This is a genomic window from Kitasatospora sp. NBC_01266, assembly GCF_036242395.1.
Taxonomy (GTDB): domain Bacteria; phylum Actinomycetota; class Actinomycetes; order Streptomycetales; family Streptomycetaceae; genus Kitasatospora.
Genome location: NZ_CP108458.1, coordinates 1,770,105 through 1,885,447 on the forward strand (window position 1 = coordinate 1,770,105; position 115,343 = coordinate 1,885,447).

General features: G+C 73.8%; 39 protein-coding genes and 1 pseudogene (2 of these 40 cut by a window edge). 21 read left to right on the top strand and 19 right to left on the bottom strand.

Annotated elements, in window-relative coordinates:
- Together OG403_RS07475 and OG403_RS07480 are read right to left on the bottom strand one after the other, a co-directional pair.
- A protein-coding gene (locus OG403_RS07475; RefSeq protein WP_329562471.1) for a type I polyketide synthase crosses the window boundary here: on the bottom strand, positions 1-14,190 show its 5' portion. 1,992 nt of this gene lie to the left of the window's left edge; 14,190 of the gene's 16,182 nt are visible here — the first part of the coding sequence; the start codon lies at positions 14,188-14,190; its stop codon lies off the left edge, out of view.
- Positions 14,191-14,529: 339 nt separating this feature from the next.
- Positions 14,530-15,105 (bottom strand): TetR/AcrR family transcriptional regulator, encoded by a 576-nt coding sequence (locus OG403_RS07480; protein WP_329562473.1) that lies wholly within the window; start codon positions 15,103-15,105, stop codon positions 14,530-14,532.
- Positions 15,106-15,175: 70 nt separating this feature from the next.
- Between OG403_RS07480 and OG403_RS07485 the strand changes: the two genes are divergently transcribed.
- Positions 15,176-16,069, top strand: a complete 894-nt coding sequence (locus tag OG403_RS07485; protein ID WP_329562474.1) for an NADP-dependent oxidoreductase — start codon at positions 15,176-15,178, stop codon at positions 16,067-16,069.
- Positions 16,070-16,133: 64 nt separating this feature from the next.
- Here OG403_RS07485 and OG403_RS07490 read toward each other — a convergent pair whose 3' ends face one another.
- Positions 16,134-17,033 carry an alpha/beta fold hydrolase gene (locus OG403_RS07490; RefSeq protein WP_329562475.1) on the bottom strand — a complete coding sequence of 300 codons (900 nt, stop codon included), beginning with the start codon at positions 17,031-17,033 and terminating at the stop codon, positions 16,134-16,136.
- Between the two features lie 75 nt (positions 17,034-17,108).
- On the opposite strand from OG403_RS07490, the gene OG403_RS07495 reads away from it, so the two are divergent.
- The 7 genes from OG403_RS07495 (at position 17,109) to OG403_RS07525 (ending at position 21,366) form a co-directional block, all read left to right on the top strand.
- A complete protein-coding gene (locus OG403_RS07495; RefSeq protein WP_442910878.1) occupies positions 17,109-17,714 on the top strand; it encodes a TetR/AcrR family transcriptional regulator in 606 nt (201 codons plus the stop codon).
- A gap of 114 nt (positions 17,715-17,828) precedes the next feature.
- Positions 17,829-18,593 (top strand): SDR family NAD(P)-dependent oxidoreductase, encoded by a 765-nt coding sequence (locus OG403_RS07500; protein ID WP_329562477.1) that lies wholly within the window; start codon positions 17,829-17,831, stop codon positions 18,591-18,593.
- Positions 18,594-18,761: 168 nt separating this feature from the next.
- A complete protein-coding gene (locus OG403_RS07505) occupies positions 18,762-19,607 on the top strand; it encodes a helix-turn-helix domain-containing protein (protein WP_329562478.1) in 846 nt (281 codons plus the stop codon).
- The gene (locus OG403_RS07510) at positions 19,604-19,813 is read left to right on the top strand and encodes a DUF397 domain-containing protein (protein ID WP_329562480.1); all 210 of its coding nucleotides are present in this window, start codon (positions 19,604-19,606) and stop codon (positions 19,811-19,813) included. The genes OG403_RS07505 and OG403_RS07510 overlap by 4 nt, the downstream gene beginning before the upstream one ends.
- 379 nt (positions 19,814-20,192) lie before the next feature.
- Complete coding sequence (locus OG403_RS07515) at positions 20,193-20,402, top strand: hypothetical protein (protein ID WP_329562481.1); 210 nt, start codon at positions 20,193-20,195, stop codon at positions 20,400-20,402.
- Positions 20,399-20,779: a hypothetical protein gene (locus OG403_RS07520; protein WP_329562483.1), complete on the top strand. Its 381-nt coding sequence runs from the start codon at positions 20,399-20,401 to the stop codon at positions 20,777-20,779. The genes OG403_RS07515 and OG403_RS07520 overlap by 4 nt, the downstream gene beginning before the upstream one ends.
- Entirely contained in the window at positions 20,776-21,366 is a 591-nt protein-coding gene (locus OG403_RS07525; RefSeq protein ID WP_329562485.1) for a GNAT family N-acetyltransferase, read from the top strand. Before OG403_RS07520 ends, OG403_RS07525 begins: the two co-directional genes overlap by 4 nt.
- Before the next feature lie 107 nt (positions 21,367-21,473).
- On the opposite strand, the gene OG403_RS07530 is transcribed toward OG403_RS07525, so the two are convergent.
- The 5 genes from OG403_RS07530 to OG403_RS07550 form a co-directional block, all read right to left on the bottom strand.
- Positions 21,474-47,798: a type I polyketide synthase gene (locus OG403_RS07530; RefSeq protein WP_329562487.1), complete on the bottom strand. Its 26,325-nt coding sequence runs from the start codon at positions 47,796-47,798 to the stop codon at positions 21,474-21,476.
- 94 nt (positions 47,799-47,892) lie between these two features.
- Positions 47,893-63,651, bottom strand: a complete 15,759-nt coding sequence (locus OG403_RS07535; protein ID WP_329562489.1) for a type I polyketide synthase — start codon at positions 63,649-63,651, stop codon at positions 47,893-47,895.
- Between the two features lie 215 nt (positions 63,652-63,866).
- Positions 63,867-64,412 carry an NUDIX hydrolase gene (locus OG403_RS07540; protein WP_329562490.1) on the bottom strand — a complete coding sequence of 182 codons (546 nt, stop codon included), beginning with the start codon at positions 64,410-64,412 and terminating at the stop codon, positions 63,867-63,869.
- Between the two features lie 136 nt (positions 64,413-64,548).
- Positions 64,549-65,184 (bottom strand): hypothetical protein, encoded by a 636-nt coding sequence (locus tag OG403_RS07545; RefSeq protein WP_329562491.1) that lies wholly within the window; start codon positions 65,182-65,184, stop codon positions 64,549-64,551.
- Positions 65,185-65,495: 311 nt separating this feature from the next.
- Positions 65,496-65,759: a hypothetical protein gene (locus OG403_RS07550; protein ID WP_329562494.1), complete on the bottom strand. Its 264-nt coding sequence runs from the start codon at positions 65,757-65,759 to the stop codon at positions 65,496-65,498.
- Positions 65,760-65,762: 3 nt separating this feature from the next.
- On the opposite strand from OG403_RS07550, the gene OG403_RS07555 reads away from it, so the two are divergent.
- Together OG403_RS07555 and OG403_RS07560 are read left to right on the top strand one after the other, a co-directional pair.
- Positions 65,763-66,020, top strand: a complete 258-nt coding sequence (locus tag OG403_RS07555; RefSeq protein ID WP_329562496.1) for a hypothetical protein — start codon at positions 65,763-65,765, stop codon at positions 66,018-66,020.
- Positions 66,021-66,202: 182 nt separating this feature from the next.
- Positions 66,203-66,490, top strand: a complete 288-nt coding sequence (locus tag OG403_RS07560; protein WP_329562498.1) for a DUF3303 family protein — start codon at positions 66,203-66,205, stop codon at positions 66,488-66,490.
- Here OG403_RS07560 and OG403_RS07565 read toward each other — a convergent pair.
- The 4 genes and pseudogenes from OG403_RS07565 to OG403_RS07580 form a co-directional block, all read right to left on the bottom strand.
- A pseudogene (locus OG403_RS07565) lies at positions 66,438-66,683 on the bottom strand (hypothetical protein); the annotation flags it as partial. The gene OG403_RS07560 and the pseudogene OG403_RS07565 overlap by 53 nt on opposite strands.
- Positions 66,684-66,908: 225 nt before the next feature.
- Positions 66,909-77,813, bottom strand: coding sequence for a type I polyketide synthase (locus OG403_RS07570; protein WP_329562500.1), 10,905 nt, complete (start codon positions 77,811-77,813; stop codon positions 66,909-66,911).
- A gap of 25 nt (positions 77,814-77,838) precedes the next feature.
- Positions 77,839-87,213 (bottom strand): type I polyketide synthase, encoded by a 9,375-nt coding sequence (locus tag OG403_RS07575; RefSeq protein ID WP_329562502.1) that lies wholly within the window; start codon positions 87,211-87,213, stop codon positions 77,839-77,841.
- 88 nt (positions 87,214-87,301) lie between these two features.
- Complete coding sequence (locus OG403_RS07580) at positions 87,302-96,049, bottom strand: type I polyketide synthase (RefSeq protein ID WP_329562503.1); 8,748 nt, start codon at positions 96,047-96,049, stop codon at positions 87,302-87,304.
- Between the two features lie 437 nt (positions 96,050-96,486).
- On the opposite strand from OG403_RS07580, the gene OG403_RS07585 reads away from it, so the two are divergent.
- On the top strand, positions 96,487-98,037 hold the full coding sequence (locus OG403_RS07585) for an FAD-binding oxidoreductase (protein ID WP_329562505.1): 1,551 nt from the start codon (positions 96,487-96,489) through the stop codon (positions 98,035-98,037).
- Positions 98,038-98,192: 155 nt separating this feature from the next.
- Here the strand turns inward: OG403_RS07585 and OG403_RS07590 are convergent, their stop codons facing one another.
- Positions 98,193-99,752: a hypothetical protein gene (locus OG403_RS07590; protein ID WP_329562507.1), complete on the bottom strand. Its 1,560-nt coding sequence runs from the start codon at positions 99,750-99,752 to the stop codon at positions 98,193-98,195.
- On the bottom strand, positions 99,737-100,573 hold the full coding sequence (locus tag OG403_RS07595; RefSeq protein ID WP_329562509.1) for an ABC transporter ATP-binding protein: 837 nt from the start codon (positions 100,571-100,573) through the stop codon (positions 99,737-99,739). The genes OG403_RS07590 and OG403_RS07595 overlap by 16 nt, the downstream gene beginning before the upstream one ends.
- Before the next feature lie 365 nt (positions 100,574-100,938).
- Here OG403_RS07595 and OG403_RS07600 point away from each other — a divergent pair, with 365 nt between their 5' ends.
- The 4 genes from OG403_RS07600 (at position 100,939) to OG403_RS07615 (ending at position 106,433) form a co-directional block, all read left to right on the top strand.
- The gene (locus OG403_RS07600; protein WP_329562511.1) at positions 100,939-101,763 is read left to right on the top strand and encodes a hypothetical protein; all 825 of its coding nucleotides are present in this window, start codon (positions 100,939-100,941) and stop codon (positions 101,761-101,763) included.
- Positions 101,764-101,887: 124 nt separating this feature from the next.
- Positions 101,888-103,345 (top strand): methyltransferase, encoded by a 1,458-nt coding sequence (locus tag OG403_RS07605; RefSeq protein WP_329562513.1) that lies wholly within the window; start codon positions 101,888-101,890, stop codon positions 103,343-103,345.
- A gap of 29 nt (positions 103,346-103,374) precedes the next feature.
- Positions 103,375-104,721: a crotonyl-CoA carboxylase/reductase gene (gene ccrA / locus OG403_RS07610; protein WP_329562515.1), complete on the top strand. Its 1,347-nt coding sequence runs from the start codon at positions 103,375-103,377 to the stop codon at positions 104,719-104,721.
- Positions 104,718-106,433: a 3-hydroxyacyl-CoA dehydrogenase family protein gene (locus tag OG403_RS07615; protein ID WP_329562517.1), complete on the top strand. Its 1,716-nt coding sequence runs from the start codon at positions 104,718-104,720 to the stop codon at positions 106,431-106,433. The genes ccrA and OG403_RS07615 overlap by 4 nt, the downstream gene beginning before the upstream one ends.
- A gap of 13 nt (positions 106,434-106,446) precedes the next feature.
- On the opposite strand, the gene OG403_RS07620 is transcribed toward OG403_RS07615, so the two are convergent.
- From OG403_RS07620 to OG403_RS07635, 4 genes are read right to left on the bottom strand one after another with little or no spacing between them, the layout of a single operon-like run.
- Entirely contained in the window at positions 106,447-106,923 is a 477-nt protein-coding gene (locus OG403_RS07620) for a GNAT family N-acetyltransferase (RefSeq protein WP_329572166.1), read from the bottom strand.
- Positions 106,923-107,768: a hypothetical protein gene (locus OG403_RS07625; RefSeq protein ID WP_329562519.1), complete on the bottom strand. Its 846-nt coding sequence runs from the start codon at positions 107,766-107,768 to the stop codon at positions 106,923-106,925. Before OG403_RS07625 ends, OG403_RS07620 begins: the two co-directional genes overlap by 1 nt.
- A 22-nt stretch (positions 107,769-107,790) precedes the next feature.
- On the bottom strand, positions 107,791-107,958 hold the full coding sequence (locus OG403_RS07630) for a hypothetical protein (RefSeq protein ID WP_329562520.1): 168 nt from the start codon (positions 107,956-107,958) through the stop codon (positions 107,791-107,793).
- A complete protein-coding gene (locus OG403_RS07635; protein ID WP_329562521.1) occupies positions 107,955-108,488 on the bottom strand; it encodes an ATP-binding protein in 534 nt (177 codons plus the stop codon). The genes OG403_RS07630 and OG403_RS07635 overlap by 4 nt, the downstream gene beginning before the upstream one ends.
- 321 nt (positions 108,489-108,809) lie before the next feature.
- On the opposite strand from OG403_RS07635, the gene OG403_RS07640 reads away from it, so the two are divergent.
- The 5 genes from OG403_RS07640 to OG403_RS07660 all read left to right on the top strand — a co-directional run bounded on the left by OG403_RS07640 (position 108,810) and on the right by OG403_RS07660 (position 111,945).
- Positions 108,810-109,919, top strand: coding sequence for an XRE family transcriptional regulator (locus OG403_RS07640; protein WP_329562523.1), 1,110 nt, complete (start codon positions 108,810-108,812; stop codon positions 109,917-109,919).
- On the top strand, positions 109,916-110,428 hold the full coding sequence (locus OG403_RS07645) for an NUDIX hydrolase (RefSeq protein WP_329562525.1): 513 nt from the start codon (positions 109,916-109,918) through the stop codon (positions 110,426-110,428). Before OG403_RS07640 ends, OG403_RS07645 begins: the two co-directional genes overlap by 4 nt.
- 49 nt (positions 110,429-110,477) lie before the next feature.
- Positions 110,478-110,858: a hypothetical protein gene (locus OG403_RS07650; RefSeq protein WP_329562527.1), complete on the top strand. Its 381-nt coding sequence runs from the start codon at positions 110,478-110,480 to the stop codon at positions 110,856-110,858.
- Positions 110,859-110,932: 74 nt separating this feature from the next.
- Complete coding sequence (locus OG403_RS07655; RefSeq protein WP_329562529.1) at positions 110,933-111,676, top strand: dienelactone hydrolase family protein; 744 nt, start codon at positions 110,933-110,935, stop codon at positions 111,674-111,676.
- A gap of 2 nt (positions 111,677-111,678) precedes the next feature.
- Positions 111,679-111,945: a DUF6295 family protein gene (locus OG403_RS07660; protein ID WP_329562531.1), complete on the top strand. Its 267-nt coding sequence runs from the start codon at positions 111,679-111,681 to the stop codon at positions 111,943-111,945.
- A 33-nt stretch (positions 111,946-111,978) separates the two neighbouring features.
- On the opposite strand, the gene OG403_RS07665 is transcribed toward OG403_RS07660, so the two are convergent.
- Complete coding sequence (locus tag OG403_RS07665; RefSeq protein WP_329562532.1) at positions 111,979-113,568, bottom strand: glycosyltransferase 87 family protein; 1,590 nt, start codon at positions 113,566-113,568, stop codon at positions 111,979-111,981.
- A gap of 661 nt (positions 113,569-114,229) precedes the next feature.
- On the opposite strand from OG403_RS07665, the gene mutA reads away from it, so the two are divergent.
- On the top strand, positions 114,230-115,343 hold the 5' portion of the coding sequence (gene mutA / locus OG403_RS07670; protein ID WP_329562534.1) for a methylmalonyl-CoA mutase small subunit. The gene runs 776 nt beyond the window's last position; the window shows 1,114 of its 1,890 coding nt (coding positions 1-1,114); its start codon is at positions 114,230-114,232; the stop codon falls past the right edge of the window.

Consider the following 115,343-nt stretch of genomic DNA (forward strand, 5'->3'; position numbering starts at 1 on the left):
CGCCTCCGGCCCGTAGGCACCGGGGAAGATCCCCAGCACCCGGTCGCCGACCGCGAGCCCGGTGACACCCGGGCCCACCTCCAGCACCACACCGGCGCCTTCACCGCCGAGCACCGGAGCGTCGCCCGGGTACATCCCCAGCGCGCTCAGCACGTCGCGGAAGTTCACGCCCGCGGCCCGGACGCCGATCCTGATCTGATGCTCCGCCAACTCCTCGATCGGGCAAGGGACCAGCTCCAGCGCGTCCAGCGTGCCGCGTCCGGCGCTGTCCAGCCGCCAGGCACCCGGACCCGCCGGGACGGCCAGCGCCTCGGCGGAGCGGGCGGGCAGCAGGCGCGGCGCGAAGGCCTGGCCGGCCCGTAGCGCGAGTTGCGGTTCGCCCGCGCTGGCGGCCCCGGGCAGTGCGGCCCAGGACTCGGCCGAGCCGTCCACGTCCACCAGCAGCACCCGTCCGGGCTGCTCGGACTGGGCGGAGCGGATCAGGCCCCAGACGGCGGCGGCCGCCAGGTCGGCGACACCCGGGTCGGTGTCGACCAGCACCGCGCCACGGGTGACCAGCAGCAGGTTCGAGTCGGCGTACCGGTCGTCGGCCAGCCAGCCCTGGAGCAGCTCCAGCGCCTGCTGCGGCGCGGTGGCGCAGGCCACCAGGACCGAGGAGGCGTCCGTCGGAGCGGCCAGGGCCAGGCCGGTGCCCAGCGTGTCCTCGCCCAGCAGCGCCCAACCCTCGGTCGACCCAGCCTCGGTCGACCCGGCGTCGAACAGAACCGCCGTCCAGCCGAGCCGGAAGAGCGAGTCGTCGCCCGCGCCGGGCGCCTCGCGCAGCTGACCGGCGTTGACCGGGCGCAGCACCAGCGCCTCCACCGAGAGGACCGGCTGACCGCTGACGTCGGCGGCCTGCACGGTGACGGCATCGGTGCCCGCACCGGCGATCCGCACCCGCAGCGCCCGGGCGCCGGTCGCGTGCAGGCTGACGCCGGAGAAGGCGAACGGCAGGTGGCCCTGGGCCTCGCCGGCGTCACCGAGGAAGCTACCGAGTCCCACCGGGTGCAGCGCGGCATCCAGCAGCGCGGGGTGCAGCGCGTAGGCGGCGGCCTCGGCGCCCGCGTCGTCCGGCAGGGCGACCTCGGCGAAGAGCACCTCGCCCTGGCGCCAGACCGCGCGCAGGCCCTGGAAGAGCGGCCCGTAGGCGTAGCCGCGAGCGGCGAGCGCCGGGTAGAAGTCGGCGAGGTCGACGGGCGTCGCCCCGGCCGGCGGCCACTGCGCCAGTTCGGCGCTCGGCACGGCGATGGAACCGGTGGCCAGGTAGCCGCTGGCGTGCCGGGTCCACTGCCGGTCGGCGGTCGACTCCTCGTCCGGACTGGCGTGGACGGTGAACGGCAGCCGCCCGGCCTGGTCGGCGGCGCCGACCCGGAGCTGCAGCTGGACCGCGCCCCGCTCGGGCAGCACCAGGGGTGCCTCGAGCGTGAGATCGTCCACCTGGTCGGCGCCGGCGTGGCCGGCGGCCTGCAGGGCGAGTTCGACGAAGGCCGCGCCGGGCACCAGGACGGCGCCCAGCACCTCGTGCTCGGTCAGCCAGCGCTGCGCCTTGGCGGAGAGCCGCGAGGTGAAGAGCAGGCCCTCCTCGTCGGCGAGCGTGACGGCCGCACCCAGCAGCGGGTGCTCGGTGGCGGTCAGACCCAGCGCGCTGAGGTCGCCGGCCGCCGCCACGGGGGCGTCCAGCCAGTAGCGCTCACGCTGGAAGGCGTAGCTGGGCAGGTCGACCCGGACCGCGCCGGTGCCGGTGAAGACGGCCGACCAGTCGACGGCCATGCCCCGGCTGAAGGCGGTCGCGACGCCGGTGAAGAGCGCCTCGACCTCGCCGCGCCCGGCCCGGGCCACCGGCACGGCGAGCGCCGGGTCGGGGACGAGCGCGGAGAGCACGCCGTCGGGGCCCAGCTCCAGGAAGGTGCGAACACCCTGCGCCTGGAGGGTGGCGACGCCGTCGGCGAACCGGACCGCCTCGCGGACGTGGCGCACCCAGTAGGCGGGGGCGGTGAGGTCCTCGGTGAGGGTGCCGGTGAGGTTGGAGACCACCGGGATGCGCGGCGTGCTGTAGGTCAGCGACTCGGCGACCGCGCGGAACTCCGCCAACATCGGTTCCATCAAAGCGGAGTGGAAGGCGTGGCTGACCGTCAGCCGCTTGACCTTGCGGCCCTCGGCGCGGAACGCCGACTCCAGCTCGGTGATGTCCGCCTCGACGCCCGAAACGACGATCGAGTCGGGCCCGTTGACGGCCGCGATGTCCACCACGCCACTGAGCGCCGCGCGGACCTCGTCCTCGCTCCCCTGCACCGCGAGCATCGCGCCACCCGCCGGCAGCGCCTGCATCAGTCGACCGCGCGCGGCCACCAGCGTGCAGGCGTCCGCCAGCGACCAGAGACCCGCGACGTGCGCGGCGGCCAGCTCACCGATCGAGTGACCGGCGACGTAGTCCGGGGTGACACCCCACGACTCCAGCAGCCGGAACAGCGCCACCTCGATCGCGAACAGCCCGGCCTGGGTGTAGCCGGTCCGGTCCAGCAGCTCGGAGTCCTGGTCGAACAGCACCTCGCGCAGCGGGCGTTCGAGCTCCGCGTCGAAGTGGGCGCAGACCGCGTCGAGCGCGTCCGCGAACACGGGGAACGCGGCATACAGCTCGCGTCCCATCCCGGCCCGCTGACTGCCCTGACCGGACATCATCACCGCCACCCTGCCCCCAGCAGTAACCCCGCGCACCACTCCCGGTGCCTCTCCGCCGGCGGCGAGCACGCCGAGGCCCGAACGGAATCCGTCCAGGTCGGCCGCGATCACCACCGCACGGTGTTCGAACCTAGAGCGGCCCCGGGCCAGCGAGAACCCCACATCGGCCGGGCTCGACCCCGCACCGTCCCCTAGCCAGGCCGCCAGCCGCCCCGCCTGCCCGGCCAGCGCGCCCGGCATCCGGCCGGTGAGCACCCACGGGACGACCGGGAGGTCCACCACCGCCGCCGGCTCGGCGGCGGCCGGCTCGGGCGCCTCCTCCAGCAGCAGGTGGACGTTGGTGCCGCTGATGCCGAAGGCCGAGACGCCGGCCCGGCGCGGGCGCTCGGCCCGGCGCGGCCAGGCGGTGGCCTCGGTGAGCAGCTCGACCTCGCCCTCGCTCCAGTCGACGTGCGGGGTGGGCTCGTCCACGTGCAGGGTCTGCGGCAGCACCCCGTTGCGCAGCGCCAGCACCATCTTGATCACGCCCGCCACGCCGGCCGCAGCCTGCGAGTGGCCGATGTTCGACTTGATCGAGCCGAGCAGCAGGGGTGCCGCCTGGCCCCGCTCCTGGCCGTAGGTGGCCAGCAGCGCCTGCGCCTCGATCGGGTCGCCGAGCGAGGTGCCGGTGCCGTGCGCCTCCACCGCGTCGACCTGATCGGCCGTCAGACCGGCGTTGGCCAGCGCCTGGCGGATCACCCGCTGCTGGGCGGGGCCGTTGGGAGCCGTCAGGCCGTTCGACGCGCCGTCCTGGTTGACGGCCGAGCCGCGCACCACCGCGAGCACCGGGTGACCCAGCCGCTGCGCGTCGCTCAGCCGCTCGACCACCAGCATTCCGACGCCCTCGGCCATCCCCATGCCGTCGGCGGCGCCCGCGAAGGCCTTGCAGCGACCGTCGGTGGCCAGGCCGCGCTGGCGGCTGAAGGTCACCAGCGCGGCCGGGGTGGTCATCAGCGTCACTCCGCCGGCCAGTGCCATGGTGCACTCGCCGTTGCGCACCGCCTGGGCGGCCAGGTGCAGCGCGACCAGCGAGGAGGAGCAGGCGGTGTCGACGGTGACCGCCGGGCCCTCCAGGCCCAGCGTGTAGGAGATCCGGCCGGAGGCGACGCTCACCGAGTTGCCGGTGGCCAGGTAGCCCTCGCCGCCCGCCGGGGCACCGGCCACCAGCGCCGCGTAGTCGGAGCCGTTGGTGCCGGCAAAGACGCCGACCTGGGTGCCGTGCAGGGTCTGCGGGTCGATCCCGGCCCGCTCCAGCGCCTCCCAGGAGACCTCGAGCAGCAGCCGCTGCTGCGGGTCGACGGCGATCGCCTCGCGCGGCGAGATGCCGAAGAAGCCCGGATCGAAGAGCCCGGCGCCGTGCAGGAAGCCGCCTTCGCGGGTGTAGCTGGTGCCGCGCGCGTCGGGGTCGGCGTCGTAGAGCGCCTCCAGGTCCCAGCCGCGGTCGGTCGGGAAGCCGGTGACGCCGTCGCCGCCGGTGGCCAGCAGCCGCCAGAGGTCCTCGGGCGACTCCACGCCGCCCGCGTAGCGGCAGGCCATCCCGACGATGGCGATCGGCTCTCCCAGGTCGACCGGCCGGGCGGTGGGCGCCGCGGCGCCCGCGGCGCGCTCGCCGAGCAGCGCCTCGCGTAGCCGGGCGGCCAGCGCCAGCGGGGTCGGGAAGTCGAAGACCAGCGTCGTGGGCAGCCGCAGCCCGGTGGCCTTGGTCAGCCGGTCGCGCAGCTCGACGGCGGTCAGCGAGTCGAAGCCCAGCTCCTTGAAGGCCCGGGACTCCGCCACGGCCTCCGGCGAGCTGTGCTTGAGGACGGCGGCGGCGTTGCTCCGGACCAGGTCGAGCAGCAGCCGGTCCTGATCGGCGGCGGACAGCTCGAGCAGCTTGGCGCCCAGCTCGGTGGCGGCCTGCGGGCCCGGCCGGCCGGCCGTCTCGACGGTGGCGGCCGGGCTCTGGGAGTCGCGGACCTCCGGGATGCCGTCCAGCAGCGGGCGCGGGCGGGCCGAGGTGAAGGCGGGGGCGAACCGGTCCCAGGCGACGTCGGCGACCGCGACGAAGGTCTCGTCGTGGTCCAGCACGGTCTTCAGCGCCGCGAAGGCCGGCTCGGGCTCCAGGAACGGCAGCCCCTGGCGCTGCAGGCGCTCGGGGTCCACGCCCTCGGGCACCAAGCGGCCGTCCCAGTGGTTGACGGCGGCCCAGACGCCCCAGGCCACCGAGGTCGCGCTGAGACCTGCGGCCCGGCGCTGCTCGGCCAGGCCGTCCAGGTAGGTGTTGCCGGCCGCGTAGGCGGCGTGGTCGCCGCTGCCCCAGACGCCCGCGATCGAGGAGAACAGGACGAAGGCGTCCAGGGTGTCCTCGCTGAAGATCTCGTGCAGGTTGCGCGCGCCCAGCACCTTGGCCCGCAGGTCGAGTTCGAGCTGCGCGGGGGTCAGCGTCCCGATCGGCAGCAGCCGGATCGAGGCCGCCGCGTGCAGCACGCTGGTGACCGGGGTGCCGTCGGCGGCCAGCCGGTCGACCAGTTGCTGGAGCTGCTCGCGGTCGGCCACGTCGCAGGCGGCGAAGGTGGCGCGGACGCCCAGGCTCTCGACGTCGGCCCGCAGCGCGGGCGCGCCCGGGGCCTCGGGACCACGGCGGCTGACCAGCACCAGGTGCTCGGCGCCGGCCGAGGCCAGCCACTGGGCGATGTGCGGGGCCAGTGTGCCGGTCGCGCCGGTGACCAGGACGGTGCCGCTCGGGCGCCAGTCCCGGGCCGCCGGACGGCCGGCCAGCGGGGCGCGCTGCAGGCGGCGCACGTAGAGGCCGGCGGGCCGCACGGCCACCTGGTCCTCGCCGCCGGGCAGGCCGGCCAGCACGGTGCACAGCCGCTCGGCCGCCCGCTCGTCGAAGACCTCGGGAAGATCGACCAGACCGCCCCAGCGGTCCGGGTGCTCCAGCGCCACCACGCGTCCGAAGCCCCAGATCTGGCCCATCGCCAGACTGCGCAGCTCGTCCGAGCGGCCGATGCTGACGCCGCCCCGGGTGGCCAGCCAGAGCGGGGCGGCGATGCCCGCGTCGCCCAGCGCCTGGACCAGCGCCAGGGTGCCCGCCAGGCCCCGGGTGAGCGCGGGACCGGCGGTGGAGTCGGCCTCGTCCAGGCCGAGGGTGGCCAGCACGCCGTCCACCGGGCCGGCTTCGGCGAGCAGGCGGGCGTACTCGGCCCGGTCGTGGGCGACCGAGGCCAGGTCGAGCTGACGGACCGTCACACCGCGTGCTTCGAGGGTGCTCGCGCACTCCTCGGCGACGGTGCTCCCCTCCGGTCCGCTGATGATCAGCCAACTGCCGCTCGGCACGGCCGCCTTCGCGGTGACCGGCTTCCAGGCCACGGTGTAGCGCCAGTTGTCCAGGGTCGCGGACCGCTGGCGGCCCCGGCGCCAGTCGGAGAGCGCGGGCAGCAGCTCGCTGAGCGGCCGGTCGCCGTCCACGCCGAGGGTCGCGGCCAGCTCGCCGCTCTCCACCGCGCGCCAGAACTCGCTGTCGGCGGCGTCGGCTTCGGTGCCGGCGGCCGGGGCGGCGGTGTGGCCGTCCAGCCAGAAGCGCTCGCGCTGGAAGGGGTAGGTGGGCAGGTCGACGTGTCCGGTGGCGGTGAGCACCCGGGTCCAGTCGACGGTGGCGCCGTTGACGAAGGCCTCGGCGAGCGAGGTCAGGAAGCGGGTGGCGTCGCCCTGTTCGCGGCGCAGGGTGCCGAGCGCGATACCGCCACCGTTGGCGTCCAGGGTGTCCTGCACGCCGACCGTGAGCACCGGGTGCGGGCTGGACTCCACGAAGACCCGGTGGCCGGCCTTGGCCAGCTGCTCGACCGCGTGCTGCAGCCGGACGGGGTGGCGCATGTTCTCATACCAGTAACGACCGGCCAGCTCGCCGGGCTTGACCCAGTCGCCGGTGTAGGTGGAGAACATCGGGATGCTGGGCGTGAGCGCGGTGATCGGGGTCAGCGCCTCGACGATCTCGTCCTCGAGCACCTCCATCTGCGCGGAGTGCGAGGCGTAGTCGACGTTGACCCGGCGGGCATCGACGCCCGCCTCGGCGGCGACCAGCATGAACTCGTCCAGCGCGGCGGCCTCGCCCGAGACCACCACCGAGCCGGGGCCGTTGACGGCGGCGATGCCGACCCGGCCCTCGAACCCGGCCAGCAGCTCGCCCGCCTTCTCGGCGGAGGCGAAGAGCGACACCATGCCGCCCGAACCCGCCACCCGCGCCAGCGCCTTGGCCCGCAGCGCGACGACGCGGGACGCGTCCTCGAGGGAGAGCGCGCCCGCCACGCAGGCGGCGGCGATCTCACCCTGCGAGTGGCCGATCACGGCGGAGGGCGTGACGCCCAGCGAGCGCCACAGGGCGGCGAGCGAGACCATCACGGCGAAGAGCACCGGCTGCACCACGTCAACCCGCTCCAGCAGCGCGGCATCCGTCAGCGCGTCCGCCAACGACCAGTCCACGAACGGCGCCAGCGCCGCCGAGCACGCCGCGATCGACTCCGCGAAGACCGGCGAAGCGGCCAGCAGGCCGGAGGCCATGCCCACCCACTGCGAACCCTGACCCGGGAAGACCAGCACCACCCCGCCGTCACCGAGCGCCCGGCCGGTCAGCTGCTGGTCGCCCAGCAGCACCGCCCGGTCCTCGAAGAGCGAACGCCCGCGCACCAGGGCGGCGGCGACGGCCGCCGGGTCACCCTCGAAGGCCGTGAACCGCTCGAGCTGCGCCCGCAGCGCCGCCTCACCCTTGCCCGACAGCACCAGCGGCAGCACCGAGGCATCCAGCACCGGCCGGCCAGCGGCCTGGATCACCTGGGCGTCAGGCGCCTGCTCCAGGATGACGTGCGCGTTCGTGCCGCTCACCCCGAAGGAGGAGACCGCCGACCGGCGCGGCCGGCCGGTCTGCGGCCAGTCGACCCGCTCGGCGAGCAGCTCGACCGCGCCCGCCGTCCAGTCCACGTGCGGGGTCGGCTCGTCCACGTGCAGCGAGCGCGGGACCTGGCCGTGGCGCATCGCCATGACCATCTTGATCACACCCGCGACGCCCGAAGCCGCCTGGGTGTGGCCGATGTTGGACTTCACCGAGGCCAGCAGCAGCGGCCGGTCGGCCGGTCGGTCCTGGCCGTAGGTGGCCAGCAGCGCCTGCGCCTCGATCGGGTCGCCCAGCGTGGTGCCGGTGCCGTGGCCCTCGACCACATCGACCTCGTCGGTGGTCAGCTTGGCGCTGCTCAGCGCCTGGCGGATCACCCGCTGCTGCGAGGGACCGTTCGGCGCCGTCAGACCGTTGCTGGCGCCGTCCTGGTTGACCGCGCTGCCGCGCAGCACCGCGAGCACCGGGTGACCCAGCCGCTGGGCGTCGCTGAGCCGCTCGACCAGCAGCATGCCGACGCCTTCGCCCCAGCCCGTGCCGTCGGCCGCCGCCGCGTACGGCTTGCAGCGGCCGTCGGCGGCCATCGCGCGCTGGCGGCTGAAGTCGATGAAGATGCCGGGGGTGGACATCACGGTGACACCGCCGGCCAGCGCCATGGTGCACTCGCCCTGGCGGATCGCCTGTGCGGCCAGGTGCAGCGCGACCAGCGAGGAGGAGCAGGCGGTGTCGACGGTGACCGCCGGGCCCTCCAGGCCCAGCGTGTAGGAGATCCGGCCGGAGGCGACGCTGCCCGCGCTGCCGTTGCCGAGGTAGCCCTGGACGTCCTCCAGCTCCTCGGGCCCTGCGCCGAACAGCCGGGAGGCGTAGTCGTGGTACATCACCCCGGCGAAGACGCCGGTCCGGCTGCCGCGCATCGCCGTCGGGTCGATGCCGGCCCGCTCGAAGGCCTCCCAGGCCGCCTCGAGCAGCAGGCGCTGCTGCGGGTCCATCGCGATCGCCTCGCGCGGCGAGATGCCGAAGAAGGCGGCGTCGAACTCGCCCGCGTCGTAGAGGAATCCGCCCTGGTCGGAGTAGCTGCGACCGGCTCGGCCCGGGACCGGGTCGAAGAGTTCGGCGGCATCCCAGCCACGGTCCTCGGGCCAGCCGCCGACCGCGTCGGTGCCGGCCGCGACCAGCTCCCAGAGGTCCTCGGGCGAGCGCACCCCGCCCGGGTAGCGGCAGGCCATGCCGACGATCGCGATCGGCTCTCCCGTCTCCCCGGCCGTCGCGGGCAGGGTGGTGGCGGGCAGGGCGGTAGCGGCGGAGCCGGCGAGCTGGCCGGCCAGCTGGGTCGCCAGGACCCGGGGGTTGGGGTAGTCGAACACCAGGGTGGCGGGCAGCCGGACGCCGGTGGCGCGGGCCAGCCGGTTGCGCAGTTCGACGGCGGTCAGCGAGTCGAGGCCCAGCTCCTTGAACGCCCGGTCGGCCCCGACCGGGCTCTCGGGGCCGTAGCCCAGCACGGCGGCCGCCTCGGCCCGGACCAACTCCAGCATGGCGCGGTCCAGTTCGGCCGCGCCGAGCCCGGCGTAGCGGCCCGCGCCCAGCCCGCCGGCGGTGGCGTCGTCGGCCACCCGGCGGGGCAGGCCGCGCACCAGTCCCCGGTAGAGGGCGGCCAGTTCACCGGCGGCGGCCTGGCGGCGCAGGGCGGCCAGGTCGAGCCGCACGGGCACCAGGAAGGCCTCGGGAGCGGCAACGGCCGCGTCCAGCAGGGCCAGGCCGCGCTCGGCGGTCAGCGGCAGCACGCCGCGGCGGGCGATCCGGCCCAGCTCGCCACTGTCCAGGTGACCGGTCATCCCGCTCGCGCGGTCCCAGAAGCCCCAGGCCAGCGCGAGGCCCGGCAGGCCGAGCGCGCGGCGGTGCGCGGCGAGCGCGTCCACGAAGGCGTTGCCGGCCGCGTAGGCGGCCTGCCCCGGGCTGCCGGCCACGCCGGAGAAGGAGGAGAAGAGCACGAAGGCCGACAGGTCCAGCTCGCGGGTCAACTCGTGCAGCTGCCAGGCGACATCGGCCTTGGCCCGCAGCGCGGCCGAGAGCTGCTCGGCGGTGACCGAGGCCAGGATCGCGTCGTCCAGCACTCCGGCGGTGTGGATCACCCCGCGCAGCGGAGCCGCCGGGTCGATCCCGGCCAGCACGGCCGCCAGCGCGGCCGGGTCGGCCGCGTCGCAGGCCAACACCGCAATGCTCGCACCCAACTCCGTGAGCTCGGCCGTCAGTTCGGCCGCACCGGGGGTCTCGGGGCCACGGCGGCTGGTGAGCACCAGGCTGCGCACGCCGTGCTCGGCGACCAGGTGACGCGCGACCAGCGCACCCAGCACACCGGTGCCGCCGACCACCAGGACGGTGCCGGCCGGGTCCCAGACCGGGGCGCCCTCGGTGGCGTCGGTGGCGGTGGCCTGCCGGGCCAGCCGCGGCAGCAGGATCTCGCCCGCGCGCAGCGCGGCCTGCGGCTCACCGGAGGCGACGGCGGCGGGCAGGGCGGCCCAGGAGGCGTCGGTGCCGTCCAGGTCCAGCACGGTGAAGGAGCCGGGGTGCTCGCTCTGCGCGGAGCGCAGCAGGCCCCAGACCGGGGCGGCGGCCAGCTCGGCGACCTGGTCGGCCGGGCGGGCGGCGACGGCGTCGCGGGTCAGCACGACCAGCCGGGCCGCGGTGGCCAGGCTCTCGGTGCGCAGCCACTCCTGGAGCCGGTCCAGCGTGTCGGCGGTGATGGTGCGGGCGGCGGCCAGGACGTCGCGCGACGCGGGCTCGCCGAGCGCCACCGGGAACAGGACGGTCTGCGGCGCGGCGGCCGCCAGGGTGGCCAGGTCCGGGTAGGCGGTGACCTGGTGTCCGGCGCGGCGCAGCGGCTCAGCGGCCTCGTCCGGGCCGAGCAGCGCGAAGCCGGTCGCCTGGGCGGTGGGCACGCTCGGCAGCGGCGACCAGTCCAGCCGGAACAGCGCGTCGCGCTGCGCGGAGTGGACGGCGCCCACCTGGTCGAGCTGGGCCGGGCGGAGCGTCAGCGCGTCAATGGTGGCCACCGTCCGCCCGCTGCCGTCGGCGACCAGGACCGACACCGCGTCGGTGCCGGCCGGGGTCAGCCGCACCCGGAGCACGGCGGCGCCGGTGGCGTGCAGCTCGATGCCGTCCCAGGAGAACGGGATCCGGGGAGCGGCGCTGTCGGAGTCGGTCCCGCCACCGCTCGACAGCAGGGCGAGGGCGTGCAGGGCGGCGTCGAGCAGGGCCGGGTGCAGGCCGTACTTGGGCGCGTCGGCGGCCTCCGGGTCGGCCAGCGCCACCTCGGCGAAGACCTGCTCGCCGGAGCGCCAGGCGGCCCGCAGGCCGCGGAAGGCCGGCCCGTAGCCGTAGCCGCGCGCGTCCAACCCGTCGTAGACGGCTGCGGCGTCCTCGGCCACCGCACCGGCCGGCGGCCAGGCGGCGAGGGTGGTGTCATCGGCCGGCGCGGCTTGCTGACTGTGCGTCAGATAGCCGGTGGCGTGCCGGGTCCAGGGCTCCTCGGTGGAGGCGGGGTCGGTGGCCGCGTCCTGGGCGCGCGAGTAGACGCTGACCGGGCGCCGGCCGTCGGCCTCGGGCGCGCCGATCCACAGCTGGACGGTGACCGCCTCGGTGCCGCTGAGCACCAGCGGCGTGCCCAGGGTCAGCTCGTCCACCCGGTCGCAGCCGACCCGGGTCCCGGCGTGCACGGCGAGTTCGACGAACGCGGTGCCCGGGAGCAGCACCGTCTCGCCGAGCGCGTGGTCGGCGATCCAGGGGTGGGTGTGACTGGAGAGGCGGCCAGTGAAGAGCAGGCCGTCGCCGTCGGCCAGTGCGATCGCCGCGCCGAGCAGCGGGTGCTCGGCGCTGCCGAGACCGGCCGAGGTCACGTCGCCGAGCCCGGCGGAGACCTGCGGCCAGAACCGGCGCTGCTGGAACGGGTAGGTGGGCAGGTCGACATGGGCGGAGGAGGTGAGCACCCGGGTCCAGTCGACGGTGGCGCCGTTGACGAAGGCCTCGGCGAGCGAGGTCAGGAAGCGGGTGGCATCGCCCTGTTCGCGACGCAGCGTGCCGAGCGCGATACCGCCGCCGTTCTCCTCCAGGGTGTCCTGCACGCCGACGGTGAGCACCGGGTGCGGGCTGGACTCCACGAAGACCCGGTGGCCGGCCTTGGCCAGTTCGGCGATCGCGTCCTGGAGCCGGACGGGGTGGCGCAGGTTCTCGTACCAGTAACGGGCGCCCAGCTCACCGGGCTTGACCCAGTCGGCGGTGTAGGTGGAGAGCATCGGGATGGTGGGCGTCAAGCCGGAAATCGGAGCGAGTGCCTGGAGGATCTCGTCCTCCAGGATCTCCATCTGGGCGGAGTGCGAGGCGTAGTCGACGTTGACCCGGCGGGCGTCCACGCCGGCCGTGGCGCAGACCGCCATGAACTCGTCCAGCGCGGCGGCCGCACCGGAAACCACCACCGAGCCGGGGCCGTTGACGGCGGCGATGCCGACCCGGCCCTCGAAGCCCACCAGCAGCTCACCGGCCTGCTCGGCGGAGGCGAACAGCGACACCATGCCACCCGAACCAGCCACCCGCGCCAGCGCCTTGGCCCGCAGCGCCACCACCCGCGACGCGTCCTCCAGCGACAACGCACCCGCCACGCAAGCCGCCGCGATCTCACCCTGGGAGTGGCCAACCACGGCGGAGGGCGTGATGCCCATCGAGCGCCAGAGCGCCGCCAACGACACCATCACCGCGAAGAGCACCGGCTGCACCACGTCAACCCGCTCCAGCAGCGCGGCATCCGTCAGCGCGTCCTCCAACTGCCAGTCCACAAAAGGCTTCAGCGCCGCCGAGCAGGCCGCGATCGACTCCGCGAACACCGGCGAAGCGGCCAACAGACCGGACGCCATCCCGACCCACTGCGAACCCTGACCCGGGAAGACCAGCACCACCCCGCCGTTGCCCAGCGCCCGGCCGGTCAGCTGCTGGTCGCCGAGCAGCACCGCCCGATCCTCGAACACCGCACGCCCGCGCACCAGGGCGGCAGCGACGGCCGCCGGGTCACCCTCGAAGGCCGTGAACCGCTCGAGCTGCGCCCGCAGCGCCGCCTCACCCTTGCCCGACAGCACCAGCGGCAGCACCGAGGCATCCAGCACCGGCTGCTCGGCAATCTCTTCTGACGCCTCGTCAGGCGCCTGCTCCAGCAGCACATGCGCGTTGGTACCGCTCATGCCGAAGGAGGAGACGCCGGCGCGGCGCGGTCGACCGGTCTCCGGCCAGTCCTGATCCTCCGTCAGCAGCTGGACTGCACCGGCCGTCCAGTCCACGTGCGGGGTCGGCTCGTCCACGTGCAGGGTCTGCGGCAGCACCCCGTGCCGCATCGCCTGGACCATCTTGATCACACCCGCGACACCCGAAGCCGCCTGGGTGTGGCCGATGTTGGACTTCACCGAGCCGAGCCGCAGCGGCCGGTCGGCGGGCCGTCCCTGGCCGTAGGTGGCCAGCAGCGCCTGCGCCTCGATCGGGTCGCCCAGCGTGGTGCCCGTCCCGTGCGCCTCGACCACGTCCACCTCGTCGGTGGTCAGCCCGGCGTTGGCCAGCGCCTCCAGGATCACCCGCTGCTGCGAGGGGCCGTTGGGGGCGGTCAGCCCGTTCGACGCGCCGTCCTGGTTGACCGCGCTGCCCCGGACCACGGCGAGCACCTGGTGCCCCAGCCGGCGCGCGTCGCTGAGGCGCTCGACCAGCAGCATGCCGACGCCCTCGCCCCAGCCCGTGCCGTCGGCCGCCGCGGCGAACGCCTTGCAGCGGCCGTCGGCGGCCAGGCCGCGCTGCTTGCTGAACTCGGTGAAGGTGGCCGGGGTGGACATGATCGTCACACCGCCGGCCAGCGCCAGATCGCACTCGCGGCGACGCAGCGACTGGACGGCCAGGTGCAGCGCGACGAGGGAGGAGGAGCAGGCCGTGTCGACCGTCACCGCCGGGCCTTCGAGCCCGAACGTGTAAGAGAGCCGCCCCGAGATGACGGCGGCGGCGGTGCCGGTGACCAGGTGGCCTTCGAGGTTCTCGGCCGAGTTGCCGAACAGCGCGGCGTAGTCCTGCCCGTTCGACCCGACGAAGACGCCGGTCCGGCTGCCGTGCAGCGACTGCGGATCGATCGAGGCCCGTTCGAAGGCCTCCCACGCGGTCTCCAGCAGCAACCGCTGCTGCGGGTCCATCGCCAGCGCCTCACGCGGGCTCAGCCCGAAGAACGCCGCGTCGAACAGGTCCGCGTCGGCCAGGAACGCGCCTTCCCGGGTGGTCGACGACCCCGGCCGGTCCGGGTCCGGGTCGTAGAGCGACTCGGTGTCCCAACCCCGGTTCTCCGGGAAGCCGCCAACAGCGTCCCGGCCCTCGGTGACCAGTCGCCAGAGATCCTCAGGGGTACCGACGCCACCTGCGTACCGGCAGCTCATCGCGACCAGGGCGATCGGCTCCCGGTCACCGGCCTCCAGTTCCCTCAGCCGCTCACGCGCCTGGTGCAGGTCGGCAGTGACCCACTTGAGGTAGTCACGAAGTGTCTCTTCATTCGCCACTGAATGCCACCTCTTCGGTTATGGCCGGCCGCACCGGAAGTCGGCACGCCGAATTCGCATGTGAACGCGTGGAAATACGCATGGGAAGGTGAAGGGGTCTAAGGCCGCCTGCCTGCGGGTCGGCAGCCAACGCTGAATTTCGGTTCCGACCCTAGGAAGCCGTGCTAGGGGCCAACAACCCCTACGTCCCCTTACGGGCGGCCCTGGTCAGGCGGGGTCCAAGCGGCCCGCCGAGGGCGGATGTCACCACCGGGCGCGGCGGCCGCGGCCGCCCAGCGCAGCCCGCACGTGTCGTGCCCCAGGCCCCGGCGCCGGCCGCAGTGCACCGGCGTCCCCGGCTCAGGGCGCGGTGGCTTCCCAGGCCGCGTTGATCATCCGGAAGACCTCGTCCACCGTGGCCCCGGGATCGTCCGCCCGGCAGGCCAGCGCGTAGGCGTCGATGGCGAACCGCGCGGTCGCCCGGCAGGCCGTCGCACTCCGGGACAGGTGCGGATCGGCTGCCAACGCCGTTGCCAGCGCCTGCGCGTGACGCAGGCTCATCGACTCCTCGTATTCCCGCAGGGCGGGTGATCCCTCGATCATGCGTCGGACGGGGGCACTGCCCTCCGCCGTGCAGTGCCGCACCAGGGCCTGGACCTCGCGGTGCAGCGCCGGGATGAGCGGCTCGTGCGGAGGCCGGTCGGTCACCGCCCGCGTGAGGCGCTGCTCGAAGTCCTGGTCGCGCTCGAAGACCAGGGCCTCCTTCGAGGCGAAGTGGGCGAAGACGGTGGTGACGGCCACGTCGGCCTCGGCCGCCACCTCACGGATGCCCACGGCGTCGTACCCGCGCTCCACGAAGAGGCGCAGCGCGGTGTCAGCGATCTTCTGCCGGGTCGCGGCCTTCTTGCGTTCGCGGCGTCCGGACGGCTCGGTCATGCCCTGACACTACCAGCTACGAATCCATAACCGTTGTGAAACCCTAACCGTTAGGGTTATCTTCGGCCGCATGAGGAAAATCAGTTTCGCCGAGTTCGGCGGTCCCGAGGTCCTGCAACTGGTGGAAGCCGAGGAGCCCCACGCGAGCCCCGGTCGGATACGCATCGCCGTACGGGCGGCGGGTGTCAACCCCGTCGACTGGAGGATCCGGGAGGGCCAGGTCCTGGGAGCCCACCCGGTCGAGCTGCCCGCCGGGGTCGGACTGGACGCCGCCGGGGTGGTGGATGAGGTCGGCGAGGGCGTCGAGGGGGTCGAGGTCGGCGACCGCGTGTTCGGCGAAGGCACCGACACGTACGCCGAGTTCGCCGTCCTGTCGGCCTGGGCCCGGATGCCCGAGGGACTGGCCTTCGAGGAGGCGGCCGGGTACCCGTCGGTGGTGGAGACCGCGCTGCGCGTCATCCGCGAGGTCGGCGTGCGGCCCGGGCAGACGCTGCTGGTCAGCGGCGCGTCCGGCGGCGTCGGGTCGGCGGTGCTGCAGATCGCCCGTGCGCGCGGCATCAGGGTGATCGGCACGGCCGGGGCTGCGAACCAGGACTACCTGCGCGGCCTGGGCGCCCTCGCCACGACCTACCACGAGGGCTGGGTCGAACGGGTGCGGCAGCTGGGCCGGGTCGACGCGGCCCTCGACCTGGCCGGCTCGGGCGTGATCCGCGAACTCGTCGAGCTGACCGGGGACCCGCGCAAGGTCGTCTCCATCGCCGACCTCGGCGCGCCAGAGCTGGGCGTCCGGTTCTCCGGCGTCGCCGGGAGCGTGCCGGACGCGCTCACCGAGGCCGTCGACCTCATCTCCCGGGACAGGCTCCACATCCCGGTCGAGAAGTCGTACCCGCTCACCGAGGCAGCGGCGGCGCACACCGACAGCCGCGCCGGCCACACCCGGGGGCGCCGGGTCCTGGTCGTCTGAGCCGCGGCCCGCCCGGCCCCTGCCAGGACTGGCCCAATGACCAACCCGCGACGCCCTATTGGGCTTACGCAGGATCCAGCACCGGACCCACCCGGTGGCACTGCCGCCCGACGGCATCCAGGATGCGTTCGGCCACCAGAGTCGGCTGGTCGGTCGGCAACGCGTGGCCGGCGCCGGGCACGATCTCCACCCGGGCCGAGGGCACGAGCCTGCCGACGCGGTCGGCGACGTCGCGCGAGTCGTGCATGGCGCTGCGCGCCCCGAGCAGAAACAGCGCGGGAACGCGCAAGCGGTGCAGCTCTCCGTCGGAGAAGACCGGGGGCACCGGGAGTGCGCGGCGGAATCCCATCGACGCGCGCATCAGGCTCATCAGTTCGCTCTCCAGGATGGCGCTGTTGCCGACCAGGCGGGCCAGCCGGGGGCGGAGCGGGCGCGGCGCTGTTGCGGCGAGCCCGCCGGCGATCAGCCAGGCGTAGAACCGGGGGCCGAAGTCGGCGAAGCCGGCGGGATCCAGCAGGGTGAGGGAGGCGGTCCGTCCGGGGCGGTGGATCTGGTGGTTGAGCGCCAGCCAGCCGCCGTAGGAGCAGCCGACGAGATGGGCGGCCGTCACCTCCATTGCGGCCAGGAGTTCGTCCAGCCAGGTAGCGCCGTCCCGGCCGTCGGCGATCAGGGCGGTCTGCACGCTCGCGCCCGGCTCGCCGATCGTGTCGACGGCGATGACCGGATGGTGCTGAGCCAGCGCGTCGATGTACCGGTGCCACATCAGCGCGTTTCCGCCCGAGCCGGGCAGCAGCACGATCGGCTCGCCGCTCTGCGGCCCGGTTCGGTAGACGCGGGTGGTCCCGAACGTGGTCGGAAGGTCGAGCGCCGTCCGCGGCCCCGGCCACAGTTCTTCCAGAGTCCGCTCGTAGGCGGCCCGGAATCGGTCTCTGGCCTGGTCGTTCCTGAACTGGCTGATTCGCATGATACAGGTGTATCACAGCATGATACGGGTGTATCACAGCATGATACGGGTGTACCACGAGAGGAAGGCAGCGTCATGAACGTGCGGGTCGATCAGGAGGAACGCAGACGACAGATCGCCGAGGCGCTGCTGCGCATCGCCGACACCCAGGGTCTGCAGTCGGCCAGCATGCGGGCGGTCGCCGCCGAAGCCGGCGTCTCCCTGCGGCTGGTGCAGTACTACTTCGCGAGCAAGGAAGGGCTGCTGCTGGACGCGCTGGCCAGGCTTGGCGCCCAACTCCAGGCCCGCATGGAGAAGTGGATCAGCGCGGCGGGCTCCCCGCCCACGCCGCGCGGCACCGTGACCGCGGTCCTCTCGTGCATCCTGCCGACCGATCCGGAGAGCCGCCGGATCACCAGGACCTACGCCGCCTACTACACGCTGGTACTCAGCGATCCCGAAGTGCTGGAGAAGCACGGAACGGCCCAGCCCGACCTCCTCGAGGGCTTCCTCACCAAGCAGATCCGCGCCGCCCAGCAGGCCGGGGAGGTCGACCCCGGCAAGAACCCCGAGCTGACGGCCGCCGGAATGCTGGCCATGGTCAACGGCCTCGGCTCGAGCGTGCTCGGCGGCCAACGCACCGGCGACGCCGCGCTGGCGATCCTCACCCATCACCTGGACGAGCTGTTCCGGTCGCCCTGAGAGACGGCGAGGTCCCGTTCCGGGTCCCGCATGACGCCGCACCCCTGAGCCACGACGCGGTGCAGCAGTAGGCTGGCAGGCCGAAGGCGATCATGGGCGAAGACGGGGTCGGCGATGCAGCAGCGAGTCGCGGTGGTGTCGGGTGGCGGGACGGGAATCGGGAAGGCGATCGCGGGTGAGCTCGCCGCGGCCGGGAACCGGGTGGTCATTCTCGGCAGGCGCATCGACGTACTGGAACGGGCCCGAGCCGAGATCGACCGCACCGTGGGAGCTCCCCGTGTCATACCGATCGCGGCCGATCTGACCGTACCGGCCCAAGTGGCCGAGGCTGCACGCGCGATCGCGGAGATCGGCCCGGTCGACGCCCTGGTCAACAACGCGGGAGCGGTGATCACCGCGCCCACCGACGGGAGCCTCGACGCACTGGCCGACGCCTGGCGCCGGGACCTGGACACCAACCTGCTGACCGCCGTCCTCCTCACTACCGCGCTGCTCGACCACCTGCGCCGCCCAGGCGGACGGCTGGTCGTGATCAGCTCGGCCGCCGCCCAACGCGGAGGTGCCGGCCCGCACTCGGCCGGCTCTTACGCGGCTGCCAAGGCCGCGCTGCACGGCTGGGCGTTCGGGCTGGCCCGACAGCTGGGGCCGGACGGCATCACCGTCAACGTGCTGGCCCCCGGCTACGTGTCGGACACCGAGATCTTCGGCGCGGACTGGACCCCGGAGTTCCACGCCGGCAAGATCGCCGACACCCTGGTCGGCCGGGCCGGCACCCCCGAGGACGTCGCCACCGCCGTCGGCTACCTGACCTCCCCCGCCGCCGGCTACCTCACGGGCCAGGTGATCGGCCTCAACGGCGGCGCGGTACTGGGCCGGTAGCGGGCTGAGGGTGGAGGTCTTGGCCCGCCTTCACTCGTGTGGTTGGAGATTCCTCGTTTCCACCCGCAAACGATCCCGACCGCGCCTATCCTCACCAGCGCAGGGATCCTGACGACCTGACGGTTCGTCCTGCGATCCGGCGGACAGCGCGCCAGGAAGGGGACCACGATGGCCGGTCGGAAGAACGAGCTGGACCCAACCGCGTCACCCGGCTGCCTCTTCGGCGGCATGCTCCGGATGTACCGGGAGCTGCGGCAGCTCTCCCAACCCCAACTGGCGGCGCAAGTGCCCTGCGACGACAGTCTGATCAGCAGGATCGAGAGCGGGACCCGTCCCCCGAAGGACGGGCTCGCCGCGCGCTGCGACGAGATCCTCGACACGGGAGGCGCGCTCGCGTTCCTCATGCCGTATGTGCGGAAGCGCTTGGAGGTCACCTTCACCGAGGGCTTCCTGGAGTATCTCGAAGAGGAGGCTACGGCTACCGAGCTGAAGATCTTCCACATCGCGTACATCCCGGGCCTGCTTCAGACCCCGGCCTGCGCCCGCGCGCTGCTGACGGCGGGTGGCGTCCAGCGCGATGATGACCTGGACACCGTCGAGCAGCGGCTGGCGGTACGGATTGACCGCCAGCAGATCATCACCTCGGACGCACCGCCGTTCGTCTTCGTCGTGATCGACGAGAGCGCGCTGCGTCGGCCGGTCGGCGGGCGCCAGGTGATGCGCGAGCTGTGCGACCACCTGCTGGCGACGGCCGCGCGACCGAATGTCGCGCTGCAGGTCGCACCGATGTCGCTCGGCGAGCGCGCGCCCCTGACCGCGCCGTTGACCCTACTCACCCTCCCTGACGGTGCAGTCGCCGCGTACACCGAGTCGCTGCGGCGCGGGTCGCTGAGCCGCGATCCGGCCGTCGTCGAGAGCTGCCAGCGCGGGTACGCTCTGCTGCAGATCGCAGCCCTCTCGCAGGATGCGTCGGCAGATCTGATCCGCAACATCAGGCAGGAGCTGTACTCATGAGCGAGCTGACCACCGCGCACTGGCGGAAGTCGTCCTACAGCGGCAACGACGGAGGCGACTGCATCGAGGTGGCCGACGGCCAGTTCGACGGGCTCACCCCCGTACGCGACTCCAAGGACCCGCACGGCCCCGCCCTCATCTTCACCGCCCACGCCTTCGCCGCATTCCTCGCAGACCTCCGAAGCGGCGGGCTCGGCGTTTCCTGACTGAGCGACAACCGGCTCGGTGGAAGGTCGGGAAGGTGGCTCAGGCCCGGTTCGTCCCGGCCCGGCTCGGTGGCCAGGTCGGCGAAGACGGCCCGGCCCAGCGCCTCGGGCATCCACAGGACCTGCCAGTGGTGCCCGGTCGGCCAGGCCGATCGGGCGGTCGGGCTGCTGAGCGGGCACGCCGATCACCGTCCTTCTCATCAAGGGAGACGGCTCGGGCACCTGGGGCCGAGCCGCCACACCAGTTCAGCGCCAGAGCCTCATTGAGTCGAGGTCAGATCTGAGGACATGTCAGCGGCCATTTGTCACCCGGCGGTACGGTGCCATCGCTCAACGTGCTCAGGCTCGCTACCGTCTCTGTCGGACTCGGAGGTGCCGCATGGGTGAACCCACGCCAGGCAACGCGCTGTTCGTCGCCGAGCGGATCCGGCGCGGCTGGCACACCCAGGAGGCTTTCGCCGCCGCCTACCGGGACCACGCCCTGGCGATCGGCGAAGCCGCGGACATCTCGGTGCGCCAGGTACGGCGCTGGGAGTCTGACCGCCCCGGCTGGCCCTGTCGAGACGCGAGACGTGTGAGGATGACGTGAACCGCCGCAGCCTCCTCCTGCTCAGCGCCGGCGCGCTCGCCAGCACGGCCCTGGCGCCCGGCGGCCGCATCACCCCGGCCCACGTCCGCAGCCTCCACGACGCCGAGCAGACCCTGTACAACGCCGACCTGCGCAACGGATCGGCCCACCTGCGCAGCCAAGCCGCCCACGCCCTGAACGCCGCGCACACCTGGCCGCAGACCAGCGCCTACTCCGAGGAGACCGGCCGTCAGCTCCACCTCGCCACCGGGCAGCTGAGCGTGGCGGCCGGATGGCTCGCTCACGACTCCGGCCTGCCGGGCAAGGCCCGATCCCTCTACACCGAGGCTCTGGCCAACGCCCGCATGGCCCTGCTCGCCCACGCCACCGACGGATGACCATCACCGAGGAGAAGAACGTGACCGAGCAGCCGACCCGCCCGGAGACCACCACCCTGCGCCGCTACGGCCCGGGCGACGTCCCTGCTCTCCTCGACACGCTCACCGAGGTCTGGGTCGACGCCCACCAGGGCGACCGAGAGACCGCCGACGCCGGATTCGACGCCGACGGCCTGCGCCAGCAGATCGCCGGCCACGCGGCCAAACGCGACGGCTTCACCCTCATAGCCGCCTACCGTGACGGCGAACTGGCGGGGTTCGGGTACGCGTTCCCCGCCACCCCGTCCTACTGGTACGGCGAGCGGTTACTCCCCTCCATCCCCGAACCCGCCCGCACCACCACCAGGTTGATCGGATTGTGCGAGCTTGCGGTGCGCCCCGGTTGGCAGGGGCAGGGGATCGGCACCGCACTCCACACCGAACTCCTGCGGGTCCTCGACCCTGCCTGGTCGTCCCTGCTGGTCATGCCTGGCAACCAGTCCGCGCGCCGCCTCTACGACCGCCTCGGCTACACCTACGCCGGTCCCTACCAGGCCGGCACCGACGGACCGGTCCTAGACCTGCTGCTCTGTGCTGTCGACGACTGACCCCAAGAGGCAAGCCAGCCGCCGCGAGTAGGGTCACCGCCTCGCCCTCCTACCCAACCCGGGTGGGGGCGGTGCGCAACGGCGCCGCCCCCACCCGCCGTCCGCCGTCAGCCGCGCCCCAGGTCGCGGTTGATGAACGCGAACAGCTCCTCGTCGCTCGCGTCCGCCAGCGTGTCCCTGACCGGGGCGGCCGGGGCGGCTGCCGGGTCCTCGGTCGGGGGCGGGGTCGGGAGGGCGGGGCCGGCGTTCCACTGGGTGAGGAGGCTCTGCAGGCGCATCGCCACCTTGGCCCGGACCAGGTTGTCCACGTCTGCGGAGGCCGCCACGGCGTCCAGGCGGTTCAGTTCGGCGAGGAAGGCCTCGCCGGCCGGGGCCTGCTCCGGGAGGAGTTCGGCGCGCAGGTAGCGGACCAGGGCGGTCGGGGTCGGGTGGTCGAAGACCAGCGTCGCGGGCAGGGCCAGGCCGGTGGCCGCGCCGAGTTGGGTGCGGAAGTCCACCGCCGTCAGCGAGTCGAAGCCCATCGCGCTGAACGAGCGGGTCGGCTCGACCGCCGCGCCGGAGGCGTGGCCCAGGGCGAGCGCGGCCTGGGTGCGGATCAGCTCCAGCAGGGCCTCGTCGCGGTCCGCCTCGGCGAGCCCCGCCAGCCGCTCGCGCAGTTGTTCGGCGCTGTCGCTGCGGCCCGCCACCGGGTCGGCCGTCGCCGCCGCCATCGCGTCCAGCGCCTGCGGGACCCCGCGCAGCAGAGAACTTGCACGGGCCGCCGTGATGAGCGGGGTGAAGGTCTCCCAGACCACGTCCGCGACGGTCAGGCAGGTCTCGTCATCGTCCAGCGCGCCTTGCAGGGCGTTCCAGGCGGTGTCGGGGTCGAGCGCCGGCAGCCCCCGGCGGCGCAGGCCCTCGGCCCGCTCGCCGTCGGTGGCCATCCCGCCGCCGCCCCACGGGCCCCAGGCCACCGAGGTGGCCACCCGGCCGCCGGCCCGCCGGTTCACCGCGAGCGCGTCGAGGTAGGCGTTGGCGGAGGAGTAGGCGGACTGGCCGCCGCTGCCCCAGATGCCGGAGATCGAGGAGAAGAGCACGAAGGCGTCCAACTCCGCGTCGGCCAGCAGCTCGTCCAGGTGGCGGGCGCCCGCGACCTTGGCCGCGACCACCTCGGCGAAGGCCGGCAGGTCGGTCTCGGCGATCGTCCCGGAGGCGCCGATCCCGGCGGCGTGCACCACCGCGCGGACCGGGGAGCCGTCCGCCGCCAGGCCGTCGAGCAGCTTGGCCAGCGCGCCGCGGTCCGCGATGTCGCAGGACTCGACGCTCACCCGCACGCCGGAGGCGGTGAGTTCGGCCGCCAGCTCGGCGGCGCCCGATGCCTCGATGCCGCGGCGGCTGACCAGCACCAGGTGCTCGGCGCCGTTCCCGGCCAGCCAGCGGGCGGCCCGGACGCCGAGCGCGCCGGTGCCACCGGTGATCAGCACCGTACCGCGCGGGCGCCAGGACGGCCGGTTCATGGCCGCTGCCGCGCGGGGTGTGCGGACCAGCCGGCGGGCGTGCAGACCGGACGGGCGGATCACCAGCTGGTCCTCACCGTCCACGGCGGCGAGCGCACCGCGCAGTCGCTCCCGGGCGGTCGCGTCGAGCTGTGCCGGGAGGTCGATCACGCCGCCCCAGCGGTCGGCGCTCTCCAGCGCCACCACCCTTCCCATTCCGGCGAGTTGGGCCTGGTCGGGGTGGACCGCCTCGCCGGGCGCGACCGCCGCCCCGCCGCTGGTGACGCACCAGAGCGGTGCGCTGACGGCCGCGTCGCCGAGCGCCTGCACCAGCAGCAGGGTGTGCGCGACACCGGTGGTGATGGCCGGGTGCTTGGGGTGCGCGCTGCGGTCGAGACCGAGCAGCGACAGCACGCCGGACACCGACTCGGCTGTGGTGGCTCGCAGTTGGTCGGCCAGCGCGACCCGGTCGGTGTCCACGTCGTCGACCAGCACCCGGGTCACCGTGGCACCGCGCTCGGTGAGTGCGGTGATCGCCTGCTCCACCAGCGGGAGTTGGGTGCCACCGCCCGGCACCAGCACCAGCCAGCTGCCGGTGGCCGCCACCGGCGACGGGTCGCCGATCGCCTCCCAGCGCACCCGGTAGCGCCAACCGTCCAGCACCGAGTGCTCCTTGCGGCGGCGACGCCAGGAGGAGATGGCGGGCAGCAGCTCGCTGAGCGGCTGGGCCGGGTCGATCGCCAACTCGCTGCCGAGCGCGGCCAGGTCCTGCCGCTCGATCGCGTCCCAGAAGCTGCCCGCCTCCGCGTCCGGAGTGGACCCGGCGGCGGCAGCGACCGGGGTGCCCGAGCCCAGCCAGTAGCGGTCGCGCTGGAAGGCGTAGGTCGGCAGGTCCACCCGCTGGGCGCCGGTGCCGGCGAAGTACGCCTGCCAGTCGAGCCGCAGGCCCCGCACGTGCAGGCGGGCGACGGCGGTGGCCAGGGTGTGCACCTCGGCGCGCCCGGCCCGCTGGACCGGGGTCCAGGCGGGGTCGGCGGCCATCGCGGTGAGGACACCGTCGGGGCCGAGTTCGGCGAAGGTGCCGACGCCCTGCTCCTGGAGGGTGGCGACGCCGTCGGCGAAGCGGACGGCCTCGCGGACGTGGCGCACCCAGTAGTCGGGGGTGGTGAGGTCGGCGGTGAGGGTGCCGGTGAGGTTGGAGACCACCGGGATGCGCGGGGCGGTGTAGGTGAGGGACTCGGCGACCGCGCGGAACTCGGCCAGCATCGGGTCCATCAGCGCGGAGTGGAAGGCGTGGCTGACGGTGAGGCGCTTGACCTTGCGGCCCTCGGCGCGGAACCCCGCCTCGAGAGAAGCGACATCTGCCTCGGCGCCCGAAACGACGATCGAGTCAGGCCCGTTGACGGCGGCGATGTCCACCGTGCCACTGAGGGCGACGCGGACCTCGTCCTCGGTGGCCTGCACCGCGAGCATCGCGCCACCCGCCGGCAGCGCCTGCATCAGCCGGCCACGAGCGGCCACCAGCGTGCAGGCGTCCTCAAGCGACCAGACACCCGCGACGTGCGCGGCGGCCAACTCACCGATCGAGTGACCCGCGAGGTAGTCCGGCCGGACGCCCCAGGACTCCAGCAGCCGGAACAGCGCCACCTCGATCGCGAACAACCCGGCCTGCGTGTAGACGGTCTGGTCGAGCAGCTCGGACTCGGTGTCGAACAGCACCTCCCGCAACGGGCGTTCCAGCTCCGCGTCGAACCGCTCACACACCTCGTCCAGCGCGGCAGCGAACACCGGGAAGGCGTCGCGGAGTTCACGCCCCATCCCGGCCCGCTGGCTGCCCTGGCCGGAGAAGACGAAGGCTGTCAGCCCCTCGGCCTTCATCCCGGTCGCCACCGCACCCGAGGCCCGCCCCTCGGCGAGCGCGTCCAGGCCGTCCAGCAGCTGCGCCCGGTCGTCGGTGACGACGGCGGCCCGGTGCTCGAACGCCGCGCGGCTGGTGGCCAGCGAGTAGGCGGTGTCCAGCAGGCTCAACTCGGGCTCGGCGCGCAGCCGGGCGGCGAGTCCGCGGGCCTGCTCGCGCAGCGTGTCGGCGCTGCGGGCGGAGAGCGTGACGGTGGCGGTCGACCGGCTGTCGGGCCCGTGCGCGTCGGCCGCGCGGTGCGGCTCGGCGACCGGGGCGACGTCCTCGATGATCGCGTGCACATTGGTGCCGCTGATGCCGAAGGCCGAGATGCCGGCCCGGCGCGGCCGGTCCGCCGACGCCGTCCAGGCCACCTCCTCGGTGAGCAGGCGCACCGCGCCCGCCGTCCACTCCACGTGCGAGGTCGGCTCGTCCACGTGCAGGGTGCGCGGCAGCAGTTCGTGCCGCATCGCCATCACCATCTTGATGATCCCGCCGACGCCGGCCGCCGACTGCATGTGGCCGAGGTTCGACTTGAGCGAGCCGAGCAGCAGCGGGTTCGCAGCGTCGCGGTCGCGGCCGTAGGTGGCCAGCAGTGCCTGCGCCTCGATCGGGTCGCCCAGCGGCGTTCCGGTGCCGTGCGCCTCGACCACGTCGACCTGGTCCGCCGTCAGCCGGGCGTTGGCCAGCGCCTGGCGGATCACCCGCTGCTGAGCGGGGCCGTTGGGGGCGGTCAGGCCGTTCGAAGCGCCGTCCTGGTTGACGGCCGTGCCGCGCACCACCGCGAGCACCGGGTGCCCCTGGCGTCGCGCCTCGGAGAGCGGCTCGACCAGCAGCATGCCGACGCCCTCGGCCCAGCCCGTGCCGTCCGCCGACTCCGCGAAGGACTTGCACCGGCCGTCGGCGGCCAGCCCGCGCTGGCGGCTGAACTCGGTGAACATCCCCGGCGTCGCCATCACCGCCGCGCCGCCGACCAGCGCCATCCCGCACTCGCCCTGCCGCAGCGCCTGGACGGCCAGGTGCAGCGCGACCAGGGAGGAGGAGCAGGCGGTGTCGACCGTCATCGACGGGCCTTCGAGCCCGAAGGTGTAGGAGAGGCGGCCGGAGACCACGCTGCCGGTGTTGCCGGTCAGCAGGTGGCCTTCCAGGCCGTCCGGCAGCTCGCCGGAGAGAACAGAGCCGTAGCCGGAGGGCGCGGCGCCGATGAAGACGCCGGCCTGGCGCCCGCGCACGGTGGCCGGGTCAAGCCCTGCTCGCTCGAACACCTCCCACGCCGTTTCGAGCAGCAGGCGCTGCTGCGGGTCCATGGCCAGCGCCTCGCGCGGCGAGATCCCGAAGAACGCGGCGTCGAAGCCGGCCACGTCGTAGAGGAAGCCGCCCTCGCGGACGTAGGAGGTGCCGGCCCGGTTCAGCTCGGCGTCGAAGAGGCCGTCCACGTCCCAGCCACGGTCGGTCGGGAACCCGGACACCGCATCGCCGCCGCTCGCCACCAGCTCCCAGAGCTCCTCGGGCGAGCGGACGCCACCCGGGAAGCGGCAGCTCATGGCCACGATCGCGATCGGGTCCTCGGCGGTGCCGACGGGCTGCGCGACGGTGGCCGCGGGGGCCGCAGCCGTGCGGTCGGGCGTGTCGGCGCCCGGCAGTTCGGCGCCCAGGTGCAGGGCGAGCGCGGCGACGGTCGGGTGGTCGAAGACCAGGGTGGCGGGCAGCCGAAGGCCGGTCGCCGCGTTCAGGCGGTTGCGCAGTTCGACGGAGGTGAGCGAGTCGAAGCCCAGGTCCTTGAAGGCCCGGTCCGCCTCGACACCCGCGACCGAGCTGTGCCCCAGGACGGCGGCGACGCTCGCCCGGACCAGGTCGAGCAGCGCCCGTTCCCGCTCGGCACCGGCCAGCCCGGCGAGCCGCTCGAGCAGGCCCCCTTGCTCGCCGCGCGAGTCGCCGGTGGCGGCGACCCGACGCCGGGTGACCCGGACGAGTTCGCGCAGCAGCAGCGGCACGCCGTGCTCCGCGCCACGCTCGCGCAGCGTGGCCAGGTCCAGGCGCGCCGGGAGCAGCAGCGCCTCGGCACTGGCCCGCGCCGCGTCGAACAGGCCCAGACCCTGGTCCGGGCTGAACGGCAGCACCCCGGCTTCGGCCATCCGGCGCAGGTCGGCCTCGGTCAGCTCCTCGGTCATGCCACCGCCGGACTGCTGCCACGGGCCCCAGGCGAGCGAGCTCGCGGGCAGGCCGAGCGAGCGGCGGTGGGCGGCCAGGGCGTCCAAATAGGCGTTGGCCGCCGCGTAGTTGGCCTGACCGGCGCCACCGAAGACACCGGAGGCGGAGGAGAAGAGCACGAAGGCGGACAGGTTGTGATGGAGCGTCAGTTCGTGCAGGTGGCGGGCGGCGTCGGCCTTGGGCGCCCGGACGGCGGCCAGCCGCTCGGGGGTCATGCCCTCGATCAGACCGTCGTCCAGCACACCGGCCGTGTGCACCACCGCCGTCAGCTCGCGACCGGCGATCGCGCGGGCGAGCGCGTCGCGGTCGGCGACGTCGCAGGCCACGGCCTCGGCGGTGGCGCCCAGTTCGGCGAGGTCGGCGAGCAGCTCGGCGGCGCCGGGCGCCTCGGGGCCACGGCGGCTGAGCAGCAGGAGGTTGCGGGCGCCGTGCTCGGTGACCAGGTGGCGGGCGACCAGGGCGCCGAGCGAGCCGGTGCCGCCGGTGACCAGCACCGTGCGCTCGGGGTCCAGCGACTGCGGGACCGTGAGCACGACCTTGCCGATGTGCTTGGCCTGGCTGACGAAGCGGAACGCCTCCCGGGCCTGGCGCACGTCCCACACCCGGACGGGCAGCGTCTCGATCGTGCCGGACGCGAACAACTCCAGCAGCTCGGCGAGGAGTTCACCGATCCGCGCCGGGCCGGCCTCGACCAGGTCGAACGCCCGGTAAGCGACACCCTCGGGGACGTCCGTGCGGATGTCGGTCTTGCCCATCTCCAGGAACCGGCCACCACGCGGCAGCAGGTCCAGCGAGGCGTCCACGAACTCACCCGCGAGGGCGTTCAGGACCACGTCCACACCCTGGCCGTCCGTGACGGCCAGGAACTTGTCACGGAAGCCGAGGTCACGCGAGGACGCGATGTGGTCCTCGTCGAGGCCGAGTTCGCGCAGCGTGTCCCACTTGCCCGGGCTCGCGGTCGCGAAGACCTCCGCGCCCAGGTGACGGGCGAGTTGGATCGCCGCCATACCCACACCACCGGCGCCCGCGTGCACCAGCACCCGCTCACCGGCCTTGACCGCACCCAGATCCGACCACGCGTACAGCGCCGTCAGGAAGACGATCGGCACCGACGCCGCCCGCGCGAACGACCACCCGGCCGGAACCGGCGCCACCATCCGGTGGTCCGTCACCGCGAATGGCCCGAACCCACCACCGAACATCCCCAGCACCCGGTCACCAACGGCCAGCCCGGCAACTCCCGGGCCCACCTCGGCCACCACACCCGCGCCCTCGATACCCAGCGGCGCCACCACCGGATACATGCCCAGCGCGTTCAGCACATCACGGAAGTTCACACCACCGGCCCGCACCGCGATCCGGACCTGACCCTCGGCCAACTCCTCGATCGGTGCCTCGATGAGCTCCAACGCCTCCAACGTGCCACGCTCGACACTGTCCAACCGCCACGCCACCGCACCAGCCGGCACCGCGAGTTCACCCGCCGTGTCCGCCCGGGAGAGGCGCGGCGCGAGGACCTGGCCGGCCCGCAGCGCCAGCTGCGACTCGCCCGAGGCCACTGCCCTTGGCAGCGCCGCCCACGACTCCGCCGAGCCGTCGACGTCCACCAGCACCACCCGGTCCGGGTGTTCGGACTGCGCCGAACGCACCAGGCCCCAGACGGCGGCGGCCTCGAGGTCCGCCACGCCCTCACCGGTGGTCGTGGCGACCGCCGCGCGGGTCAGCAGCACCAGGCGCGCGCCGGCATACCGCTCGTCGGCCAGCCAGCCCTGGAGCAGCTCCAGCGTCTGCGGCGGCGTGCCGGCGCAGGCCGCCAGCACCGAGGCCCCGGCCGGGTCGGCCGACGGCAGTCCCGTGCCCAGCGTGTCCTCGCCGAGCAGCGCCCAGCCCTCGGGCGTCCCGGCGCCGACCGGGACCGCCGACCAGGCGAGCCGGAAGAGCGAGTCACCGCGCGTGTCGGGTGCCTTGAACTGGTCCGACGTCACCTGCCGCAGCACCAGCGACTCCACCGCGAGGATCGGTGCGCCCGACTCGTCCGCCGCGAACAGCGACACGCCGTCGGTACCCGTCCGCGACAGGCGCACCCGCAGGGCAGCGGCGCCCGAGGCGAAGAGCGACACGCCCGACCAGGAGAACGGCAGTCCACCGCTCCGCTGCGACACGCCGTCGCCGTCCCTGTCGCCATCGCCGTCGCCATCGCCCGCCGCCGGGTCCGCGTTCAGCGCGGTGGCGTGCAGGGCGGCGTCCAGCAGCGCCGGGTGCAGGCCGAAGCTGTCGGCAGCAGCGCCCTCCGGCAGCGCGACCTCGGCGAACACCTCGTCGCCACGCCGCCAGGCGGCCCGCAGGCCCTGGAAGGACGGGCCGTAGGCGAACCCGCGCTCGGCGAAGTCGGGGTAGAGCGTCCCGACCGGCACAGCAGTCGCGCCACTCGGCGGCCAAGCAGTCAACTCGGCGCTGGTGGGCGGCTCCTGACGGGTCCCGGTGAGCGTGCCGGTCGCGTGCCGGCGCCAGTCGGCGTCGTCCTGGAGCAGGGAGTGGATGCTCAGCGAGCGCACACCGTCCTGCTCCTCCGCGCCGACCCGGACCTGCACCTGAACGGACTCGCCCTCGGCGAGCACCAGCGGTGCCTCCAGCACGAGTTCGTCCACCCCGTGGCTGCCGACCTGGTCGGCGGCGCGCATGGCGAGCTCGACGAAGGCGGTGCCCGGCAGCAGGACATGGTCCATGATCCGGTGCTCGGCGAGCCACGGGTGGGTCGAGAGCGACAACCGACCGGTCAGGACGGCGCCTTCACCGTCGGCGAGAGCAACGGCCGCCCCGAGCAGCGGGTGGTCGGTGGCCCGCAGGCCGAGTTCCGTCACGTCCCCCGAGAAGCCGGTGGCCATGGTCGGCCAGTAACGCGCGTGCTGGAAGGCGTAGGTGGGCAGGTCGACGTGCGCGGTGCCGGTGAAGAGCGCGGACCAGTCGACTGTCGTGCCGCGCACGTAGGCACGGGCCACGGCGCCGAGCAGCGTCTCCACCTCGGCGCGACCGGCGCGCGCGAGGGGGAGCGCCACGGTCTCGTCCGGCACGAGGGCGGAGAGGACGGTGTCCGGGCCCAGTTCCAGGAAGGTGCGCACGCCCTCCTCCTGGAGGGTGGCGACGCCATCGGCGAACCGGACCGCCTCACGGACGTGGCGCACCCAGTAGTCGGCAGAGGTGAGGTCCTCGAAGCCGCCGGTGAGGTTCGAGACCACCGGGATCGTCGGCGCGTTGTAGGTGAGGGACTCGGCGACGGCGCGGAACTCCGCCAGCATCGGGTCCATCAGCGCGGAGTGGAAGGCGTGGCTGACCGTCAGGCGCTTGACCTTGCGGCCGGCGGCACGCCAGGTGGTCTCCAACTGCGCGATGTCGGCTTCGGCGCCGGAGACGACGATCGACTCGGGGCCGTTGACGGCCGCGATATCGACGTAGCCGGCCAGCGCGTTGCGGACCTCGTCCTCGGTGGCCTGGACGGCGAGCATCGCGCCACCCGCCGGCAGCGCCTGCATCAGGCGGCCACGAGCGGCCACGAGCGTGCAGGCGTCCGCCAGCGACCAGAGGCCCGCGACGTGCGCGGCGGCCAGCTCACCGATCGAGTGCCCCGCCAGGATGTCCGGGGTGACGCCCCAGGACTCCAGCAGGCGGAACAGCGCGACCTCGATCGCGAACAATCCCGCCTGGGTGTAGACGGTCTGGTCGAGCAGCGCGGACTCGGTGTCGAACAGCACGTCCCGCAGCGGGCGTTCCAGCTCCGCGTCGAACCGCGCGCAGACCGCGTCCAGCGCGTCCGCGAACACCGGGAACGCGGCGTAGAGTTCACGCCCCATCCCGGCCCGCTGACTGCCCTGCCCGGAGAAGAGGAACCCGGTCCGGCCCTCGACCACCGAACCCACCACCACACCCGAGACCTCACCGCCCTCGGCCACCGCCGCCAACCCCGCCAGCAGTTCACCACCGTCCGAACCCAGCACGACCGCACGCTGCTCGAACCCGGCCCGCGACACCGCCAACGCCCGACCCACACCCGCCACCGAAGCATCAGCATCCAAGTGCTCCACCAACCGCCCGGCCTGCCCACGCAGAGCCGCGACACCACGCCCCGACACCACCCACGGCACCACCGGAGCACCCGCCACCACCATCGAGACCTCCGCCTCCGGCGCCTGCTCCAGCACCACATGCGCGTTCGTCCCACTCATCCCGAACGACGACACACCCGCACGACGCGGACGCCCAACCTCCGGCCACACCATCGCCTCGGTCAGCAACTCAACCGCACCCGCCGACCAATCCACATGCGGCGACGGCGCATCCACATGCAACGTACGCGGCAACACACCATGCCGCATCGCCAACACCATCTTGATCACACTCGCCACACCCGAAGCAGCCTGCGTGTGACCGATATTCGACTTCAACGACCCCAACAACAGCGGCTGTTCAGCCGACCGCCCCTGACCATAGGTGGCCAGCAGCGCCTGCGCCTCGATCGGGTCACCAAGTGCCGTTCCGGTCCCGTGCGCTTCAACGACATCGATCTGATCCACTGTCAACTGGGCATTCGCCAGCGCCTGCCGGATCACCCGCTGCTGCGACGGACCATTCGGCGCCGTCAACCCGTTCGACGCCCCATCCTGATTGACCGCAGTCCCCCGCACCACCGCCAACACCTGATGACCGAGCCGCCGAGCATCACTCAGCCGCTCCACCACCAACATCCCGACACCCTCACCCCAACCCGTGCCATCAGCACCAGCCGCGAACGCCTTGCACCGACCATCCATCGCCAACCCACGCTGACGACTGAACTCGATGAACGCACCCGGCGTCGACATCACCGTCACACCACCGGCCAACGCCAACTCACACTCACCACCACGCAACGCCTGCACCGCAAGATGCAACGCCACCAACGACGACGAACACGCCGTATCCACCGTCACCGCCGGACCCTCAAGCCCGAACGTGTAGGACAACCGACCCGACACCACACTCGCCGCGTTACCCGTCCCCAGATGACCACCCAACTCCTCCACCGCACCCGCCAGCAGACCCGCGTAATCCTGACCGTTCGTCCCCACGAACACACCCGTACGCGAACCCCGCACCGACCACGGCGACACACCCGCCCGCTCGAACGCCTCCCACGACGTCTCCAACAACAACCGCTGCTGCGGATCCATCGCCAACGCCTCACGCGGCGAAATCCCGAAGAACGCGGGATCGAAGTCGGCCACCTCCGCCAGGAAGGCGCCGACGTTGACATACGCGGTACCTGGGTGGTCCGCGTCCGGGTGGTAGAGCCGTTCCAGGTCCCAGCCACGGTCGGTCGGGAACGGCCCGACCGCGTCGGCCTCATCCATCATCAGCTGCCACAGTCCTTCGGGCGAGACGATCCCGCCCGGGAACCGGCACGCCATGCCCACGATCGCGATCGGCTCATCCACCACCGCACCCGCACCCGCGCCCGCGACCGCCGCCGGCGCTCCGGCCTCGGCGTCCACGCCGGCGAGCTGCTGGGCGAGGTGCCGGGCCAGCACGGCGGGGGTGGGCTGGTCGAAGACCAGGGTCGGCGCCAGCGCGAGGCCGGTACTGGCGACCAGGCGGTTGCGCAGCTCGACCGCCATCAGCGAGTCGAAGCCCAACTCCTTGAACGCACGCTCCGGTTCGACGGCAGCCGCCGACTCATGACCGAGCGCCGAGGCCGCCGCGGACCGGACGAGCTCCAGCAGCTGGCGCTCCCGTTCGGCCGGGGTCAGGCCGAGCAGGCGGGCAGCGAACGCGCTGCTCCGAGCCGCCGGGCCGGACGTGGCCTCCGCCGCCCCGCTGATGGCCTGCTGGGCCTCCGGGATCTCGGTGAAGAACTCGCTGCCACGCAGCGCGGTGAAGGCCGGCGCGAACCGCGCCCAATCCACGTCCACCACCACCGCGTTGACATCATCACCCGCCAACGCGCACTCCAGCGCCAGCAACGCCCCCGCCGGAGCCAACGCACCCAACCCACGCCGACCCAACTCACCCACCGCAGCACCACGAGCCGCCATACCGACCTCGGCCCACGGACCCCACGCCACCGACACACCCGCCAGCCCACGACCACGCCGCGCCGCCACCAACGCGTCCACAAACGCATTTCCGGCCGAATACGCCGCCTGACCGCCACTCCCCCAGATACCCGAGATCGAGGAGAAGACCACGAACGCGTCCAACTCACGCTCGCCCAGCAGCTCGTCCAGCAACGCCGCACCGCAGACCTTCGCCGCGACCACGGCGGCGAACTCCTCGGCGCTCGTGTCGCCGAGGGCCTGGCCGGTGTCGAGGCCGGCGGCGTGGAACACCGAACGAAGCGGGTACTCCTCGGTGTCGAGCTGCCGCAGCAACCCGGCCAGCGCCTCGCGGTCGGCCACATCACACGCGGCCACCGTCACCTCAGCACCCAGCGCCCGCAGCTCCGCCGCCAACTCCACTGCCCCCGGAGCCTCCAGACCCCGACGACCGGTCAGCACCAGATGCTCGGCGCCACCACGCACCAGCCAGCGCGCGACCTCGCCACCGAGGCCACCCGTGCCACCCGTGATCAGCGCCGTGCCACGCGGACGCCAGCCAGAACCGCCTGCCGCAGCGCGCACCAGGCGCCGGGCGAACACGCCCGACCCGCGCACCGCCAGCTGATCCTCAACACCCTGCCCCAGCACCGCACAGAGCCGCGCACCCGCACGCTCGTCCAACACCGCCGGAAGATCCAGCAGCCCACCCCACAGCTGCGGGAACTCCAACCCCGCCACCCGGCCCAGACCCCAGAGCAGACCACCAGCGGGAGCTGACAGAACGTCAGACTTGCCGGTCGACACGGCGCCCCGCGTCACGCACCACAGTCGACCGCCGACACCGGCCTCGCCCAGCGCCTGGAGCAGCTCCAGCGTCGGGCCCATCGCCGACTCCACACCCGCAGTAGCGGCAACACCGCTGTCCTCCAGCGCCAGCAGCGACACCACACCGGCGAACTCGCGCCCGGCCAACCGGTCAGCCAGCGACTCACGATCATCACCAGCACCCGCCACCAGCACCTCAACCCCGGCACCAGCAGCACCCAGCGCACCCTCAACCCACCGACACACCTCACCCCCGGCAGCAGCACCCTCAGGCACCACCACCAACCACCCACCACTCAGACCGGCCGCGGCCCCCAACTCCACCGCACGCCACACCACCCGATACCGCCAACCATCCACCACCGACCGCTCACGCCGCGCCCGACGCCACGACGAAATCGCCGGCAACACCGCACCCAACGGCTCACCAACCCCACCACCAAGCTCCAACTCCGCACTCAGAGCCGCAACATCACCCCGCTCCACCGCATCCCAGAACCGCACCTCCGCCACATCCGACGCAGCAGCCTGAGACGCCACCGCCTGCGGCACGGCCGAAGCCGCCGCCAGCCAGAACCGCCGGCGCTGGAAGGCGTAGGTGGGCAGGTCGACGCGCTGGGCGCCGGTGCCCGCGAAGTAGGCGTTCCAGTCGACGCGCACGCCCTGGACGTGCAGCCGGGCCACGGCGGCGGCCAGCGACTGCGCCTCCGGGCGGCCGGCCCGCTGGGTGGGGATACCCTCGGCCAGCGCGGACAGCACACCGTCCGGGCCGATCTCCAGGAACGTGCCGACACCCTGCTCACGCAGGGCGCTGACGCCGTCCGCGAAGCGCACGGTCTCCCGCACATGACGCACCCAGTACTCCGGAGTGGTCAGATCGCCACCACTACCCGAGACCACCGGGATCCGGGGCCGGGCGTAGCCCAGGGACTCGGCGACCGTACGGAACTCGGCCAGCATCGGATCCATCAGCGCGGAGTGGAAGGCATGGCTGACCGTCAGCCGCTTCACCCTGCGGCCCTCGGCACGGAACGCCGACTCCAGCGCCGCGACAGCCGCCTCGACACCCGACACGACCACCGAGTCGACACTGTTGATCGCCGCGATGTCGACCCCGTCGACCAGCGCGGCACGCACCTCGGCCTCGCTGCCCTGCACCGCGAGCATCGCACCACCCGCCGGCAGCGCCTGCATCAAGCGACCACGCGCGGCCACCAGCTTGCAAGCGTCCTCCAGCGACCAGACCCCCGCCACATACGCGGCGGCCAACTCACCGATCGAGTGCCCGCCCAGGAAGTCCGCACGCACACCCCACGACTCCACCAGCCGGAACAGCGCCACCTCGACCGCGAACAACCCCGCCTGCGTGTACACCGTCTGGCCCAGCAGCGCCGACTCGCTGTCGAACAGCACCTCCCGCAACGGCCGTTCCAGTTCCGCGTCGAACTGCGCGCACACCTCGTCCAGCGCGTCCGCGAACACCGGGAACGCGTCGTAGAGTTCACGCCCCATCCCGGCCCGCTGACTGCCCTGCCCCGAGAACAGGAACGCCGTCTTCCCCGCCGCCCCCGGCGCAGCCACGCCGAGAACAGCGGTCGAGGTCTCCGGCTCGCGGGCGAACGCGTCGAGGTTGGCCAGCAGTTCGGCCTGGTCACGGCCGAGCACGACGGCGCGGTGCTCCAGCGCCTGCCGGTGGGTGGCCAGCGAGTAGGCGGTGTCGAGCGCCGAACCGGCGGACTGCCGCAGGTGCTCCGCCAGGCGCTGCGCCTGTGCGGCCAGGCCGGCCGCGTCCTTGCCGGACAGCAGCCAGGGCAGGTACCGGCCGTCAGCAACCGTTGCGGACGGCGCGGGCTCCGCCACCGCCACCGCTACCGCAGCCGCCGGCGGCTCCTCGATGATCACGTGGGCGTTGGTGCCGCTGATGCCGAAGGACGAGACACCCGCGCGCCGCACCCGCCCGCCGGCGGGCCAGGCGGCCGGCTCGGTCAGCAGGCTGATGGTGCCGGCGGTCCAGTCGACCTGGCCGCTGGGCTGGTCCACGTGCAGGGTCTGCGGCAGCAGTTCGTGCCGCAGCGCCATGACCATCTTGATGATGCCGCCGACACCGGCCGCCGCCTGGGCGTGACCGAGGTTCGACTTGAGCGAGCCGAGCAGCAAGGGCTGCTCCGAGCCCCGCTCCCGGCCGTAAGTAGCGATCAGCGCCTGGGCCTCGATCGGGTCGCCGAGGCGGGTGCCGGTGCCGTGCGCCTCGACCGCATCGATCTGATCAGACGTCAGGCCGCCGTTGGCCAGCGCCTGGCGGATCACCCGCTGCTGAGCGGGGCCGTTGGGAGCGGTGAGGCCGTTCGAAGCGCCGTCCTGGTTGACGGCGGTGCCGCGCACCACCGCGAGCACCTGGTGGCCCAACCGCTCGGCGTCGCTGAGGCGTTCGACCAGCAGCATGCCGACGCCCTCGGCCCAGCCGGTGCCGTCGGCCGAGTCGGCGAAGGACTTGCAGCGGCCGTCCGCCGCCAGGCCCTGCTGGCGGCTGAACTGAACGAACATGTTGGGCGAGGCCAGGATCGCGGCGCCGCCGACCAGCGCCATTCCGCACTCGCCCTGCCGCAGTGCCTGGACGGCGAGGTGCAGCGCGACCAGGGAGGAGGAGCAGGCGGTGTCGATGGTCATCGCCGGGCCCTCGAGCCCGAAGGTGTAGGCGAGTCGACCGGAGACCACGCTGCCCGCGTTGCCGGTGAGCAGGTGGGCCTCGATCTCCTCGGGGGCCTGGCCGACCAGCGGGCCGTAACCCTGGAAGGCGGCACCGATGAAGACGCCGGTCCGGCTGCCGCGCACGGTGGCCGGGCTGATGCCCGCGCGCTCGAAGACCTCCCAGCTGGTCTCCAGCAGCAGGCGCTGCTGCGGGTCCATGGCGAGGGCCTCGCGCGGGGCGATACCGAAAAAGCCGGGGTCGAACTGGTCGGCTTCGTAGAGGAATCCGCCACTGCGGGTGTAGCTGGTGCCGGAACGCTCCGGATCCGGGTCGTAGAGGTTCTCCAGATCCCAGCCGCGGTTCACCGGGAACTCGCCGATGGCGTCCCGGCCTTCGGCGACCAGCTGCCAGAGCGCCTCGGGCGAGTCCACGCTCCCGGGGTAGCGGCAGGCCATCCCGACGATCACGATCGGGTCGTCGGTCGGGCGGTCCGAGGAGTCGGCGGACCGGCCGGACGGCACGGGGAGTTGGGCCTCCTCGACCCCGCCGAGCAGTTCCACTTCGAGGAAGGCGGCCAGCGAGGCGGCGGTCGGGTGGTCGAAGACGAGAGTGGCGGGCAGCCGAAGGCCGGTGGCGGTGTTCAGGCGGTTGCGCAGTTCGACGGAGGTGAGCGAGTCGAAGCCCAACTCCTTGAAGGCCCGGTCGGGTTCGACCGCCTTGGCGCTCGCGTGGCCGAGGACGGCCACCGCCTGTGCCTGCACCAGGTCCAGCAGAACGCGAGCGCGGTCGGCGCCGGACAGCGGGGCGAGCTGCTGGAGCAGGGACGACTGGCCCGCACCGCGAGCCGCCGTCTCCACCGCCCGACGCCGGGCCGGGCGCACCAGTCCGCGCAGCAGGCTGGGCACTCCGGCATCGCCGGCATCGGCTTGCAGAGCAGACAAGTTGAGGCGGACCGGAACCGTGACGGCACGGGCAGCGGTGCGGCCGGCGTCGAAGGCGGCCATGCCCTGCTCGGCGTCGAACGGCAGCAGGCCACTGCGGGCCATCCGCTGCAGGTCCGCCTCGCCGAGGTCACCGGTCATGCCGCTGCCGGACTGCTGCCACGGGCCCCAGGCGAGTGAGCTCGCGGGCAGGCCGAGCGAGCGGCGATGCACGGCCAGCGCGTCCAGGTAGGCGTTGGCCGCCGCGTAGTTGGCCTGACCGACACTGCCCAGCACCCCGGCGATCGAGGAGAACAGCACGAAGGCGGACAGGTCATGATGGAGCGTCAGTTCATGCAGGTGGCGCGCGGCGTCGGCCTTCGGGGCCCGGACGGCGGCCAGCCGCTCGGGGGTCATGCCCTCGATCAGACCGTCGTCCAGCACACCGGCCGTGTGCACCACCGCCGTCAGCTCGCGACCGGCGATCGCGCGGGCGAGCGCGTCGCGGTCGGCGACGTCGCAGGCCACGGCCTCGGCGGTGGCGCCCAGTTCGGCGAGGTCGGCGAGCAGCTCGGCGGCGCCGGGCGCCTCGGGGCCACGGCGGCTGAGCAGCAGGAGGTTGCGGGCGCCGTGCTCACGCACCAGGTGGCGGGCGACCAGGGCGCCGAGCGAGCCGGTGCCGCCGGTGACCAGCACCGTGCGCTCGGGGTCGAGTTGCCGCGGGACCGTGAGGACGACCTTGCCGATGTGCTTGGCCTGGCTGACGAAGCGGAACGCCTCCCGGGCCTGGCGCACGTCCCACACCCGGACGGGCAGCGTCTCGATCGTGCCGGACGCGAACAACTCCAGCAACTGGGAGAGGAGTTCACCGATCCGCGCCGGGCCGGCCTCGACCAGGTCGAACGCCCGGTAAGCGACACCCTCGGGGACGTCCGTGCGGATGTCGGTCTTGCCCATCTCCAGGAACCGGCCACCACGCGGCAGCAGGTCCAGCGAGGCGTCCACGAACTCACCCGCGAGGGCGTTCAGGACCACGTCCACGCCGTCCCCGCCGGTCACGGCCAGGAACTTCGCGGCGAAGGACAGGTCACGCGAGGACGCGATGTGCTCCTCGTCCAGACCCAGCGAGCGCAACGTGTCCCACTTGCCCGGACTCGCGGTCGCGAAGACCTCCGCGCCCAGGTGACGGGCCAGCTGGATCGCCGCCATACCCACACCACCGGCACCCGCGTGCACCAGCACCCGCTCACCGGCCTTGACCGCCCCCAAGTCCGACCACACGTACAGCGCCGTCAGGAAGACGATCGGCACCGACGCCGCCCGCGCGAACGACCACCCGACCGGAACCGGCGCCACCATCCGGTGGTCCGTCACCGCGAACGGCCCGAACCCACCACCGAACATCCCCAGCACCCGGTCACCAACGGCCAGCCCGGTGACGCCCGGACCCACCTCGGCCACCACGCCGGCGCCCTCGATACCCAGCGGCGCCACCACCGGATACATGCCCAACGCGTTCAGCACATCACGGAAGTTCACACCACCGGCCCGCACCGCGATCCGGACCTGACCCTCGGCCAACTCCTCCACCGAGGACGGAACCAGCTCCAACGCCTCCAACGTGCCACGCTCGACACTGTCCAACCGCCACGCCACCGCACCAGCCGGCACCGCGAGTTCACCCGCCGCATCAGCACGCACCAACCGTGGCGCCAAGGCCACACCCGCACGCAGCGCCAGCTGCGACTCGCCCGAAGCCACCGCCCCCGGCAGCGCCGCCCACGACTCCGCCGAGCCGTCCACATCCACCAACACCACCCGGTCCGGGTGTTCCGACTGCGCCGAACGCACCAGACCCCAGACCGCCCCAGCCTCCAGATCCACCACACCCGGATCCGCATCCACCGCAACAGCCCCACGCGTCACCACCACCAGACGCGCACCCCCACCAACACCCTGAAGCGCCCCCAGCACCACCTCCACCGACGCACCGCACACCACCAGCACCGAAGCCGAGACCTCAACACCCGACACCAGACCAGTGCCCAGCGTGTCCTCACCCCACAGCGCCCACCCCTCGGTGGTCGCCTCCGGGTCCGCCTCGGCGGCAACCCACTCGATGGCGAACTGGTCGTCCGCGCCGAGGCCGGCCGCGGGCTTCAGCTGCGCAGCGGTGACCGGGCGCAGCACCAGGGAGTCCACAGCGGCCACCGGCGCGCCGGACTGGTCGGCGACGAGCAGCGACACGCCGTCGGTACCCGTCCGCGACAGGCGCACCCGCAGGGCAGCGGCCCCCGAGGCGAAGAGCGACACGCCCGACCAGGCGAACGGCAGGCGGCCACGCCCGGACTCCGTGTCGGCATCGGCCAGCAGGTCGCCCACCGCGATCGCGTGCAGCGCGGCATCCAGCAGCGCCGGATGCAGGCCGAAGCCCTCGACCCCGGTCCCCTCCGGCAGCGCGACCTCGGCGAACACCTCGTCACCGCGCCGCCAGGCGGCCCGCAGGCCCTGGAACGACGGGCCATAGGCGAACCCGCCCTCGGCCAGGCCCGGGTAGAGCGCGTCGACGCCGAGCGCGACGGCACCGGCCGGCGGCCACTCGGTCAGCGCGGCGGAGGTGGCCGGCTGGGCGTGGCCCGTCGACAGCACACCGCTGGCGTGCCGCACCCACATGCCGTCGGTCGACGGCTCGTCGGCGCGCGAGTGCACACTGACCGGACGCAGCCCGGTCTCGTCGGGAGCGCCGACCCAGACCTGCACCCGGGTCGCGCCGTGGGCCGGCAGGATCAGCGGGGCGTGCAGCGTCAGCTCGTCCACCCGGTCGCTGCCGACCTGGTCGGCGGCGCGCATGGCGAGTTCCACGAAGGCGGTGCCCGGCAGCAGGACGTGGTCCATGATCCGGTGCTCGGCGAGCCACGGGTGGGTCTTCAGCGAGAGCGAACCGGTCAGCAGGTAGCCGTCGGTGTCCACCAGCCGGACCGCGGCACCGAGCAGCGGGTGGTCGGCCGCGCTCAGGCCCAGGCCGCAGGCATCGCCGATCGCGGTGCCCATGGTCGGCCAGAAGTCCTCGTGTTGGAAGGCGTAGGTGGGCAGGTCGACCTGGGCGGTGCCGGTGAAGAGCGCGGACCAGTCGACGGCCGTGCCGCGCACGTAGACGCGGGCCAGGGCGCTGAGCAGCGTCTCCACCTCGGCGCGACCGGCGCGCTGGGTGGGGATGCAGGTGGTCTCGCCGGCCATCGCGGAGAGCACGCCGTCGGGGCCCAGCTCCAGGAAGGTGCGCACGCCCTCCTCCTGGAGGGTGGCGACGCCATCGGCGAACCGGACCGCCTCACGGACGTGGCGCACCCAGTAGTCGGCAGAGGTGAGGTCCTCGAAGCCGCCGGTCACGTTCGAGACCACCGGAATACGCGGTGCGCTGTACGTCAGCGACTCGGCGACGGCGCGGAACTCCGCCAGCATCGGGTCCATCAGCGCGGAGTGGAAGGCGTGGCTGACCGTCAGGCGCTTGACCTTGCGGCCGGCGGCACGCCAGGCCTGCTCCAGCGCCGCGACCTCCGCCTCGGCGCCGGAGACGACGATCGAGTCAGGCCCGTTGACGGCGGCGATGTCCACGGCGCCACTCAGCGCCGCCCGGATCTCCTCCTCGCGCCCCTGCACCGCGAGCATCGCGCCACCCGCCGGCAGCGCCTGCATCAGGCGGCCACGAGCGGCCACGAGCGTGCAGGCGTCCGCCAGCGACCAGAGGCCCGCGACGTGCGCGGCGGCCAGCTCACCGATCGAGTGCCCCGCCAGGATGTCCGGGGTGACGCCCCAGGACTCCAGCAGGCGGAACAGCGCGACCTCGATCGCGAACAATCCCGCCTGGGTGTAGACGGTCTGGTCGAGCAGCGCGGACTCGGTGTCGAACAGCACGTCCCGCAGCGGGCGTTCCAGCTCCGCGTCGAACCGCGCGCAGACCGCGTCCAGCGCGTCCGCGAACACCGGGAACGCGGCGTAGAGTTCACGCCCCATCCCGGCCCGCTGACTGCCCTGCCCGGAGAAGAGGAACCCGGTCCGGCCCTCGACCACCGAACCCACCACCACACCCGAGACCTCACCGCCCTCGGCCACCGCCGCCAACCCCGCCAGCAGTTCACCACCGTCCGAACCCAGCACGACCGCACGCTGCTCGAACCCGGCCCGCGACACCGCCAACGCCCGACCCACACCCGCCACCGAAGCATCAGCATCCAAGTGCTCCACCAACCGCCCGGCCTGCCCACGCAGAGCCGCGACACCACGCCCCGACACCACCCACGGCACCACCGGAGCACCCGCCACCACCATCGAGGCCTCCGCCTCCGGCGCCTGCTCCAGCACCACATGCGCGTTCGTCCCACTCATCCCGAACGACGACACACCCGCACGACGCGGACGCCCAACCTCCGGCCACACCATCGCCTCGGTCAGCAACTCAACCGCACCCGCCGACCAATCCACATGCGGCGACGGCGCATCCACATGCAACGTACGCGGCAACACACCATGCCGCATCGCCAACACCATCTTGATCACACTCGCCACACCCGAAGCAGCCTGCGTGTGACCGATATTCGACTTCAACGACCCCAACAACAGCGGCTGGCCATCCGACCGCCCCTGACCGTACGTCGCCAGCAACGCCTGCGCCTCGATCGGGTCACCAAGAGCCGTGCCGGTCCCGTGCGCCTCCACCACATCAACCTCAGCCGCCGACAGACCCGCCGAAGCCAGCGCCTGCCGGATCACCCGCTGCTGCGACGGACCATTCGGCGCCGTCAACCCGTTCGACGCCCCATCCTGATTGACCGCAGTCCCCCGCACCACCGCCAACACCTGATGACCGAGCCGCCGAGCATCACTCAGCCGCTCCACCACCAACATCCCGACACCCTCACCCCAACCCGTGCCATCAGCACCAGCCGCGAACGCCTTGCACCGACCATCCATCGCCAACCCACGCTGACGACTGAACTCGATGAACGCACCCGGCGTCGACATCACCGTCACACCACCGGCCAACGCCAACTCACACTCACCACCACGCAACGCCTGCACCGCAAGATGCAACGCCACCAACGACGACGAACACGCCGTATCCACCGTCACCGCCGGACCCTCAAGCCCGAACGTGTAGGACAACCGACCCGACACCACACTCGCCGCGTTACCCGTCCCCAGATGACCACCCAACTCCTCCACCGCACCCGCCAGCAGACCCGCGTAATCCTGACCGTTCGTCCCCACGAACACACCCGTACGCGAACCCCGCACCGACCACGGCGACACACCCGCCCGCTCGAACGCCTCCCACGACGTCTCCAACAACAACCGCTGCTGCGGATCCATCGCCAACGCCTCACGCGGCGAAATCCCGAAGAAGTCGGCGTCGAAACCGCTCGCGCCGCTCAGGAAGGCGCCGTGCCGCGAGTAGGTGTGGCCGGCCTTTCCGGGCTCGGGGTCGTAGAGGGCCTCCAGGTCCCAGCCACGGTCGGTCGGGAACGGCCCGACCGCGTCGGCCTCGTCCATCACCAGCCGCCACAGACCCTCCGGCGACAGCACACCGCCCGGGAACCGGCACGCCATGCCCACGATCGCGATCGGCTCATCCGCCACCACGCCAGCACCCGCGCCCGCCTCGATCGTGACACCCGCCGTGACACCCGCGAACTGGGCGAGCAGGTGCTGGGCGAGCACCTGCGAGGACGGGAAGTCGAAGACCAGGGTGGACGGCAGCTGCAGACCGGTGGTCGCGGCCAGGCGGTTGCGCAGTTCGACGGCGGTCAGCGAGTCGAAGCCCAACTCCTTGAACGCGCGGCCGGGTTCGACGGCCTCAGCCGAGCGATAGCCGAGGACAGCCGCGACCTCAGTACGGACGGCGTCCAGCACCAGGCGCTCCCGGTCGGCCTCGACCGCCTCGACCAGCCGCTGCTCCAGTGCGCTGCGGGCCGCCGAGCCGCTCGCGCCAGCGGCACCGGCAGCACCCTGCTCCAGCGCGGTGGACGCCTCCGGGATCTCGGTGAAGAACTCGCTGCCGCGCAGCGCGGTGAAGGCCGGCGCGAACCGCGCCCAATCCACGTCCACCACCACCGCGTTGGCATCATCACCCGCCAACGCGCACTCCAGCGCCAGCAACGCCCCCGCCGGAGCCAGCGCACCCAGCCCGCGCCGACCCAACTCACCCACCGCAGCACCACGAGCCGCCATACCGACCTCGGCCCACGGACCCCACGCCACCGACACCCCGGCCAGCCCACGACCACGCCGCGCCGCCACCAACGCGTCCACGAACGCGTTCCCGGCCGAGTACGCGGCCTGGCCGCTGCTACCCCAGATACCGGAGATCGAGGAGAAGACCACGAACGCGTCCAACTCACGCTCGCCCAGCAGCTCGTCCAGCAGCGCCGCACCGCAGACCTTCGCCGCGACGTCGTTCGCCAGGGTGACCGCGTCCAGTTCGGTGAGCGGGGCGTAGTCCGCGACACCGGCGGCGTGGACGACCGCGCGCAGCGGCTCCTCCTCGGTGTCGAGCTGCCGCAGCAGCCCGGCCAGCGCCTCGCGGTCGGCCACATCGCACGCGGCCACCGTCACCTCAGCACCCAGCCCGCGCAGCTCCGCCGCCAACTCCGCAGCCCCCGGGGCCTCCAGACCCCGACGACCGGTCAGCACCAGATGCTCCGCGCCACCACGCACCAGCCAGCGCGCGACCTCACCACCCAGACCACCCGTGCCACCCGTGACCAGCACCGTGCCACGCGGACGCCAACCGTCCCCACCCGCCACACCGGCCACAGCGCGCACCAGGCGCCGGGCGAACACGCCCGACCCCCGCACCGCCAGCTGATCCTCAACACCCTGCCCCAGCACCGCACAGAGCCGCGCACCCGCACGCTCGTCCAACACCGCCGGGAGATCCAGCAGCCCACCCCACAGCTGCGGGAACTCCAACCCCGCCACCCGGCCCAGACCCCAGAGCAGGCCGGCCGACTCAGCCGTCACCAGATCCGAACGGCCGACCGAGACGCCACCTCGCGTCACGCACCACAGCCGACCGCCGACACCGGCCTCGCCCAACGCCTGGAGCAGCGCCAGCGTCGACCCCAGCACGGAGACAACTCCCGCTCCGTCGCCGACAGCACCCCCCGCCAGGCCCAGCAGCGACACCACACCGGCGAACTCCCGCCCGGCCAACCGGCCCGCCAGCGACTCACGATCATCACCAGCACCCACCACCAGCACCTCAACCCCGGCACCAGCAGCACCCAGCGCACCCTCAACCCACCGACACACCTCACCCCCGGCAGCAGCACCCTCAGGCACCACCACCAACCACCCACCACTCAGACCGGCCGCAGCCCCCAACTCCACCGCACGCCACACCACCCGATACCGCCAACCATCCACCACCGACCGCTCACGCCGCGCCCGACGCCACGACGAAATCGCCGGCAACACCGCACCCAACGGCTCACCAACCCCACCACCAAGCTCCAACTCCGCACTCAGAGCCGCAACATCACCCCGCTCCACCGCATCCCAGAACCGCACCTCCGCCACATCCGACGCACTGGAAGCCCTGGCGGCACCGGCGGCACCGGCCTCGACAGCAGGCCGCTCGGACGGCATCAGCCAGAACTGCTCGTGCTGGAAGGCGTAGAGCGGCAGTTCGACCCGGCGAGCGCCCGAACCGGCGAAGTACGCCGCCCAGTCGACACCGACACCCTGCACGTGCAGACGGGCGACAGCCGCCGCCAGGGTCCGCGCCTCGGGACGACCCGCGCGCTGGGTGGGGATACCGTCGGCCAGCGCGGACAGCACACCGTCGGGGCCCAGCTCCAGGAAGGTCCGCACCCCCTGCTCGCGCAGCGTGCGCACCCCGTCCGCGAACCGCACCGCTTCCCGGACATGGCGCACCCAGTAGTCGGCGGAGGTCAGTTCCTCGAAGCCGCCGGTCACATTCGAGACCACCGGAACGCGCGGCGCGCTGTAGGTCAGCGACTCGGCAACCGCCCGGAACTCGGCCAGCATCGGATCCATCAGCGCCGAGTGGAAGGCATGACTGACCGTCAGCCGCCTGACCTTGCGGCCCTCCGCCCGCCACGCGGCCTCCAGCGCCGCGACCTCCGCCTCGGCGCCCGAAACCACCACAGCCTGAGGCCCGTTGACAGCGGCGACGTCCACCGCTTCACCCAGTGCCGCCCGGACCTCGTCCTCACTCCCCTGCACCGCGAGCATCGCACCACCCGCCGGCAGCGCCTGCATCAGGCGGCCACGCGCCGCCACCAGCTTGCATGCGTCCGCCAGCGACCAGACACCCGCCACATACGCCGCCGCCAACTCACCGATCGAGTGCCCGGCCAGATAGTCCGGAGTCACCCCCCAGGACTCCACCAGCCGGAACAGCGCCACCTCGACCGCGAACAACCCCGCCTGCGTGTAAACCGTCTGGTCCAGCAGCGCCGACTCGGTGTCGAACAGCACCTCCCGCAACGGCCGGTCGAGCTCAGCGTCGAACCGCTCACACACCTCGTCCAAAGCTATCGCGAACACCGGGAACGCGGCATACAACTCACGCCCCATCCCGGCCCGCTGGCTGCCCTGCCCCGAGAACAGGAACGCCGTCCCGGCCTCCGGCACCACGGCGCCGCAGTTCACCGAGGCGGTCGCCTCGCCGCGCGCCAGGGCGGCCAGGCCGTCGAGCAGTTCGTCCCGGTCCGCCGCCAGCACCGCGGCACGCTGCTCCAGCGCGCCTCGGCTGGTGGCGAGCGAGAACGCGGTGTCGAGCGCGCCCAGTTCGGGCTGCCGGCGCAGGTGGGCGAGCAGCCGGTCGGCCTGGGCCCGCAGCGCGGCCTCGCCCCGGCCCGAGACCAGGAACGGCAGCACGCCCGCCGCCGGGGCGGCCGTCGGGGCAGGCTCGGCCTCGGCCCCGCTCTCGACCTCCGCCGGGGCCTGCTCCAGGATGGTGTGCGCGTTGGTGCCGCTGACGCCGAACGAGGAGACCGCGGCCCGGCGCGGCCGACCGGTCTCCGGCCATTCCTGACGCTCCGTCAGCAGCTCGACCGCGCCCGCCGTCCAGTCCACGTGCGGGGTCGGCGCGTCCACGTGCAGGGTCTGCGGCAGCACGCCGTGCTGCATCGCCATGACCATCTTGATCACGCTGGCGACACCCGAAGCCGCCTGGGTGTGGCCGATGTTGGACTTGACCGAGCCGAGCAGCAGGGGCTTCTCCGAGCCCCGCTCCTTGCCGTAAGTGGCGATCAGCGCCTGGGCCTCGATCGGGTCGCCCAGCGTGGTGCCCGTGCCGTGCGCCTCGACCACGTCGATCTGATCGGCCGTCAGGCGGGCGTTGGTCAGCGCCTGACGGATCACCCGCTGCTGCGACGGACCGTTGGGGGCCGTCAGTCCGTTCGACGCGCCGTCCTGGTTGATCGCCGAACCGCGCACCACCGCGAGGACCTGGTGCCCCAGGCGGCGGGCGGCCGAGAGGCGCTCGACCAGCAGCATGCCGACGCCCTCGCCCCAGCCGGTGCCGTCGGCCGCCGCCGCGAACGGCTTGCAGCGACCGTCCCGGGCCAGACCGCCCTGGCGGCTGAACTCGATGAACGCGCCGGGGGTGGACATGATCGTCACGCCGCCGACCAGGGCCATCGTGCACTCGCTCTGGCGCAGTGCCTGGCAGGCCAGGTGGAGGGCGACCAGCGAGGAGGAGCAGGCGGTGTCCACGCTGACGGCGGGACCCTCGAGGCCGAAGGTGTAGGAGAGCCGGCCCGAGACGACGCTGGCCGCGCTGCTGGTGGCCAGGTAGCCCTCGCCGCCCTGCGGGGCCTCGCCGAGCAGGGCGGCGTAGTCCTGGCCGTTGGTGCCGACGAAGACGCCGGTGCGGGTGCCGCGCAGGGTCGCGGGGTCGATGCCGGCGTGCTCGAAGGCCTCCCAGCCGGTCTCCAGCAGCAGGCGCTGCTGCGGGTCCATCACCAGGGCCTCGCGCGGCGAGATGCCGAAGAAGCCGGGGTCGAACCGGTCGGCCTCGTAGAGGAAGCCGCCGTGCTGGGCGTAGCTGGTGCCGCTGCGCAGCGACTGCGGGTCGTAGAGCTCGGCCAGGTCCCAGCCTCGGTTGGCGGGGAACTCGCCGATGGCGTCGGTGCCGCCCGCCACCACCTGCCACAGGTCCTCGGGCGAACGCACGCCGCCGGGCAGGCGGCAGGCCATGCCGACGATCGCGATCGGCTCCCGCTCGGCCTCCTCGACCTCGCGGATCCGCTCGTTGGCGTCGTTGAGTTCGGTCACGACGCGCTTGAGGTATTCGCGGAGCTTGTTTTCGTTCGTCGCCATCGCTGTCATCACCCGTGTGTTCTGAGGCGGAGAGGTCTGTGTGCGCGAGCGCAGCGGTGCGCGCGGGCGCGGATCGGGGCGGGGCGCCGGCCGGTCAGGCGCGGCCGAGGTTCCGGTCGATCAGGTCGAAGAGGTCGTCGTCGGAGGCGTCTTCGAGCTGTTCGGTGAGTGCGCCGGTGTCCGACAGGCCACGGGCTTCGTTCCAGAGGGCGAGCAGGTCCTTGAGCCGCCGGCCGATCTTGGCCTGTTCGGCGTCGTCCGGCGCGATGGTGTCCAGGTCCGCAGGCGTGACCGCGAGCAGGGCGGCCTCGAGCCGGTCGAGGTCGGCGAGCAACGGCAGGCCCGCTTCAGCGGCGTCGCCGGAGAGTTCGGCGTCCAGGTGGTCGGCCAGGGCGGCGGCGGTCGGGTAGTCGTAGAGCAGGGTGCTGGGCAGGGTCAGGCCGGTGCTGCCGGTGAGGCGGTCGCGCAGTTCGAGCACGGTGAGCGAGTCGAAGCCGAGGCTCTTGAACGCCCGGTCCGGCTCGATCCGGTCCGCGCCGTCCAGACCGACCACGGCCGCGACCTCGCCCCGGACCAGCTGGAGCAGGCTGCGGCGGCGCTCGGCGCCGGTGAGGCCGGCCAGGCGCAACGCGACCTCGGCTGCGCCACGGGCGGCCGAACCGCCCTCGCCGGCGGCCGGGGCCGACGCGGCCACCAGCTCGGGCAGTTCGGCGAGCAGCGGGCTGGGCCGGACGGCGGCGAAGGAGGCGCCGAGGGTGGACCAGTCCACGTCGGCCACCACGCAGGCGGTCTCCTGGCCGGTCAGTGCCTGGTGGAGCGCGTCCAGTGCGGTCGACGGGGCGAGCGGGGTCAGGCCGCGCTTGACCAGGTGGTCGCGCGCCGCACCGTCGCCGGCCATGCCGCCGCCGTCCCAGGGGCCCCAGGCGACGGCGGTGGCGGGCAGGCCGCGACCGCGCCGGTCCTCGGCGAGGGCGTCGAGGTAGGCGTTGCCGGCCGCGTAGCCGGCCTGGCCGGCCGAGCCCCAGATGCCGGCGATGGAGGAGAAGAGCACGAAGGCCTCCAACTCCTCATCCGCCAGCAGCTCGTCCAGGTGCCGGGCGCCGGCCACCTTGGCGGCGACCACCTCGGCGAGGTCCTCGGGTGCGGTGTCCGCGATCGCGGCGGCCTGCGGCAGGCCGGCGGCGTGGACCACCGAGCGGACCGGCTCGCCGTCGGCGCGCAGCCGTTCCAGCAGCCCGGCCAGCGCCTCGCGGTCAGCCGCGTCGCAGGCGACCACGCTGGCGGTGGCGCCCGACTCGGCCAGCTCGGCCACGAGTTCGGCGCTGCCGGGGGCGTCCGGGCCGCGTCGGCCGGTCAGCACCAGGCGGGTGGCACCCTGCTCGGCCAGCCGGCGGGCGACATGCGCACCGAGCGCGCCGGTGCCGCCGGTGATCAGCACGGTGCCGGTGGGCGACCAGGGCGCGGCGGCGGCCGTCGCCGCGGCGGGCGCGGCGGCGTGCACCAGGCGGCGGGCGAAGAAGCCCGAGGCCCGCACGGCGAGTTGGTCTTCCGCACCCAGCGTGCCGCTCAGCACGGCGGCGAGCCGGGCGAGTTCGCGCGCGTCGGGGCGCGCGGACGGAAGGTCGATCAGGCCGCCCCAGCGGTCGGGGTGCTCCAGCGCGGCGACCCGGCCGAAGCCCCAGACCTGGGCCTGCTCCGGCTGGGCGACCCGGTCTCCCGGCGCGGCGGCCACGGCACCCGTGGTGGCGCACCAGAGCGGCGCGTCGAGCTCGGCGTCGCCCAGGGCCTGCACCAGGGTGGCGGTGCGGGCCAGCCCGGCGTGCGGGCCCTCGGTGCCGTCCGCGAGGGCCAGCAGCGAGAGCACACCAGAGAGAGCGCCGGAGAGCGCGCGGTCGGCTGCGGCGGTCCGCAGGCGGTCGGCGAGGGCGGCGCGGTCGGCAGCGGTGTCGGCGTCGACCTCGACGCGGATCAGCTGGGCGGTCGCGGCGGTCAGCGCGGCGGCGACCGCGTCGGCCGTCTCCGTGCTGGACGGGGTGGCCAGCAGCAGCCAGCTGCCGGTCAACTCGGGCTCGCCGGAGTCGGGTTCGGTGACCGGCCGCCAGACGGCCCGGTAGCGCAGCCGGTCCAGGTCGGCCAGCTCGCGCTGCCTGCGCCGCCAGGACGAGAGCGCGGGCAGCAGGGCGCCCAACTCGTGGTCGCCGTCGAGCCGCAGCGTGGCGGCCAGCTCGTTGGCGTCCTGACGCTCGACGGCGGCCCAGAAGCCCGCTTCCACGGGATCGGCGCTGCCCTGCGCGGTGCCGGCGGCCCGGCGACTGGCGAGCGCGGTCGAGGAGAGCCAGTAGCGCGAGCGCTGGAAGGCGTAGGTGGGCAGGTCGGTGCGACTGACATCGAGCCCGGCGAAGTAGGAGCCCCAGTCGATCGAGTGACGGTTCGTCAGTAGCGTGCCCAGGGCCCGGGTGAGGGTCTGCGGCTCCGGGTGACCGGCGCGCAGCACCGGGGTAACCACCGCCGCGCCGTCCAGCACCTGGCGGGCCATGGCGGTCAGCACGGTGTCGGGGCCGAGCTCCAGGAAGGTGCGCACGCCCTGCTCGTGCAGCGTGCGGACACCGTCGGCGAAGCGGACGGCCTCGCGGACATGGCGCACCCAGTAGTCGGGGGTGGTGAGGTCCTCGAAGCCGCCGGTGAGGTTCGAGACCACCGGGATCGTCGGCGCGCGGTAGGTGAGGGACTCGGCAACGACGCGGAACTCCGCCAGCATCGGGTCCATCAGCGCGGAGTGGAAGGCGTGGCTGACGGTGAGGCGCTTGACCTTGCGGCCCTCGGCGCGGAACCCCGCCTCGAGCGCCGCGATATCCGCCTCGGCACCCGAAACGACGATCGAGTCAGGCCCGTTGACGGCAGCGATGTCCACCACGCCACTCAGCGCCGCCCGGACCTCGTCCTCGCTCCCCTGCACCGCGAGCATCGCGCCACCCGCCGGCAGCGCCTGCATCAGCCGGCCACGCGCCGCAACCAGCTTGCAGGCGTCGGCCAGTGACCAGACGCCCGCCACATGCGCCGCCGCCAACTCACCGATCGAGTGGCCCGCCAAGTAGTCCGGGGTGACACCCCACGACTCCAGCAGTCGGAACAGCGCCACCTCGATCGCGAACAGCCCGGCCTGCGTGTAGACGGTCCGGTCCAGCAACTCGGCGTCCTCGAACAGCACCTCGCGCAGCGGCCGGTCCAGCAGGCCGTCGAACTGCGCGCAGACCGCGTCCAGTTCGGCCGCGAAGACCGGCCGGCTCGCGTAGAGCTCACGTCCGGCACCGGCCCGCTGGCTGCCCTGGCCCGCGAAGAGCAGCGCCAGCTTGCCGCCGCCGCTGCCACTACCGGTGCCGCCGCTGCGGACGACCGAGGCGGCGGGGCTGCCGTCGGCCAACGCGTCGAGCCCGCGCAGTAGTTCGTCGGCGTTCGCGGCGGTCACCACGGCCGAGTGCTCCAGGCTCGCCCGGGTCGTGGCGAGCGAGAAGGCGAGGTCCGCGAGGTCCGGGTCCTGCTCGCGGCGCAGCTGGGTGGCCAGTCGGCGGGCCTGCTCGCGGACCGCGTCCTCGCCGCGTCCCGAGAGCAGGAACGGCAGCTCGGTCGCGGGGCCGGCCTGACGGGCGGGACGGCTGGGCTCAGCAGTCGGCGCCTGCTCCAGGATGGTGTGCGCGTTGGTGCCGCTGATCCCGAAGGAGGAGACGGCGGACCGGCGCGGGCCCCCGGTCTGCGGCCACGGCATGGTCTCGGTCAGCAGCTCGACCGCACCCGTGGTCCAGTCGACGTGGCTGCTGGGCTCGTCCACGTGCAGGGTGCGCGGCAGCACGCCGTTGCGCATCGCCATGACCATCTTGATCACGCCCGCGACGCCCGAAGCCGCCTGGGTGTGGCCGATGTTGGACTTGATCGAGCCCAGCCGAAGCGGGTTCGCGGCGTCCCGGTCGCGGCCGTAGGTCGCCAGCAGCGCCTGGGCCTCGATGGGGTCGCCCAGCGTGGTGCCGGTGCCGTGTGCCTCCACCGCGTCGATCTGATCGGCCGTCAGGCGGGCGTTGGCCAGCGCCTGGCGGATCACCCGCTGCTGCGACGGACCGTTGGGAGCCGTCAAGCCGTTCGACGCACCGTCCTGGTTGACGGCCGAGCCGCGCACCACCGCCAGGACCGGGTGACCCAACCGCTCGGCGTCGCTGAGGCGTTCGACCAGCAGCATGCCGGCGCCCTCGCCCCAGCCGGTGCCGTCGGCGGCCTCGGCGAAGGACTTGCAGCGGCCGTCGTCGGCCAGCCCGCGCTGGCGGCTGAACTCGGTGAAGATGTCGGGGGTCGCCATCACGGTCGCCCCGCCCGCCAGGGCCAGCGTGCACTCGCCGGAGCGCAGTGCCTGGACGGCGAAGTGGAGCGCGACCAGGGAGGAGGAGCAGGCGGTGTCGACGGTGACCGCCGGGCCCTCCAGGCCGAGGGTGTAGGCGATCCGGCCGCTGGCCACCGAACCGGTGCTGCCGGTCAGCAGGTGGCCTTCGAGCCCCTCGGGCAGCTCGTCCACGCCGGTGCCGTAGCCGCAGTAGGCGGAGCCGACGAAGACGCCGGTCTGGGTGCCGCGCATCGCGGACGGGGCGATCCCGGCCCGCTCGAGGACCTCCCAGGCGGTCTCCAGCAGCAGCCGCTGCTGCGGGTCCATGGCCAGCGCCTCGCGCGGCGAGATCCCGAAGAACAGCGGGTCGAAGTCACCGACGTCGTGGACGAAGCCGCCCTCGTTGACGTAGCTGGTGCCGCTGCCCCGGCCGGCCGGGTCGTAGAGCCGCTCGGCGTCCCAGCCGCGATCGGCGGGGAACGGGCCGATCGCGTCGGCCCCGGTGGCCACCAGCTGCCAGAGGTCCTCCGGCGAGCGGACGCCGCCCGGGTAGCGGCAGGCCATGCCGACGATGGCGATCGGCTCGTCCGTCGCCGCCATGAGGGGCAGCGCGGTGGGCGCGGGCCCGCTGTCGGTGCCCTGCACCTCGTCGAGCAGCAGCGTGGCGATGGCCCGCGCGGTCGGATGGTCGAAGACCAGGGTGGCGGGCAGCCGCAGGCCGGTCGCCGCGTTCAGGCGGTTGCGCAGCTCGACCGAGGTGAGCGAGTCGAAGCCCAACTCCTTGAACGGCCGGTCCAGATCGATCTCGGCGGCGGCGTCGTAGCCGAGCACGGCCGCGACCTGGGCGGCCACCGCCGCCAGCAGCTCCGCCGAGCGCGCGGCCTCGTCCAGGCCCGCCAGACGCTGCGCCAGCGGCGCGGCGGCGGCACCGGCGGCCGGCACGGCGGTGGACGCCGTCCGGGGTGCGCGACGACCGTGGGTGCGGGTCAACTCGTTCAGCAGCGCGGGAAGTTCCTGCCGCTCACCGGCTCCGCGCAGCGCGGCCAGGTCGAGCCGGACCGGGATGAGCACCGCCTCGGCTGCGCTGCGGCCGGCGTCGAAGGCGGCCATGCCCTGCTCGGCGTCGAACGACAGCAGGCCACTGCGGGCCATCCGCTGCAGGTCCGCCTCACCGAGATCACCGGTCATGCCACCGCCGGACTGCTGCCACGGGCCCCAGGCGAGCGAGCTCGCGGGCAGACCGAGCGAGCGGCGATGCACGGCCAGCGCGTCCAGATAGGCGTTGGCCGCCGCGTAGTTGGCCTGACCGACACTGCCCAGCACCCCGGCGATCGAGGAGAACAGCACGAAGGCAGACAGGTCATGATGGAGCGTCAGTTCATGCAGGTGACGGGCGGCGTCGGCCTTCGGGGCCCGGACGGCGGCCAGCCGCTCGGGGGTCATGCCCTCGATCAGACCGTCGTCCAGCACACCGGCCGTGTGCACCACCGCCGTCAGCTCGCGACCGGCGATCGCGTAGGCGAGCGCGTCGCGGTCGGCGACGTCGCAGGCCATCACCTCGGCGGTGGCGCCCAGTTCGGCCAGCTCGACCACCAGCTGCTCGACCCCCGGCGCCTGTGCGCCACGGCGGCTGAGCAGCAGGAGCTTGCGGGCGCCGTGCTCACGCACCAGGTGGCGGGCGACCAGCGCGCCGAGCGAGCCGGTGCCGCCGGTGACCAGCACCGTGCGCTCGGGGTCCAGCGACTGCGGGACCGTGAGCACGACCTTGCCGATGTGCCTGGCCTGACTGACGAAGCGGAACGCCTCCCGGGCCTGGCGCACGTCCCACACCCGGACCGGCAGCGTCTCGATCGTGCCGGACGCGAACAACTCCAGCAGCTCGGAAAGGAGTTCACCGATCCGCGCCGGGCCGGCCTCCACCAGGTCGAACGCCCGGTAAGCGACACCCTCGGGGACGTCCGTGCGGATGTCGGTCTTGCCCATCTCCAGGAACCGGCCACCACGCGGCAGCAGGTCCAGCGAGGCGTCCACGAACTCACCCGCAAGGGCGTTCAGGACCACGTCCACGCCGTCCCCGCCGGTCACGGCCAGGAACTTCGCGGCGAAGGACAGGTCACGCGAGGACGCGATGTGCTCCTCGTCCAGGCCCAGCAAGCGCAACGTGTCCCACTTGCCCGGGCTGGCAGTCGCGAAGACCTCCGCGCCCAGGTGACGGGCCAGCTGGATCGCCGCCATACCCACACCACCGGCACCGGCATGCACCAGCACCCGCTCACCGGCCTTGACCGCACCCAGATCCGTCCAGGCGTAGAGCGCCGTCAGGAAGACCGTCGGCACCGACGCCGCCCGCGCGAACGACCACCCGACCGGGATCCGCGCGAGCAGGCGGTGATCGGTCACCGCGTACGGACCGAAGCCACCCGAGAACATGCCCAGCACCCGGTCACCGACCGCGAGCCCGGCAACTCCCGGGCCCACCTCGGCCACCACGCCGGCGCCCTCGATACCCAGCGGCGCCACCACCGGATACATGCCCAGCGCGTTCAGCACATCGCGGAAGTTCACACCACCGGCCCGCACCGCGATCCGGACCTGCCCCTCGGCCAACTCCTCCACCGAGGAGGGAACCAGCTCCAGCGCCTCCAACGTGCCACGCTCAACGCTGTCCAACCGCCACGCCACCGCACCAGCCGGCACCACCAGCGTCTCCGCCGAGCGCGCAGCCCGCAGGCGTGGCGCGAACGCGGCGCCCGCACGCAGCGCCAGCTGCGACTCGCCCGAAGCCACCGCCCCCGGCAGCGCCGCCCACGACTCCGCCGAGCCGTCCACATCCACCAACACCACCCGGTCCGGGTGTTCCGACTGCGCCGAACGCACCAGACCCCAGACCGCCCCGGCCTCCAGATCCACCACACCCGGATCCGCATCCACCGCAACAGCCCCACGCGTCACCACCACCAGACGCGCACCCCCACCAACACCCTGAAGCGCCCCCAGCACCACCTCCACCGACGCACCGCACACCACCAGCACCGAAGCCGAGACCTCAACACCCGACACCAGACCAGTGCCCAGCGTGTCCTCACCCCACAGCGCCCAGCCCTCCGCCGACCCGCCGGCGAGCGGGACCGCCGACCAGGCGAGCCGGAACAGCGGCTCCTCGCGGAGCTGCCCGGCCGCCGGCCGCCGCATCACCAGCGCGCCCACCGAGAGCAGCGGCGCGCCCGTGGCGTCCGCCGCGAGCAGCGACACGCCGTCGGCGCCGGTCCGCGACAGGCGCACCCGCAGGGCAGCGGCCCCCGAGGCGAGCAGCGACACGCCCGACCAGGAGAACGGCAGCCCGCCGCCCGTCCCGTCGCCCAGCAGCAGGGTCGCGTGCAGCGCGGCGTCCAGCAGCGCCGGGTGCAGGCCGAAGCCCTCGACCCCGGTCCCCTCCGGCAGCGCGACCTCGGCGAACACCTCGTCACCGCGCCGCCAGGCGGCCCGCAGGCCCTGGAACGACGGGCCGTAGGCGAATCCGGCCTCGGCCAGCTCCGGGTAGAGCCCGGCCACCTCCAACGGCCGCGCACCCACCGGCGGCCACTCGGTCAGGCCGTCCGCCGCACCATCCACCAAGACGTCCCCGGCCACCAGACTGCCGACGGCGTGTCGCGTCCAGTCGAGGTCCGAGGCGGCACGCGAGTGGACGCTGACCGCGCGGCGGCCGTCCGCCTCCGGCGCGTCGACCCGCACCTGCAGCTGCACCTCGGCGTCGGCCGCCAGGGTCAGCGGGGCGGCCAGGGTCAGCTCCTCCAGGCGGGTGCAGTCGGTCTCCTGGGCCGCCCGCAGCACCAGGTCGAGGAAGGCGGTGCCGGGCAGCAGCACGCCGCCCAGCACCTGGTGGTCGGCCAGCCAGGGGTGGGTGCGCAGCGACAGCGAGCCGGTGAGCAGCAGCACGTCCTGGTCGGCGAGGTGCAGGGTGGCGCCGAGCAGCGGGTGGTCGGCGGCGCCCAGGCCGAGGCCGGCCACCGAGCCGGCCGCCGGGTGGGCGGCGGGCTCGGGCCAGAACCGGCGGCGCTGGAAGGCGTAGGTGGGCAGGTCGACCCGGCGGGCGCCGGTGCCGGCGAAGACCGCCGACCAGTCGGCCTCGATGCCCCGGGTGAAGAGCCGGCCGAGCGCACCGGTCAGTGCCTGCGGCTCGGGGCGGCCACCACGGGCGACCGGAACCGCTGCCACCGCGCCGTCCGGGTCGTCGGCCGCCAGCGCGCCCTGGGTGAGTGCGGAGAGCACCCCGCCGGGGCCGATCTCCAGGAAGGTCCGCACGCCCTGCTCGTGCAGGGTGCGCACGCCGTCGCCGAACCGGACGGCCTCGCGGACGTGGCGCACCCAGTACTCGGGGTCGGTCAGGTCGCCGGCCAGCGAGCCGGTGAGGTTGGAGACCACCGGGATCCGGGGGGCGGCGTAGCTGAGCGACTCGGCGACCGCGCGGAACTCGGCCAGCATCGGCTCCATCAGCGGCGAGTGGAAGGCGTGGCTGACGGTGAGGCGGTTGGTCCGGCGCTCCTCGGCCCGCCAGCGCGCGGCCAGTTGATCGATCACCGCCGCCGTGCCGGAGACCACGACCGCCTCGGGCCCGTTGACGGCGGCGATGCCGATCGCGTCCACCGGGAAGTCGGCCAGCGCGGCGCGGACCTCGGCCTCGGTGGCCTGGACGGCGAGCATCGCGCCGCCGGTCGGCAGCGCCTGCATCAGCCGGCCACGGGCCGCGACCAGGGTGCAGACGTCGTCCAGCGAGAGCACGCCCGCGACGTGGGCGGCGGCCAGTTCGCCGATCGAGTGACCGGCCAGCAGGTCGGGGGTCAGGCCCCACCACTCCAGCAGCCGGTAGAGCGCCACCTCCCAGGCGAGCAGGGCGGCTTGGGTGTAGACGGTCTGGTTGAGCAGCTCCGAGCCGGCGTCGAACATCACCTCGCGCAGCGGCTGGTCCAGCAGGCCGTCGAAGCGGGCGCAGACCTGGTCGAGGGCGTCGGCGAAGACCAGCTGGCTGTCGTAGAGTTCGCGGCCCATGCCGGGGCGCTGGCTGCCCTGGCCGGAGAAGAGGAAGGCGGTCCGGCCCTCGATGGGCGTGCCGGTGGCCAGGTCCGGCGCGTCCTGGCCCTGGGCCAGCGCGGCGAGGTCGGCCAGCAGTCCGGCGCGGTCGGTGGCGGTCAGCGCGGCGCGGGCGCCCAGTCCGGCCCGGGTGCTGGCCAGCGAGAGCGCGAGGTCGGGCAGGCGCAGGCCGCCCTGCCTGGCGGCGAGTTCGGCGTGCAGCCGGTCGGCCTGGCCGCGCAGCGCCTGCTCGGTGCGGGCGGAGAGCAGGATCGGCAGCGGGGCGTGCGGGGCATCCGGCGCGTGCTCGTCCAGCGGCAGTGCGCTGCCGGCGGGGGCCTGCTCCAGGATGACGTGCGCGTTGGTGCCGCTGACGCCGAAGGAGGAGACCGAGGCGCGGCGCGGGCGGCCGGTCTCCGGCCACTTCTGAGCCTTCGTCAGCAGCCGTACGGCGCCGGCTGTCCAGTCGACGTGCCGGCTGGGCTCGTCGACGTGCAGGGTGCGCGGGGCGATGCCGTGCCGCATCGCCTCGACCATCTTGATCACGCCTGCCACGCCCGAAGCCGACTGGGTGTGCGAGATGTTGGACTTCACCGAGCCGAGCCAGAGCGGCCGGTCGGCGGGACGGCCCTGGCCGTAGGTGGCCAGCAGCGCCTGCGCCTCGATCGGGTCGCCGAGCACCGTGCCGGTGCCGTGCGCCTCCGCCACGTCGACCTGATCGGCCGTCAGCTCCGCTGCGGCCAGCGCCTGCTGGATCACCCGCTGCTGGGCCGGACCGTTGGGAGCGGTCAACCCGTTCGACGCGCCGTCCTGGTTGACGGCGGTGCCGCGCACCACCGCGAGCACCGGGTGGCCCAACCGCTGCGCGTCGCTGAGCCGTTCGACCAGCAGCAGGCCGGCGCCCTCGCCCCAGCCGGTGCCGTCGGCGGCCTCGGCGAACGGCTTGCAGCGGCCGTCGGCGGCCAGGCCGCGCTGGCGGCTGAACTCCACGAAGGAGCCCGAGGTGGCCATCACGGTGACACCGCCGGCCAGGGCCAGCGTGCACTCGCCCCGGCGCAGTGCCTGAACTGCCAGGTGCAGGGCGACCAGTGAGGAGGAGCAGGCGGTGTCGACGGTGACCGCCGGGCCCTCCAGGCCGAAGGTGTAGGACAGCCGCCCGGAGATCACGCTGGCCGAGCTGCCGGTGACCAGGTGGCCTTCGTGCGGGGTGGCCGAGGAGCGCAGCAGGGTGGCGTAGTCGAGGCTGTTGGTGCCGACGAAGACGCCGGTGCGGGTGGCGCGCAGCGTGTCCGGGTTGATCCGGGCCCGCTCGAAGGCCTCCCAGGCGGTCTCCAGCAGCAGCCGCTGCTGCGGGTCGGTGGCCAGTGCCTCGCGCGGCGAGATGCCGAAGAAGTCGGCGTCGAACTCGCCCACCGCGTCCAGGAAGCCGCCCGCCCGGACGTAGCTGGTGCCGGGGTGGTCGGGGTCCTCGTGGAACAGGTTGGCCAGGTCCCAGCCGCGGTCGGCGGGGAACGGGCCGACCGCGTCCCGCCCGTCGGCGACCAGCTGCCACAGGTCCTGCGGGGAGCGGACGCCGCCGGGGTAGCGGCAGGCCATCGCGACGATGGCGATCGGCTCCTGGTCGCCGGCACCCCCGCTGTTCACGGGCTGCGCGACGGTGGCCGGCTCCCGTTGCTCGGCACCGAAGAGGCGCTCGCGCAGGTACTCGGCGAGCGCGCTGGTGGTGGGGTGGTCGTAGGCCAGGGTGGCGGGCAGGCTCAGGCCGGTGCGGCGGGCCAGCCGGTCGCGCACGTCGACGGCGGTCATCGAGTCGAAGCCGAGCTCCTTGAAAGCCCGTTCCGGGTCGACGGCCTCGGCAGAGGCGTGGCCGAGCAGCGCGGCGACCTCCTCGCGGACCACCTCGCGCAGCGCGCGATCGCGGTCGGCGGACGGCAGTTGGGCGATCCGCTCCAGCCAGGCGGGGCGGGCGGGCCCGCTCTGCGCCCCGGGCGCCGGCGCCTCGGCCGGGGCGGCCAGCGCCTGGGCGGCCTCCGGGACGCCGAGCAGCAGCGGACGCGCTCCGGTGGCGGTGTAACTGCGGGCGAACCGCTCCCAGTCGACATCGGCGACCACGGTGGCCGCGGTGTCCAGGCGGGGTGCGAGGGCGAGGGCGGCCAGCGCGTCGGCCGGGTCGAGCACCGGCAGACCGCGGCGGCGCAGGTGCTCCTCGGCGTCCTCGCCGGCGGCCATCCCGCCGCCGCCCCACGGGCCCCAGGCGATCGAGGTGGCGGGCAGCCCCTGGTCGCGGCGGTGCTCGGCGAGCGCGTCGAGGTAGGCGTTGGCGGCGGCGTAGGCGCTCTGGTTGCCGCTGCCCCAGGCGGCGGCGATCGAGGAGAAGAGCACGAAGGCGTCCAACTCCGTGTCCGCCAGCAGCTCGTGCAGGTGGCGGGCGCCGAGCACCTTGGCGTCGGCGGTCCGGGCGAAGTCGGCCACCGTGGTCTCGGTGAGCGGGCGGTACTGCGGCAGGCCGGCCGCGTGCAGCACGGCGCGCAGCGGGTGCGGGTCCGCGCGCAGCCCGTCGAGCAGGTCGGCGAGCGCGGCGCGGTCGGCGACGTCGCAGGCCGCCAGGGTCACCCTGGTTCCGTGCTGGGCCAGTTCGGCGGCCAGCTCGGCGGCGCCCGGGGCGTCGGCGCCCCGGCGGGAGACCAGCACCAGGTGCTCGGCGCCGTTGCCGGCCAGCCAGCGGGCCAGGTGCAGGCCGATGCCGCCGGTGCCGCCGGTGACCAGCACGGTGCCGCGCGGGCGCCACTGGGCGGCGGCCGGGTCGGCGGGGCCCGGGGTGGCGGGCAGCCGCTCCAGGCGGCGGGCGAAGACGCCGGAGGGGCCGATCGCCAGCGCGTCCTCGGCGGGGAAGCGGCCTTCGAGGACGGCCACCAGGCGGGCGGCGCCACGGGCGTCGAACAGCGGCTGGGTGTCCCCCCAGCCGGAGGCCGGGGGAAGGTCCACCAGCCCGCCCCACAGCTGCGGGTGCTCCAGCGCCGCGACCCGGCCCAGGCCCCAGGTCCTGGCCTGCTCGACGGAACCGATCCGGCCCGCGCGGCCCAGCCGGACGGCGCCCCGGGTGGCCAGCCAGAGCTTGGGCGCGCCGTCCGAGCGGGCGGCGAGCGCGTGCAGCAGCAGGATGTCGGCGGTCAACCCGGCGGGCAGCGAGGGGTGCTGCGGGTGCGGCTGCTCGGCGAGCGACAGCAGCGACAGCACGCCGGTGCTCGGGCCGTCCGGCAGGTCGGCGAAGTCGGGTGCCTCGGGGTCGAGTTCGACGCTGGTCAGCTGGTGGCCACGGCTGCCCAGGGCGTCCGCGACGGCCTGGGCGTACGGCGCGGCGGCGGCCGTGCCGCGCGGCACCAGGAGCAGCCAGCTGCCGGGGGTGGCGGGGGCCGGAGCCGGGTCGTCGAGCGGCTGCCAGCCGATCCGGTAGCGGCGGGCCCCGGCGGCCCGCTGCTCCTGCCGGCGGCGGCGCCAGGCGGAGAGCACCGGCAGCGCGGGCAGCAGGTCGGTCAGCTCGTCGGTTTCCGGGCCGAGTTGGAGGGCGGCAGCGAGGGCTTCGGCGTCCTCGCTCTCGACGGCGGACCAGAAGCCGGAGTCCTCCGGGGCGGCGGCGCCGGCGGGCTGCTGCGCGGCGGCCGACTCGGGCTTGGCGCCGCCGAGCCAGTAGCTGGTGCGCTGGAAGGCGTAGGTGGGCAAGTCGATCTGACGCACCGTCAGGCCGTCGTGGACAGCGGCCCAGTCGACCGAGGCGCCCCGGCAGTGGGCGGCGGCCAGCGCGGCGGTGACGCTCTGCTGCTCGGGCCGCCCGGCGCGCAGCAGCGGGAAGGCGACCGTGCCCTCCGGGACGAGGGCGGAGAGGACGGCGTCGGGGCCCAGTTCCAGGAAGGTGCGCACGCCCTGTTCGTGCAGCGTGCGGACGCCGTCGGCGAAGCGGACGGCCTCGCGGACGTGGCGCACCCAGTAGCCGGGGGTGGTGAGGTCCTCGAAGCCGCCGGTGAGGTTCGAGACCACCGGGATCGTCGGCGCACTGTAGGTGAGGGACTCGGCAACGACGCGGAACTCCGCCAGCATCGGGTCCATCAGCGCGGAGTGGAAGGCGTGGCTGACGGTGAGGCGCTTGACCTTGCGGCCCTCGGCGCGGAACCCCGCCTCGAGCGCCGCGATATCCGCCTCGGCACCCGAAACGACGATCGAGTCAGGCCCGTTGACGGCAGCGATGTCCACCAAGCCGCTCAGCGCGGCCCGGACCTCCTCCTCGCTCCCCTGCACCGCGAGCATCGCACCACCGGACGGCAGCGCCTGCATCAGCCGACCACGCGCGGCCACCAGCTTGCAGGCATCCGCCAGCGACCAGACACCCGCGACATGCGCCGCCGCCAACTCACCGATCGAGTGACCCGCCAGGTAGTCCGGGGTGACACCCCACGACTCCAGCAGCCGGAACAACGCCACCTCGATCGCGAACAGCCCGGCCTGCGTGTAGACGGTCCGGTCCAGCAACTCGGCGTCCTCGAACAGCACCTCGCGCAGCGGCCGGTCCAGCGCGCCGTCGAACTGCGCGCACACCTCGTCCAGCGCGGCCCCGAAGATCGCGTGGGTACGCGCCAACTCCCGGGCCGCGCCGACCCGCTGGCTGCCCTGGCCGGAGAAGAGCAGCGCGAGCCGCCCCGTCTCGGCGGTGCCGGTGACGACCGCAGGCGTCTCCTCCCCCGCCGCGACGGCGGCCAGGCCCGCGAGCACGGATGTCCGGTCCGCTCCCGCCACCGCCGCGCGGCACTCCAGCGCGGTGCGGGTGGTGGCGAGCGAGAAGCTCAGGTCGTGGGCGGCGGTCTGCGGCGCGCGGGTCAGCAGCGACACCAGCTCGGCGGCCTGCTCGCGCAGCGCCGCCGGGGTCGCGCCGGAGAGCAGCAGCGGCAGCGCCTGCGGAAGTTCGGCCCGCCAGCCCTCGCGCACGGCCACCGGCTCCGGCGCGTCGCCGGTCGGCGCGGCCGCCTCGGTGGCGGGCTCGGCCGCGGGGGCCTGCTCCAGAATGGCGTGCGCGTTGGTGCCGCTGACACCGAAGGCGGAGACGGCCGCGCGCCGGGGCTGGCCGGTCTCGGGCCAGGCGATGGTCTCGGTGAGCGGGGCGACCGCGCCGGCGGTCCAGTCGACGTGCGGGGTGGGGGCGGCCAGGTGCAGCGTCTTGGGCAGCAGGCCGTGCCGCATGGCCAGCACGGTCTTGATCACGCCCGCCACCCCGGCGGCGGCCTGGGTGTGGCCGATGTTGGACTTCAACGCGCCCACCCAGAGCGGCTGGTCCCCGGCCCGGCTGCGGCCGTACGTGGCCAGCAGCGCCTGCGCCTCGATCGGGTCGCCGAGCGTGGTGCCGGTGCCGTGCGCCTCCACCAGGTCGATCTGGGCCGCCGTCAGCTGCGCGTTGGTCAGCGCCTGGCGGATCACCCGCTGCTGGGCCGGGCCGTTGGGGGCGGTCAGCCCGTTGCTCGCGCCGTCCTGGTTGACGGCCGAGCCGCGTACCACCGCCAGCACCTGGTGGCCCAACCGCTGGGCGTCGCTGAGGCGTTCGACCAGCAGCATGCCCACGCCCTCGCCCCAGCCGGTGCCGTCGGCGGCCTCGGCGAACGGCTTGCAGCGGCCGTCGGCGGCCAGCCCGCGCTGCCGGGTGAACTCGACGAAGACCTCGGGCGTGGCCATCACCGTCACCCCACCGGCCAGCGCCATCGAGCACTCGCCCTCGCGCAGCGCCTGGCAGGCCAGGTGCAGCGCGACCAGCGACGAGGAGCAGGCGGTGTCCAGGGTGACGGCCGGGCCCTCCAGGCCCAGGGTGTAGGCGATCCGGCCGGAGAGCAGGCTGCTGGCGTCCCCGGTCAGCGCATAGCCCTCGCCACCGCGCTCGCTGTCCCGCACGCCGGTGCCGTAGCCCTGCGGCGAGGCGCCGACGAACACGCCCACCGCCTGTCCGCGCAGCCCGTCGGGCGCGATCCTGGCCCGCTCCAGCGCCTCCCAGGAGGTCTCCAGCAGCAGCCGCTGCTGCGGGTCCATGGCCAGCGCCTCGCGCGGCGAGATCCCGAAGAAGCCGGCGTCGAACTCGGCCGCCTGGTGCAGGAATCCGCCCTGCTGCGCGAGGCTGGTGCCGACCCGCTCCGGATCCGGATCGGTCAGCCGCTCCAGGTCCCAGCCACGATCGGTCGGGAACGGCGTGACGGCGTCGACGCCGTCGGCGGCCAGCTGCCAGAGCTCCTCGGGCGTGCGCACCCCACCCGGGTAGCGGCAGGCCATGCCGACGATCGCGATCGGCTCGTGGGCGGCGGTCTCCAGCTCCCCGATCCGGCGGCGCGCCTGTCGCAACTCGGCTGTCATCCACTTGAGGTGGGTGAGCAGCTTCTCTTCGTTCGACATGGTCGCTTCACCTCTCGCGGAGCCCGTGCCTCGGGGGGACTGAGCTAGTGGAACCCAGGTTCGAACAGCTCGGAGCCCGGTAGATCCGATTGAGGGGGCGGGCGGCGGCAGGACTGGGGTGGGTGGCAGCGCTGCTCAGGGGACGCCGGGCGGGGCCTCCAGGTCAGCGCGACGGCGGGGCTCCCCACCGCGAGTGGGGAGACCCGCCGTCGCGCTCAGATCCAGGTGTAGTTCTGGTCGGTGATCGGCTCCAGCTCGAACTCCGACAGCGGCGCTTCCGGCGACGGCAGTTGGGCAAGAACCCTGCCGATCGGCGGGAACAGCGGCAGCTCGCCGACCTTGCGGTAGTCGATCCACTCGACGGTGCCGACCTCGTGACCGCCGTCCGGCAGCTCGTCGAACTCCTGGGTCGCGAGGCCGGCACGGACCTCGGGCGTGACGAACGTCCGATAGATCAGGTGGATCTTCCGGGGCGAGGGGGTCGCCCCGGGCCGGGTGACCCGGGCGTCCATGGTCCCGATCAGCTCGGGCTTGCCTGCTTGGTCGGGCTCGAGCCCGAGCTCCTCCGCCAACTCGCGGGCCAGGGCGGCGCGGAAGTCCTCGCCGGCCTCCGCGTTGCCGCCGACGGTGGTGTAGTGCACGGAGTCGGCGCGGTCGCGGCGCAGCAGCGCGACCTCGTCGCCGCAGAAGACCAGGCCGGTGACGCGGACCTTGATCATGCTGAACGGCTGGTCGAACATCGTCGCTTCGGCGGCGTTCACAGGTGTGGCTCTCCTCGGTGGATCGGGGGCGCCGGTCGGTCCGGCGGCACTTCCCGGTCAACGACCGTGAGGGGCAGGTGGGTCGGCGACTCCTGGAGTGCTCCCGGGAACCCCTGGCGGGACGGCCGCCCCCCGCTCACCGCGCTCCGGCCGTGAGGGGCCCGTGGACGGGGCAGGCCGAGGCGCGCAGCGGGTCCCGAGCGGTGTCTTCGGAGCGCATGACCACTTGCCACGGCGCGTCGGGCTGCATGCGCTTGATGATGACGTTCCGGTTGCTTCCGGCCCGCAGGTGCGCACGGTACTCGGCGACCGCCGGGGTGTCCTCGCCCATGATCCTCTTCACCTGGTCTTCGAGGAAGCAGAGTTGGCATCCGGCCTCCAGCGAGAAGAGACCCCGGCGGAAGGGCTCTGCGATGGTGAGGGATATCACGCCGGTGCTGAAGACGCACAGCCCGATGTACTGCGGACCGTCGACCTGGGCCGCGTGCCGCACGTACTGGCGGAGAAATGCCGGTTGGACGGCGACGATTCGAAACCGCCCCAGCAGGAGCGCCACCATCGCGAGCGGAGCGCCAAGTCCCAGCACGGCCCAGGTGACGGGCACCGCCCAGGCCGGCCCGAACCTGTAGGCCTGCGAGACTGCGATCGCACCTGGTACGAGCAGGTACAGCGCCGAGACCCAGACCGTGTGCCTCCCGGCCGCCACCCACCGGAACAGCCAGACCAGACCGACGAGGACCGCCACGGCAAGGAGCGCGTTGAGGCCTGCCACAGCTATCGGGCCGCCTTCCGTATCGCACGGTCCGGTCGGCTGGCCACGGTATCCGAGGTCGGCATATGTCTCCCCATCCGGCGCTATGTCGGTGTCTTGAAAGGAGGATCACACAGACCATGCCCGGCGACCAGGGTTCTGGCCCCGCCGAACCGATGCCTCGGAGGCAGTACATGACGCTGCGTCACCATTCTTCGGAGCTGGCCGAGATGGGCCCGCAGATCGCGAGCCCACCTCAGCGGCGGGCGACAGGTCGATCAGGCCGCCGAAGCGCTGCGGGGCCTCCAGGCCGAGCGAGCCGGTGCGCCGGTTCACGGCTCCAGTCGCCGCGCGTACACACCCTCCCCGATCGACTCAAAGCCGTGCCGCTCCCACGCCCGACGAAGCTTCGCGATCGCCTCCTCGTCCGGCCGTCGGGCCTCCGGGTCATCGGACGCGTAGGAACACGGCTCGTCCGGACCGTGGTCATGAGTGGGGGTCGAATAGCAGACGGCCACCGCACCGGGGACGGCCAGCCGACGGAGCGCGGCGGCGGCCAGGTGCATGCCCACCCCCTTGCCCCGCCACTCGTCCACGACATGAACGGACTCCAGCAGGAGCAGCAGTGTGGGGCACGGTTCGGCACCGCCGGGGCAAGCTCGCCGTTCTACCTCGACCGGCTCGATCAGTTCGTTGAACAGGAGCGCCTACCCGAGTACCACCGGATCGGTTCCCGGATCGCCTCGCGGGAAGCCCGACCCGAACACCGCGCCGCCGGCCGCACCACGCTGGCCGTCGCCGCAGAACTCCCGGCCGGCGCCCGGGTGACCCTCACCGTCGACCTGTACGAGGATTGAGCCGAGCACGACGAATGGCCCGCACCCGGATCCGGGTGCGGGCAGTTTTCGTGTCCGACACTTCGGCGCATCCGGCCTCTCATCCCTCCGATGCCTTACCCCGGCTGCCAAGGCCGAGGATCGCGGTCACGATCTGGAAGGGGCACACGGGTGCCGGAACGCCAATCAGAGATGGAGCGACCATGAGGATGCTGCTGACGGTCCAGATGGACACGGAGAAGGCGAACAAGGCGATCGCGGGCAAGACGCTGGCACAGACTCTGAAGTCGGTGTTCGATCGGATCAAGCCGGAGGCTGCGTACTTCGGATCGCTGGACGGGATGCGTACCGGTTTCGTCGTCTTCGACCTCAAGGAGCCGTCCGACATCCCGAGCGTCGCTGAGCCGTTCTTCCAGGATCTCGGTGCCAAGATCAGCTTCATGCCGGTGATGAACCTCGACGACGTCCAAGCCGGCCTCCAGAAGGCTTGACCGCATTGGTGCGTGACAGCATTCGTGGGCCTGGGCGGGTTGCTGGTCGACCTCGGGTGAGGCGGCGGACCATGATGCCGATCATTGCCCAGCGGATCATGGTTTCGGAGTGGGCCGGGCTGGTCTCGTAGTCCCGGGCGAGGCGTCGGTGGGCGGTGAGCCACGACAGCGTGCGCTCTCCAGTACCCCTCCGACCGACCACCGTCAGGACGAAGGCCGAACACCACATCGTCACCTGGCGCGCCACCACCAACTCGACCCTTGCCGAGCAGTAGGCGAGCCCCCCGCGAACTTCTCCGCCGCTGGCGTGTGAAGTCGGCCGAGCCGACTTCACACGCCAGCGCTGACTCGCCGCACCCTCGCTCCGCTCGGAACCGAGGGGTTGCCAGGACAACGAGGGGTTGACCCTGCCAATCCGTCAGGAGCGGCCGAACTCGCTCTCGATCAGGGCCAGCAGCTCGTCGGCGGAGGCCGCGTCCACGTCCTCGTGCTCGGCCGTCGCTCGGCTCGGCTCGGCGGTGGCCGGGTCGAGGTGGGTGAGCAGGGTGCGCAGGCGGGCGGCCAGCGAGCTGCGGGTGGTCGCGTCCTGGGTGGTCAGGCCGGCCACCGAGGCTTCCAGGCGGTCGAGTTCGGCCAGCGCGTCGCGGGCCGGGTCGGGCTCGTCCAGGGCCAGGCGGTCGGCCAGGTGGGCGGCGAGTTCGAGCGGGGTCGGGTAGTCGAAGACCAGGGTGGGCGGCAGTTCGAGGCCGGTCTCGGTGGTGAGCCGCTTGCGCAGGTCGATCGCGGTCACCGAGTCCGAGCCGAGGGCCTGGAACGGCTGGCCCGGCTTGACCTGACCGCTCCCGTCATGGCCGAGCGCGGCCGCCGTCTGGGTCAGCACCAGGTCGAGCAGGGCGGCCTGGCGCTCCGCCGGGGCGAGCCCGGCGAAGCTGCCGGCCGGCTGGTGTCCGGCCGGTGCGGCGGTGTCGTCGACGACGGCGACGGGCTCGAGCTCGGCCAGCAGCGGGCACGGCCGCAGCGCGGTGAAGATCGGCAGGAACGCCGCCCAGTCGACGTCGGCCACGGTCAGCTGGGTCTCGTCCTGACGCAGCGCCTGGTCCAGGGCCAGCACCGCCCGGTCGGGGTCCATCGGGCGCAGGCCGTGGCGGCTGAGCTCCTCGGCGGCGCCGGTGCCCATGCCGGGCCCGGCCCACAGGCCCCAGGCGATGCTGGTGGCGGGACGCCCACGGCGGCGGCGCTCTTCGGCGAAGGCGTCCAGGAAGGCGTTGGCGGCGCCGTAGCCGGCCAGGCCGCCGCTGCCCCAGACGGCGGAGATGGAGGAGAAGAGCACGAAGCTCGCCAGTTGCTCCCCGAGCAGCTCGTCCAGGTGCAGCGCGCCCACGGCCTTGACGGCGTTGAGCCGGGCCAGGTCCTCGGGGGCGGTGGCCGCCAGCGGGGCCGAGTGGCCGAGCCCGGCGGCGTGCAGCACGTCGGTGATCGGCTCGCCCTCGGCCTCGACCCGCGCGATCAGCGCGGCCAGCGCGGCCCGGTCGGCGACGTCGCAGGCGGCCACGGTGACCCGGCCGCCGTGCGTCTCCAGTTCGGCGGCCAGTTCTGCGGCTCCGGGAGCGGCCGGGCCCCTGCGGCTGACCAGGACCAGGTGCCGGGCGCCTTCCTCGGCGAGCCGGCGGGCCACCCGGGCACCGATGCCGCCGGTGCCGCCGGTGATCAGCACGGTGCCGCCGGGGGTGCGACCCGCGCCGGTCGCCGCCCGCTGCGGGGCCCGGACCAGGCGGCGCAGCCGGATGCCGGAGGGGCGCAGCGCGATCTGGTCCTCGGCGACCGGCAGTCCGGTGAGGGCCGCGCGCAGCTGGTCGGCCCAGTCGGCATCCGGTGTGGGCTGGGGGTCCCCCCAGCCGGAGGCTGGGGGGAGGTCGATCAGGCCGCCGAACCGCTGCGGGGCCTCCAGGCCGAGCGAGCGGCCGAGCGACCAGATCTGGGCCTGCCAGGGGTCGATCGGTCCGTCCGCGCTCTCGATCCGCTGGGCGTGCCGGGTGAGCAGCCAGAGCCGGGCCGGGCTGTCCAGGTCGCCGAGCGCCTGGAGCAGCGCGAGGGTGGCGGCGACGGGGGCGGGCAGCGGGCCGGGCCGCTCGTCCTGCTCGAGGGCCAGCAGGGAGACGACGCCGGTGGCGCGCTGGGCTCCCGCGTCGCGCAGCAGGTCGGTCAGGGTCGCGCGGTCCAGCTCGCCGGGCGGGCAGGTCACGGCGGCGACCTCGGCCCCGGCGGCGGTCAGCGCCGCCTCGGCCGGGGCGGCGGCCGCGGTGCCGTCCGCCGGGACGAGCAGCAGCCAGCGCCCGTCCAGGCGGCCCGGCTCAGGGCTGACCGGGCGCCAGACGGTGCGGTAGCGCCAGCCGTCCAGCGCGGCGGCGCTGCGCCGCTCGCGGCGCCACTGGGCGAGCACCGGCAGCACCTCGTGCAGCGGCTGGGCCGGGTCGACGCCCAGGGTGCCGGTGAGTGCGGTCAGGTCCTGGGACTCGACCGCCGCCCAGAACGGCGAGTCGCCGCTCTGCTGCTCGGCGCGGCCGGCGGCGGTGGGGGCCGCGAGCCAGTAGTGGGTGCGCTGGAAGGCGTAGGTGGGCAGCTCGACCCGGCGGGCGCCGGTGTCGGCGTAGTAGGCGGCCCAGTCGGGGGCGGTGCCGCGCACCTGGAGCCGGGCCAGCGCCTCGGTGACGGCGCGGGTCGCGCTCTGGTTGCCGCGCAGTGCGGGGATCGCCTCGGCCGGGGCGGTCAGGGTGCGGGCGGCCAGCGCGGCGAGCACGCCGTCCGGCCCGAGCTCGAGCAGCGTGTGCGCGCCCTGCCGCTGCAGGGTGCGCACCGCGTCGCCGAACCGGACGGTGTGCCGGGCGTGCCGCACCCAGTACTCGGGGTCGCAGAGCTCGGCCGGGTCGGCGAGTTCACCGGTGAGGTCGGAGACCACCGGGATCCGGGGCGCCGCGTAGCCGATCCGCTCGGCCACCGTGCGGAACTCGGCCAGCGCCGGCTCGATCAGCGGCGAGTGGAAGGCGTGGCTGACGGCCAGCCGGTTGACCCGGCGGCCCTGGGCCCGCCAGTGCGCGGCCAGCGCCTCGATGGCCTGCTCCTCGCCGGAGAGCACGGTGGCGCGCGGGCCGTTGAGCGCGGCGATGCCGGCCCGGTCCGCGAAGCCGGCCAGCGCGGCGAGCGCCTCGTCCTCGTCCGCCTCGATCGCCAGCATGGCGCCACCGGGCGGCAGTTGCTGCATCAGCCGGCTGCGGGCGGCGACCAGCGCACAGGCGTCGGGCAGCGACCAGACACCTGCGGCATAGGCGGCGGTGATGCCGCCGATCGAGTGACCGGCGACCAGGTCGGGGGTGATCCCCCAGGAGCCGAAGAGCCGCAGCAGCGCGGTCTCGAGCGCGAAGAGCGCGCACTGGGTGTAGGCGGTTCGGTCGAGCAGCGCGGCGTCCGGGCTGCCCTGCGGGGCGAACAGCACCTCGTGCAGCGGGCGTTCCAGGCCGCGGTCGAGCCGGGCGCAGACGGTGTCCAGCGCCTTGGCGAAGACCGGCCAGGCCGCGTAGAGCTCACGGCCCATGGCGGCGCGCTGGCTGCCCTGGCCGGAGAAGAGGAAGGCCAGCTTGCCGGGGGCGGCCTCACCGAGCGCTGCCTCGGCCGGGGTTCGGCCGTCGGCGAACTCGGCCAGGGCGCGCGCCAGGCCCGCCCGGTCGCGGGCGGTCAGCGCGGCCCGGTGTGGAAGGGCGGCGCGGCCGGTGGCCAGCGAGAGCGCCAGGTCCCACGGGTCGGGAGCCGGCTCGTCGCCCGTCGGCTCGGTCAACCGCTCCAGCAGCCGGGCCGCTTGGCCGGGCAACGCCTGCGGGTCGGCGGCCGACAGCAGTACCGGCGGCAGGCCGCGGGCCTCGCGCAGCGCCGGTGCAGCCGGCGCGGCGGTCTGCACGAGGGCCGCTGCCGGCGCCTGCTCGATGATCACGTGCGCGTTGGTGCCGCTGATGCCGAAGGAGGAGACCCCGGCCCGGCGCGGCCGTCCGGTCTCAGGCCACTCCTGAGGCTTCGTCAGCAGCCGTACCGCGCCCGCCGACCAGTCCACGTGCGGGGTCGGTTCGTCCACGTGCAGGGTGCGGGGCAGCTGCCCGTGCCGCAGCGCCAGGACGGTCTTGATGATCCCCGCGACACCGGCGGTGGCCTGGGTGTGGCCGAGGTTGGACTTCACCGAGCCGACCAGCAGCGGGTTTTCGGCCGCCCGCTGCCCGTAGGTGGCGAGCAGCGCCTGCGCCTCGATCGGGTCGCCGAGCGGGGTGCCGGTGCCGTGCGCCTCCACCGCGTCGATCTGATCGACCGTCAGTTCGGCGTCGGCCAGCGCCTGCTGGATCACCCGCTGCTGGGCCGGACCGTTGGGGGCGGTCAGCCCGTTCGACGCGCCGTCCTGGTTGACCGCCGAGCCGCGCACCACCGCGAGGACGGGGTGACCCAGCCGCTCGGCGTCGGAGAGCCGCTCGACCAGCAGCATGCCGACCCCTTCGGCCATCGCCATCCCGTCGGCGCCGGCCGCGAAGGCCTTGCAGCGCCCGTCGGCGGCCAGGCCGTGCTGGCGGCTGAAGGCGATCAGGCCGCCGGGGCCCGGCATCACGGCCGCGCCGCCGGCCAGCGCCATGGTGCACTCGCCGCGCCGCAGCGCCTGGACGGCCAGGTGCAGCGCGACCAGCGAGGAGGAGCAGGCGGTGTCGATGGTCAGGGCCTGGCCCTCCAGCCCGAAGGTGTAGGCGATCCGGCCGCTGGCCACGCTGGCGGCGCTGCCGGTCAGCAGGTGGCCTTCCAGACCCTCGGGGGCCTCGTGCAGGCCCGCGCCGCCGTAACCGGCCTGCGCGGCGCCGACGAAGACGGCGGTCCGGCTGCCGCGCAGCGCCGCCGGGTCCAGGCCGGCCCGCTCGAAGGCCTCCCAGGAGGTCTCCAGCAGCAGCCGCTGCTGCGGGTCCATGGCCAGCGCCTCGCGCGGCGAGATGCCGAAGAAGCCCGCGTCGAACTCGGCGGCGTCGTGCAGGAATCCGCCCTGCTGGACGTAGCTGCGTCCGGGCCGGTCCGGGTCGGGGTCGTAGAGGTTGTCCAGGTCCCAGCCGCGGTCGGTGGGCAGACCCGAGATCGCCTCGCCGCCCGTGCTGAGCAACTCCCAGAGCTGCTCGGGGGTGTGCAGGCCGCCGGGCAGCCGGCAGCTCATCGCGATGATCGCGACCGGGTCGGTGTCGGCGCCCTTGCCGCTGGCGTCCGGGCGGCCGGCGTCCGGGCGGCCGCCGCTCGGCGCGAGCGACGCGGCGGCCGGCGTGGCCGAGCCCAGCAGGCCCTCGGCCAGGTGGGCGGCCAGCCGGTTCGGGGTGGGGTGGTCGAAGACCAGGGTCGGGGAGAGCCGCAGCCCGGTGGCGGCGGACAGCCGGTTGCGCAGCTCGACGGCGGTCAGCGAGTCGAAGCCCAGCTCGCGGAAGGCCCGTTCGGGGTCGACCGCGGTGCCCTCGCGGTGGCCCAGCACGGTGCTGGCGTGGCCGCTGACCAGGTCGAGCAGCAGCCCGTGCCGGTCGCCCTCGGGCGCGGCGGCCAGCCGCCCGGCGAGGTCGGAGCCGCCACCCGGCTCGGCCGCCCGGGTCCGCCGGGCGGGTGCCTTGACCAGGCCGCGCAGCAGCGCGGGCAGCGTGCCGCCGCCGGCCTGGCCGCGCAGCGCGGCGGCGTCCAGCCGGACCGGGACCAGCAGCGCCTGGTCGGACCCGAGCGCGGCGTCCAGCAGCCGGGTTCCGTCGGCCGAGCCGAGCGGGCGGATGCCGCCCCGGGCCATCCGCTCCAGGTCGGCGGCGGACAGGTCGCCGGTCAGGCCGCTGCGTTCGGCCCACAGCCCCCAGGCCAGCGAGCTGGCGGGCAGGCCCCGGGTGCGGCGCAGCTGGGCCAGCCCGTCCAGGAAGGCGTTCGCGGCGGCGTAGTTGGCCTGCCCGGCGCTGCCCATGGTGCCGGCCAGCGAGGAGAAGAGCACGAAGGCGGCCAGGTCCTGATGCCGCGTCAGTTCGTGCAGGTGCCAGGCGGCGTCGGCCTTGGCGCGCAGCACCTGCTCGAAGCGCTCGGGGGTGAGCGCGGCCAGCACGCCGTCGTCGACCACACCGGCGGTGTGCACCACGGCGGTCAGCGGGTGCGCGGGCGGCACGGTGGCGAGCAGCTCGGCGAGTGCCGCGCGGTCGCCGACGTCGGCGGAGGCGAGCGTCACCGCGGCTCCGGCGGCGATGAGTTCGGCGACCAGCTCGGCCGCGCCCGGGGCACTCGCACCGCTGCGGCTGACCAGCAGCAGGTGGCGGGCGCCGTGCTCGGCGACCAGGTGGCGGGCCATCAGCGTGCCGAGCGTGCCGGTGGCGCCGGTGAGCAGCACCGTGCCGGCGGGATCCAGCTGCTGATGGACCGTCAGCACCACCTTGCCGATGTGCTTGGCCTGGCTGACGAAGCGGAAGGCCTCCGGCGCCCGGCGCAGCTCCCAGACCCGGGTGGGCAGCGGGCGCAGCGCGCCGGAGTCGAAGAGGGCGACCAGCTCGTCCAGCATCGCGCGGGTGCGCGCGTCACCGGCCTCGCCGGTCTGGAAGGCCTGGTAGCGCACGCCCGGGTACTGGGCCGCGACCGCCTCGGGGGCGCGGACGTCGGTCTTGCCCAGCTCGATGAACCGGCCACCGTGCGGCAGCAGCCGCAGCGAGGCGTCGGTGAACTCGTGGGCCAGCGAGTTGAGCACCACGTCCACGCCGCGTCCACCGGTGGCGGCGAGCCAGCGGTCGGCGAAGGCGGTGTCCCGGGAGGAGGCGATGTGCGCGTCGTCCAGGCCGAGTTCGCGCAGCGCCTGCCACTTGCCGGGGCTGGCGGTCGCATAGACCTCGGCGCCGAGGTGGCGGGCGATCCGCACGGCGGCCATGCCGACGCCGCCGGCCCCGGCGTGCACCAGGACGGACTCGCCGGCCCGCAGCCCGGCCAGGTCCACCAGACCGTAGTAGGCGGTCAGGAAGGCGACCGGCATCGCGGCGCCGTCGGCGAAGGTCCACTGCTCGGGCAGCCGGACCAGCCAGTGCCGGTCGGTGACGGCGAGCGGTCCGAAGCCGCCGGTGAACATCCCCATCACCCGGTCGCCCGGGGCGAAGTCACGCACCCCTGACCCGACTTCGAGCACCACGCCGGAACCCTCGCTGCCCAGCAGCGCCTTGTCCGGATACATCCCCAGGGTGATCAGCACATCGCGGAAGTTGACGCCGCAGGCCCGCATGGCTACCCGGACCTGGCCCTCGGCGAGTTCGCCGGCGGCGGCCGGCCACGGCTCGGTGGTGAGCGCCGCCAGGGTGCCGGAGCCGTCGGCGGTCAGCCGCCAGGGGCCCTCGGCGGGCGGCTCCAGCGGCAGCGCCGCGTTCGCCCGGACCAGCCGGGGCACCAGCAACTCACCGTCGCGCAGCGCGAACTGCGGCTCCTCGGCAGCGGCGGCCACGGCGGCGGGCAGCGCCGCCCAGGAGGCGGGCGTCGCGTCGGTGTCGGCCAGGATCAACCGGTCCGGGTTCTCCGACTGGGCGCTGCGCAGCAGTCCCCAGAGCGCGGCGCTGACCGGGTCGCCCGCCGCCTGGCCGTCGGTGGCGACCGCGCCCTCGGTGAGCAGCAGCAGGCGGGTGCCGGCCAGGCGCTCGTCGGCCAGGAAGCCGCGCACCAGCTCCAGGGTGCGCAGCAGCAACTCGCGGGTGGCGGCCGGGACCTGGCCGTCGCGCGGGCGGCAGCCGGCCAGCAGCAGCTCGGGGGCGGCACCGGCCGGGTCATGGGCCGGCAGGCCGAGCGCCTCGGCCGGCGCGGCCGAGTCCTCCCCCAGCACCGCCCAGGTGCCGACGGCGGCGGGCGGGGCGGTCAGCGCCGTCCACTCCACCAGGTGCAGCGACTCGACCGGCCGGGTGCGGGCGGCGGCCAGCTGCGCCGGGTCGATCGCGCGCAGCACCAGCGACTCCACCGAGGCGACCGGCGCACCGGCGGTGTCGGCGACGTCCAGCGTGATGGTGTCGGGACCGGCCGCCGCGAGGCGCACCCGCAGCCCGCCCGCGCCGCCGGCGGCCAGGCTGACGCCCGACCAGGCGAACGGCAGCCGGGTGCTGCTCTGCCCGTCGTCCAGCAGGCCGGCGAACCCGGCCGCGTGCAGGGCCGCGTCCAGCAGCGCCGGGTGCACGCCGTAGGCGGCGGCCGAGGCCTGCTGCTCGGCGGGCAGCGCGATGGTGGCGAAGACCTCGTCGCCGCGCCGCCAGGCAGCGCGCAGGCCACGGAAGACCGGGCCGTAGCCGTAGCCGCGCTCGGCCAGCCGGTCGTAGAGGTCGCTGACCTCGACCGGCTCGGCACCGGGCGGCGGCCAGCTGGTCAGGTCGGCGGTGGTGGCGGGGGCGGCCGGGCCGGTCGCGAGCGTACCGGTGGCGTGCAGCACCCACGGGGTGTCCTCGCCGTCCGCGTCCGCATCCGCATCCGCCTCGGCGGTAGCGGGCTCGGCCTGCGAGTGGATGGTCAGGGTGCGGCGGCCGGACTGGTCGGGGGTGGACACCCGGGCCTGCAACCGAGTGCTCCCCGCGCCCACCAGGGCCAGCGGCGCGTGCAGGGTGAGTTCCTCGACCAGCGCGCAGCCCGCCTGGCCGCCGGCCCGCAGCGCGAGTTCGACGAAGGCGGTGCCGGGCAGCAGCGGGGTGCCGCCCACCGCGTGGTCGGCCAGCCAGGGATGAGTGGCGAGCGAGAGTCGGCCGGTGAGGATCAGACCGTCGCCGTCGGCGAGTACGACGGCGGCGCCGAGCAGCGGGTGCTCGACGCTGCCCAGGCCCAGGCCGGTGGCGTCGCGCCGGGTGTCGGGGACGGGCTCCAGCCAGTAGTGCTCACGCTGGAAGGCGTAGGTCGGCAGGTCGACGGCCTCGACACGGCCGAACAGGACGGAGAAGTCGAGCGCGGCGCCGTGCACGAAGGCCTGGGCGGCGGCGGTCAGGAAGCCGCGTGCGGCGGGCTGCTCGGCGGGCAGGGTGGCGAGGAGGAGCGGGCCGTCGGGCGAAACGTGGGACGGGGTCTCGGAACCGGAGGCGGGCCCGCAGCGCAGGAAGATCCGGTGCCCGGACTCCGACAGCTGCTTTATCCCAGAGGATAGTTGCCCAAGGCTTTCGGCGCCCCAGTAGGCGGCGTCCAGCTCGCCCGCCTGGACCCAGCGACCGGTCCGGGTGGAGAGCAGCGGGATCTCGGGCGTGCCGGAGCCGAGCCCGGTGAACTGCCCGGCCAGCACCTTGGCGGCGTCCGCCAGGGAGAGCGCGCCCGCCACGCAGGCGGCGGCGATCTCGCCGCTGCCCTGGCCGAGCACGGCGGAGGGCCGCAGGCCGAGCGAGCGCCAGAGCGCGGCCAGCGCGATCTGCAGCGCGAACGCCTCTGCGAGATCGCCGAGTTGCCCGGCGCTCGCCAGGGCGGCCTCGGCGGCCGTCAGGGCCTGCGCGAAGGCCGGGAAGGCGGCGGCCAGTTCGGCGTTCGGCCCTCCGCCGTGCTCGGCCAGGTCGGCGAAGACCAGCACCGCGCCGCCGTCGCCCTGCGCCCGTCCGGTCAGCCCGCCACCGGCGGCCACCTCGGCCAGCCCGGCGAGCAGTTCGTCCCGCGAGCCGCCCAGCACCACGGCCCGGTCCTCGAGGGCCGCGCGGCCACGCACCAGCGCGGCGCCGATCGCCGGCACCTCGTGGGCCTGCCGCGCCGGATCGGCGGCGAAGGCCGCCAGCCGTTCGGCCTGCGCCCGCAGCGCCACCTCGCCGCGCCCGGACACCACCCAGGGCAGCACCGGCAGCGTCGGGGCCTCCGGTTCATCTGACGGAGCGTCAGACTTCGGCGCCTGCTCCAGGATCAGGTGCACATTGGTGCCGCTGACGCCGAACGAGGAGACCCCGATCCGGCGCGGCCGTCCGCTCTGCGGCCAGCTCACCGGCTCGGTGAGCAGCTCGACGGCACCCGCCGTCCAGTCCACGTGCGGCGAAGGCGCGTCCACGTGCAGGGTCTTGGGCAGCAGGCCGTGCCGCAGCGCCAGCACCGACTTGATCACCCCGCCGACGCCCGAAGCGGTCTGGCTGTGGCCGATGTTGGACTTCAGCGAGCCGAGCCGGAGCGGTTGGTCCGCCGGTCGGCCCTGCCCGTAAGTGGCCAGCAGCGCCTGCGCCTCGATCGGGTCGCCCAGCGCGGTGCCGGTGCCGTGCGCCTCCACCGCGTCGACCTCGGCGGCCGACAGCCGGGCGTCGGCCAGCGCCTGCCGGATCACCCGCTGCTGAGCAGGCCCGTTCGGCGCGGAGAGCCCGTTGCTGGCGCCGTCCTGGTTGATCGCGGTGCCCCGGATCACGGCGAGCACCTGGTGGCCCGCGCGCTGCGCGTCACTGAGCCGCTCCAGCACCAGCACGCCGACGCCGTCCGCCCAGGCGATGCCGTCGGCGGCGGCGGCGAACGGCTTGCAGCGCCCGTCCTTGGCCAGCCCGCCCTGCCGGGCGAACTCGACGAACGCCCACGGCGTGGCCGAGATCGCCGCCCCGCCCGCCAGCGCCAGCGAGCACTCGCCGCCGCGCAGGCTCTGCACGGCCAGGTGCATCGCGACCGACGAGGAGGAGCAGGCCGTGTCCACCGTGACGGCCGGGCCCTCCAGGCCCAGGGTGTAGGCGATCCGGCCGGAGGCAACGCTGCTGATCGTGCCGGTCAGCAGGTAGCCCTCGACGCCCTCCGGCAGCGGCTGGTGCCCGCCGCCGCCGTAGCCCTGGAAGGCCGTGCCGACGAAGACGCCGGCCCGGCTGCCGCGCAGCCCCGCCGGGTCGAGCCCGGCCCGCTCCAGCGCCTCCCAGGAGGTCTCGAGCAGCAGCCGCTGCTGCGGGTCCATGGCCAGCGCCTCGCGCGGCGAGATGCCGAAGAAGCCCGCGTCGAACTCGCCCGCGTCGTAGAGGAATCCGCCCTGGTCCGAGTAGAAGGTGCCGGGCTTGTCCGGGTCCGGGTCGTAGAGCTTGTCGATGTCCCAGCCGCGGTCGGTGGGCAGGGTCGAGACCGCGTCCGTACCGGCCGCGACCAGCTCCCAGAGGTCCTCGGGCGAGCGCACCCCGCCCGGGTAGCGGCAGGCCATGCCGACGATCGCGATCGGCTCTCCCCCAGCCATGGGGGTCCCCCCGGCCGAAGGCTGGGGGAGGCTGGGAGGTGCCCCCAGAGCTGCCTCGGTCAGGCTGCGGTTCTGCTGCCGCAGGCGCTCCGTCTCCTTGAGGGAGGCGCGCAGCGCGTCGAGGAGTTGTTCGGTGGACGTGGTCATAGTGAACTCCGCGCGTGCGTCGATCTCAGGAGTCGGAAGGGTCGAGGGCCAGACGGATCAGGCTCTCCGCGTCGAGCGCGTCGATGTCGGGGGCGTCGGCAGCCGGCTCGGCGGCCACTGCGGACGGCGTGGGGCCCGGGTCGGTGGCCAGCCGCAGCAGTGCCTGTTCCAGGCCGGCCTCGCGCAGGCGCTGGAGCGGGATGGTGGCGATCAGGTCGCGGATCGCCGCCTCGGCCGGGTCGGTGGCCACCGCCTGGCCGCTGCCCGGGAAGAGCAGTTCGGCCAGGTGCTGGGCGAGCAGTTGCGGGGTGGGGTGGTCGAAGACCAGGGTGGCGGGCAGCCGCTGTCCGACGGCCTTGACCAGCCGGTTGCGCACCTCGACGGCGATGATCGAGTCGAACCCCAGCTCCCGGAAGGCCCGTTCGGCGGGCACGGCACCGGGCGAGTCGAACCGCAGCACCGCGGCCGCGTGGGTGCGGACCAGCTCGACCAGCGCCCGCACCCGCTCGGTCGGCGGGGTGGCGGCGAGCGTGGCCAGGTAGGCCGAACTCCGGTCCGCCGGCTGCTCGGGCGCCTCGGCGGCCGCGCTGAGCAACTGCCGCACCTCCGCCAGGTCGGCGACCAGCGGACGCGGCCGGGTGGCGGCGAACGCGGCGTGGAACCGAGGCCAGTCCAAGTCGGCCACGGCGAGCAGGACTTCACCCTGCTCCAGGGCCTGGCGCAGCGCGGCGACCGCCCGCTGCGGGTCCATCGCCCGCAGGCCCCGGCGCAGCATCCGCTCGGTGGCGGCGCCCTGCGCCATCCCCGGGCCGTCCCACAGGCCCCAGGCGACCGAGGTGACCGGTCGGCCCTGGGCGGCCCGGTTCTCGGCGAAGGCGTCCAGGAAGGCGTTGGCGGCGGCGTAGGCGCCCAGACCGGTGCTGCCCCAGACGGCGGCGTTGGAGGAGAAGAGGACGAAGGCCTCCAACTGCTCGCCCAGGACGGCCTCGATCGCGCGGGTCGCGGCCACCTTGGCGGTGGCGGAGTCGGCCAGCAGGTCGGTGGTCGTCTCGTCCAGGGTCGCCGTCCAGCCGGCGCCGGCGGCGTGGAAGACCGCCCGGATCGGCTCGCCGCCCGCCGCCTCCACCGAGGCCACCAGTGCGGTCAGCGCGGCCTGGTCGGCCACCTCGCAGGCGGCGAGGGTGACCTGGGCGCCGAGCTGCCGGAGTTCGGCGCACAGTTCCTCGGCGCCGGGCGCCTCGGGGCCGCTGCGGCTGACCAGCACCAGGTGCTCGGCCCCGGCAACGGCCAGCCAGCGGGCGACGTGGCCGCCGATGGCGCCGGTGCCGCCGGTGATCAGCACGGTGCCGTGCGGGCGCCAGGGCGCGTTCGTGGCGCGGGTCGGCTGCGGGGCGCGGGTCGGCTGCGGGGCGCGGTTCAGGCGCCGGACGTGGATCCCGGACGGGCGGATCGCCAGCTGGTCCTCGGTGCCGTCGTCGCACGGCAGACCGGCGAGCACGGCGCCCAGGCGCTCGGCGCTGCGCCCGTCCCACTGCTCCGGGAGGTCGACCAGGCCGCCCCAGCGCTCGGGGTGCTCCAGACCGACCACCCGGCCGAGCCCCCAGAGCTGGGCCTGGCTCAGGTCCAGCGGCTCGGCGCCGGGCTCCGTGCTGACGGCACCCCGGGTGGCCAGCCAGAGCGGCGCGGTGCTCCGGACCTGGCCGAGCGCCTGCACCAGGGCCAGGCTGCCGGCCAGACCGCGCGGGACGTCCTGGGCGGTGGGCGAGGTGTCCAGGGCCAGCAGGCAGAGCACGCCGTCCACCGGACCGGCGGCGCGCAGCAGGTCGACGAAGTGCGCGGTCTCGGCATCGGTGGCGGCGACGGTGCGCTCGATCACCTCGGCGCCGGCCTTGCCGAGCGCGACCGCGCAGTCCTGCACCAGAGCGCCGTCGACGGCGGGTGAGCTGACGATCAGCCAGTTACCGCCGAGACCAGCGGGGTTGGACGGGTCGGCGATCGGGCGCCAGTCGATCCGGTAGCGCCAGTCGGTGATGGCCGCGCTGTCGGTGCGCTCGCGGCGCCAGGCGGCGATGGCCGGCAGCGCCTCGCTCAGCGGGCGCTCCAGGTCCACACCGAGGGTAGCGGCGAGCTCGCCGCTCTCCACCGCGCGCCAGAACTCGCCGTCCGAGGAGGCGGCTTCGGCGGCAGTGGCCGGCGCGGCGGCGTCCAGCAACCAGTAGTGCTCGTGCTGGAAGGGGTAGGAGGGCAGGTCGACGTGTCCGGCGGCGGTGAGCAGCCGGGTCCAGTCGACGGTGGCGCCGTTGACGAAGGCCTCGGCGAGCGAGGTCAGGAAGCGGGTGGCGTCGCCCTGTTCGCGGCGCAGGGTGCCGAGCGCGATGCCGCCGCCGTTGGCGTCCAGGGTGTCCTGGACTCCGACGGTGAGGACGGGGTGCGGGCTGGACTCCACGAAGACGCGGTGTCCGGCCTTGGCCAGTTCGGCGATGGCGTCCTGGAGCCGGACCGGGTGGCGCAGGTTCTCGTACCAGTAACGCCCGCCCAGCTCACCGGGCTTGACCCAGTCGGCGGTGTAGGTGGAGAACATCGGGATGGCGGGCGCCAAGCCGGTGATGGGAGCCAGCGCCTCGGTGATCTCCGCCTCCAGCAGCTCCATCTGGGCCGAGTGCGAGGCGTAGTCCACCTTCACCCGGCGGGCATCGACGCCCGCCTCGGCGCAGACCACCATGAACTCGTCCAGCGCGGCAGCCTCACCCGAGACCACCACCGAGCCGGGACCGTTGACGGCGGCGATGCCGACCCGGCCCTCGAACCCGGCCAGCAGCTCACCGACCTTCTCAGCGGAGGCGAAGAGCGACACCATGCCACCCGAACCAGCCACCCGCGCCAGCGCCTTGGCCCGCAGCGCCACGACGCGGGACGCGTCCTCCAGCGAGAGCGCGCCGGCCACGCAGGCGGCCGCGATCTCACCCTGCGAGTGACCCACCACAGCCGACGGCGTGATCCCCATCGAACGCCACAACGCCGCCAACGACACCATCACCGCGAAGAGCACCGGCTGCACCACGTCAACCCGCTCCAGCAACGCGACATCCGTCAGCGCATCCTCCAACCGCCAGTCCACGAAAGGCGCCAGCGCCGCCGAGCACGCCGCGATCGACTCCGCGAACACCGGCGAAGCCGCCAGCAGCCCCGACGCCATCCCCACCCACTGCGAACCCTGACCCGGGAAGACCAGCACCACCCCACCGTCACCGACCGCCCGACCGGTCACCTGCTCACCACCGAGCAGCACCGCCCGGTCCTCGAACACCGACCGACCGCGCACCAGCGCCGCCCCGACCGCCGCCAACTCCCCGTCGACAGCGGCGAACCGCTCGATCTGCGCCCGCAGCGCCGGCTCACCCTTGCCCGACAGCACCAACGGCACCACCGAGGCATCGAGCACCGGCCGCTCGGCAACTGCTTCTGACGTCACGTCAACTACCTGCTCCAGGATCACATGCGCGTTCGTCCCGCTGATCCCGAACGAGGAGACCGCCGCCCGCCGCACCCGCCCGGTCTGTGGCCAGGCCGTCCGCTCGCGCAGCAGCTCCACCGCGCCCGCCGACCAGTCCACGTGCGGCGAGGGCGCGTCCACGTGCAGGGTCTGCGGCAGCACCCCGTGCCGGAGCGCCTGCACGGTCTTGATCACACTCGCCACGCCCGAAGCCGCCTGGGTGTGGCCGATGTTGGACTTCAGCGAGCCGAGCCAGAGCGGCCGGTCCGCCGGGTGCTCCTGGCCGTAGGTGGCCAGCAGCGCCTCGGCCTCGATCGGGTCGCCGAGTGAGGTGCCGGTGCCGTGCGCCTCCACCGCGTCGACCTGGTCCGCCGTCAGGCCGGCGGCTGCCAGCGCCTGCCGGATCACCCGCTCCTGCGCCGGACCGCTGGGCGCGGCAAGGCCGTTGCTCGCGCCGTCCTGGTTGATCGCGCTGCCGCGCACCACCGCGAGCACCTGATGGCCCAGCCGCCGCGCCTCGCTGAGCCGCTCCACCAGCAGCATGCCCACGCCCTCGGCCAGGCCCATGCCGTCCGCGCCGGCCGCGAAGGCCTTGCAGCGGCCGTCCTTGGCGAGCCCGCGCTGGCGGCTGAAGGCGACCAGGGTGCGCGGGTTGTACATCACCGCCACGCCGCCGACCAGCGCCATGGTGCACTCACCCCGGTTGAGCGACTGTCCGGCCAGGTGCAGCGCGACCAGCGAGGAGGAGCAGGCCGTGTCCAGCGTGATCGCGGGGCCTTCGAGGCCCATGGTGTAGGCGACCCGGCCGGAGGCGACGCTGGAGACCGAGCCGGTCAGCAGGTGGCCTTCCGAGCCGGCCGGCAGCGCGCTCAGACCGGTGCCGTAGTCCTGGTAGTTGATGCCGACGAAGACACCGGCCTTACTACCGCGCAGCGAGAGCGGATCGATCCCGGCCCGCTCGACGGCCTCCCAGGAGGTCTCGAGCAGCAGCCGTTGCTGCGGGTCCATCACCTGCGCCTCGCGCGGCGAGATGCCGAAGAAGCCGGCGTCGAACTTGCCCGCGTCGTAGAGGAATCCGCCGTGCCGCACATAGCTGGTGCCGTCCCGGTCCGGGTCCGGGTCGTAGAGCGCGCCGAGGTCCCAACCCCGGTCGCCGGGCAGGCCGGCGATGGCGTCGCCGCCGCCGTCGACCAACCGCCAGAGATCCTCCGGGGAGTTGACCCCGCCGGGGAAGCGGCAGGCCATGCCGACGATCGCGATCGGCTCTTCGTCCGTAGCGGTGGCTGCGGCGGTAGCCGTGGCGGCCGGTGCCGCTGCCGCCGTGCCGATGAGCAGCGTGTGCAGGTGGCGGGCCAGTGCCTGGGGCGTGGGGTGGCTGAAGACCAGCGCGGCGGGCAGCCGCAGGCCGGTGGCGGCGCCCACCCGGTTGCGCAGCTCGACGGAGGTCAGCGAGTCCATCCCGCTCTCGCGGAACGCGCGGTCGGCCTGGACACCGTTCCCCGCCTGGTGGCCGAGCACGGCGGCGGCCTCGCTGACCACCAGCTCCAGCAGCGCCTTGAGCTGGTCGTTCTCGTTCAGGCCGCGCAGCCGTTCGGCCAGCGCGGAGGAGGAGGGCGCGGGCCGGGCGCCGCCGGTGCTCGCGGCAACCGGGGCCTGGCCGGCGGGCCGGGCCTCGGGGATACCGGCCAGCAGCGGGCGCGGGCGGGCGGAGGTGAAGATCGGGCCGAACCTCGGCCAGTCCACCTCGGCGAGCGCGATGGTGGTCTCGTCGTGGTCCAGCGCCTGCTGCATGCCGAGCAGGGCCAGGCGCGGCGCGATGGTGGGCAGGCCGTGCCGGGCCGGGCGGTCCGGGTCGACGCCGGCCGGGGTGCAGCCGTCCCAGACGCCCCAGGCGATCGAGATCGCCGAACGTCCGCGTGCCCGGCGCCGTTCGGCCACCGCGTCCAGGTAGCCGTTGCCGGCGGCGTAGGTGCCGTGGTCGCCGCTGCCCCAGAGGCCGGCGACCGAGGAGAAGAGCACGAAGGCGTCCACCGAGTCGCGGTCGAGCAGCTCGTCCAGGTAGTCGGCGGTGCCGGACTTGGAGGCCATCGTGTCGTCGAACTCCTGGAGGCTGACGCCCTCCAGCGGGCCGAGCTTGATGTAGGCGGCGGCGTGCACCACCGCGCGGATCTCCGGCCCGTCGGCCTCCACCCGCTCGATCAACGCGGCCAGTTCGGCGCGGTCGCCGACGTCGCAGCTGGCGATGGTCAGCCGGGCGCCCAGTTCCTCGGTCTGCGCCCGCAGTTCGGCGAACTCCGGTGCGTCGGCGGGCCGCCGGGTGGTCAGCACCAGGTGCTCGGCGCCGCCACCGGCCAGCCAGCGGACCAGGTGCGGGCCGATCGCTCCGGTGCCACCGGTCACCAGCACGGTGCCGCGCGGCTGCCAGGTGCGCACCGGCGGGGTGTCGGCGAGCGGTGCGCGCTCCAGGCGGCGCAGCAGCAGGCCGGTGGGCCGGATGGCGACCTGGTCCTCGGCATCGTGGGCCAGCACCGCGCAGAGCCGGCCGGCCGCCCGCGCGTCGAGGTGCTCGGGGAGGTCGACCAGACCGCCCCAGCGGTCCGGGTACTCCAGTGCGGCGGTCCGGCCCAGGCCCCAGACCTGCTGCTGGGCGGGCGCGGACAGCACCTCGCCGGCGCCGACCGAGACCGCGCCCCGGGTCGCGCACCAGAGCGGGGCGTCCACTCCGGCGTCGCCGAGTGCCTGGAGCAGCACCAGGGTGCCCGCCACGCCGGTCAGCAGGTGCGGGGCGGCGGGAGCTGGCGTGCCGTCCAGCGCGAGCAGCGAGAGCGCGGCGTCCACCGGCCCGGCCGCGCGGAGCAGGGCGGTCAGCGCGGACCGGTCCAGGGCGGCCGCGCCGACGGGCAGGGTGACCAGCTCGGCGCCGGCGGCGCTCAGTGCGGCCTCGACCTGCGCGGGCAGTTCGCCGGCCGTGCCGTCCTGGGGCAGGATCAGCAGCCAACGGCCGGTCAGCCGGGCGGAGTCCGGCTCACCGGTCGGGTGCCAGGCGATCCGGTAGCGCCAGGAGTCGAGCACCGCGCTGTCCCGGCGGCCACGGCGCCAGTCGGCGAGCGCGGGCAGCAGGGTGCTGATCGACTGGTCGCCGGCCACGCCGAGGGTCTCGGTGAAGGCGGCCAGGTCGCCGCTCTCCACGGCGCGCCAGAACTCGCTGTCGGCCGCGTCGGCTTCGGCGACGGCGGCCGGGGCGGCGCTGGAGCCGTCCAGCCAGAACCGCTCGCGCTGGAAGGGGTAGGTGGGCAGCTCGACCTGGGCGGAGGAGGTCAGCACCCGCGACCAGTCCACCGTGGCGCCGTTGACGAAGGCCTCGGCCACGGAGGTCAGGAACCGGGTGGCGTCGCCCTGTTCGCGGCGCAGGGTGCCGAGCGCGATACCGCCGCCGTTCTCCTCCAGAGTGTCCTGCACGCCGACGGTGAGCACCGGGTGCGGGCTGGACTCCACGAAGACGCGGTGCCCGGCCTTGGCCAGCTCGGTCACCGCCTGCTGGAGGTGGACCGGGTGGCGCAGGTTCTCGTACCAGTAACGGGCGCCCAGCTCACCGGGCTTGACCCACTCGCCGGTGTACGTGGAGAGCATCGGGATGGTGGGTGCCAGGCCGGAAATCGGAGCGAGTGCCTGGAGGATCTCGTCCTCCAGGATCTCCATCTGCGCGGAGTGCGAGGCGTAGTCGACGTTGACCCGGCGGGCGTCCACGCCGGCCGTGGCGCAGACCGCCATGAACTCGTCCAGCGCGGCGGCCTCACCGGAAACCACCACCGAGCCGGGGCCGTTGACGGCGGCGATGCCGACCCGGCCCTCGAACCCGGCCAGCAGCTCACCCGCCGTCGAAGCGGAGGCGAAGAGCGACACCATGCCACCCGAACCCGCCACCCGCGCCAGCGCCTTGGCCCGCAGCGCGACCACCCGCGACGCGTCCTCCAGCGACAACGCACCCGCCACACAAGCAGCCGCGATCTCACCTTGCGAATGGCCGACCACCGCCGAAGGCGTGACGCCCATCGAATGCCACAACGCCGCCAGCGAGACCATGACGGCGAACAGCACCGGCTGCACCACGTCAACCCGCTCCAGCAGCAAAGCATCCGCGAGCGCGTCCTCCAACGACCAGTCCACGAAAGGCGCCAGCGCCGCCGAGCAGGCCGCGATCGACTCCGCGAACACCGGCGAAGCCGCCATCAGCGCCGACGCCATCCCGACCCACTGCGAACCCTGACCCGGGAAGACCAGCACCACCCCGCCGTCACCGACCGCCCGACCGGTCAGCTGCTGGTCGCCCAGCAGCACCGCCCGGTCCTCCAGCACGGCACGCCCACGGACCAGCGCCGCAGCCACCGCCGCCGGGTCACCTTCAACCGCCGACAGCCGCTCGAGCTGCGCCCGAAGCGCCGCCTCGCCCTTGCCCGACAGCACCAGCGGCAGCACCGAGGCATCCACCACCGGGCGCTCGGCAACGGTTTCTGACAGTTCGTCAGGCGCCTGCTCCAGGATCACATGCGCGTTGGTCCCGCTGATCCCGAACGAGGAGACCCCGGCCCGGCGCGGCCGCCCGGTCTGCGGCCACGCCACCGCCTCGGTGAGCAGCCGCACCCCACCCGCCGACCAGTCCACGTGCGGGGTCGGCTCGTCCACGTGCAGCGTGCGCGGCAGCACGCCACCGCGCATCGCCAGCACCATCTTGATCACGCCCGCCACCCCGGCGGCGGCGGCCGTGTGGCCGATGTTCGACTTCACCGAGCCGAGCCAGAGCGGCTGGTCCGCCGCCCGTCCCTGGCCATAGGTGGCCAGCAGCGCCTGCGCCTCGATCGGGTCACCCAGCGGGGTACCGGTGCCGTGCGCCTCGATCGCGTCGACCTCGCCCGCCGCGAGGCCCGCGTTGAGCAGGGCGCGACGGATCATCCGCTGCTGCGACGGGCCGTTCGGCGCCGTCAGACCGTTCGAAGCGCCGTCCTGGTTGACGGCCGAACCGCGCACCACGGCCAGCACCCGATGGCCCAGCCGCTGCGCGTCGCTGAGCCGCTCCACCAGCAGCATGCCCACGCCCTCGGCCGGGCCGAAGCCGTCGGCCCCCGCCGCAAAGGCCTTGCAGCGCCCGTCGGCGGCCAGGCCGCGCTGGCGGCCGAGGTCGACGAAGATGCCCGGCTGGGACATCACGGTGACACCGCCGGCCAGCGCCATCGCGCACTCGCCCCGGCGCAGCGACTGCACGGCCAGGTGCAGCGCCACCAGCGAGGAGGAGCAGGCGGTGTCCACGGTCACCGCCGGGCCCTCCAGGCCCAGGCTGTAGGCGATCCGGCCGGAGGCGACGCTGAGTTGATTGCCCGTCAGCAGGTAGCCCTCGTGCTCGCCGGGGGCCGCGTGCATCGGCGGACCGTAGTCGGGGGCCAGCGAGCCGATGAAGGTGCCGACTTGGGTACCGCGCACCGAGTCGGGGGCGATGCCGGCTCGCTCCAGGCTCTCCCAGGCGGTCTCCAGCAACAGCCGCTGCTGCGGGTCCATGGCCAGCGCCTCGCGCGGCGAGATGCCGAACAGCCCGGCGTCGAACTCACCGGCGTCGTAGAGGAATCCACCGGCCCGCACATAGGAGGCGCCGGGGCGCTCGGAGTCGGCGTGCTGCAGGGTGGCCAGGTCCCAACCACGGTCGGTGGGGAAGGCGGAGACGGCGTCGCGGCCCTCCGCCACCAGTTCCCAGAACTCCTCGGGCGTGCGGACCCCGCCGGGGAACCGGCAGGACATGCCGACGATGGCGATCGGTTCGCTGCCGCTCTCCTCCAGCTCCTGCAGCCGGCGCCGCGCCTGACGCAGGTCCGCAGTCGCCCGCTTGAGGTAGTCGCGCAGCTTCTGCTCGGTGGTCATAGCCTTCAGCTCCTCGGGAGTTGCCAGGACGGCGGGGCAGCACGGTGGCGTGGTAAAGGGGTGGTTCGGCGAGGCTCGGGCGGCGGGCTCAGGAGAGCCCGAGGTCGTTGTCGAGCAGCTCGAACAACTCCTCGTCGCTGGCGTCGTCCAGGTCGTGCTCCGGCTCCGCCTGCTCGGCCTGCGCGGCACCGGAGTTGGTGCCCCAGCCGGCCAGGAATCCGTAGAGCCGGGCGGCGATCGCGCCGCGCTGCTCGGCCCCCTCGGGGACCTCGCGCAGCACCCGCTCCAGCCGCTCCAGCTCCGCGAACAGGTCGGTGGCGGACGAACCCCGGGACGAGGCCCCGGACGAGCCCCCGGACGAACCCCCGGGCGCGCCGCCGGCCGGGGTGGCGGCCGTGCTGTCGGGCGCCGTGCCCTGCTGTGGCGCGGTGGCCTCGACCAGGTACTGGATCAGGGCCGCGACGGTCGGGTGGTCGAAGATCACGGTGACCGGCAGCCGGACGCCGGTGGCCGCGCCGAGCCGGTTGCGCAGCTCGACGGCGGTCAGCGAGTCGAAGCCCAGGTCGGTGAAGGCCCGTTCGACCCCGACGCCGTCCGGCGAGCTGTGCCCGAGCACACCGGCGGTGTGCTCGCGGACCAGCGTGGCCAGCACCCGGTGGCGCTCGGCGGCCGGCAGTGCGGCCAGCCGCTCGGCCTGCGAGGCCTGCTGGCGAGCGCCCAGCTCGGCCGGCGCGCGCTTCACCGGCGCCCGGACCAGGCCGCGCAACAGCGGGTTGACCGTCCCGGCGGCGGCCCGGACCCGCAGCGCGGGCAGGTCGAGCCGGACCGGGGCGAGCACCGCGTCGGCGTGCCCGAGCGCGGCGTGCCCGAGCGCGGCGTGCCCGAGCGCGGCATCGAAGAGCGCCATCCCCTCGGCCTCGCCGAGCAGCGGCAGGCCGGAGCGGGCCAGGCGGTCGAGGTCGGCGGCGTCCAGGTGCTCGGTCATCCCGCCGTCCTGCGCCCACGGGCCCCAGGCCAGCGAGAGGCCCGGCAGTCCGAGCGCGCGGCGGCGGTGCGCCAGCGCGTCCAGGAAGGCGTTGGCGGCGGCGTAGTTCGCCTGGCCGGGGCCACCGAGCAGGCCCATCACCGAGGAGTAGGTGACGAAGTGGGTCAGCTCGGCGTCGCGGGTCAACTCGTGCAGGTGCCAGGCGGCGTCGGCCTTCGGTCGCAGCACGGCGTCCAGCCGCTCGGGGGTGAGCGAGGTGACCACCGTGTCGTCCAGCGCGCCGGCGGTGTGGATCACGGCGGTCAGCGGGTGCGCGGCCGGCAGCGCGGCGAGCAGCGCGGCGAGCTGGTCCCGGTCGGCCACGTCGCAGGCCGCGAGGGTCACCTCGGCTCCGGCGGCGGCGAGTTCGGCGTGCAGCTCGGCGGCGCCGGGGGCCTGCGCGCCCCGGCGGCTGACCAGCAGCAGGTGCCGGGCGCCGTGCCGGGCGACCAGGTGACGGGCCGCCAGCGCGCCGAGCGAGCCGGTGCCGCCGGTGATCAGCACAGTGCCGTCGGGGTCCAGTGCGGGGGCCTGCTCAGGCTCGGGCCGGGACGCGGCGGCGGTCCGGGCCAGCCGGGGTGCCAGCGCCTGCTCGCCGCGCAGCGCGAGCTGCGGTTCGGCGCTGCCGAGTGCGGCGGCCAGCGCGGCGGGCGTGGGCGGCTCGGTGTCGACGTCCAGCAGCACGATCCGGCCCGGGTGCTCCGACTGCGCCGAGCGCAGCAGGCCCCAGACCGCGGCGGCGGCCAGGTCGGTCTCGGGGTCGGCGGCGCTGCCGGTGGCCAGCGCGCCCCGGGTCACCACGACCAGGCGGGCCGCGTCCAGGCGGTCGTCGCCGAGCCAGCTCTGCACGAGCTCCAGCGCCCGGTAGGCGGCCGAGCGGACCTCCGCCGGTGGCCGGCTGCCGGGCGCTGCGGCCAGCGCGTAGGCGATCACGGTGCGCTCGGTGGCCGCCAACTCGCCGTCGGGGGCCAGCGACTGCGCGAAGGTGTCGAAGTCGGGGTAGCGGTCGGTGCGCAGCCCGGCCCGCTCCAGCACGGGGACCAGCTCGAAGCGGTCGGCGCCGAGCAGCGCCCAGCAGTCCGCCAGCGGGGCGGGACCTGCTGAACGGTCCGGCTCGACCGGCCGCCACTCCAGGCGGTACAGCGGGAGTTGGCGACCGCTCGCCCCGGTGAGGGCGCCGGGGGCCACCGGGCGGAAGCTGAGCGAGCGCACCTGCCCGACCGGGTCGCCCAGCCCGTCGGCGAGCAGCAGCGAGACGCTGTCGGGGCCGTCCGGCGTGACCCGGACGCGCAGCGAACCGGCGCCCGGGGCCTCGATGCTGACGCCGGTGAAGGCGAACGGCAGCAGCAGCGGCCCGGGTTCGCCGCCGGCCCGGGGGTTGGAGGCGAGCAGCGCGGCGTGCAGGGCCGCGTCCAGCAGCGCGGGGTGCAGGGCGTAGTCGCCCGCCTGCGCCTGGAACTCGGCGGGCAGCGCCACCTCGGCGCAGATCTCCTCGCCCAGCTGCCAAGCGGCGCGCAGGCCTTGGAAGGCGGGGCCGTACTCGTAGCCACGGGCGGCCAGCGCCGCGTAGCCGGCCTCGATGTCCAGCGGGACGGCGGCGGCGGGCGGCCAGCTCGCGGCCGCGCCGGGTCCGGCGAGCGGCCTGGGGGCGGCGAGCGGCGCGGGGACGGCGAGCGGCGCGGGGACGGCGAGCGGCTCAGGGACAGCGGCGGTGAGCAGGCCGGTGGCGTGCCGGGTCCACCGGGCCTCGGCGATCGACTCGCCGTGGTCGGCCCGGTCGGTGCAGGAGTGGACCTCGACGCTCCGTTCACCGCGCTCCCCGACGGCGCCGGCCCGGACCTGGATCCGCACCTCGCCCTCCTCGGGGATCACCAGCGGTGCCTCCAGGGCGAGTTCCTCGACCGCCTGGGCGCCGAGCAGCCGCGCCGCCTGGTGGCAGAGTTCGACCAGGCCGGTGCCGGGGAGCAGCACCGTCCCGGCGGCGGCGTGGTCGGCCAGCCAGGGGTGGGTGCGCAGCGAGAGCCGACCGCTCAGCAGGGCGCCGTCACCGGCCGCGAAGGGCGCGGCGGTACTCAGCAGCGGGTGGGCGAGCGGCAGCAGGCCCAGCTCGGCGGGGTCGCCGGCCGAGGCCTGGCGGGCCGGGGGCCAGTGGTCCTGGCGCTGGAAGGCGTAGGTGGGCAGTTCGACCCGCCCGGCACCGGTGATCAACGTGCTCCAGTCGACGTCCACGCCGCTCACGTGGGCCTGGGCCAGCGAGCGGACGAAGCGCCCGGCGCCGCCTTCGTCGCGCCGCAGCGTGCCCACGGCCACCCCGCCGAGGCCGAGTTCGGCCAGCGTGTCCTCGATCGCGGGGACCACCACGGGATGGGCGCTGACCTCCACGAAGGTGCGGTGGCCGGCCTTGGCCAACTGCTCGACGGCGTCCTGGAAGAGCACGGGGTAGCGCAGGTTCTCGTACCAGTAGTCGGCGGTCAGCTCCGGACCCGACAGCCACTCGCCGCGGATCGTGGAGAGCATCGGGACGCTGCCGGTGCGCGGCACCACCGAGGAGAGCGCCGCCTTCACCTCCGCCTCCACCGGCGCCACCTCCGGCGAGTGCGACGGGAAGGCGGCCGCGATCCGCCGCGCCCGCACCCCCTGCGCCTCGCACAGCTCCAGCAACCGGTCCAGCGCCGCGAACTCGCCCGACACCGCCACCGTCGAGGGCCCGTTCACCGCCGCGACATACAGTCGGCCGCCGACCTCGGCGACCAGTTCGTCGACCCGCGCCCGGGAGGCGAACAGCGACACCATGCTGCCCACGTGCGCGATCTGCTCCATCACCTGCGCCCGCAGCACACTGATCCGCGCCGCGTCCGCCAGCGAGAGCACCCCCGCCACGTGCGCGGCCGCCACCTCGCCCTGCGAATGCCCGACCACCGCGGCCGGTTCCACTCCGGCCGCCCGCCACACCGCCGCCAGCGAGACCATCACCGCGAACAGCACCGGCTGCAGCACCCGGACACCGGCGAACTCGGTGCCGTCACCCGCCAGCACCTCGGTCAGCGACCAGTCCACCAGGCCGTCCAGCGCCGCCTCGCAGGCCGCGATCGACGCCGCGAAGACCGGCGAGCAGGCCGTCAACTCCCGGGCCATCCCGACCCACTGCGTCCCCTGCCCCGGGAAGACGAAGACCGGCCGTCCGCCGCCCGCCGCCACTCCCCGCAGCACGCCGGGGAATTCCGCGTCGGCCGCCAGTTCCCGGACACCGTCCAGCAGTTCGGCCAGATCCTCACCCAGCACCACCGCCCGGTTCTCGAAGATCGACCGCTCGCGCAGCAGCGCCCCGGCCACCGCCACGGGATCCAGCTCGCCGGCCACCGTCGCCAGCCGACCCGCCTGCCCCCGCAGTGCCGCCTCGCCGCGTCCGGAGAGCAGCCAGGGGGTGGCCGCCAGGGCCATGATCGGCTGCTTGGTCGCGGTAGTTGACGGAACATCAGAACCGGGCGCCTGCTCGATGATCGCGTGCGCGTTGGTGCCGCTGATCCCGAAGGAGGAGACCGCGCCACGGCGCGGCCGGTCCAGCTCCGGCCAGGCGCGGGCCTCGGTCAGCAGCCGCACCGCGCCCGCCGACCAGTCCACCCGGGAGGTCGGCGCGTCCACGTTCAGGGTGCGCGGCAGCACGCCGTGCCGCAGCGCCAGCACCATCTTGATCACGCCGGCGACACCGGCGGCCGCCTGGGTGTGGTTCAGGTTGGACTTGAGCGAGCCGAGCCAGAGCGGCTGCTCCGGGTCCCGGTCGCGGCCGTAGGTGGCCAGCAGCGCCTGCGCCTCGATCGGGTCGCCCAGCTTGGTGCCGGTGCCGTGCGCCTCCACCACGTCGACCTGATCGGCCGTCAGTTCGGCGTCCACCAGCGCCTGGCGGATCACCTTGCGCTGAGCAAGGCCGTTGGGGGCCGTCAGGCCGTTGGAGGCGCCGTCCTGGTTGGCGGCCGTGCCGCGCACCACTGCGAGGATCGGGTGGCCCAAGCGCCGCGCGTCCGAGAGGCGGGCGACCAGCAGCATGCCGACGCCCTCGCCCCAGCCGGTGCCGTCCGCCGTCTCGGCGAAGGCCTTGCAGCGGCCGTCGGGCGACAGCGCCTGCTGGCGGCTCAGCTCGACGAACATCCCGGGGGTCGGCATCAGCGCCGCGCCACCCGCGAGCGCCAGGTCGCACTCGCCGCGCCGCAGCGCCTGGACGGCCAGGTGCAGCGCCACCAGCGAGGAGGAGCAGGCGGTGTCCACGGTCAGGGCCTGGCCTTCGAGGCCGAGCAGGTAGGCGATCCGGCCGGAGGCCAGGCTGATCGAGGCGCCGGTCAGCCGGTGGCCGTCGGTCCCGTCACCGGACTCGTACAGCCGGGGCCCGTACTGGGCGTCGGTGGCGCCGACGAAGACGCCGGTGCGGGTGCCGCGCAGATCGGCCGGGACGATGCCGGCCCGCTCGACGGCCTCCCAGGAGGTCTCCAGCAGCAGCCGCTGCTGCGGGTCCATCGCCTGCGCCTCGCGCGGCGAGATGCCGAAGAAGCCGGCGTCGAAGCCGGCGATCCGCTCGATGAACGAGCCGTGCCGGGTGTAGGAGGCACCGGCGGCGGCCGGGTCGGTGTCGAAGAGCCGGTCCAGGTCCCAGCCGCGGTCGGTCGGGAACTCGGAGACGGTGCTGCGCTCGCCCTCGATCAGCTCCCAGAGCTGCTCGGGCGTGCTGATGCCGCCGGGGAAGCGGCAGCCGATGCCGAGGATGGCGATCGGCTCTCCCCCAGCCTGGCGGCTGGGAGGTGCCCCCATGGCCGCGGCGGAGCGGCGCGTGGCGGCCGGGCGGGCGGACTCCTCGTCCGGGTCGGTGCCGGACCGGGCGGCGTCGAGGTGGCGGGCCAGCGCGCGGGCGGTGGGGTGGTCGAAGGTGACCGTCATCGGCAGCGCCAGGCCCGTCGCCTCGCCCAGCTGGGTGCGCAGCCGGACGGCGAGCAGCGAGTCGAAGCCCAGGTCGCGGAAGGAGAGGTCCGGGTCGACCAGTTCGGCCGAGGCGTGCCCGAGTAGCGCGGCGGCGTGCGCGCGGACCAGCGCCAGCGAGTCACCCGCGGCGGCCGGCCCGGTCGGCTCAAACCGCGCGGCCGGCTCGACGGAAGTGGTCGCGGCGATCGTGGTGCCGGCACTCGCGGCGTCGGCGGCGAACCAGTGACGGCGGCGCTGGAAGGCGTAGCTCGGCAGGTCGGTCAGCCGGGCGCCGCTGCCCGCGAGCAGTGCGGTCCAGTCGATCGCGGCGCCCCGGGTCCAGGCACCCGCGACGGCGGCGAGCAGCGCCCGCGCCTCGGGCTCGTCCCCGTGCAGCAGCGGGAGCGACACCGTGCCGTCCGGGACGAGGGCGGAGAGCACGCTGTCGGGGCCCAACTCCAGGAAGGTGCGCACCCCCTGCTCCTGCAGCGTGCGCACGCCGTCGCCGAAGCGGACGGCCTCGCGGACGTGGCGCACCCAGTAGTCGGCCGAGGTGAGGTCCTCGAAGCCGCCGGTGAGATTCGAGACCACCGGGATGCGCGGCGCGCGGTAGGTCAGCGACTCGGCGACCGCCCGGAACTCCGCCAACATCGGGTCCATCAGCGCCGAGTGGAACGCGTGGCTGACCGTGAGGCGCTTGACCTTGCGGCCCTCCGCCCGCCATGCGGCCTCCAGCGCCGCGACCTCCGCCTCGACGCCCGAAACCACCACCGCCGCAGGCCCATTGACGGCAGCGACGTCCACTGCTTCGCCCAGCGCCGCCCGGACCTCCTGCTCGCTCCCCTGCACCGCGAGCATCGCGCCACCGGACGGCAGCGCCTGCATCAGCCGGCCACGCGCCGCCACCAGCTTGCACGCGTCTTCGAGCGACCAGACCCCCGCCAGATACGCCGCCGCCAACTCGCCGATCGAGTGGCCCGCCAGGTAGTCCGGGGTGACCCCCCACGACTCCAGCAGCCGGAACAGCGCCACCTCGATCGCGAACAACCCGGCCTGCGTGTAGACGGTCTGGTCGAGCAGCTCCGACTCGGCGTCGAACAGCACCTCGCGCAGCGGCCGGTCCAGCACACCGTCGAACTGCCCGCAGACCTCGTCCAGCGCCGCCGCGAACACCGGGAACGCGTCGTACAACTCCCGCCCGGCCCCGGCCCGCTGGCTGCCCTGCCCGGCGAGGAGCAGCGCGATCCGCCGCTCCCCGCCCGCCGTGCCACCGCTCACCCCGGCCGCGGGCAGCCCGGCCGCCAGCGCGTCCAGACCCCGCAGCAGCTCCTCGCGATCGCGGCCGACCACCGCCGCCCGCTGCTCCAGCGCGGCCCGGGTGGTCGCCAAGGAGAGTGCCAGGTCGGCGGGTTCGGCCTCCGGCCGCTCGTCCAGGTACGCCCGCAGCCGGGCCGCCTGGCCGCGCAGCCCGTCCTGTCCGCGCCCGGAGAGCGGCCAGACGAACAGCTCCGGCCGCACCCCGGCGTCCTCGGCACCGCCCGGGGAGGACGGCGCCTCGCCCAGCACCACATGGCAGTTGGTGCCGCCGATCCCGAAGGAGCTGACCCCGGCGACCAGCACCCGGTCCGGGTGCGGCCACGGCCCCAGATCACGCTGGACCGCAAGTCCGAGCTCCTCGAACGGGATCCGCGGGTTCGGGTTCTCGTGGTGCAGGCTCGCGGGCAGCTGACGGTTCGTCAGACTCAGCGCGGTCTTGATCAGTCCGGCGATCCCGGCGGCGCCCTCCAGATGCCCCAGGTTGGTCTTCACCGAGCCGACCCGCAGCGCCTGCCCGGCCGCCCGGCCCGCGCCCAGCGCGCCACCCAGCGCGGCGGCCTCCAGCGGGTCGCCGGTGGGCGTGCCGGTGCCGTGCAACTCCACGTACTGGACGGCCTGGTGGTCCACTCCGGCGCGGCTGCGGGCGGCCTCGATCACGGCGCGCTGCGCCTCGGGGTCGGGCACCGTCAGGCCCGCGCCGCCGCCGTCGTTGTTGACCGCGCTGCCGAGCACCAGGCAGTGGATCCGGTCGCCGTCGGCGAGCGCGGCGCTCAGCGGCTTGAGCACCACCAGCGCGCCGCCCTCGCCCTTCACGAAGCCGGCCGCGTCAGCGTCGAAGGTGCGGCAGCGCCCGTCCGGGGCCAGCACCCCGGCCCGGGCGGCGCGCAGCATGCTGTCGGGCGCCAGGTTGAGGTGGACCCCGCCGACCACGGCCAGGCCGCTCTCGCCACGGCGCAGGCTCTGGCAGGCCAGGTGGACCGCGACCAGCGAGGAGGACTGGCCGGTGTCCACGGTCAGACTGGGGCCGCGCAGGCCCAGGGTGTAGGAGAGGCGGTTGGCCAGCAGCGAGCGGGCCACGCCGGTGAAGGCGAACGGGCCAACCGCGTCCAGGCCGGCCCTGGCCTGGAGGATCGCGTAGTCGTCCAGGATCGCGCCGACGTAGACGCCGACCGGCTGGTGGCGCAGCGCGTCCGGGGCGATCCGGGCGTCCTCCAGTGCCTCCCAGCCGAGTTCGAGCAGCAGCCGCTGCTGCGGGTCCATCGCGGCGGCCTCGCGCGGCGAGACCCGGAAGAAGGTCTCGTCGAACCGGTCGACCTGGTCCAGGAACCCGCCGAACGGCGGGCACTCCTGCGGCAGTCCACCGTCGAAGCGGTCGGCGGGCGGGGCGCCGACGGCGTCCACGCCGTCCCGCAGCAGCTGCCAGAGGTCGGCGGGCCGCTGCGCACCGGGCAGCCGGCAGGCCATTCCGACCACCGCGATCGGCTCTTCGGTGATATCGGCAATGCCTTCGGGTCGTCCGGCGCGGGACTCGGGCCGAGTATTCGTCATTCCCTTTTCCAACCCCTTTGGCCGGTCACCTGAACGCCGGGCGCGACGCCGGGCACAACGCCGGGCACAACGCCGGATGTGAACGCCGGAAGCAACGCGAAAGCAACGCGGAAGCGACTCCGGCTGAGCACCCGGTTGCGACGTCCGATGCAATAGACGGCATCACGCTACTGAGCGCCCTCAGGGGGGCCAACCCCTACGCTCCCCTACCGACTTCCCCTGGTTGACGAGGTGTCGGCGACTGCGATATTCCCTAGGATCGCGGGGGTGTGACCGGAACGGCGGGCGGCGGTCGGCCGGGTCCCGACAATTCCCATTGCCTGATGCGCGGACGCGGATATTCTCCCACGTTCCGCCGACGGATCCCCGTTCTTCGTAAACCCGAACGTGCCCTGCCGGCGCCCGCTCCCGGGTCCGGCCGAGTGGGAGAAGCATCCATGCAACTGACAGCGGAACCGACCTCGGCAGCGGCTGCCGAGCAGCAGGTGCTCACCATCGGTCCCGAGGATCCGCGCTACGCGGACCTCACCCGTGGCTGCAACCAGCGTTTCGTCAGCAAGCCCGACCAGGTCTACCTGATCCGCTCCACCGCGGACGCCGTGCGGGCCGTCCAGGAGGCGGTGGACGCCGGCCGGCAGCTCGCGATCCGCAGCGGCGGCCACTGCCAGGAGTCGCTGGTGGACAGCGGCGAGGTGCGGGCGCTGCTGGACATGTCCGAGCTGCGCGCGGTCGAGTTCGACCCCGAGCGGCGGGCGTTCTCGATCGAACCGGGCCTGACCCTGGGCGAGATGTACCGCACGCTCTTCAAGAAGTGGGGCGTCACGCTGCCCGGCGGCTCCTGCCCCTCGGTCGGCATCGGCGGCCACATCGCGGGCGGCGCCTACGGTCCGCTCTCCCGCCGCCTGGGCTACCTGGTGGACTACCTGTGCGGCGTCGAGGTGGTGGTGGTCGACGCGGACGGCACCGCGCGCGCCGTGACCGCCACCGACGCGGCCGACGACCCCAACCGCGAGCTGTGGTGGGCGCACACCGGCGGTGGCGGCGGCAACTTCGGTGTGGTCACCAAGTATTGGCTGCGCACCCCGGGCGCCCGTGGCCGGCAGCCGGGCGAACTGCTGCCCCGGCCACCGCAGTCGGTGCTGCTCGGCTACGTGGTCTGGCCCTGGGAGGGCATGGACGAGGCCAACTTCAGCCGACTGGTGAAGAACTACGTCACCTGGTACGAGCGCAACAGCGACGCCGACTCGCCCTACCTGGACCTGTACAGCGGCCTGCTGCTGCCGCACCGCTCGGCCGGCGGCATCATCATGAACGTCCAGATGGACGCCGGGGCGCCGAACGCCGCCGAGCTGTTCCGCAAGTTCGGCGAGGCCGTGCTGGACGGCGTGACGGTCCTGCCGGTGGTCGTCGAGCAGCGTGAACTGCCTTGGTACCGGGCCACCCTGTGGAACGGCCTGTACACCAGCGGCGGCCTGGAGACCCAGCGCTCCAAGGTGAAGGCGGCCGACATGCGGGCCCGCTACTCGGACGAGCAGGTGGCCACCATCTACCGCTACCTGACCACCACGGAGTACAGCAACCCGACCGCGGCGCTGATGTTCGTGGGCCTGGGCGGCATGGTGAACGAGCGGGAGAGCGACGCGACGGCGATCCCGCAGCGCGACTCGATCCTCAAGCTGGTCTACTCGGCCTCCTGGATCGACCCGGCCGAGGACGACAAGCACCTCACCTTCGTGCGCGAGTGGTACCGCGACGTGCACGCGGGCACCGGCGGGGTGCCGATCTCCAACGGCATCACCGACGGCACCTACATGAACAACCCGGACACGGACCTGATGGACCCGCGGTGGAACACCTCGGGCGTGCCCTGGTACAGCTTCTACTACAAGGACAACTACCCGCGCCTGCAGCGGATCAAGGCCGCCTGGGACCCGCGCAACGTGTTCCACCACGCGCTGTCCATCCAGGCCCCGGACACCGAGGCCTGACCCGACCCGGGGTCCGGGCGGCGCCGCCGAGGCGCCGCCCGGACCGTGCCGGACCGTGCCGGACCGTGCCGGACACGCCGCCGCAGCAACACCGAAGGGCGCCGCTCCCCGTGGGGACCGGCGCCCTTCGGCGTCCCTTCGGCGTACGGCCCGCCTCAGGTGGCCGGCTTGCGCACCATCGAGAACAGCTCGGGCCCACGCGTCTCCAGCCGCTGCTGCGCCACCCGGCCCAGCCACCAGCAGAGCAGCGCGCCCCAGCCGATGCCCACCGGCACCGCCGTCCACTCCAGCAGGTTCGACCCGGCGACCGCTCCGCTGATCAGCAGCGCCGCCGAGGGCAGCAGCGCGAGCACCGGCAGCAGGATCAGCATGATGTTGACCTTCACCTGGCGCTGCGGCGTGGGACTGCCGTCCGCCGTGAGCGGGAACATGGTCAGCACCGAGACCAGCAGCAGCAGCCCGGTGCCACCGGCGACCAGCGCCGGCTCGGCGGCCAGCACCCACGGCCAGGCCCAGTCCTGCCCGCTGATCGCGGTGAGCACCACGGTCAGCAGCAGCCCGACCGGGCCGACCACCAGGAACCAGGCCCACTGCCGGCCGCGCACGTCCGCCCGCTCCACCTGCGGGGTGACCAGGGTGAGCCAGAGCGAGGAACCGTCGTCCCCGTACAGGTTGGTGAAGCAGGCCGCCGCGATCACCGTGAAGAGCAGCCCGGCGAACGGCAGCATGATGGTGCTGCCGCTGAGCGAGGGGATGATGCAGGCGAGCACGCCGACCAGGAAGGCGATCATCAGCTGCAGGCTGCGCAGCATCGAACGGGAGTACAGCCGCAGCTCCTTGCCGATCACCGCGCCCAGCGGGGTGGACGGCAGGATCGGCTTGCTCGGCTTGCGCGGACCGGTGTGGCGGGCCGCCTTGGCACCGGACTTGCCCTTGACCGACAGGGTCAGCCGGCGCTCCAGCAGCGGCGGCCAGACCAGCGCCAGCGCACCGATCAGCAGCACCAGGCCGCCGAGCGGGAGCGCGACCATGCCCCAGTCGGAGCGGCCGGCCGCGTCCACCGCCACCGCACCCCAACCCGAGGGCAGCAGCCGCACGGTGTGCGAGAGCACCGGGGACTGGCCGCTGGTCAGCTTCTTGGCGACGATCGGCACCAGCGCGGAGGCCAGCGACAGACCGGTGATCACCAGGGCGACCAGCATCGATCCGAAGTCGCGGCCGCGCCGCGAGGAGATGGTCGGGCCCATCACCCCGATGGCCACCGTGGAGGCCACCACCGCGAGCACCAGCTGCAGCAGCACCGCGACCACGCCGACCGCCGCGGCGGCCGCACCCGACTGGGCGCCGTAGGCGATCAGGCCGGCGAAGGCGACCAGGCTGAAGACCAGCGAGACGTTGACGAACGCGGCGCCGAGCATCGCGTTGGCCAGCTTGCGGGCCGGGATCGGCAGCAGCTTGAAGTAGTCCAGCCGCAGGGTGCTGTCATCGCCCGCCAGCACCGGGCCGGTGACCCAGCCGAGCAGCCAGCCGAAGCTCAGGGTGGCCAGCACGTCGGCGCCCGCGCCGGGCCTGGCGTAGTGCACCAGGCCGGAGGCGAACGAGCTCACCGCGAACAGCGTGACGACCAGCACCAGCGCGAGCGTGCCCCAGGCGCGCTTGCCCTGGGCCCGCTTGCGCATGATCGCGGTGCGCATCTCGATCAGGACGCCAACCATGACAGCCCTTCCGCGCCACCCGTACGGGCCCCGACGATGTGCACGAACGCGTCTTCCAGGGTCTGCGAGCCGCGGACCTCGTCGAGCGCGCCGTAGGCCTCGACCCGGCCCTTGGCGATCACCGCGACGTGGTCGCAGAGCCGCTCGACCAGCGCCATCACGTGGCTGGAGAAGACCACCGAGCCGCCCGAGGCGACGAAGCGCTGCAGGATGGTGCGGATGGTCGCGGCGGAGACCGGGTCGACCGCCTCGAAGGGCTCGTCCAGCACCAGCAGCTTGGGGCCGTGCAGCAGCGCGGTGGCCAGGGTGATCTTCTTGCGCATACCCGTGGAGTAGTCCACCACCACGGTGGACTCGGCCGAGTCCAGCTCCAGCACCTTGAGCAGCTCGTCGGCGCGCTGCTCGACCACCTTGCGGTCCATGCCGCGCAGCAGGCCGAGGTAGGTGAGCACCTCACGGCCGGTCAGCCGGTCCGGCAGCGCCATGCCGTCGGGCAGCACGCCGATCAGCGACTTGGCGGCCACCGGGTCGCTCCAGACGTCGCGGCCGAAGATCTTGGCCGTGCCGCCGTCGGGCCGCAGCAGGCCCACCGCCATGGACAGCGAGGTGGTCTTGCCGGCGCCGTTGGGGCCGACCAGCCCGAAGAACGAGCCGCGCGGCACCACCAGGTCGATGTGATCCACCGCGACGTTGTCGCCGAACTGCTTGAACAGTCCGGAGAATTCCAACGCGGGCGCCTGCTCGCTCTGCTCCAGCGGGTCGGTCGCCAACTCGGTCTCCTCGTACGGGGCGGCCTCCAGGGGCCGCGCTACTCGGTTCATGGGCCGATCTCCAAGTCATGAGAGGGTCGTGTGCCAGTGGACGAGAGCCCGGGCTTTGCCGCGCCCCTCCCTGCATGTGCATGTCACTCAGCTATTCGAGGATGACGGCTTCCGCCGACACCCCTACCCCACACGCGCAGGCACTTACGCTCCATGTATAGCCCGTTCACGCTGCGCTGCCAGCCCGTCAATCGGCGCGGCGGCACCCCTAACCTCGAATTAGGGGTATCCGCACCCTACCGATCGGTCACCGACCAGTGCTGACGCGGTGGCTAGGGGGGTTGGCAGGGGTGTGGGGCGGTTGGTTTACGCCGTTACGTTACCCGCGAACCCATCCCGCAAGCCCCCGCAGGAAGCAGAGGACCATGGCCGAATCGCAGAGGACCATGGCCGAATCCCCGTCATGGCGGACCACGGACCACGGCACCGGCGAGCAGCACGGCACCAAGGGCGTCATCCTCGCCGTGGACTTCGCCGCCACCGGCCGCCCGGACGCCGGATTCGGCCAGCTGGTACCGCAGTTGGGCACCGGCATGGCGCTCTGGGAGAGTCTGGTGCCGGCCCCGGGCGAGGAGTCCGGGCTGACCGGCGAGGACTACCTGGACCGATGGAGCGGCGAGTTGCGGGCCGCCGGCCCGCAGGTGGCGGCCGTCTTCGGCTACTGCGCGTCCAGCGTCTTCGCGCTGGCCCTCGCCGAGCGGATCGCCGACTGGCAGCCCAAGCCCCAGGTGCTCCTCTTCGACCCGACCGCGATCACCGGCCCCACCGTGCTGCGCTACGGCTTCCACCGGGTGATCGACTCGCTGGCCGCGGTGCTGGGCGCCGAGGCGGTCGAGCAGGCCCGCGCCGAGGCGGCGGCGGCCACCGAACGGCAGCCCGAGCTGCTGCCGCTCACCGAGGAGTTCCTGCGGATCTACCGGGCGGCCGGGCAGGCGGCCTTCGAGAAGCTGGGCCTGGGCGCCGACCGGGCCGAGGAGTTGGTGGCCTGGTTCCGCAGCTACCTGCACTACGTGGTCGCCGCCGGCTCGCTGACCGTCGCCCCCGACCTGACCGGGGTGACCACGATCCGCGCCAACGACCTGCCCACCGGCTTCCTCCAGGCCCCCCGGGAACTGCGCTTCGACGTCGAACACACCGGGCTGCTGGGCCACCCCGAAGTCGCCCGCGCTGTCGCCGAGTTGCTCGGCTGAGCCCGCACCGTCCCGGCCGTCCCGGCCGTCCCGTCCGTCCTGCCCGCCCCATCCCAGTCCCGCCCAGCCCAGCCGAGCCCCGCAGCACGCTCCGCAGCGCATCCCGCAGACCAGGAGAGCCCCGATGCCCACCGCACCCTTCGACCAGGCCGACCTCGACCGGGTCGCGCAGGCCCTGACCGCGCTCCCCCAGGTGCAGCACGCGCGGGTGGCGAGCGACCTCACGCCGGACGGCGAGCCGCGACTGACCGCCCACGTCACCCCCGCCGAGCAGCCCGCGGCCGAGCGTGAGCCGGAGGTGGAGCAGAGACGAGTGGACGAGTGGCAGCGGATCTACGAGTGGGTCTACGGCGAGCTGCCGGCCTCCGGCGGCTTCGGCGACAACTTCGTCGGCTGGAACAGCAGTTACTCCAACCTGCCGATCCCGCTGGACGAGATGCGGGAGTGGCGCGACGCGAGTGTCGAGCGGATCCTGGCGCACCGCCCGCGCCGGATCCTGGAGATCGGCGTCGGCACCGGCCTGCTGATGGCCAACCTCGCCGGGCACTGCGAGCAGTACACCGCCACCGACTTCTCCTCCACCGTGATCGCCTCGCTCACCGCCCAGCTGGCCACCGTGCCCGAACTGGCCGACCGGGTCGAGCTGCTGGCCCGGGAGGCCAACGACTTCACCGACCTGCCCGAGGACCACTACGACCTGGTGGTGATCAACTCGGTGATCCAGTACTTCCCCAACGCCGCCTACCTGGCCGAGGTGATCACCGGTGCGCTGCGCCGGGTCCGGCCGGGGGGCGCGGTCTTCGCGGGCGACCTGCGCAACCTGCGGCTGCTGCCCAGCTTCCGCACCGCCGTGCTCGGTCGCGGCCTGCTCGCCCACCGCGACCCGGCCGAGGCGCTGGCCGCCGTGCGGCAGAGCAGCCAGGACGAGCGCGAACTGCTGATCGACCCCGACTTCTTCGCCGCCGTGCGGCGCGACTGCCCGCAGGCCGGGGCGCTGGACGTGCGGCTCAAGCGCGCCGAGCACCACAACGAGCTGAGCCGCCACCGCTACGACGCCGTGCTCTACCGCTCCCCCGCCCCGGCGCTCGACCTGGACGGCGCCGAGCAGGTGGAGTTCAGCGGCTTCGAGGACCTGCGCAAGCGGCTGACCGAGGACCGTCCCGAGCTGGTCCGGGTGGCCTCCGTGCCGAATCTGATGGTCCGTCACGAGACCGCCGCCGCCCAGCTGCTGGCGGATCTGGCGCCGTTGGCCGAGGTGCTGCACGAGCTGGAGCCCGCCACCGCCACCGGGGCCGACCCGGAGGAGTTCCACCGTCTGGCAGCCGAACTCGGCTACCGCGCGGCGGTGAGCTGGGCCGCCTCGGGCGCACCGGACGAGATCGACGTGGTGCTGGCCCGCGACAGCGACCCGGACGCCGCGGTGCCGTACCGGCCGAGCGGCGCCCTGGACCTCCCGTACACCGCCTACGGCAACAACCCGGCCCGCAACGCCGCTGCCGCCGCCCTCGTGACCACCCTGCGCGGCAAGCTCGCCGCCGTGCTGCCGCCGCACCTGGTGCCGGCCGCCATCATCCTCGACTGAAGCTCGGGTATCCGGAGCAAGGAGTCCAGATGGAAGAGATCATCAGCGCCGCCCTCTCAACGGACGCCGACGCCAAGGACTTCGCCGCCCTCGCGGTGCCCGAGTCCTACCGCGCGGCCGTCCTGCTCAAGGAGGAGGCCGACATGTTCGAGGGGATGGCGAGCGCGGACAAGGACCCCACCAAGGCCCTGCACATCCAGCAGGTGCCGACCCCCGCGCCCGAGGCGGGCGAGGTCCTGATCGCGGTGATGGCCAGCGCGGTGAACTACAACACCGTCTGGTCCTCGATCTTCGAACCGCTGCCCACCTTCGCCTTCCTGGAGCGCTACGGCCGCTCCGGTCCGGCCGGCGCCCGCCACGACCTGCCCTACCACGTGGTCGGCTCCGACCTGTCCGGCATCGTGCTGCGCACCGGTCCCGGCGTGCGGCGCTGGAAGCCGGGCGACAAGGTGGTCGCGCACTGCCTGTCGGTGGAGTTGGAGAGCCCGGACGGCCACGACGACACGATGATGGACCCGGAGCAGCGGATCTGGGGCTTCGAGACCAACTTCGGCGGCCTGGCCGAACTCTCGCTGGTGAAGGCCAACCAGCTGATGCCCAAGCCCGCCCACCTGACCTGGGAGGAGGCCGCCTGCTCGGGCCTGGTCAACTCCACCGCCTACCGCCAGCTGGTCAGCCGCAACGGCGCGGGCATGAAGCAGGGCGACAACGTGCTGATCTGGGGCGCCAGCGGGGGCCTGGGCTCCTACGCGACCCAGTACGCGCTGGCCGGCGGCGCCACCCCGATCTGCGTGGTCTCCAGCGACCAGAAGGCCGAGATCTGCCGGAAGATGGGCGCCGAGGCGATCATCGACCGCAGCGCCGAGGGCTACAAGTTCTGGAAGGACGAGCAGAACCAGGACCCGCGCGAGTGGAAGCGCCTGGGCGGCAGGATCCGCGAGCTGACCGGCGGCGAGGACGTGGACATCGTCTTCGAGCACCCGGGCCGCGAGACCTTCGGCGCCAGCGTCTACGTCACCCGCAAGGGCGGCACCATCGTCACCTGCGCCTCCACCTCCGGCTACATGCACGAGTTCGACAACCGCTACCTCTGGATGTCGCTCAAGAAGATCGTCGGCACCCACTTCGCCAACTACCGCGAGGCATGGGAGGCCAACCGCCTGATCGCCAAGGGCAGGATCCACCCGACCCTGTCGGCCGTCTTCCCGCTGGAGCGCACCGGCGAGGCCGCCCGCGAGGTGCAGCTGAACCGACACAGCGGCAAGGTCGGGGTGCTCGCCCTGGTGCCGCGCGAGGGCCTGGGCGTGGACGACCCGGAGCTGCGCGAGCGCCACCTGCCGGCCATCAACCGCTTCCGCACGGCGGTGACGTCATGACGCCGGCACCGCTCCCGCACGGCCTGCGCCGGGCCGCGGTCCTGGGCCTGGGCACCGTGGGCTCCGCACTGGCCCGCTCACTCACCTCGGCGGGCGTCGAGGTGGTCGCGGTCGAGCCCTCGGACCAGCTGCTCGCCACCGCACGGACCCGCACTGCGACCGGACTTGACGCACCGTCGGACCGGATCAGCTGGACCACTGACCTGGCCGCCGTCGCAGGCGCCGACCTCGTCATCGAGGCCGTCCCCGAGCGGCTCGCCCTGAAGACCGAGCTGCTCCACCGCGCCCACCAACTCTGCTCCCCCACAGCGGTCTTCGCGACCACCACCAGCCTCTCGGTGACCAAGGTCGCCGCGGCCGGCGGCCGGCTGCCCCGCACCGTGGGCCTGCACCCCGTGGGCCCCGCCCCGCAGGGCGGCGCGGTCGAGGTGGTCACCACCCCCGTCACCGAACCGGCCACCCGCGACTTCGCCGAGCAACTGGTCACCTCACTGGGCCGGACCCCGATCACCGGCTGCGACCGGCCGGGCTTCATCGGCCTCGGCCTGCTGATGACCTACCTGAACGGCGCGATCGCGCTGCTCGAGCGCCGCTACGCCTCCCGCGAGGACATCGACGCCGCGATGACGCTGGGCTGCGGCCTGCCGCTCGGCCCGCTCGCCCAGCTCGACCGGATCGGCCTGGACACCGCCCTGGACACCCTCACCGGTCTGCACGAACTCACCGGCGAGACACGGTTCCTGCCGCCACCGCTGCTGGAACACATGGTCACGGCCGGCCTGCTCGGCGTGAAGTCCGGACGCGGCTTCCACCACTACCCGGCCCCCACCGCCACCGTCCCCGACACCCTGGCGGCCGAACCCCGCCCCGTCCACCGGGTCGGAATCATCGGCTCGGGCACCATGGCCACCGGCATCGCCGAGGTCTTCGCCCGCTCCGGTTTCGAGACCGTCCTGGTGGCCCGCACCGAAGTGCGCGCCAAGACGGCACTGGACCGGGTCGCGGCCTCCCTCGAACGCGGCGTCAAGCGCGGCAAGATCGCCGCCGAGGCCGCCCGGGACGCACTCGAACTCCTCACCGGCGCCGAGGACTTCGCCGCCGTGGCCGACTGCGACCTGGTGATCGAGGCGGTCGCCGAGGAACTCCCGGTCAAGCGCGAGGTGTTCCGCCGCCTGGACCAGGTCTGCCGTCCCGGCGCGCTGCTCAGCACCACCACCTCCAGCCTCCCGGTGGTGGAGTGCGCGGCCGCCACCTCCCGCCCCGAGTCCGTCCTCGGCATGCACTTCTTCAACCCCGCCCCGGTGATGCGGCTGGTCGAGGTGGTCGGCACCGTCCTCACCGCCGACGACGCCCTGGCCACCGCCCAACACCTCTGCGCCCGCCTGGGCAAGCACCCGGTCACCATCACCGACCGGGCCGGCTTCATCGTCAACACCCTCCTCTTCCCCTACCTCAACGCCGCCGTCCGCCTCCTGGAGGAACACCGCGCCACCCCGCAGCAGATCGACACCGTGATCACCACCGGCTGCGGCTACCCCATGGGCCCGCTCACCCTCCTCGACGCCATCGGCCTGGACGTCTCCCTCCAGATCCAACACAGCCTGCGCGCCGCCTTCCACGACCCCTCACTGGCCCCGGCCCGCCCGCTGGAACAGCTGGTCGGCATGGGCCAGCTGGGCCGCAAGACCGGACGCGGGTTCCACACCTACTGACCAGCGAAGTACGTCACGCCGTGGTGCGACCTCCCGGCCGCACCACGGCGTACCGCACGTACTCGTCCAGGCTGCTGGAACGGCTGAACCCGGCCTTGACCAGCACCCGCCCGGAAGCCGCATTGCCGCGATGATGCCTGGCCCCAACCGCTTCAATTCCGGGCAGTCCGAAGGCATACGCGAGAAACACCTCGACCGCCTCGCTGGCGTAGCCGTGCCCCCACGCGTCCTCGCGCAGCACATAGCCGAGCCGGGGCATGTCCGGCGGCGCAACGGCCATCGTGATGAGGCCAACCAGGTCACCATCCACGTCAATACCGAACGTGTGCTCGCACCTCGGGCTCGCCCGCCGCGCCGCGAGGGCACGACCGATCCGCTCCACAGCCTCGCTCAGGTCCATGTCCCGCTCGCGCCCGAGAAACCGCAGGCCGGGTCCTCGGTAGATCCGTCGCAGGCCGGGAGCATCGGACAGCGCCAACTCCCGCAGCATCAGCACGGGATCACCCCCAGAACGTCACCGAGTTCAGCGGCCGTCGGCCGGTCCCCTGCCTCAGCCTTGAGCACCTGGCCGAGACCCCGCTGAAGCGCCGCCCACGGCTCGTTGGAATCCAGCGGCACAACACCGGTGGCGATAGCGCACCGCAGTCCCTCCGGCCCCAGCACCTTGGGATCGATCCCGACCGCCGCGTAGTCCAGCGGCCACCTCCCGGTCACGCAGGTCCAGAGGCTCCCGGCGAGAGCGTAGACATCGGCGGCAGCACTGGGCCTCACTGGTCTGACGCCCTCCTGGATGGCGGCCGCCAACTCAGGAGCGACCAGGTGAGTGATACCCCCCTTGAACCCCAGGTGCTGCTCGAAGTCGCTGTGCCAGGCCCAGGCGAAGTCGATCAGCCGCACGCCCGCCTCGGTGTGGATGCCATGAGCGGGCTGCAGATCACCGTGCACCCACCCGGAGGCGTGCAGCGAGGCGACAGCCCGACAGAGCCCCACAGCCCCGGCGAGCGCCTCCGCCCGCCCCTCGGCCCGCAGCCGCACCGGCTCGAACAATCCCCAGGTAGACGCCCCAGCGAGCCACGGCGTCACGAACCAGACCCCGCCCTCGTGCCGGCCCCACGCGACGGTTTCACCCGGAAGCCGCTGAAGGACAGCCGCCTCCCGAGCAGTGACCTCCACCCCTTCGCCGTATCCAACCTTGACCGCCATCGCGCCGGCCACCCCACACGCCTTCCACACCGTCGACCCCCGCCGATCGCTGACCACGGTCAGAACAGCCGGACCGCAGACCGCTTCGGCAGCCCTCACCGCCTCCGCCGGGCAGCAAACGAACTCGCCCATCCTCGTACCGCCTTCCAGTGGGTCAGATCCGGCAGCGCGGGCACTCGCACAGCGGCCACGACTCGTAGCGGGGCACATAGCTCAGGCGGTCGTCGCCCGCGTACTCCTCACGCTTCACCTCGACCAGCTCACCGTTCTCGTCCAACTTGCCAACAGTGAAGGTGAAGAACGGCTGCTGCGGCTCGCTCACGCGGTGGCCACTGCGAGCGCGACGTCGGCGGCGACCGTGAAGTGCACCGCTTTGCCCAGCTCCCTCGGCTCCCACCCCCACGAGTACGCCAGGGCGTCAACCAGGGCGAGCCCACGCCCCGAGCCTTGCTCGATCCCGGGCGCGAGTACGGCGGGCAGCCGGCGCGAGCGGTCGGTCACCTCGACCCTGAGGTGAGCACCGGTCCACTCGGTGCTCACCCAGCACTCACCGCCCGCGTGGACCAGGGCGTTGGTGATGATCTCGCTGGCGCACAGCAGTACGTCGGCAACAGCTTCCCGCGACAGCGGCAGTTCCCGTTCCCGCACCTGAGCGGCGATCCGCCACCGGGCTCGGGCCACCGCCCCCTCGCCGACACGGACATGAAATGCGTCGAGCACCAAGAAGTCGGTCAGGTCGACCTCCTGGTCCTGGCCGCTGCCGTCACCGTGCTCGTCCAACAGGCTCCGGTCGGCGGAGGTGCTGTCCAGCGTCCAGTGATGGGGGCGACCATGGGATTCAGCGCTGTTCATCGGAGTCTCCGGGCGAATCAGGCGGATCAGCCGAGCGCGTCAGCACCTCGGCATCGGGTACGAGGCACGTCGTCCTCGTGCCGCGTTCATCCAGTCAACGAGCCGGGCAGGTAGCAGGGAGACTCCACGGAGTGACCCCACGATGGAGTCACCACGACCAGAACGGCTCTGATGGGACATCAGGTACCCCAACCGCGCGAGGTCATCGCCGGACTGCTCGCGGATGACCGGCTGCTCGCCGCATGCGCGGAGCGGGACATGGGTACGGTCTTCCGGCTGCTCAACAGCCGGGGCGTCAGTACGCGTCGAATCGCCGCAGCCGTGGAGATCACCCAGGGGCGCCTGTACGACTACATGAACGGCAAGAGCCGAGTGGAGAAGCTCGCGCTCTTCGAGCAGATCGCCGACGCTTTCCACATCCCGGGACACCTGCTCGGCCTGGCCCGCCGCGCCTGGGAACCACCACCCGCCAGCGCGTACCACCAAACGTCGCAGCCACCACCGGCTGGAGACGACCTGGTCGCCGTGGACGCCTTCCGCAGCGCGGACCGGCAGGCCGGCGGCGGTCGCCTGTACGCGGCAGTCGTACGCCACCTGACTCACCAGGTAGCACCGCGCCTCGTCAACACCGGCAGCGGGCCTCAGGTCTTCGGCGCGGCAGCGGCCCTGACGGAGATGGCCGGATGGATGGCCCACGACTCGGGGCATGACAGCCTCGCCGCCCGGCACTTCGCCCACGCCCTCCCGCTGGCGCGGACCTCGGGTGACCTGCTGCTGGCCGCGAGCATCGCGGCCAGCAGCAGCCACCTCGCCCTCCAGACCGGCGACCTGGCCGGCGCCGCACGCTGGGCAGGTACCGGCCTCGATCTCGCCGCCCAGGGGCCGCGAACCCCCGTCCTCACCGCGAGGCTCCACACCATGCGAGCCCGCGCCCTGGCCAGCGCGGCACAACGCGTACCCGCCCTTCGCGCGCTCGATGACGCTCACCGTGACCTCGACCAGCCCGCCGACATCACGCACCCGTGGCTCAGTCCCTTCGACGCCGCAGCGCTGGCGAGCGAGTCCGCGCTGATCCACCGTGACCTGGCCGGCTATGACCGCGCGTTGGAACAGGCCCAACTGGCTATCACCCTGAGGGAGAGCGGCCGGACACGGTCCATCGCCCTGAGCCGCATCACGCTGGTGGACCTTCACCTACGGCGCGGTGCTATCGACTCCGCCGTGACCGTCGGCCACGAGTTGCTCGCCACCGATCCCGCGCTCGGATCGGTGCGCGTCGTGCACCAGATCGACGCCCTCCGGCGCCTGTTCGAGCCGCACCGTACGCACCGACCGGTGCGCGACTACCTGGTGCGGTTCGACGACGCGAGAAGGGCGAGAATGCTGCTCCTGGCCGACCTCATCGCTTCCCAGGAAGGCGGCGCCGTATGAGGCCCACACCTGCCGATCCAGCGGCGTGGCACGCCTACCTCGCCGAAGGCAACGCCCGCCAGGCCCGCAAGCGAGTCGCCGCCGACCTGCTGCTGCGCGATGCGGCCGGCCACGTGCTCCTGGTGAAGCCAACCTACAAGCCCGGGTGGGACCTGCCGGGCGGCATGGCCGAGGCCAACGAGCCCCCAGACTGCACCGTGGTCCGGGAACTGCGCGAGGAGCTGGGCCTGGAGGTCGTCCCAGGCGGTGTGCTGGTGGTGGACTGGGTCGCGCCGCACGGACCGTGGGACGACCAGCTCGCGTTCATCTTCGACGGCGGAGTCCTCCGCGCCGACCAGGCCGCGCAGTTGCGTCCGCACGACGAGGAACTGTCCGAGGCCCGCTTCTTCCCCGCGGACACCGCCGTCACGCTCCTGCGGGAGCGCCTGCGCAACCGACTCGGCGCCGCCCTCCGGGCACTGGCCGACGGGCGGCCCGCCTACCTGCGTGACGGCACCCCCGTCTGGTAGGACCGGACCGCAACACTCTCCCGCACCACCTCACGAAACGGATGACCGCATGACCAACCACGACGACGGCCGGCTCTTCCGCGAAGCCTGGATCGCCGGTGTCACCAAGCACTTCCCCGGCGAGCCCAAGCCCGGCTACGTCACCCCCTGGGCCGACACCCCCGAGTGGGAGCGGCAGTGCGCCGCCGCCGTGTGCGGCCAGGTGCGGGACTTCGTCCAGGTCAGCGCCGGCCACACCGCCAAGCTGAGCCGCGAGCAGAAGAGCCGCTTCGTCGCCCTGTGCTGGATCGCCCAGATCCACAAGCACATCGAGAACCCGAAGCCGGGCTACGTCGCCGACTGGGACGAGCTGCCGAAGTGGCAGCAGGAGACCGACGCCGACATCTTCGAGCGGATCGAGCAGCTCGAGCGGATCGAGCAGACGGTCTGACAAGTCGCAGACCTCGGCCCGGTTCCGGGCCCCGCGCCACCGAAGTCGACAATTCGGCATGGTATAGCTGGCGCATGAGTGATTCCCTGACCGCCTCCACCATCACCTTCGCCGGCCACCACGGCGACGAGGTCGAGGCCTACCTGGCCCGCCCCGACTCGGCGCAGCCGCGCGGCGGTGTCGTCGTCATCCATCACATGCCCGGCTACGACCGGTCCACCAAGGAGATGGTCCGCCGCTTCGCCGAGCTCGGCTACGACGCGATCTGCCCCAACCTCTACTTCCGCGAGGCCCCTGGTGCCGACCCCGCCGACGCGGCCGCGTCCGTGCGGGCCGCCGGCGGTGTGCCGGACGAGCGGCTGGTCGGCGATGTCGCCGGCGCGGCCGCGTACCTGCGCTCGCTGCCCGGCGCCAACGGGAAGGTCGGCGTGATCGGCCACTGCTCGGGCGGGCGCCAGTCGGTGCTGGCGGCCTGCCACCTGGACCTCGACGCGGCGGTGGACTGCTACGGGGCGTTCGTCACCGGCACCCCGCCGGAGGGCTTCCCGCTCAAGGTCACCAACCTGGTCGACCAGCTCCCCGGGCTGCGTGCCCCGCTGCTCGGTCTGTTCGGTGCCACCGACCAGTTCCCCGGCCCCGAGCAGGTGGCGGAGCTGGAGAGCATCCTCACCGAGCACGGCAAGGAGTTCGAGTTCCACACCTACCCGGACGCCGGCCACGCCTTCTTCGCGGTGGACCGCCCCGCGTACAACGTGGCGGCCGCCAACGACGGGTGGGAGCGGATCGACGCCTTCTTCGGCACCCACCTGGGAGCCTGACCATGTGCACCTACCTGACCGTCAAGGACGAGATCGACGGCAGCGCCAAGGGACCGGGCGGCAGCTGGCTGCACGTCCGTGACCTGGCGGTGTACTTCGACCACCCCGTGCACGCGATGGCCGAACACACGGTCAACATCGACCTCAGCGACCCGTCCAAGGGCCCGTCCGCGCGGGTCGCCCTGGAGCTGACGGCCGAGTCGGCCCGCCGGCTGGTGACCGCCATCCAGGAGGCGCTGGCCGCCGCCCCGCCGGAGCTGACGGCCTGAGACCACCGCCCGGGGACCGGGGACCTCCCCCGGTCACCGGGCTCGCCCGGCGGCCGCCGCGCCACCTCGCCGTCGCACCAGCAGGATCCGCCACGCGCACCCGGCCACCACCACCGCCACCAGCAGCAACTGCGCGTCCGGCACCAGCCGGTAGGCGATCTGCAGCACCAGGCGGTACAGCCAGTTCGGGTGCAGCGCGTGCGCCAGCCCGGGGTCGTAGACCAGCGTCAGCAGCACCGTGTGCGCGAGCAGCACCCAGTCCAGCCAGGACCGGGCCAGCATCGCCACCAGCACCCAGGCCATGGCGTCGTACCAGGGCCGGACGTACGCCGTGCCCAGCAGGTACGCCAGCACGACGGCCAGCGCCGGACGGGCGGCCGACCACGCCGGATCGGTGCCCTCAAGCGGCGGCAGTGCGGCCAGCAGCAGCCCGGCCAGCACCACGACCGCGATCAACTCCAGCACGACGGTGGCCTGGTCGGCGCGCCCGGCGCCGAAGAGGGGCACCAGCAAGGTCCGCTGCAGCAGCTCCCACGGCGTGCCGTCGGCCGCCTGGTTGCTGACGGCCTGGGCGTTGTGCACGGCACGCGGGGTGAAGGCGTAGCCGGCCGCCAGTGCCACCGCGCCGACCGCCGCGGCCAGCGCCAGGCGACGCCGGTCGTGCCGCAGGTGCCAGGCGAACGGGAGCGCGAAGACCCCGGCGGTCAGCTTGATCGCGGCGCCGGCGGCGATCGCCAGCGCGGCCGCCGGGCCCGAGCGCCGCAGCGCCCAGAAGCCGACCACCACGCAGAGCGCGCAGAGCGTGTCGACATGCGGACCCACCACCAGGTTCCACAGCAGCACCGGGTTCAGCGTCCAGAGCAGCTGCGAACGCACCCGCCGGGCCGGATCGGGCCCGGCCAGCCGCAGCAGCAGCGCCCCGGTGGCCAGGAACGCCGCGCCGCTCAGCACGGACAGCAGCCAGACGGTGCGCAGCATCGAGGCGCCGCCGACGAGCGAGGCCGCCCACTCGGTCGCGGTGGCCAGCGGGCCGTAGACGGAGGGGGTGTGCAGCCAGGGTTCGGCGATCGACAGCTTCCCGACCGGGTCGCCGGTCTGCGCCAGGCCGGCCGGCGTCAGCTGGTAGGGGTTCAGCCCGAGCGTCTCGATCCGGCCGTAGGCGGCGTAGTTGAGCGGATCGGTGGTGCCCGCCGGCGGCACGCAGAGCAGTCCCAGCACCGCGACCACGCCACCGGCCAGCAGCCGCCCGGGCCGTGGCGCCCAGCCGCGCCGCACCGCGAGCAGCCCGGCCGCCACCGCCACCGTGCCGAGCGCCAGCACTGCGGCGACCAGCGTCCAGACCAGCAGATCGGAGGGGTTCCCGTGGATGAACCAGGGCGGCAGGTCACCGACCCGCGATCCGAACACCGGTTCCACCGCGGACGGGCCGAGTAACCCGGCCAGCATCGCCAGCACCACGCAGAGCGCGCTCGCCAGCAACGCCCCGGCGCCGAGCACCCGCCCGCGCCGCTCAGCACCGCGCCGCTCACCACCGCGGCGGTGCCGGCCGCGGGAGGCCTGAGCCGCCGACCCGGACCCCGGGCCGCGTGCCCAGGTCGGCTGGGGCACCACTGATATCGGCACGCGTATGACCTCAACCTTCGTCCGGCCAACGGGCGGGAAGCAGGAAGAGGATCCCACAGCACTTCTCGAACGACAGAGCGAGGCCCCGATCACTCGGGGGATGATCGGGACCTCGTCACCAGCGGGCGCCGGAATGGTCAGCGGACCGGGCGCCAGTGTTCCGGCAGTCCGTCCGGGTCGACCAGGCGCTCACCTCTTGGGGGGACGAGCCAGGCGAACAGTTTCTTGAGCATCGTGACCTCCTTTCATCGCGGACATGTCATTACTATGGCTACACCATGTGGCGATCCGGATCCACCGAGTGAGGTGCCGAACGTCGTATTTCGGCCACCTGCCCACCGGGCCCGCTCACGAGCCGCCCGCGAACCGCCCCACCACCCCGACACCGTCGGCGACCGGCCAAGGTCGCCCGACTCCCGACGCGCCACCGGTCGACGCACCATCAGTCGACGCGCCGTCAGGAATGGCCGAACCCGACCGCGAAACCGCCCCGCGCGCGCTCGCCGACCTGCCACAGCCCGCCGCCCGGCCGCCCCCTCCACCGCGCGCCGCTCCCATACCCCCTGTACCACCGCCGCGCGACCCCGTTCGAGCCGGCGAGGGCAACGTCACACCCCGTAGCTCTGCTGCGGCTCAAGGCCAGGGCACTAACCTTCCCAGCATGACGGTCCCGCCCGAAGGGCTCCCCCTGGCCGCCGAGTTCCCGGATGCAAGCCGTGAGCAGTGGCGGCGCCTGGTCGAAGGCGTCCTGAGCAAGTCAGGTACGCAGGTCATCGCCGGTTCGCCGGCCGAGGACACGCTGGCCACCGCACTGCAGGACGGCCTGCGCGCTCGGCCGCTGTACACCGCCGAGGACGCCTCGGCTGCCTGCGAAGCCGGCTATCCCGGCTTCCCCCCGTTCGTGCGCGGCGGTCGCCCGCAGGGCTCGGCGGTCTCCGGCTGGGACGTGCGCCAGCGGCACGCCGACCCGGACCCGGCCCGGGCCGCCGAGGCGGTGCTGGCCGACCTGGAGCACGGCGGCAGCTCGCTCTGGCTCACCCTGGGTGAGGCCGGGCTGCCGATCGAGGCGCTGCCGACCGTGCTGACGGACGTCTACCTGGACCTGGCGGCCGTCGTGCTGGACGCGGGGCCGCAGACCAAGGCCGCCGCCGAGCAGTTCTTCGCCGTGCTCGCCGAGCGCGCGGTCCCGAACGAGGCGGCCACCGGCAACCTCGGCGCCGACCCGCTCGGCCTGCTCGCCCGCACCGGCGACGACAGCGGCACCACCGCGCTGCTCGCCGAGGCCGCCGAGCTGGCCGGCCGCTGCGCCCGCGACTACCCGGGCCTGCGCGCGCTGAGCGTCGACGCCCTCCCCTACCACGAGGCCGGCGCCTCCCCCGCCCAGGAGTTGGGCGCCGCGCTCGCCACCGGCGTCGCCTACCTGCGCGCGCTGACCGCCGCCGGACTGAGCGTGGACGAGGCGGCCGGGCAGCTGGAGTTCCGCTTCGCCGCCACCGAGGACCAGTTCCTCACCATCGCCAAGTTCCGTGCCGCGCGCCGTCTCTGGTCCCGCGTCACCGAGGTCAGCGGCGCCGCGCCGGCCGCCGGTGCGCAGCGCCAGCACGCCGTCACCTCCGAGGTGATGATGAGCGTCCGCGACCCGTGGGTGAACATGCTGCGCACCACGGTGGCCACGCTGGCCGCCGGGGTCGGCGGCGCCGACGCGGTCACCGTGCTGCCGTTCGACAGCGCGCTCGGCCTGCCGGACGCCTTCGCCCGCCGGATCGCCCGCAACA

Bases quoted from the DNA above. Each gene is read 5' to 3' on its own strand.
- OG403_RS07490 (WP_329562475.1), bottom strand. From the start codon at position 17,033: ATGCGAATCAGCCAGTTCAGGAACGACCAGGCCAGAGACCGATTCCGG.
- OG403_RS07585 (WP_329562505.1), top strand. From the start codon at position 96,487: ATGCAACTGACAGCGGAACCGACCTCGGCAGCGGCTGCCGAGCAGCAG.
- OG403_RS07495 (WP_442910878.1), top strand. From the start codon at position 17,109: ATGAACGTGCGGGTCGATCAGGAGGAACGCAGACGACAGATCGCCGAG.
- OG403_RS07615 (WP_329562517.1), top strand. From the start codon at position 104,718: ATGACGCCGGCACCGCTCCCGCACGGCCTGCGCCGGGCCGCGGTCCTG.
- OG403_RS07500 (WP_329562477.1), top strand. From the start codon at position 17,829: ATGCAGCAGCGAGTCGCGGTGGTGTCGGGTGGCGGGACGGGAATCGGG.
- OG403_RS07600 (WP_329562511.1), top strand. From the start codon at position 100,939: ATGGCCGAATCGCAGAGGACCATGGCCGAATCCCCGTCATGGCGGACC.
- OG403_RS07605 (WP_329562513.1), top strand. From the start codon at position 101,888: ATGCCCACCGCACCCTTCGACCAGGCCGACCTCGACCGGGTCGCGCAG.
- ccrA (WP_329562515.1), top strand. From the start codon at position 103,375: ATGGAAGAGATCATCAGCGCCGCCCTCTCAACGGACGCCGACGCCAAG.
- OG403_RS07535 (WP_329562489.1), bottom strand. From the start codon at position 63,651: ATGTCGAACGAAGAGAAGCTGCTCACCCACCTCAAGTGGATGACAGCC.
- OG403_RS07510 (WP_329562480.1), top strand. From the start codon at position 19,604: ATGAGCGAGCTGACCACCGCGCACTGGCGGAAGTCGTCCTACAGCGGC.
- OG403_RS07660 (WP_329562531.1), top strand. From the start codon at position 111,679: ATGTGCACCTACCTGACCGTCAAGGACGAGATCGACGGCAGCGCCAAG.
- OG403_RS07635 (WP_329562521.1), bottom strand. From the start codon at position 108,488: ATGAACAGCGCTGAATCCCATGGTCGCCCCCATCACTGGACGCTGGAC.
- OG403_RS07505 (WP_329562478.1), top strand. From the start codon at position 18,762: ATGGCCGGTCGGAAGAACGAGCTGGACCCAACCGCGTCACCCGGCTGC.
- OG403_RS07485 (WP_329562474.1), top strand. From the start codon at position 15,176: ATGAGGAAAATCAGTTTCGCCGAGTTCGGCGGTCCCGAGGTCCTGCAA.
- OG403_RS07555 (WP_329562496.1), top strand. From the start codon at position 65,763: ATGAACGGACTCCAGCAGGAGCAGCAGTGTGGGGCACGGTTCGGCACC.
- OG403_RS07645 (WP_329562525.1), top strand. From the start codon at position 109,916: ATGAGGCCCACACCTGCCGATCCAGCGGCGTGGCACGCCTACCTCGCC.
- OG403_RS07575 (WP_329562502.1), bottom strand. From the start codon at position 87,213: ATGACCACCGAGCAGAAGCTGCGCGACTACCTCAAGCGGGCGACTGCG.
- OG403_RS07580 (WP_329562503.1), bottom strand. From the start codon at position 96,049: ATGACGAATACTCGGCCCGAGTCCCGCGCCGGACGACCCGAAGGCATT.
- OG403_RS07655 (WP_329562529.1), top strand. From the start codon at position 110,933: ATGAGTGATTCCCTGACCGCCTCCACCATCACCTTCGCCGGCCACCAC.
- OG403_RS07650 (WP_329562527.1), top strand. From the start codon at position 110,478: ATGACCAACCACGACGACGGCCGGCTCTTCCGCGAAGCCTGGATCGCC.
- OG403_RS07595 (WP_329562509.1), bottom strand. From the start codon at position 100,573: ATGAACCGAGTAGCGCGGCCCCTGGAGGCCGCCCCGTACGAGGAGACC.
- OG403_RS07620 (WP_329572166.1), bottom strand. From the start codon at position 106,923: ATGCTGCGGGAGTTGGCGCTGTCCGATGCTCCCGGCCTGCGACGGATC.
- OG403_RS07570 (WP_329562500.1), bottom strand. From the start codon at position 77,813: ATGACCACGTCCACCGAACAACTCCTCGACGCGCTGCGCGCCTCCCTC.
- OG403_RS07625 (WP_329562519.1), bottom strand. From the start codon at position 107,768: ATGGGCGAGTTCGTTTGCTGCCCGGCGGAGGCGGTGAGGGCTGCCGAA.
- OG403_RS07560 (WP_329562498.1), top strand. From the start codon at position 66,203: ATGAGGATGCTGCTGACGGTCCAGATGGACACGGAGAAGGCGAACAAG.
- OG403_RS07590 (WP_329562507.1), bottom strand. From the start codon at position 99,752: ATGGTTGGCGTCCTGATCGAGATGCGCACCGCGATCATGCGCAAGCGG.
- OG403_RS07515 (WP_329562481.1), top strand. From the start codon at position 20,193: ATGGGTGAACCCACGCCAGGCAACGCGCTGTTCGTCGCCGAGCGGATC.
- OG403_RS07530 (WP_329562487.1), bottom strand. From the start codon at position 47,798: ATGGCGACGAACGAAAACAAGCTCCGCGAATACCTCAAGCGCGTCGTG.
- OG403_RS07525 (WP_329562485.1), top strand. From the start codon at position 20,776: ATGACCATCACCGAGGAGAAGAACGTGACCGAGCAGCCGACCCGCCCG.
- OG403_RS07480 (WP_329562473.1), bottom strand. From the start codon at position 15,105: ATGACCGAGCCGTCCGGACGCCGCGAACGCAAGAAGGCCGCGACCCGG.